The organism is Cohaesibacter celericrescens, from assembly GCF_002866925.1.
Taxonomy (GTDB): domain Bacteria; phylum Pseudomonadota; class Alphaproteobacteria; order Rhizobiales; family Cohaesibacteraceae; genus Cohaesibacter; species Cohaesibacter celericrescens.
This window is the reverse complement of sequence record NZ_PKUQ01000001.1, coordinates 517,067-632,409: the sequence shown is the minus strand read 5'-3', so window position 1 is coordinate 632,409 and position 115,343 is coordinate 517,067. Positions and strand designations below refer to the sequence as shown.

Sequence of the window (115,343 nt, the reverse complement as noted above, 5' to 3'; positions counted from 1 at the left end):
GCGCGCTGATAATCTGCTCGGTGGCTCCATATTCGACCATATGTCCTTCGCGCAGCACCATAATGTCGTCGGACACTTGCGCCACCACGGCCAGATCGTGGGTGATATAGAGGGCTGCGGTGTGGGTTTCTTCTATGGCATGCTTGATCGCCGCCAAAACATCGATCTGGGTGGTCACGTCAAGCGCGGTGGTCGGCTCGTCAAAAACAATAAGGTCGGGATTGGAGCAAAGCGCCATGGCCGTCATGGCACGTTGCAACTGGCCACCGGAAACCTGATGGGGGTAACGTCTGCCAAATGTATCGGGATCCGGCAGACCAAGAATATCAAACAGATGGATGGCCCGTTGCTCTGCCTCTGGCCGTTTCATCAACCCATGCAGCAACGTCGCCTCAATCACTTGATCAATTAGGCGATGGGCGGGGTTGAAGGAAGCCGCTGCGGATTGGGAGACGTAGCAGACGCGCGCGCCGCGCACGGCCCGGATTTCACGCTTGCCAAGCGACAGAAGATCCTGACCATTGAGCCTGACTTCTCCACCGGAGATTTCCACCCCGCCACGCCCATAAGCAAGGGCAGAGAGGCCAATAGTGGATTTGCCCGCACCGGACTCTCCGATAAGCCCAAGCACTTTGCCTCTTTGTAGAGTGAAGCTAACATCTTCAACGATTGTGATGCGTTGTGGCGCTTCTCCGGGGGGAAAGCTGGTTGCTTCAATTTTGAGATTTCGAACGTCAAGCAAATCAGGCATCACCACGACCTCCTTTCAGGCTGGAGGTGCGGCGCAAGAGCCAGTCGACAACCAGATTGACACAGATGGTTAAAAGAGCGATTGCCGCTCCTGGCATAAGCGCGGCTGATATGCCGAAAATAATGCCATCCTTGTTATCTTTGACCATGCCACCCCAATCGGCTGCGGGGGGCTGAATACCAAGCCCGAGGAAGGATAGCGTCGACAGGAAAAGAATGGCAAAAGCGAACCGGAGACCGAACTCGGCCAACAAAGGAGACAATGTATTGGGCAGGATCTCGCGCAGGATGATCCAGATTGTGCCTTCACCACGCAGCCTTGCTGCCTCAACAAAATCCATGACGGCGACATCCAATGCCACCGCTCGACCAAGGCGAAAGACACGCGTGCTGTCCAATATTGCCATAACAATGATCAGCGTCGTTATATTCTGTGGCAGAGTGGCGAGGACGACCAGCGCAAAAATCAAGGTCGGAATGGACATCATCAGATCGTTCAGACGTGACAGGCCCATATCGATCCAACCACGGTTCACGGCAGCGATGAAGCTGAACACAATGCCCATGGTGAAGGAGAGTACTGTCGACGACAGGGCGACCAACAGGGTCGTTCGTGCGCCATAGATCAGGCGCGAGAGGATGTCCCGTCCCAGATTATCAAGCCCGAAAGGAAACTGGGCACTCATCGGGGCCCAGACGTCTCCCACCACTTCGGTCTCGCCATAGGGCGCGATGTAGGGGGCAAAAAAGGCGCAGATCAATGTGAGAGCGATGCCAGCCAGACCAATCCACGCGGTAAAAGGGATCTCTTTCAATTTCATCGTGGATGCCTCAAACGTGGATTTGCCAGAATGGCGAGAATATCGGCGACCATATTCAACGCGATATAGATGGCAGCAAAAATGAGGCCACAGGCTTGAACCACGGGTAAATCCCGCACGGTCACCGCGTCGATCATATATTGCCCCATGCCGGGATAAACGAAAACAACCTCAACCACCACCACACCGACGATCAGATAGGCCAGATTGAGCGCAACCACATTGATGATCGGGGCTAGTGCGTTGGGTGCGGCATGATGGATGATTGCGCGCAAGCCACTCATACCTTTCAGCTCTGCGGTTTCCATATAGGCCGAAGACATCACCTGCATGATCGCAGCCCGTGTCATACGCATCATATGGGCGAGCACGACCAGAACCAGCGTTGCCACCGGCAGAACAATGGCTTCAAGCCGTGAAAGAAAGCCCATGCCGTCATAGACAGTCGAAGGGAAAGCAGCTGTCGGGAACGTGACAACAAACAGCATGATCATCAGATAGCCGACGAAAAATTCGGGAAGGGATACGGCAGCAAGAGACAGGATGTTGATGAGCTTATCGGGTATACGATTACGGTAGCGTACGGCTATCAATCCCAATCCGACAGACAAGGGAACCGCAACAATGGCGGCAAAGAGTGCCAGAAACAGGGAATTGCCAAGCCGCCTTGATATCTGTTCACTGACAGACTGCTGGCTGGCCCAAGATGTGCCAAAATCACCTGTCAAGGCATTGCTGAGCCACTCGCCATAACGGGTCAAGAGTGGTCTGTCAATCCCGAGATCAACCCTGATATTGGCCACAGCTTCGGGTGTAGCTGACTGGCCGAGATAGGTTGTGGCAAAATCTCCGGGAAGGGCTTCAACGCCCACAAAGATCATGACTGTCACGGCCCACAGAAGCACAAATGACAACAGCAGCCTATGCAAAATGCGGAAGATCAGCGGAAAGCGTTGAGAGAGAGAGAGCAGAGGTTTGAAATGTTCGGACAGGGTCATCGTTGACCTTTATTGTTTTTAAATTTGGAGCCGTGGTAGTCCACGGCTCCGATCTCAAAGATGCCGAAGTGGCATCAGGCGTCGAGCCATACCCGACTGGCGATATAGCCATTGGAGACGTCGTTGCCGATATCGTGGACAAATCCTTTCATGGATTTGTTGGTCGCGTTGAGGAAATCATTAAAGACCGGGATGATGCTGCCTCCTTCATCGCGTACCATGACCGCCATATCATGATAGAGCAGTTTGCGTTTGGCATTATCGAGCTCTGAGCGTGCTGCCTTTAGCATTATGTCAAAATCAGGACGTTTAAAGCGAGAATCATTCCAGTCTGCCGTTGACAGATAAGATGTCGCATAACGCAGATCCTGGGTAGGTCGGCCACCCCAGTAGGTCGCGCAGAACGGTTTGGCATTCCAGACGTTGGACCAGTAGCCATCTGTAGGCTCGCGTTTAACTTCGATCTCAATACCTGCTTTTTTGGCGCTTTCCTGTAACAGAACCGCAGCATCAACAGCACCGGGGAACGCGACGTCGGACGTGCGTAATAGCACTGTGCCGTCATGACCTGATTTTTTGAAGTGGAAAGCGGCCTTGTCGGGATCATACATCCGCTGCTCAATGCCTTCGGGCGCCAGCGGATACGTTTCGTTGATCGGATAGTCATTGCCTATGGTGCCATATCCGCCAACAACCCGCTGGAGGATCGCTTCGCGGTCAACCGCATATTTGAGAGCCAGACGGAGATCATTATTATTAAATGGCGCTGTATCGCAGAACATCTGGAAACTATAATAACCCTTGGCCTTGGTGCGCAGAATTTCTAAATGCGGTACACGTTCAAGCAATTTGACGGTTTTTGGTTCCACAAAATTGATGAAATGAACCTGCCCGGAAGACAGGGCCGCGATGCGGGCGGTGTTGTCATTCATAACGATGACTTCAACGCTATCAACAAACCCGCGGTCTTCACGCCAGTCATTCTCGTTTTTCTCAAAGGTTAACCGGACGCCTGGCTCAAAGCTTTTGATCTTGTAGGGGCCGGTGCCAATGCCACTGTTGGGATCATCAAAACCACCATTGGGCTGTACCATCAAATGATAGTCAGTAAGCAGCAACGGTAGATCGGCATTTCCTTCTGCAAGGGTGATGACCAAATCGCCAGCTGTTTCCTCGACAGTCTTGATCGACCGCAAAAGCCCCAGCGCACCGGACTTGGATTTTTCGTCCGTATGTCGTTTCAAAGTGGCGACAACATCAGCCACTGTCATTGTCGAACCATTGTGAAACGGAACATCCTTGCGAATTTTGAAGGTCCAGACGGCTGCATCCGCAGAGGACGTCCAGCTTTCCGCAAGACCGGGCAAAGGTGCGCCTGTTTCGGGGTGGGATTCAACGATTTTATCGCCCCACACATGATTGGCCAAATAGCTAACCGTGCCTGCGGCGGCAGCAGGATCCAAAACATCAGTTGCAGCCCCGCCTTTCATGCCTAATTTTAGATGACCGCCGTGCTTGGGAACCTCTGCGGCCATCGCACTTTTAGGCAATAGAAGCCCCGATGCGCTCAGCACAAAGCCGGAAGCGGCTGATGCAGCAAGAAAATGACGGCGGGACAGACTCTGATCAATGACATGGTTTTTGGGAGGTGTCTTCTTGCGCATGGGTCTTCTCTCTCTGCTAGCATTTGGGCCGGTGCAAAAGGCGATATGGGTCACAAATGGAAAATACGAGCAAATGGCTTGCTGGTGTGACGCCAAAACCGGGCATAGGAAACGGTAAGCGCGCGATAATGTGTGATCAAAATCGCTAATCTGAGCCGCGCTGTTGCATGGAAAATAGAGTTTCCCTATGAAGTAAGCAACTTCGCGATTTTAAGCTATTTTACGCTTTTTTACGCGCATTCGCGTAATTAGCCTCTTTTGTCTATTCAACCTAAACAGGAAAGCCCCGTGCAGAAAAACTCCAGATTCTCCGAGAATCTCCGTTATGCCTGCAGCCAAAAGCAGTCTATTTCTCACGTATGCAGAGACGTCAAACTCAATCGTCAACAGTTTAACCGCTACATCAATGGAACCGCGCGGCCTGCTGCTTATAATCTCTCGCGGATTGCCCACTATTTTGGCCTTCAAGCCACAGATTTCGACAATGCCTCTTCCGTCTTTCGCTTGAAACTGTCCAGCGTGAAAAAAGGAATGGCCGAGAAGAACAAAGTCAACGATGGCTTCCCCGGGGATCTCAAAGCCCTGCGGCGATATTTAGGATATTATCAGACCTACCATGTCTCTCTTTCCTGGCCTGGATCCGTCATCTGTTCCTGCTGTCATCTGAGTGAGCATGATGGTCTTGTTTATTCTAAATCTATCGAGCGTATCAGAAATACCGAATGGGAGATCAAGCAGATCACCAAATACATCGGTCAGGTGGCCTATATGCGCGACAGACTATTTATAGTTGAAAAAACAGCGAGAGGGCAGCCCATCATATCGCAAACCACCTTGCTGCCTTTCCCTGAACATCAGCGGCTTTATCTTAAAGGTTTGAGCACAGGCATTTCATGGCGAAACGAGAATATGCCTTACGCGACACGCATGATTTGGCGCTCTATCGGCTCCAATCCCGATAAGCGCGTGATGTTGTCAAAATGCGGCATAGCGTCACCCAGATCGCGGCTCTTCTCGCCAACCATCAGAAAATTCCTTTTTGACGCTAATGGAGAGAGCGCAACGCTGACGCTGGCCTGACAAGATGGCAGTGTCAGACAAACCTGAGCATGCCCGGAGAGGGTCACGATCACGGTCTTTTATGCCGCACAAAGATCGCGCCACTCAGCAAGGGCGGCGTTGCGGTTCAGCTTGAAGTTTGATCTGCTATAGAGACTACGCTCCTGATTGAAATGGTTGTAGACTGACGCGTGGATGGAAACAAATTTCTGCAAAGTTCGCATGCGCCTGAAACGGATCATTGCTCGTTCCCTTCGCCGAAGCGGAAGGTGCGAATTCTCAGCCCTGTTGTTTCGCCAGCGGCCTGTGTCGTGCCGATCGTCGTTGCCTATTTCCTTCATCGCGGCACCGTAGGATCGCAACTTGTCTGTTACCAACGAAAGCGGGCGACCATGGCGTTTCATGACTTTCTTGAGGAATTTCAATGCTGCCTTGCGATCGCGGCACTTGGTGACGTAGGATTCCAAGACCTCTCCCTCGTGATCTACGGCTCGCCACAACCTCTCGGTGATTGCTACGCACTCACCTGCCGGTCAATGGATAGTGCGTTTCGCCATTGATTTTGACGAATACTTCGTCTAAATGCCACTGCCATTGCGACCAAGATAGCGACGTTTCAACTCGTTTATTTTGGATCTCTGACGCAAATATTGGACCGAACCTGTTCCACCAAAACCGGACGGTCTCATAGCTGATGTCGATACCTCGTTCATGTAACATGTCTTCGACATTCCGAAGGGAAAGTGGAAATCGCACATAAAGCATCACCGCAAGGCGAATGATCTCTGGGCTGGTTTTGAAATAGCGAAAAGGGGAGTGTTTTGTCATCCTACGAATGATAATTCACCGCCTTGCCCACCTCAAGCAACTTTGCTCTGACAATGCCCTTCCAGAAGCTGGCCGACCAACTCGCAGTAATCAAAGGCAGCTTTCTATTTTCGATTAGTGATGTGCCTGAGATCAGAGAGATCTTCAAAGGCTTCGAGATTGAGGAAGTCACGCTCAATTACACAGCAAGGAGCCAAGGGCAGAAAAAGGCCAAGGAATTGGTGATTGGGAACTGAAAAGACCCCATCTGCTCTGAGCAGACGTTCGTGCTAACTGCAGCAAAGGTCGGTTCAGGTCCGCTGTGCAGCCAATCGTTCGGACTGTTCCGAATAGCTGCTTATTCCTCTTCGAATTGAGTCGGTTTTAGAAGTTCAAAAGTGTTCCCAAAAAACATACGTTAAATTGATACAAAAATACCCGCTAAAAGCGGGCTATCTAACAGGAGGAGTTGTGCAAAGAAAAATGTCGACCTGTGCAAAGAGAAAAGGCGTGCCACAAATAGACCCTGTCACACTGCTGTCACACTGAGATGAGGATTTCTGCTCAAATCTCTTGACGAAGAATCCTGTAAGATTCATCATGAGAACCATTAAGGGGCTGATTTCTAAGGGGATATCTGAGGAAAATTTGGTAGCGGAGGAGAGACTTGAACTCCCGACACGCGGATTATGATTCATGAATTCGCTTGTTTAGTGCCGCTATAGCTTGAAACTGTTTGATACGCTTTGAGATAGATTCAACATAGTTAACATGTTGATTTTGAAATGTTATTTTTCTGTTCGGTGTGGTGTGATGTCGCAATTCTTGTATCAATTCGTCTCATCGCATTTCATGCAAGCACAGCCATTTTGTAGTCCCATGTAGTCCCATTACCAGCTTAAAGATGCTGAACCTATTTCCTCCTCGTCAACAAAAGATGAGGATATTATGAAAACCAAGCAGCTGCTTACCGACAAGCTTATTCAATCATTGGCCACCAATGAATCGCGTCTTCATATTACAGACACGAAAACGGTGGGTCTTAAAATCAGAGTGGCAAAATCCGGGCTTAAGTCATTTGCATTAATGGCTAGAGATGCAAAAGGGATGAACAGGACGATAACTCTCGGGCGTTACCCTGAAATTTCGCTGAAAAAGGCCCGCGAACTTGCTGACTATGCTCGTATTGAGATCAAGCATGGTCAGGTCAATCAAGCTTATGTAAGTGTAGCCCCAAAGCATGAGCGAACGACCTTAAGAGACTTGCTAGATGAGGTGGAGCCCATTTTTGCGGTAAAGCTGAAAGGTTGGAGGCTTCGTGGCAAACCCGGCTCACGTCCTGAGATGCGCAGCACCATTGAATGTGTCTTTGGAAGCCTCTTGGATAAGCAGGTTGAGTCAATTTCAGAAGAGCAACTCAGTGGCATTGTGAGTTCATATCGGCCTGTTCGACCATTGGTTGGCAAAGATACAGCTAATGGTCAGGTGTCGCGGGCTATGACGTATCTATCTCGCGTCCTAGATTGGGCTGCTCATCGAGGAAAAGATTTCATCAAGCTGGGCGCCGGAAGACCTGTTTCATTAAATGTGCCGGATATGAAAAAAATATCTGATCCTTCGAGCTCTGACCCAACGATAACAGGTAGGCGAGATCGGGTTTTGGATGTTTATGAGATCCGGGCAATTTATCCATTGCTGTCTTATCCGCCACATCTAACGCTTCGCCGTCAAAATATACCGCTCGAAAAGGACTTCGGGCCAATTGCCATGATGTTTCTTCTGTTGACTGTCTCACGCCGTGAGGAAGTTGCAAATGCTCGTTGGTCGCACATCAATTTTGAAAATGGCGTTTGGTTTAAGCCGGAAGTTAAAGAAAAAAATGTAGGAGTAAGGTCTCAACATTTGCCGCTTTCAACGGCAGCAGTCAATCTTCTTCGTTCTCTACCTGGTTCATCGAAGGGCGATCCTTCTGCATATGTTTTTCCAAACAGTGTTGGCGGTAAGCTTGGCAACTGGAACCGCATTTCAGAGAAAATCCAAACAGTGAGCAATACCCGGAACTGGACCCGCCATGACTTACGCCGTACGGGGGCTACGATGTTGAAGGAATTGCAAGTGCCCCTTCATATTGTTGAGGAGATTCTTGCTCACACCAACCCGTTTGCAAAGTCTGATGTGAGTGGGTCTGCCGTTCATTACATGGATGCGGTTCGAATTCTTGTCGATCTTGATGATCCGATTGTCGTTGCGCTCAATAACCTACACAAGGCACTGGAGTATATTGTGGACAAGGAATGACATGAATTGGCCAGAATATGTCATCGAAAAGATAATAGCCTAGGCAGGAAACGAGGTCTTCGTGTTGACTACCCGAATACGCTTGTGCCGTTGCCAAGAGGAAAATGATCTGGGAGAACAAAAAACAATGCAACGCCAAGGTGTCACTTGGCTATCATCTTGAAACCTTGCGCAGCGCGGGCTTTTCACAAACAGGGACTGTCTGGCAATATCTGAACAACTATGTCCTCGCTGGCTTTCGGTAGGTTTAGGGTGAGAAAATGGGCGGCCGCATGAAAGCACCCATGGAGCGTTGCTTCAAGGCAAATGGTTTTGAAGGTACGAAAAGATGCACCCCTGACACCTACAAGCTGTATAGGCCCTAAGAATTACGAACCCCGATAACAGTATTCTGCCACCCAAGCGTTGCTGCGTACTTCTTGCTCAATTAAATCCAAAACAAGTGTCCGGATAGCCTCGAACAGGCGATTGGACGGATAGTCGCGCCGGTATCCAAGGTAGAGCCGCCGGGTGAGTTGTGGCTCGATAATGCTGCGCGCATGCAAGGCCCCAGTGTCAAGATGATCACGGACAAACACCTGGGGCGCAATCGTACAGCCCAGTCCGGCAAGCATGCCATTTGTGATCCCGCTGATCGAGTTAAGCTGGAGTGGCGCATTTGCTTCAAGTCGACTCAGGAGACCCGGCCGGTCGATCAATGCCCGTGCAGAGGCCCCGTGACGCAACAACAAAACGGGCAGCTCTGACAACTCTGCAAAGGTTATCGGCCCACGGCTGTCGGAAATAATCGATGTACGCCCAACGCACAGAATATCTTCTTCAAGCACAGGCACAATCGTGATTTCAGGATTGCGATTTGGATTATAAAATAGTGCCATATCCACATCGGACGCCAGCAGCGCATTATGCGTACTCCCCGACAGTCCCTCTACGATTGAAAGCCTAACTTTTGGGAAATCTGACAGAACTCTGCGCATCAACGGCACAGAAATCCCCTTCATCACCGAAAAGGGCAGGCCAATTGCAAATTCGCCCGCGATCTCTTCGGCATTGTGCAGCATATCTTGCTCGGCGTTGCGGATCGACGCAAGGATGTGCCGCGCATGCGAAAAAAGGCGCTGCCCGGCGGCTGTTGGCTCCATCCCACGTGGTTTGCGCACAAAAAGAGGCGTGCCAAGCTCGGCTTCGAGTTTACCAATGTGGTGGCTAATGGCCGATTGCGCCACTGCAAGGTGGCTGGCGGCGTGAGACAGGTTTGCGTGTTCAAAAACGGCCACGAAATAAGTGAGCTGCTTAATATCCATAGTGAAGCGTTCTATACTATCGAACGCAGCCTTTCAAAGATTATATTATTCAGAACGCAAAGGCGACGTTACCTTGTGGTTTCTATTCCTCAAAGCTGATAGGTACAATGACTGCAAAACTGCCCCTAGAGAATATCCGCGTTGTCGAAATGAGCCACATGATTATGGGCCCCGCTTGCGGCATGATTCTGGCGCAGCTTGGTGCCGAAGTGATCAAGATTGAACCGTCTAAAGGCGACAAGACACGCAAATTGGGGGGGATGGGCACTGCGTTTTTTCCACTGTTCAATCGCGGCAAGCGGTCCGTGGTGCTTGAGCTTGAAACCGAAGAAGGCCGCACAGCGTTGGACCGGTTGTTGTCCAGCGCTGACGTTTTTATCGAGAATTTCCGTGATGGCCAGCTTGAGCGACAAGGCATCAATATCAAGGATCTTCGCACCCGGTACCCAGATTTGATCATTGCCGGGCACAAAGGCTTCCTTTCGGGCCCTTACGAACATCGGCCGGCACTTGACGAAGTCGTTCAGATGATGAGCGGTCTGGCAATGATGACTGGGTCGCTTGAAAAACCGCTGCGTGTCGGGTCTTCGGCAAATGATATTATGGGCGGTATGTTCGGCGTGATCGGCATTCTGGCCGCTCTGCATGAACGTAGCGCCACAAGCAAAGGCAAGGAGATCCGCATCGGCCTTTTTGAAAACAGCCTTTTCATGGTTGCCCAGCATATGGTGCAATATGATCTGACAAAGGCACCTTCGGTGCCGATGCCTCAGCGTGTCCACGCGTGGCCGATTTATGATATTTTTAAAACCCGCGATGCCCAACAGATTTTCATCGGCGTTGTGACCGATGGGCATTGGAAGGCGTTCTGCGAAACCTATGGGCTTGAAGCTTTCCTGACCGACACTCGCCTGCATGATGCCACCGCCAGGATTAGCGCCCGTGAATGGACAGTGCCAATCGTAGCGCGTAAGATAATCGAGTATGAGCTGAGTGCTCTGATCGACATGCTAGATCGACTGAACATCCCATTTTCTCCCATCAACCGCCCCGAGGATTTGTTCGAAGATCCACATGTATTACGCCACGGCGGGTTGGTTTCGGGAACCACCGAAGATGGTACACCATTTCGCACTCCCACCCTGCCGATCGAGATCGAGGGCGTTGGGCTGGGCGAGGGCCTTTCCGTACCTGCTTTGGGCGCCGACACCGATGCTGTTCTGCACGAACTTGGCTTGCGCACAGGACAAGCCGATGACTGATATCTACAAATTGTATCCGAAAGATAGGATCACCCTACGCGAGGTGGGGCTGCGCGATGGGTTGCAAATGGTCACACAATATCCCTCGACTGCTGGCAAGCAAGAGTGGATGAAGCAGGAATACGCATCCGGAATCCGGCATTTTGAATTGGGCTCATACTTGCCCAAAGACCGCTATCCTATGTTCGCCGATATTGATGATTTGACAGCGACGATTGATGCGCTGCCCGGTGCACACGCCGCGGCTCTTGTACCCAACCTTCGCGGCGCTAAGAATGGGTTTGCTAGCGGCGTGGCTGAGTTGCAATGTGTGGTCTCCGCCAGCGAAGCACATAACGAGGCCAATCTGAACTGCTCGCAGGAAACTACGCTCAGACAGATCGGTGACATTGTCGCCCAGCGTGACGCTATGGAAAATGGACCTATCATCGGAGTCGGTCTGGCGATGAGCTTTGGTTGTTCAATCTCGGGACATGTCGCCCCTAAATCCGTGTTGGACCTTGCGGAAAAATGCTATGCAATGGGCATCGATATTGTTTCGATTGCCGATACCGTTGGCTATGCGGGACCACACCAGGTCGCCCACCTCACGACAGAAATGCAAAGGCTGGCGGGCGACAAACACTTTGGGGTCCATCTTCATGATACGCGAGGCATGGGACTTGCCAATGCCGCGGCCGCAATGGGACAAGGCGCACGCGTTCTTGATGCGTCACTCGGTGGGTTAGGAGGCTGCCCCGCAGCTTTAAATGCCACCGGCAATATCGTGATGGAAGATTTGGTTTTTCTCTGCGAAACATCCGGCTTTGAGACAGGAGTTGATCTGGAGGCGCTGATTTCCGTTCGTCGCATTCTGGATCGAGAAATGCCACAGGAACCGCTTTATGGGTCGCTTGCCAAGGCAGGCTTGCCCAAAGCCTACCCATACAGTGCGGAGCCTCAAAACACATAGCGAAGACTTTAAAAGGGAGAGAGAAATGAAACTAATTACAGGAATAATGGCCGGTCTGGCGTTGATACTGGGAAATACAGGCCTCGTATCTGCCGCAGATACAACGGTAATGCGGTGCAGCCATCAGCTTCCACCAGCTCACCATATTGCTAAAGTGATCGATCGCTGGGCAGCCGAGATTGAAACCCTGTCCAACGGGGGGATCGACGTACAAGTGTTTGGAACCAACTCTCTGGTCGGGGCCAAACAAAACGCGACGTCAGTGGCCAAGGGCGATATCGAATGCGCCTTTTCGATCAACCCACAATGGGGCAAAACGCTACCATTGATGAACGTCACGCTTGGACCCTTTGCGGTTTCAAGTCTGGAAGCCTTACAGAAATGGGACGGCTCCGAGGCGGCTGGATTTCTCGAAGAAAAACTGCTCACCAAAGGTGTGCGTAATGTAACGTGGATGTTTACCACCAGGTCTACCGCAATCACATCCAATGGCGGACCACTGATTGCTCCGGGCGACTTTGATGGCGTGAAAATTCGCGGTCTAGGGCCGGTTCCGGACGCAGGATTTGTGGCGATGGGGGCCGCCCCTTCTGCAATGTCGGGTTCCAAGGTGTATCAGGCGCTGTCGACCGGCGTCATTGATGCCGGGCTGACAGATATATCCGCAGCCGTATCGCGCAAATATTTCGAAGTACAGGACCATGTTACTATCCTGCCGCTGTTTTCCATCTATTTCCACGGCTACGTAAATCCGAAATGGTATGATGGTCTTTCCGCTGCCAATAAGTCCGCTGTTGATGAAGCCGGTCACAAAGCCGCTGTCTGGGCGATTGAGGCATCCGAAGCCTCGGCTGCAGAAGCACCGGCTAAACTCTCCGAAGCGGGCATGGCCGTGCATATCGCAACCGACGCCGAAAGTGCGGCGCTTCAGGCCGTCATGGGCCCAGCCTTTGACAAAGCCTTTGGCGATGCATCAGGCGAAGACGGCAAAAAGCTGCTCGATCTCATCAGCAAAATGTGAGCCATAAGTTCAATGAATTTTGATGAAAACAATGGTGGGGGGGGCTTAGTTGCCCCCTCAAATCTAACGAGGCTGATTGGTGGGCTGGCTTTCATGGCCAGCATCGTGAGTGCGGCCTTGATTATACTCACTCTTGCCGTTACGGGATTTAGCGTGTTTCGCCGCTATTTTATCGGGCACCCGCTGACGTGGTCGGATGAACTCTCGGGCTTTCTGGTCGTGGCTATTGTGATGCTCGGAGCCGCCGAAGTCCTACGCAAAGGCGAACACGTCAGCGTCGACATTTTCTCGGAAAACGCTACCGGGCGCAAACGCTGGATTCTGGAATTCTGGTCAAACCTTTCGATCGCCATCGTCGCGGCCGTATTATGTGTCAGTGCCATCAACTCGGTGCAATTCTCTCTCATGTTCGGGATTTATTCAGACAGCTATCTTGAGGCACCCTTGTGGATTCCACAATCCTTCCTGGTGGTTGGGGCTGGGCTTTTGTGCCTGTTGGCCGCTGCGAAATGTCTCGATCTGATATTTGTGAGGAATCGGCCATGATGACATTCACTATTCTGGTCGTGTTGATCGCTATGTTGCTCACTGGCATACCAATATTTGCCGGGCTCGCGTTGACGTCGTTGGCGATTACCATCCTGAGTGAAGGTAGTATTTCATCTGTGGCCGACACAGTGTTTGCCAAACTCGACAATGGGCTGCTGACCGCTATTCCGATGTTCGCATTCATGGCGCATGTTATGATCCGGTCTAAAGTTGTGGATGATCTCTATGATGCGGCAAATGCGATGGTTGGTCATCTCAAAGGCGGCCTTGGCGTGGCCACCGTTCTTGCCTGCACAATTTTCGCAGCAATATCCGGATCAAGCGTGGCGACTGCTTTGACCATAGGATCGAGCGCTATACCGCAAATGAAGCGGTTCGGGTATCGCCCCTCGGATACTTACGGGGTGATTGCTGCGGGCGGAACGCTTGGCATTCTGATCCCACCGTCCGGCCCCCTTATTCTCTATGCTATTGTCTCGGAAACCTCGATTGGCGCGTTATTTATAGCCGGATTAATCCCGGGTATCATGATGGCGCTGCTGTTTGCTATTTATTGCATGGCCCAAGGCTATCTGCGCAAAGAAATCGAGGATATCGATTGGATCGGATGGAAGAGTTGCCTCGGGGCGATGCGTAAGTCATTCTGGTCCTTAATAATGCCACCACTGGTGCTTGGCGGCATTTATCTCGGGGTGTTCACCGCCTCCGAGGCAGCAGCGATTGGATCAATCTATGCGCTCTTTGTCGGTAGCGTTGTCTATAAAAATTTTGGGATTCGGGACTTGGCGATAACCGCCTATGATACTGTGCGAACCACCTCTATGTTGTTCATGATCTTGGCCGCCGCAGCAATGTTCGGGCATGCCGTGACCATCATCCGTCTACCGATCCAATTGATGGAAAGTGTGACGTCGATGGGCCTTGGCCCCATGCAATTTATCCTAATGATCATGCTCGTGATCTTCATCCTCGGGATGTTTCTGGAAACGATTGCAATTATCCTGATCACAACACCAATCATTTTGCCCGCGCTGATGGCTTTTGACGTCAATTTGGTTTGGTATGGTATTTTGCTGATGATCAACCTTGAGTTGGCTTTAATCACACCGCCGGTCGGAATGAATCTCTTTGTCATCAAGGGCATCGCCAAAGCCCCGTTGGCCGACGTCATTCGCGGGGCGATGCCTTATGTCATCCTGATGCTCATCGGCTTAGTACTGGTGCTGATATTTGAACCTCTTGCGCTGTGGCTGCCACGACTAGCGGGTTTTGGAAATTAGAACTTGCCTCAAAATTCGGTAGAAGGCTTTGCTGGATGAACGCGGTACCATTTTTGAAGGTAACCGACTTATGAAAGACCGGGGCAAGGCGGCCAGAGACGGACATCATAGCCCAATGGGCTCAGTCGCACTCTTTCCCGTCTGTTTAACATTAGAGTGCGGTGGCCCAATTAGGTTGATTTGCGAAGATAGATTGTATCCGGCCTGTTGATGAACACGCGGGTCTGGGGTTACGCTCGCACCGTGATCGCATTACCCGCAAGGTCGAAGCTGACCGTTTGGGCCGTCAGATTCTGGGGACGTAATATTTCCGTTCGCAGCAGGTCTCCTCACTCGTAACGGCTGCAGGATATTTGGTCGCGTTCTATTTTTTGTCGGTAAAACGGTGTCCATTCCCTGCCCGGTCCCGATCAATTGTGAATTCCTGAGATGACGATAGGAATTTCAATCATTATTGCGCTACTGCCCTCAGGACCAAGTTTAGACCTCGCCTGGTCAGTCCTATTCGCAAATTGCCCTTGATCTCGGCCGAGTTTTTCACCTCATGGGCGATAAGCAGGTGTTGTTGAGCATCAAATACTGATTTTCAACAAACTATTCACTGCCACGATTGTTCAACCGTTCAATCCCCTAAACGGAATCAGCTTTTCAAATCATAATTTCCGCGGCTGCATTGAGAATTAAATTCTCAATATGCCCTCCTATTGACAGGCTATATCTCGATTGGTCCCTTGTAATAAAAAAATAACTTAATAATCGATTTTCTTAATATATAGGCTCAACAATTTACAACCTATTCATTTTTGTCCATCAAAACATAGGTAATTATAATTACTTTTATTGTCGCGAGAAAGAGGCTTGTTGCCGTATGACGACGTCCCCAAATCTGCCTCATGACGAAATCGAGCGATTGGCTGCGCTTAAAAATTACGAAATTTTGAACACAGCTCCAGAAGAACATTTTGATCGCATTGCACGCGTTGCCGCGAAACAATTTGAGGCATCCATCGGCTTGGTCTGCCTTGTGGGAAGTACGCAACTTGAATTCAAAGCCGCATTTGGGACTGAAGCAACGGGTGCCGACCGTGGCGGTTCCTTTTGTTCCTACACCATTTTGCAGGATGAGGTCATGTGTGTGGCCGACGCAAGTGATGATAGCCGTTTTGCGTGCCATCCGTTTGTGACCGAAGGCCATAAAGTCCGGTTTTATGCTGGTGCACCGCTTATAGATTCAAATGGCTACAAATTGGGGACCTTATGCCTGCTAGATGATAAGCCCCGACATGAATTCTCCGAGATTGATAAAGCACGCCTGACTGATTTGGCATCAATTGCGGCGGCCAGTATCGAAATGCGTGGCGTAGCAGCTGACGCAAGAAACCAATTTGAAAGTCGGATAAAAGCTGAAAATAGCCTCGATTTAGTGGAGCATCAGCTTGGGTTGTTTTTCGAGCACGTCCCCATTTCGGTCGCGATGCTTGACAAGGATTTGCAATATATTGCTGCAAGCAAACAGTGGCGTGACACTTTCAAGCTTGGTGATCAGGATATTGTCGGCAAACGGCACAACATCCTTATGTCAAATCTACCGGGCAACTGGGCGCAACAATGGCAGCGCGGTCTTGATGGTGAAACCATAACTTTTGAAGAAGACAAGATGCCAACCGGTGAAACCGGATTTAGATGGGTGCGGAGGCATATTCAACCATGGTGTCATAAAGACGGCACCATCGGGGGCATAATCATTAGTATCGAAGACATTGATGATCAGAAGCAGGCCAGCATCGAGCTGGAACAGAGTAGACATTTTTTAGAAGCAGTGCTCGAAAATATCCAAGAAGGTATCGTGGCTTGCGATGCACAGGGAGCCTTGTCGATTTTCAATACTGCCTCCCGCGAATTTCACGGACTTGAGAGAGCGCCGATACGTCCTGAAGAGTGGGCAAATCACTATGACCTCTATGAGGCCGATGGCATCACACCGCTTCGAAAAGAACGGATTCCGTTATATCGCGCTTTGATGGGAGAGCTTGTCGAGTCTCAAGAGATCGTCATTGCTGCCAAAGGGCATGCGCGCAGGCAAATAGTGGCGACAGCATCCCAGATGCTTGATTCCGATAATAAACTACTGGGTGCCGTTGTTTCAATGCAGGACGTAACCAAGGAACGCATTGCTGAAGCCGGTTGGCGCGATGCTGAGGCACGATATGGCGCAATTTTCCATCATTCCTTTCAGTTATGTAGCCTTCTGGACCAAGACGGCATTGTCTTGGAGATAAATGATACAGCCATTGACTTCTTGGGATTGGAAAGGGATCAACTGGTCGGTCGACATTTGGCTGATAATGATTGCTGGCAGTTTGACGAAGCAACCGTGATCAGGCTGCAGGATGCTTGGAATAGGGCCAAGCATGGTGAATTTGTACGCTATGAATTGCAGATACAGGCCCAAAATGGACACAAGGTTCCCATCGATTTTTCCATAAAACCGGTTTCAGACAACTCCGGCAATATCATTCGTTTCATCGCGGAAGGTCGCGATATTTCTGATAAAAAAGAAAGTGAAACGCTGTTAAAGTTGGTCACTGACAATTTGCCATTTTTAGTCACCTATATTGATCTCGATCTTAAATTCAGGTTTGTCAATCAGACCGGAGCGGAATGGTATAATCTACCAGCAGGCAGTGTGGTCAACAAAGATGTCGCAGAGGTCCTGGATAGACAGCAACTGCTCGGTCTAAAGAAAAACCTGGCTCAGATGAAACTGGGCAATGATGTAACGATCGAAAGAGAAATTGCCTATCCGGATGGCAAAACCAGAAATGTTCAGGTGATTTATTCTGCGGAATGTGACCTCGCCGGCGAAATCCGTGGTGTGATCGTGATTGCAATCGACATCACCGATCGGAAACTGGCTGAAGATCAGCTAAAACGCAATAAAAGTGAGCTTGAGCTTATTCTCAACAATGTGCCTATGCGCATATTTTATAAGGATGATAACAATACTATTTTGCGACTTAATGAACCTGCAGCACAATCCATGGGGATGTCTGTAGCCGATGCAGAGGGCCGCAATACCTTTGATTTATTTCCCGAGTTTGCGCAAAAATATCTTGATGATGATCTCGAAGTAATCACGTCAGGTGAAGCAACGCTGGGCATCGTAGAAGAATATACGCCCAAAGACGGTCCTCGTGGTTGGTGCCGAACAGACAAGGTTCCTTACACGGACCCTGCTACGGGTGAGCAGTTTATTTTTGTGGCATCATCCGACATTACCGCGGAAATGAAAACAACGAATGCTTTGCGTACCAGCGAAGAGCGTTATCGTATGCTCTACAACAATACGCCGGTCATGTTGCATTCTGTCGACCCACATGGATCTTTGCTCAGTGTGAGCGATTTTTGGCTTGAGAAGCTTGAATACAGCCGTGAGGACGTTATCGGATGTGATGCAGCCTCGTTTTTCAGTAAAGACAGTCGAAAAATACTCAGCGAGAAAACACATCCCGCTTTTGTACAGAGTGGATTCTGCAAAAACATCGATGTTCAGATGGTATCTAAATCAGGCAAGACTATTGATGTGCTTTTGAATGCCATCGCCGAGTGTGATGACAATGGAGTTTTCAGCAAGTCACTCGCGGTCATCACCGATATTACCGACAGAAAAGCTATTGAAAGAAAGTTTGTTCAGGCTCAAAAAATGGAAACCGTTGGCCAGCTGACTGGCGGATTGGCACATGATTTTAACAACTTGCTCGGGGTCGTCTTGGGGAACCTGCAATTGATTGAACGCTCTGTAAGTCAGGATCCTAAAGCCGTGAAACGTGTAACAGCCGCTCTGAGTGCTGTCGACAAAGGGGCGGAGTTGACACGGCGGTTGCTGGCTTTTTCTAGACGACAGAAACTTGAAACTGAGGCCGTTGAAATCAACCCCTTGATTGAAAATGTATGCACTATGTTGAAGCGTACGTTAGGTGGTGCGGTAACGTTGGAATGCTGTCTTGGACGCGAAATTTCAATTATTGAAACCGATACGAACCAACTGGAATCCGCACTGATAAATCTGGCGATAAATGCGCGCGATGCGATGCCCAATGGTGGTTCGTTGACTGTCGAAAGCAGCAATATCACGCTGGACGAAGAATATGCGGCTCGGGAAAGCGAAGTTTCGCCCGGAGACTATGTCGTCATTGCCATAACTGATACGGGTTGTGGCATTGCTCCAGACCAGATTGACAAAATATTTGATCCATTTTTTACGACCAAAGATGTTGGCAAAGGCAGTGGTCTGGGACTCAGCATGGTTTACGGTTTTATCAATCAGACCGGAGGGCACATTCGCGTATATAGCGAGCTGGGTCGAGGAACAACACTGAGACTGTTCCTTCCCGCGGCGGCTAAGAAGCCTGAATTGGCCGTTGTTGCGGAAGAAAAAATAGTCGAGCATCATACTGGGCATGAGACAATTCTCGTCGTTGAAGATCAGACGGAGGTGCGCGAAATTGCCATCGCCTTGTTGGAAGATCTGGGTTTTACCACAATTGAAGCAGAAAATGGCGTCCATGCTTTGGACTTCATCCATTCACGCCCTGATATCGACCTTATGTTTACTGATATTGTAATGCCTGGTGGGTTAGGGGGGACTGAACTTGCAAAGGCAACAACAAAGATCCGGCCGGAATTACCCATTGTTTTTACAACAGGTTTCGCCGAAGCGGCCATCCTGCATGACGGAGAGGTCAAGGCTGCCACAAACTTGGTAACCAAGCCTTATCGTAGGGTTGATCTCGCCACAAAAATCCGTGCTGCACTGGATGCAAAGACTTCACCAGATTTCATCACAGCAGTTGATAATTGAGAATGAACATGAATAAAAAATTCAACTTGATTATCGTGGATGACGACGAAGGTATTCGTGCATTTTTTCGAGACGTCGCTGAAGATCTCTCCTTTTACGTGTTTGAATCTGCGGACAGTGAAGCACTATTTGAACTTATCGATCATATGGTTCCAGATGTGATCCTACTGGATTTGACATTGCCAGACGTTGACGGTGTTGAAATTCTCCGGCTTCTCTCTACTCGGAATTGCCAAGCGTCTATCATTCTTGCCAGTGGACAAGACAAGCGGGTCCTTTCAACCTCTCTGCGCGTCGGAGAGAGCCTTGGCCTGACTATGTTGCCCTCTCTTCAAAAACCGATTTCAGTGGCGTCTCTGGAGCAATCTCTCTCGAAGGTGAGGGTGGTGATGTCACCGAAAGTTCCCACAGAAAGAGCATACCAACCAAAACAACCATTGTTGATCACGAAACAAGAATTACAGCGAGCCATAGATGAAAATGAGTTGGTACTTCACTATCAACCCAAGGTGGAGATGCAAGTTTCTGATAGCTTTCCCGTGACAGGCTGCGAGGCACTGGTTCGATGGAACCATGCAATCCATGGCATGCTGTTTCCTGATGCCTTCATTGAATTTGCCGAAAATGAAGGGCTTATCGGGCAGCTAACCGAAGCTGTGATAAAAGGAGCTATTGCACAGCAGCAGCATTGGCGGTCGTTGGGAATTCAATGTCCAATTTCAATCAATCTGTCCCCTAAAAACCTCACCGATTTGTCATTGCCGAACCGCTTGGCGTTTATGCTTGATGAGGCGGGAATAGAAAGATCCCTTTTGGTTGCCGAAATAACGGAGCAGGCTGCCATGGCTGATCCTGACATGGCAAATGAGATACTTACTCGATTGAGGATAAAAAGAATTGACGTGTCGCTCGATGATTTTGGATCCGGTTATTCGTCGTTGGCTGAAGTCTATCGGATGCCTCTCTGCGAATTGAAATTTGATCGTTCATTGGTCAGGGACTTGGATCAAAATGATGATGCAAAAATGGTCATAAAAGCGCAAATGGCATTAGCCCGTTCTCTTGGGTTAATTGTTTGCGCAGAGGGCATCGAAACGCTTTCAACCGCTCGTTTTTTACAATCAATCGGGTGTGACCGAGGGCAAGGTTACTATTATTGCAAACCTCTGCCTTCTAAAGAAATTACAGAGTATTTGCGATTGAAAGTTGGTAAAACCAATAGAAAAAACGCTAGAAAAGCGGATCATGGATAACATTGGGTATAATAAAAACATGTTAAGTGTATTGGTCATTGAAGACAATAAAGAATTTCGCTTGCTTCTCCGAGATCTTCTCGAAGAAGCAGGCTGTCGTGTCGTTGAAGCAGAAGATGGGAAAGAGGGATTCGATATTGCGGAAAAAAATGACTTTGATCTGGTCATAACAGATATTCTGATGCCAAACCAAGAGGGCATAGAAACGATTATTGGATTAAAAAAGTTGAATCCTCTAAGTAAGATTGTCGCTATTTCTGGTGGTGGCGCTACCCAAAACATGACCTTTCTTGAACTGGCAAAGAAGTTGGGAGCTTATCGGACCTTACAAAAACCCTTCGGTCTGAATGTAATTGAGGAGATCATTTTTGAACTTACCTCCAAAAATTAAAAATAGAGGGCTTGCATCAGCAGACAGTCACATTTTTTATCGCCCTATTTGGCATGTGAAGGCCAACGCTTTGATGGCTTTTCGCCCTGAAGCTATATCGCAAGGCCAAGTCCGCACCCAAAAAGGGGATATGGCATTTCTAACGTCCGTTTTGGATGTGATTACCAAGAAGGACAAAAATGGACAGAATACGCTTGCTCTGCTGCCAATCCGTTTTAAGTTCCTGATTGATCAATCAAACAGGAAAGCTTTTCTCGAGATTCTGAAGATGCTTCAGATTGATATGAGAAACCGATTGGTGATAGAAATCAGCGAAATTCCGGCTGCTATTGAAGGGCAGGATTTGAAGCATATCCTCGATCCTTTTAAGGCCTATTGTCGCGGATTTATTTGTCTGTCCCCTATCGATGAAAGGAATTTTAGACGCTTCAGTTTTCCTGGTGTTTTTGCAACAGGATTTGATCTCCGTAACAACAACCGTGGCGAAGTTGAACTGATTGACCGGATAACAAGATTTGTCTCCCGCGCCAGCGCTCTTGAGTTCAAAGTTATAGGGCATGGTATCCAAACGATTAGCCTCGCCACAAACGCGGTCTGTGGGGGCGTTAATTTTTTAAGTGGTGATGCCATTCATGAGCCAATTCCGAGCGCAGATGGTGCTGTTCACTTTAAACCAGCTCACCTTTTCGGACTTGGACAGATTACCCTGGCAGGGTAATTACCGGATTTAAATGTAGTTGAGGGGCCTGTCAGAGGAAATTGACTTGAGACGGTTAGTGCGGTGACTCATCCCCGTAGGATGACAAAGCACTCTCCATTCCGCTATCTCAAAACAGCCCAAAGGTTATTCGCCTTGCTGTGATGCTCTAAGTTCAATTTCCACTTTTCCTTCGAAATGTTGAAGACCTTTTTGCACGAACGCGGCATCGACGTAAGCTTTGAGATGATCCGGTTTTGCTGGAACAGGTTCGGTCCAATATTTGCGTCAAAGGTCCTTAGGAAATGAATTGAAAGGTCGCACCCTTGGCCACAATGGAAGTGGCACTGGGATGAAGTGTTCGTCAAAATCACCGGCGAAGCGCACTATCTGTGGCGGGCCGTAGATCACGAATGCGAGGCCTCAACAGCAGACCAAATTTGAAGCTGAACCGTAGCGCTGCTCTCACTGAGTGTGTGGTCTTTATGCTCCCTAAAAGACAGTGATGATGGCCCTCGTGAACCAATTCAAATTTGCCTGACAGAGCCGTTCAGTTGCCAAATTATAAATTTTGAATTTTTTTGAACCCTTTCCGGATACGCCGCGACTGATGAGTATAGGCGCTGATGATCAACGCCAAACAAATTCAAAGCGACACACAAGATCTTCAATAAAAACAAATATCGATCCGGAGAAACATCATGTTCAAGAAAACCATTGCAGCCTTCGCCCTGATCGCAACCATCGCAACAGTGGCTCTGCCCACCAGCCAAGCGCAAGCGGCAGGCGGTCGCAACGCAGCCTTCGCGATTGGCGCCGTTACCGGCTTGGCCGTTGGCGCAATCGCACACGATGTCGCCTACCGCAATGGCCATCGCAATTACCGCCCGCACCATCGCCCAAACAGACATCACCGCGTTCATCACTCTGGTCGTCCAGCCCCATGGACGCGTGCTTGGTATCGATATTGCGACGCACGCTACCGGTCATTTAACCCACGTACCGGCTATTTCCGTGGTTATGACGGACGTCGCCACTTCTGCCGCTAGAAATGAACAGAACGATATCAAAATAGAAAGACCGCCTCTGTAGGCGGTCTTTTAGCGTTCAGCAGCGCACAGTGATCCAGACGGCATTGATGCTCAGAGGTGGTCCCAGTTTTTCGACCAGTTTGTAGCCGATATAAGGTGGATCTAGGTATCACATCAGGCTGCGATTTTCTCTATGGTTATTGTGGTGTCATATGCCTCGTTCGGGGTCAAGATGCCATGACTGGAATGAGGGCGTTCTGCATTATAATATGTAATCCATTTTGCAATGCCGATCCTTGCCTCCGATCCCGTCTCGAAAGCATTGAGATAGATGCATTCATATTTGATGGATCGCCAGAGACGTTCGATCATGCGATTATCAACCCAGCGCTCTCGACCGTCTATTACCGGCAGGTGATGCGAAGCATCACCGAGAGGCATTGAGATTTTTACATCTGCATCAGTCAATGTCTGGATCCAGTCGGAACTGGTGAACTGGGATCCTTGATCAGAATTCATAATTTCCGGGACCACCTCTTAGATCATTGTAACCGTTTTCGTGCTGGCGACCCTACACCTGACTCCTATCCGCCATGGGATATGAAGGCTGGGCGGATGAGTTTCATGGCACAAGCCGTTAGCCCTCGTCTCGAATATTCAGCCAATAGCGCGTATGACGTAGTTCGCCAGTTCGTTTGAGTGCGCCTTTCTCGACAAGATCCTTCAGGTCACGCGTTGCCGTTGCTCGCGTGGTATCCGTAATGGTGATGTAGTTGTCGGCGCTCAAACCACCTTTAAAACCAGAAGGACCTTCTCGAAACATGCGTTCAATTGCTCTTTCCTGTCGTGGATTGAGCACACCGCGCAGGCGGTCATAAAGACGGGTTTTAGCAATGAGAAATTCGATCAATTTTTGAGACACCGCCTGCGCGTCCAAAATAGTTTCTGCAAAATAGGTCAGCCAGTCAGTGACAACCAACTCTTTATTGTTGAGCTCTAGGTGGCGGTAGTATTCCTTGCGCTTGTGTTGAATTGTCTGGGAGAGAGCAAGTAAGCTGGGCTGACCAAGGCTTTGTGACAGTGCTTTTTCTGCGATGGCACGTCCGATACGACCATTCCCGTCTTCAAAAGGGTGAATGCAGACAAAATACAGGTGCGCTAGGCCGCAGCGTGTCAATGCTGGCAGAGCGCTGCTTTCGTTAAACCATGCCATGAAGCGTTCCATTTCTGCAGCCATAGTTGAAGAGGGTGGCGCTTCAAAATAGATTTTTGGTTCATGCAGAGAGCTGGAGACAACTTTCATTGGTTCTTCATGGGTGCGGTATCGTCCGATGTCGCGCAGATCCTGTCGCCCCATAGTCAGCATTTTGTGCCAATCATGCAAAATGTCATGAGAAAGTGAAGCATCAAAATTTCGGTATAGATCGACCATCATGTCGGCAATACCCTGCTCGGCAGGACTGGCTTTGCTATGAGTGGGATTAAGACCAAAATTGCGACGGATGGATGATTGAACGGAATCTCGATTGAGAATTTCACCTTCGATTTCGGATGTTTTCATCGCTTCCGTTGAAATCAAATTGATTGTGAGGTGCTGTTTTTGCTCATCATCAATGTGTTTGAGTGTACCAAGCAATATCCCAGACTGATACAAAAATCGGGATTCAAGCTCTTTAAGAGCTTGCTTGTTCCAGCTAAATTGGGGCCAGTCGGTTTTTTGCCAGTTCCAAGTCATGAGTTATAGGACACCTTTCTATAACTCACATTACTATGTTTTGTGAGTTATAGAAGCGAATTCTATAACTCATCCGAAACCTCATCTTACGATATGCGATAAACGTAAGTGTCACCAGCAATGCTGGTTTCGACATGGTCATGAGCTAGGTCACGGGCGATGGCATCATAATCGATGTAGTTTGCAAGGTGCTCTGATGTTGTGGACGGCTCCATCCGGCGGCATCACAATGTGCCATATTGATGCTGTTAGAGAGCAACGTTGGAAAGGAGCCATCCACATGCATATTGAAACACTTGGAATTGATTTAGCAAAGTCTGTTTTTCAACTTCACGGCGTTGACTGCGTTGGCAAGATCGTCTTGCAAAAGAAACTTCGACGCGGCGCGGTTCTCAACTTCCTATCGAAGCTGGAGCCCTGCCTAGTTGGTATGGAAGCTTGTGCAAGCAGTCACTTCTGGGCGCGCGAGATCACAGCGCTTGGCCATGAGGTGCAGTTGATCTCACCAGCTTACGTAAAGCCTTATGTCAAACGCCATAAGAATGATGCGGCTGACGCAGAAGCAATCTGCGAGGCGGTCACTCGCCCCAGTATGCACTTTGTGTCGATCAAGAGTGTCGAACAGCAGAGTGTTCTGGTCCTGCATCGCTCGCGTGATCTTTTGGTCCGCCAGCGCACAATGATTATGAATGCAATCCGCGCCCATATTGCCGAGTTTGGTGTCATTACTGCACAATGCCCGTTGGGGGATTGCGAACAGTAAGGCAGGAAATGATATGTATGCAAACCTAGTGACACCGTCTGTGTTGGTTGATCTTGATGTGGCCGAGGCTAATATCGTCCGCTATCAAAGCTATTGTGATGGTCATAATCTGACGTTGCGACCCCATATCAAAACCCATAAATTGCCTTTGCTGGCCAAAGCGCAGCTTGACGCGGGGGCGGTGGGGATCACCTGTCAGAAAATTTCCGAGGCCGAAGCCATGATTTCGCAGGGCGGCATCGAGGATGTTTTTATCACCTATAACATTATGGGTGACGACAAGCTCAATTGTCTCAGGTCACTGTCGCAAAAGGTCCGCCTCAGCGTTGTTGCCGATAGCGAGATGGTGATTAATGGTTTGGCTGAAGCTTTTGCTGATGCTCAAACGCCTCTTGCTGTTTTGGTGGAATGCGACACTGGTGCGAGGCGCTGTGGGGTGCAACAACCAGAGCAAGCGATGGCGTTAGCAGTTCGGATTGACGCAGCTTCGGGTTTGAAATTTGGTGGCCTGATGACCTATCCTCCAGCCGGGGCTACAGATGCTGTGCAGAGTTGGTTAAGCCGCGCCAAGGCGTTGATCGAAGCGGGCGGCATCGCCGTGCCCGTGGTGTCGGGCGGTGGCTCCCCCGACATGTGGAATGCCCATTTGGTTCCGGTTGTCACAGAATATCGGGTTGGCACCTATATCTATAATGACCGGTCTCTGGTGGCGCGCGGGACATGCAGTCTGGATGACTGCGCGCTGTCAGTGTTGGCGACGATTGTTTCCATGCCGACAGTCAATCGTGCCATCATCGACGCTGGTTCCAAGGTGTTGACTTCGGATTTGCTTGGCTTTGAAGATTTTGGTGCGGTGTTGGGGCATCCGGATATTCGCATTGATCAGTTGTCCGAGGAACACGGTCGAATGGTCAGCGAACAACCGCTTGATTTGAGGGTAGGGGATCGAGTGCGGATCGTGCCCAACCACGCCTGCGTGGTGTCCAATATGCTCGATCATGTGCAATTGATCCGCGGTTCTCAGCTTGTTGCCCAAAGCCCTGTCTTGGCACGAGGTAAGGTCTGGTAATCCAATTTGTAAATCTTAAACAAACAACGGAGAAATCCATGTCTATTAAACGTCTCGGTGTAGAACGCACTGGCGCTGGCGGCCAAAATCTGCCTTTCTCTCCAGCCGTCCGTGCTGGCGCTTGCTGATTGCACGCTGGATGATGTGGTCAAGGCCAACTGCTGGCTTGACGACACCCGTGACTTCTGGACTTTCAACCGCATTTATGCGGAATACTTTCCCAATGGCGCGTCAGCGCGTTCCACTGTGCGGTCCCAGTTGATGGTTGATGCGAAGGTCGAAGTCGACGTTATTGCCTATAAGCCCGAGTGATTGGGTATTCTAGAGAGGCCTTCAAACGGAGGCCTTTTCTATTGCTATATTGGTTGAGGTTTGCTGTGCCTATACGGATTGATGGCACGGTCAGAGCAGACTGGCTTGAGGTCGGGCATTGGCGGAATAACTGGGCTTAAAGCAGCATTGTCACGTTGAAGAAACAAAGTCGCGCGGAATTTGTATACGAGAACAATACAGGCCGCCGCTGTCTCCGTGCGCCACACAAGCATTGCTTCATCGCGAAATTGGCGCAATGTATTTCGGGAGATCAAGTGGCGCTGGACGTTGAAGATACTATAAATGGAAACGTGAACTGCGGGAAAACGTTGGGCTGATCCGGGTGATTTGAACTGCTGCATGAGTCGTTCTCGGCCTAGAAATGGTAGGTGAGAACTCTCTGCCCGATTATTCTTTCTGCCTCCAGCGTCATGGAGGTAATGTCAGAGTAAATTGCTTGAGACGGGCAGTGCGGTGACTTATCTTTGTATGATGACAAAACACTCCCCTTTTCGCTATTTCAAAACCAGCCCAGAGATCATTCGCCTTGCGGTGATGCTTTATGTTCAATTTCCACTTTCCCTCCGCAATGAGCCGCTTCAGGCGCATGCGAGCATTGCAGAAATTCGCTTCCATCCACGCATCAGTTTACAACCATTTCAATCAGGAGAGAGGCCTCTACAGCAGACTAAATTTCAAGCTGAACCGTAGCGCTGCTCTCGCAGAGTGGCGGGGTCTTTGTGCGGCATAACAGTCGAAGATACTGGCCCTCTTTGGTCAAGTACAAGTTTGTCTGACACCACCAAATAGATTGTTGCAATTAGGTGGGGTCCATTTACGTCCACACATGACAGCGCCATCTGGAGCAAGAGGACAAAAGACTGGATGAAATGCTGCGGTTGCGAAGTGTGTTGGGAACGGCGCAACAATTGTTTGCAATCGCATTACACCTAAGCATAATAAGCATATGAGCGACACGCTATCCATTCTTGTGATTGATGACAATAAAATCCGGGCCTCTATCATTGAACAGGGGCTTCGTGAGGCTGGTCATGGCCGTGTGATCGTAATTGATCAGATGGATGGATTGGTGCGTCAAATCACTGACATTGAGCCCGACGTTATTGTGATCGATTTGGAAAATCCCAAGCGTGATCAGTTAGAACATATCTTTCAGGTCAGCCGCGCTGTTCAGCGCCCCATCGCCATGTTTGTTGATACGTCAGAGCCCGAAACAATCGAGGCGGCGGTTGATGCTGGCGTTTCGGCTTATGTTGTGGATGGTCTCAAAAAGGATCGGGTCAAACCGATAATGGATATGGCCATAAGCCGGTTCCGCGCATTTTCCCGATTAAACAAGGAGCTGGCGGCGGCGCGTAACGAGCTAGCTGAACGCAAAACTATTGACCGTGCCAAAGGCATCCTGATGCGATCCAAAAGAATTTCCGAACAAGAGGCCTATGACTTGTTGCGCAAAACAGCGATGAACCAGAGTCGGAAAATCAATGATGTCGCTCAAAGCCTTATCATCGCAAGTGGAATGTTGGGGGATTAGGGTTTGCTTCAGATGGACGAGACCCGTGAAAATCAAAATGAGGGATACTTCTGATGACATCAAAGAACCATCAGGTCGTTGCGGGGTTCATTCCTCTTCTTGACAGCGCCGTTCTGGTCGCTGCGGCACATTGCGGTTTTGCGCAAGTTGAAGGTATTGATCTCAAGCTCGTGCGCGAGACCTCGTGGGCCAACATCAGGGACCGTATGTATGTCGGTCACTTTGATGTTGCTCATATGCTGGCACCGATGCCCATTGCCTCAAGTCTCAGTTTAATGTCACTTTCCGTGCCTATGCGTGCGCCTATGGTTTTGGGACTTGGTGGCAATGCAATCACCGTAACGAATGCCGTGGCTGCTGAATTGATAGACGCGGCATGGAATGGGAGTATCGATCCGTCGTCTTCAGGAAACGCACTAAATCTAGTTGTTAGGAACCGCGCGAAGAGTAAAATGGCACCCCTACGTTTTGGAGTGGTCCACCCTTTCTCCGGCCATGCCTATGAATTGCGATATTGGTTGGCTGCTGCTGGCATTAGCCCTGAACACGATGTTGAAATACGAGTTTTGCCTCCCTCTTTCATGGCAGATGCATTGGGGACGGGCCAGATTGACGGCTATTGTGTTGGTGAACCCTGGAACACTGCGGCGGTATTGGCGGGCACTGGGCGCATCGTAACCTGCAAACAGGCTATTTGGCCCGATAGCCCCGAGAAAGTCTTGGGGGTTACGGAGCGTTGGGCTCTGAGCGATCCGGATCGGCTGGATGCACTCATTCGTTCATTGGCAAAAGCTGCCGACTGGTGTGCCCAAACGGACAACTTGAAAGAATTGGCCACTATTCTATCACATTACGATATTTTGAATTGTCCTCCTGCGCAATGCCTTCCTGCTTTAAGCAACAATATGCAACTAACTTCGGGCGAAAATACGAAAATCCCCGGCTTTCTATCATTTGGTGGTGGAGTTTGTGCTGCGCCTCAGATGTCTCAGGGATATTGGTTCTATTCACAAATGGTGCGTTGGGGGCAGGCGTCATTCTCTGATGCCGATCTGGAGACTGTTGCCAAGGTCTTTGACTACGCGCTGATCTCGCGCGCTCTCAACCTCAAGCCAGAGCAACTTGAAGCGGCAGCATGTGCCCCATTGTTGTTTTTTGACGAAAAGTCATTCTCTGTCGATGCAGTTGCTGAATATGTTACAAATTCCCCAAATTAGAGTTGATCAATTATTGATCAAATTGGTTTTTGTGTCTAAAAAAACAGCATTTATACCTACTGCATATTGGTGCTTGATTCTTACTAATCTCCCAAAATTCTTATAATATATTGAATTTAAACAATTAATTTTTAATTTTTAAACTGGCACACAGTCTGCATAGATAAGATCAGAGCCAAAGCTGGTTCCATAAAAATTTGTGTCCATTGCTGGGCACTACGGCAAAGCCGCCGTTTGATTTGCACTTCCTCCTCCCGGTGCATGTCAAACTGCGGCTTTTTTTGTATTTTCCGCCCTAGAGGCGCATTGGATGAGTGAAGGATCTGAACGTGACGAAACACAACGTAACCGTGGATAGTGCATCAAAGACTTGGACCAAGAACTTTGTTGTGGGTGCCTTGATGACATTCAGTGCTTTGGTGCCAACACCTCATGCTTTTGCCGAGATACTGGACGTTGAAAAAGACGAATTGAAGTTTGGTTTCATCAAGTTGACAGATATGGCACCACTCGCCATTGCATACGAGATGGGCTTTTTTGAAGATGAAGGCTTGTTTGTTACGCTTGAACCGCAAGCCAACTGGAAAGTTCTTTTGGATCGTGTGATCACCGGAGAGCTGGACGGCGCGCACATGCTGGCCGGTCAACCACTCGCTGCCACTATTGGGTTTGGCACCAAGGCACATATCGTAACGCCATTCTCCATGGATTTGAACGGCAACGGTATCACCGTCTCTAACGAAATTTGGGCGATGATGAAAAACTATGTGCCAATGGAAAACGGCAAGCCTGTACATCCTATCAAGGCAGACGCGCTGAAGCCGGTGGTCGACAAGTTCAAGGATGAAGGCAAACCTTTTAACATGGGCATGGTTTTCCCTGTATCGACACACAATTATGAGCTGCGTTACTGGTTGGCCTCCGGTGGCATTCATCCCGGATTCTATTCCAAGGATGATGTTTCCGGTCAGATCAATGCTGACGCTTTATTGAGCGTAACGCCTCCACCACAAATGCCGTCCACCATGGAAGCCGGGACCATCAATGGTTATTGCGTCGGTGAACCATGGAACCAGCAGGCTGTCTTTAAAGGTATTGGCGTTCCGGTGATTACCGACTATGAAATCTGGAAAAACAACCCAGAAAAGGTATTCGGCCTCACTAAAGAATTCACCGTTGAATATCCCAACACGACGTTGGCTCTGACAAAGGCTTTGATCCGTGCCGCACAGTGGCTGGATGAAAATGACAATGCCAATCGCGAAGAAGCCGTGGAAATTCTGGCGCGCTCCGAATATGTAGGTGCGGATGCTGAAGTCATCGCAAACTCCATGACCGGTACGTTTGAATATGAAAAGGGTGATAAGCGCGATGTACCAGACTTCAACGTCTTCTTCCGCTATTTTGCTACCTATCCCTATTATTCTGATGCCGTTTGGTATCTGACACAGATGCGCCGTTGGGGTCAGATTTCCGATCAGAAAGACGACGCATGGTACGCGGAAACAGCCAAGTCGGTTTATCTGCCAGACGTTTATCTCAAAGCAGCAAAATTGTTGGTTGAAGATGGTATCGTAGCTGAAGCTGACTTTCCGTGGGACAGCAATGGTTACCGTGAACCAACCAACGCTTTCATCGATGGCGTCACCTATGACGGCACCCAGCCAAACGCTTATATCGATGCCCAGACCATTGGTCTGAAAACCGGTCAGATGGTTGAAAACGGCACTGTGAAATAGTCTTTCTCCAAGAAAAACTTGGGAAGGGTGGCTTCCCCCTCTCTACCGCCCTTCTTCTTCTTCTGATCATACAGGATCAACCAGACTGTCCTTCCCCCGAAAACCATGTGGTTTGTGGATCAGGATGGCGCGACACCCAACAGTAGGAGCCCTTCACTGTTGATTGAAATGTGAAGTGGCTTTGGAACAGGACACTAGGACCGTGACAGACGTAACCCAAAATGCAACCTCCGACGGCGCCGGTCGTGAGCGGATCTTTTCAGCAATCAACAAAACAAGTGGATGGATGAATGCTCTGGGGTTTTCCTGGCTTGTTCCGTTGCTTAAAATTGCCGCAGGCGATAACCCACGTGAGCAGCTTGGCGTGCTCAAGCAGACTTTGATCCTGCCGCTAGTTGGCATTGGGTTTTTCGTGATGCTCTGGGCTGGATTTGCGCCTCAGGTTCAAACGTCACTCGGCGCGATCCCGGGGCCAGTTCAGGTTTGGGATCAGACCATCAATCTTTGGGATGACCACACCCGCACCCGCGCAAAAGAAACAGCCTTTTATGAACGCCAAGACGTGCGCAATGCAAAACTGATTGCTGCTGGTAAATCGGACAAGGTCAAGGTACGGGCCTTCACAGGCAAGCCAACCTATATCGATCAGATTTTTACATCGCTGGTGACGGTTGGATTGGGTTTTGTCATTGCGACGATCATTGCGGTGCCGCTAGGTATCGCGTCGGGCCTCTCTCAAAGCTTCAATTCGGCCATCACGCCTCTAATTCAAATTTTCAAGCCTGTCTCGCCTCTGGCATGGTTGCCCATTGTGACCATGATCGTCTCGGCGTTGTATGTTAATTCCTACGATTGGATGCCTAAATCGCTGGTGGTTTCGGCTGTCACTGTAACCTTGTGCTCACTGTGGCCAACGCTGATCAACACCGCTCTTGGTGTTGCGTCTATCGATAAGGATTTGGTCAATGTTTCTAAGGTTCTTCAGCTGCCAACCTCCAAAGTAATCACCAAGCTGGTATTGCCGTCTTCCCTGCCTTTGATCTTCACCGGATTGCGCCTATCGCTTGGTGTTGGCTGGATGGTGTTGATTGCCGCTGAAATGCTGGCTCAGAACCCCGGCCTTGGCAAATTTGTGTGGGATGAATTCCAGAATGGGTCATCGCAGTCTTTGGCCAAAATCATTGTTGCAGTTCTAACCATCGGCCTCATCGGCTTTATGCTGGATCGCCTGATGTATGCTCTGCAGCAAGCCTTCACTTTTTCGTCAAACCGTTAATCGACACAAAGGATAGCACATGTCTATTTTGCAAATATCCGGCCTGTCCAAGGGGTTTGGTGAAGGTAAGAACCGCAATGATGTTCTGGATAATATTTTCCTCGATGTGGAGGAGGGTGAATTCATCGCTATCCTCGGTTTTTCCGGCTCAGGCAAATCCACACTGATTTCTGCCATTGCTGGCCTGGTCGAGCCAGATCAGGGCGGGGTTATTTATCGCGGCAAGGAAATTTCCGGTCCCGGCCCTGAGCGTGGTGTGGTGTTTCAATCATATTCGCTGATGCCATGGCTGTCTGTGCATGGCAACATCAAGCTCGCGGTGGATGCCGTCTTCAATAAGATGCCAGCTACCGAGCGCGAAGAGATCATCAGTCACTATATTGATATGGTGGGTCTAACTCACGCACGAGATCGCAAACCTGCTGAATTGTCCGGTGGTATGCGACAGCGTGTTGCGGTGGCCCGTGCCCTTGCCATGAGGCCCGACATTTTGTTGATGGATGAACCGCTGTCGGCGTTGGATGCTTTGACGCGGGCCAAATTGCAGGATGAATTTGCCGAGATTTCGAGCAAAGAGAAAAAAACGATCATCCTGATCACCAACGATGTTGATGAGGCCATTTTGCTGGCTGACCGTGTCATCCCGTTGACACCGGGGCCAAACGCGACTTTGGGCCCCGAATTTAAGGTTGATCTGGCGCGCCCTCGTGAGCGTGCCGCAATGAACAGCAACGATGATTTTATCAATTTGCGGGCTACGATCACCGACTATCTCATCACGGTTGGTCTGGATCGCGGAGCGGATCTGGAAAGTGACATCCAGATGCCCAATGTTGTGCCGTTGGATCTCAATACAAAAGCCAAGGCAAGTGCCAAGGCTGATACGGACATTGATGTCAAGGATCGTTACGTCGAATTTTCTCAAGTAAAAAAAATCTACCCGACACCAAAAGGGCCCTTGACGGTCGTTGATGGTTTTGACCTGAAGATGAAAAAAGGCGAGTTCATAACGCTGATCGGACACTCCGGCTGCGGGAAATCTACTGTTCTTTCTATGGCAGCCGGGCTCAACCCCATTACTGAAGGCGGCATTATTCTGGATGGCAAGGAAGTCATCGGTGCTGGACCCGAACGTGCGGTGGTCTTTCAGGCTCCGAGCCTAATGCCTTGGTTGAGCGCTTATGAGAATGTCAAGCTGGGGGTTGATCAGGTGTTCTCTAACACCTCCCAAGCCGAGCGTAAGGATATTGTCGAATATTATCTCGCCCGTGTGGGTTTGGGCGATTCCATGCATCGTGCAGCTCTTGATATGTCAAACGGCATGCAGCAAAGGGTTGGCATTGCACGGGCATTTGCATTGTCACCCAAGCTTTTATTGCTTGATGAACCATTTGGCATGCTCGACAGCCTGACGCGTTGGGAATTGCAGGATGTGTTGATGGATGTCTGGAAACAGACCCAAGTGACAGCCATTTGCGTGACCCATGATGTCGATGAAGCGATCTTGCTAGCCGACCGCGTGGTGATGATGTCGAACGGACCGAATGCCAAAATAGGCAACATCATGGATGTGGATTTGCCACGCCCACGCTCGCGCAAAGAGCTGCTGGATCATCCTGAATATTACGCCTTCCGCGAAGAGCTTCTTGACTTCCTTGAAGCCTATGAGGGCGGCGCTGACCCAAGCGCAGAACAGCTCAAGTCCATTCAGCAAAAACGCGCCACGCGCCTTGCGCGCCAGACCAAAAATCAAAGCGATGCGAACGGTGGTCAATCCACTGGGACAGCCGCGTGAATAAGGACCGACCAATGAGTAAAAAACTTGTCATCGTTGGCAATGGCATGGCACCGGGCCGGATGCTTGAATATTTATTTGAAGCAGACCGTGATGCCTATGAGGTGACCATCTTTAATGCCGAACCGCGCGTCAATTATAACCGTTTGATGCTGTCGCCTGTGTTGTCTGGCGAAAAGAGCTATGAAGACATCATCACCCATGGGGATGCTTGGTACGCCGAGCATAATGTCACGCTACATAAAGGTGCCAAGGTTACCAAGATTGATCGCGACGCCAAGACCGTAACATCTGAGGCGGGCATCACCGCTTCTTACGACAAGCTGGTGATCGCAACCGGATCGTCGCCTTTCATTATTCCCATTCCGGGGCATAATTTGAATGGCGTGATGGTTTATCGCGATCTGGATGATGTCGAAGGCATGCTCAACGCGGCTAAAGGCGGCGGACGGGCTATTGTCATCGGTGGCGGTTTGCTGGGCCTTGAAGCGGCTGCTGGCCTGAAAGAACAGGGCATGGATGTCACTGTTTTGCATCTGATGCCGACCTTGATGGAACGGCAAATGGATGAGGCCTCTGGTCATCTGCTCAAGCAGGCCATTCAGGCCCGTGGCATTGATGTTCTGACCGAAGCCAACTCCAAGGCGATCATTGAAAAAGACGGTCGTGTTGGCGGTATTGAGCTGGAAGACGGCACTGTGATTGAAGCGTCAATCGTGGTGATGGCTGTCGGTATTCGTCCAGCCATGGGCCTTGCCAAGGAAATTGGCATCGAATGCAATAGGGGAGTTCTTGTCGACGATCAGATGGTCACCTCTGACCCTGATGTCTATGCTTTGGGTGAGTGCGCCGAGCATAGGGGCCTTTGTTATGGATTGGTTGCGCCTTTGTATGAAATGGGCAAGGTTCTTGCCGATCATCTGCTGCAGGGCAACACGGAATATCACGGTTCGGTCACAGCGACCAAGCTGAAAGTGACGGGTATTGATCTCTATTCTGCAGGTGACTTTGCCGAAGGTGAAGACCGCGAGGAAATTGTCCTGCGCGATGCCACGGCCGGCGTTTACAAGCGTCTCGTTCTAAAAGACGAAAAGATCATCGGTGCAGTGCTGTATGGCGAAACCGCTGATGGACCATGGTTCTTTGACATGCTCAAGAAAGGCACCGATGTTTCCGAAATGCGCGAGACATTGATCTTTGGTCCGGCGTTTCAGGGAGGTGCCCCCCTGGACCCCATGGAGGCCGTTGCAGCGTTGCCAGATGATGCGGAAATCTGCGGCTGTAACGGCATTTGCAAATCAACGATTACTAATTCTATCACAGAACTTGGTCTTACCAGCCTTGATGAAGTTCGCGCCCACACCAAAGCTTCAGCTTCCTGTGGCACCTGTTCCAATCTGGTTGGTAACTTGCTGCAACTGACCCTTGGAGATTCCTACAACCCCGATGCGGTCACGCCGGTTTGTGGCTGCACCGATCATGGGCATGAGGTTGTTCGTCAGGCGATCAAGCAAAAGCGGCTTAAGACCATTCCGGAAGTACTTCAGGCGCTGGAATGGAAAAGCTCGACCGGTTGCGCAAAATGTCGTCCGGCGCTTAACTATTATCTGGTGGCAGAATGGCCCGGTGAGTATGAGGACGATTATCAATCCCGTTTCATCAATGAGCGTGTGCATGCCAACATCCAGAAAGATGGTACCTATAGCGTGGTGCCGCGCATGTGGGGAGGCGTGACCAATGCCGCCGAGTTGCGCGCCATTGCCGATGTGGTCGATAAGTTTGACATTCCTTCTGTCAAAATGACCGGCGGTCAGCGTATTGATTTGCTCGGCATCCAAAAAGAAGATCTTTTGGGGGTTTGGGAAGATCTGGGCAAGGTGGGGTTTGTCTCCGGCCAAGCCTATGCCAAGGGTCTACGCACGGTGAAAACCTGTGTTGGTTCTGACTGGTGCCGCTTTGGTACGCAGGATTCGACCGGTCTTGGCATCAAAATCGAGAAATTCACATGGGGTGCGTGGACACCAGCCAAGCTGAAACTGGCAGTGTCCGGTTGTCCGCGCAACTGTTCTGAAGCGACTTGCAAAGACATCGGAATTATCTGCGTGCAAGCCGGTTATGAAATCCACTTTGGTGGCGCAGCCGGTCTGGACATCAAAGGCACCGAAGTGTTGGGCCTTGTGGAGACCGAAGAAGCTGTCATGGAACATGTGGTGGCGTTGATCCAACTCTACCGCGAAGAAGGCCATTATCTGGAGCGCATCTACAAATGGTGCAAGCGTCGCGGTTTCGACACCATCCGCACGTTGATCATGGAAGATGGAGACTTACGCAAAGCCTTGTATGAGCGCTTTGTCTATAGCCAGAAATTTGCACAAGTGGACCCGTGGTCAGAGCGCGTCTCCGGCAAGGACAAACACGAGTTTAATCCCATGGCCGTTTTGGAACGCGAGGCAGCAGAATAATGAACATTACAGCTGAAATATGGACCAAAATTGGGTCGATAAGCGACATCCCGCAACGCGGTGCCCGCCGGGTGAAATATGGCGCTGTTGTCATCGCGATTTTCCGCACCTTTGATGACCGCATCTTCGCTTTGGAAGATGTCTGCACCAATTGTGATGGCCCGATAAGTCAGGGCATCGTAGGCGACGCCAGTGTCGCTTGCCCGATTTGTAATTGGGAAATTTCACTGGAAACGGGCGAGGCGATGGGTGCTGATGTGGGGCAAGTGGCTACGTATCCCGTGCGACTAGAGGGCGGAATATTGCAGATTTCTTTATCACCCGCAGCCAAAGCAGCTTAGTCCCCTGATGACAAAAGCTCAGACACAATTGCGTTTAACCTTTGGTGTATGAGCTCAAGTTATTCGGCAGTGCAAGCCACAACTGTGCCCAATTCTCGAAAAACCAGGCTAAAGACCCATGCAAAACCGGCCAAAACAAAATGATGAAATTCGGACTACTTGCCCTTACTGCGGGGTTGGCTGTGGGGTTCTTGCGCGCAAAAAAACCGACAATAGCATTGTAGTGAGAGGCGACCCGGAGCATCCCGCCAATTTTGGCCGACTGTGCTCCAAAGGATCTGCACTGGGGGAGACCACTGGTTATGAAGGGCGGCTGTTAACTCCCAGTATTTATGGTGAGAGAACCGATTGGGATACCGCTCTTGATTTGGTTGCCAGCAAATTCAGCGAGGCGATTGCTGAGTATGGACCGGAATCTGTTGCTATTTATGCAGCAGGTCAGATTCTGACCGAAGATTACTACGTTGCCAACAAATGGATGAAGGGCTTTGTGGGAGCGAGCAATATCGACACCAACTCACGGCTTTGTATGGCATCATCCGTAGCAGGTCACCGTCGAGCCTTTGGAACCGATACGGTGCCGGGGATATATGAAGATCTCGAGAAAGCCGACTTAATTACGTTGGTCGGATCCAATTTGGCTTGGTGCCATCCAGTACTTTATCAGCGTATTGCAGCGGCCAAGCAAGCACGACCAGAGATGAAGGTCGTGTTGATCGACCCTCGACGCACGATGACCGCCGATATTTGCGATCTCTATTTACCGATTGAACCCAATGGCGACGTGGCTCTTTTTAATGGGCTGCTTGATCATCTTTCCCTGCATGACGGCTTGAATGCTGACTATATTGAGCAGCACACATCAGGCTTTTCTGATGCATTGACAAGCGCAATCGATGGATCGTCTCCTTCCAAGGTTGCAGAGTTGACGGGGCTGACACAGAGTGAGCTGGCTACGTTTTATGATCTCTTTCTGACAACAGAAAAGGCCGTGACAATTTACAGTCAAGGGGTCAATCAATCTTGCGTTGGTACCGATAAGGTCAATTCCATCATCAATTGCCATTTGGCAACGGGCCGTATTGGCCGTGAGGGCATGGGCCCGTTTTCTGTTACTGGACAGCCAAATGCTATGGGGGGGCGAGAAGTGGGCGGATTGGCCAATTTGCTGGCGTCTCATATGGAGCTGGAACGCGAGGATCACCGCGCCCTAGTAAGTGAATTTTGGAGCGCGCCCAATCTGACCAAGAAGCCGGGTCTAAAGGCTGTGGACTTGTTCAAAGCGGTACGTGAGGGCAACATCAAAGCGCTATGGATCATGTCCACCAATCCAGTTGTTTCCATGCCGGAAGCGGACAAGGTGGCCGAAGCCATTCAAGCCTGTCCCTTTGTGGTCGTCTCTGAAGTGCAGGCAAAAACCGACACGTCGCAATATGGACACGTGCTGTTGCCCGCAGCTGATTGGGGCGAAAAGGACGGCACCGTGACCAACTCCGAACGCCGGATTTCGCGCCAGCGCCCGTTTCGAGAGCCTATGGGTGAATCCAAGCCAGACTGGTGGCACATTTGTGAAGTCGCGCGACGGATGGGGTTTGCTGATGCTTTCCAATATGAAACAACCGCTGAGATTTTTGCTGAATATGCCGCCTTGTCTGCCTATGGCAATGCCGGCGACAGAGACTTTGATATTGGGGCTTTGGCGGGCATTGAAAAGCCTGCTTATGATGCCTTGGAGCCATTCCAATGGCCACGGAAGGTGGGTGCCGAGCCCAGCCAGACGCGCTTCTTTGCCAATGGTGGCTTTTATACCGCTGATCGAAAAGGACGCTTTGTGGCCGTTCACAGCGAGGCACCGAGCGATAGGACTGATGCCCGTCCCATGCTGCTAAATACCGGACGTTTGCGGGACCAATGGCACACCATGACACGCACGGGGAAATCGCCCCGCTTGGCGCAGCATATCGCGGAACCGTTTGTTGAAATCAATCCTAAGGATGCCTTGGTATTGGGCATACGCGAGGCTGAGCTCGTCAGTGTGAGAAGCGATCATGGTGATGTTTTGTTACGCGCCTTGATCACCCATAGAGTAAAGAAGGGGCAAGTGTTTGCGCCGTTTCATTGGAATGAGCAATATGCCAGCAACGCCCGTGTCGATACATTGGTGCGCGCTGTCACGGATCCCTTCTCGGGTCAACCGGCCTCAAAATCGACGGCGGTGTCTGTGCATTTTGCCCGCATGCAACAGTTTGCGTTTGCGATTGTCAGAGAAAAACCAGATCACATCGATGCTGAATATTGGGCACTCGCTCGTGTTCCGGATGGATGGCAGGTCGAGTTGGCATTTGAAACAATGAAGCCCGATTTAGCGCACTTTGCGCATAATTTATTTGGCCTAACGCAAAGTGCAGACTGGCTGGAATATGAGGATGCTAAAAGCGGACAGCATAGGCACGCTTGTTTTCAAAAGGGACAATTGGTGGGCATCCTGTTTGTCGGCACTCGCCCTGTTGCAGCATCACGCAGTTGGGCTGCCGGTTTGCTGAGCACGTGTTTCGATGAGGCAAAAAAACGACATTTAGTGATTGCTGGTCGGGCAGGGCAGGATCAGCCGGATCCAGGCGCTATTGTTTGTTCCTGCTTCTCTGTTGGCTTCAATCAGATTCAAAGCGCCGTTGTTAAGGGGTGTTCCAGCGTTAAGGCGATCGGAGATTGCTTGAATGCTGGCACCAATTGTGGCTCCTGCAAATCGGAAATTCAACAAGCTATTGATCAGACTACGCGTGAGGCAGCTGAGTAGATTTTTAATGTTGAATGTTATGGAGAGGCACTGGCATTACCTCGTCTTTTCTCTCCAAATTGTTGTGTGATCGGGGGGGGCATACATAGTGGCTCAAATAATATCGTCAAATTTAAACTTACGAACTGCAATTGCCTGTTTTCTGCATGGACCTTTGACAGCGTCCCATCCATGGAAAGCTCGGTACCTGCTTGTTGGATATAGCTTTGATATGCAATCGCCGGATGGAAAGATGACACATGCAGCCGTTGATGCCAGATAGCACCGACCTCGGTATTTTGATTGTTGCCCATGGTGAACGTGGCGGACGTTTCAACAATGCGCGCGTTTTGGAACTTGCCGATGAAATAGGTTACAAAATAGGCATGGTTCAGGTAGAAGCGGGCGTACTAAAAGGCGCGCCCAGCATTGCAGAGGCTTGGTCTAGACTGAATACGCCGAACAAATTGATTTATCCATTTTTCATGAGTGATGGCTATTTCTGCAACAGGATTTTACCGCAAAAAGTGGCGGAAGAAATTGGACAGTCGATTGAAACACTCACCATGCTGCCGCCATTTGGCGTGTCAGACTGGATTGCGGAAGGAGTTACCAGTGCTCTGTTACAAGATATATCGCGGTTGGGCCTGTCGGGCCACCGCCCGCCGATTTTGATTGCCGCACATGGGGCGTCGATAGATCGTCAATCTAGCAGGCGCGCCCACGAACTTGCTGATAAGCTCAAGCGAACAGGAAATTTCGGGGCCATTTCATGTGGGTTTCTTGATGAAGCACCACATCTCAGTGACATGATTGGAGACGTCTTGCCCAATACAGTGGTGCTGCCACTGTTTAACGGGCTTGGTTCTCATTCTGTCGATGATATGACCAAATTGGCAAAAAACGCACCCGAAAACTGCCATTTCGTTACGCCAGTTGGCGGTCAATCTTGGGTGGGGGACATTATGATTGCTGACATACTCAAGGCCCTGCGTTGGTCGGGAGCGGCAGAAGCTGCCGAATAATAGCCGACCACCTAAAGCCTTGATGGTCGTGAAAACGTCGGCCAAACGACATGAACAATCGTTTTAAAGGTGCGCCGCGCCTTGAGTTGAGGATTTCCTCGATTGTTTCAGCCTCAGGGGATTCCTTAGCAATGGTTCATTCGGATCTGTTTGCAGCCGAGTCTACGCATTTTTATCTCATTGACAGCTGTCAATGAGATAAAAATTTTCTTGCTGAGGACGTAAGAAAGAGGAGTGTCTGGCCTTCAGCTATTCTTTGCGTGCACCACTTCCTGTAAACGCTGTTCTCCGCTGTCACAGTATGTCTGGCTTCGCATGGGCGATGCCTTAGGCATCATGCCATTCTGGCTCCTTTTTGAAAGTCTCATAGAGCTCAGGCAGTTTTCTCGCGACAAATTCTGCAAATGCCCGATCTGGCATTTGGATCTCTGAGCGTTTGGCTTTGTGTGCCAAGGTGGCAAGCTTGGTGTTGTCCGACATCACGGTAGTGGGGATTGGGAGAGCAGGTTTGGCCTCTACCTCTTTGATAAGACGCGAAAACCGCTCATCTGATGAAGCAATGTCTGTGAAGGATTTGCCTTCGATTATTTGTCTTGCGTTATCGAGGTGTACTGGCTGCGCCAGCAGATCAGCCAAATTCTGCCAGCGAGGGCGTCCAATTTTGGGGGCAGGACCGACGCTCTCAATGATGTCATCAGGGATCTTCTCGCTGATGACCTTCAGCCGCGAGGCTTCCGTTGTGTCGACTGACAGAGCGGACATGACCCGGGCATTAGCCTGTTCGTAGTTGGGGACCATTTTGAATAGATGTCCGGCAAGGCGGACCTTTTCAATATAGGTCGCGTCTCTCCGGTAGCTGTTCTCTCTGCCTTGCTCCATCAGAAGAGCGATGTCATCCAGGTCTTTGACAATGCCCTTTATGTATGTCTCGGCCATGCCTCTGGCAGCCATCAGGCGTCTGGTACCGCTCACCACTTGGTATCGATCACTGACTTCTGGATGAGGTCTGACGATGATCGGCACATCCTGACCGTCCTTCTCCATGGACTTGCTCAGTACTTCGATCTCATTGACGTTAGAGTCATCTTCTAGGCGATGAGGAAATGGCGAGGGGTCGATCTTGGATGTCGGAATGTTGATGACTTTGCCGTCCAAAATTTCCGAGCTGTATCTGTCGGCTTCAGAACGCTTCAAATCCTCCCGCGTGTCGTTGGTGTATTTCGTCGGGGGTGAAGCCTTGCTCGCTTTGCGCAACAGGGCAGCCATCCGAATGAATAGCCTCTTTTGCGGTCCTAAAAGGCTGTCATTATCGGCAAGTTCCGAAAGTCCATTTGTGAGAACTAAAGCGCTCTCATCCAGAAATGGTGCCAAATGCATTAACAAGTCTGGATGCCGGCTTCTGAGCAATCGGACGGAATCCAAAGCTTCATGAATTGCATGAGTATTTTTGGGGGTTCCATGGAGGATAAGGGTGGCTGCCAAGATTAGGGCGGACAGCTTCTCTCCGGCGTCCTCGCAAAACTGCAAGTGGCTGGTGTCATTGCTTTTGCACTTGTCTGTCATCACATCTTGGCAAAGCAAGGCAGCAACTGGTGCCTTGGTCACCTCTATGTTTGCGAGAATGTCATCACTCCTGACGTGAGTCCCCTGTTGAGTATGAATATCGCAAGTGAGCTTTTCCAAAACCTCATGTGCACACTGCTGCCAATCGGTCCCTTGCAATGGAAATGCAGCCAACTGGCGTTGAGCCATTCTTTTAAGAGGTGCGAGGTCGTCGGTATTTACAGTGCCAAATAATGGATGCTGCTTTTTGCCTGTCATCTATAGAATTCCTATATCGTCATGCGGCCGCAAGGCGCGGTTGAAATTTAATCACTAGATAGATGGGATCGTTGCCTTGCGAAGAAAAACAGAAAACACGAAGTTTCTTGGCCTCTACGGCAAGCGCCATACCAGGTGAAATCGACGACCTCAGGTTAAAATCAAGTCTCGGTTTTGTATGTCCCAACAAGTATGATGATTGTCTAATCATTATGTGCGTCAGGTTGTCGCGGGTGACAAAGAACAATCTGTGATGGGCGATGAACTAGAGCGACTGCGCATTCAGGATCGATCAGGCTGATCCCTCATCTGGTACGGTGAATTTGACGAGTGTGGTCAATCGGAATATGGCGGGGGGGACGGCGCTTGAGTTTTACCCTCTGCGCCTGAACCATGTCTACCGGCGCACAAGCTCCAAAATTCATGCGTTTTTGAAAGCGCAGCTTTGATAGTGGGGCTTTGAAAGGTTCAGATCCAGACAATCTAAATTGGTATAAAGGGTGGATTGCGGACTTGCTGCGGCGCAATAACGCTATTGCATATATTCGGCACAGCGGACGCTCACGTGCTGATCAGACCGATCTGGCACCAACGGCGATAGAGGGCGGATTGCTGCCGTTCCTGCCGATGAGGAATCGCAGACGTTGCAAGCAAAAGCTGCCATTTGCCGGATACCGGCAAAGCTTGAGGCATGAAGACGGCTTTTTGCTCGCTCGGATGAATTTCTACAATTTCTGTGTAGAAGCGTAGGCAACTCGCTATCGTGGCTCAAAATGCACTGTTTCTGAACTGTGATGCCCTTCACTGTTTGCGATCTTTTTTCTTACTCTCCAAAGGCAACCTAGGCCTCAGGTCAAGTAAGTGAACTGCTAACAAAACCGTTCCCCCCGACGCTTCTTCAATCCGTTCCGCCTCTTTGCGCAGAAGGGAAAAAAGTTCGTCCACGTTGATTCTACGGCTTTCATCCGGATGATCCCAATTCCGATCTTTCGCAAGGGTCACCATCAAGGCACCGGCCCGGCTGTGCTCCGCTGCCATGTACTTTTTCACCAGCTGATTCTCAATTGTATCGCGTAAGTCTTTAGCTGAGCGTCCATCCCCGAGCTTGAGTTCGATCACCGCCTCATGGCGAGAGACTACGGAACGCAATCTGATATCGGTTTCTTTTTCATCTGCGGTCACGGCCTCTTGGTCGACAGTGTAGATCGAGTTGGCTGCATGGCTCAGCTCTCGCGCGATTTCTCGACGCATGACCTTCTCTTCTGATATCCCGGCCCATGCCTCTCGCGGTGAAGCATCAGAGAGGAGAAGGTCATCGAGGTCAGAAAGCCTATCTTTCAAAATTGCAAACATGGCTTTATTCGTTGAGGCAGGCGCTTCCCCGCTTCGATCAAGCGCTACCGCTTGAGCGTCATCAAATGCGTCAGCATCAATCTCTTGCGCCCAATTCTCTTCTGCCACTGCCAAGATGCGATCTTTGAAATGAGCGCAGAGAGGATCTGCGGCCATCTCGAGCTTGGCAGCCAAGCCCTCCTCGCCCTTCGCGTTGAATAATGCCGATACGATATTATTGCGTGCTCGTTCCGCGTTGTCGCGAGTGTCCGGTGAATAGGATCCTTCGTGTTGCGCATCTTCTTGTACTCGAACGTGGCGATAGGCCAGACGAAGCAGCCGCAGCAGTAATTGCGGCGTGAAGCGTTCGTCACCCAAACCAACTGCGTCATTACGATCTTCAAAAAGGTGGGCGAACCATGTCACAGCGTCTGATCGTTCAGATGGCTCAACATTCTCAATCTGATCTGCCAGCTTTTCGATACCCGCCTGCGGATCAATCCTTAATAATGTCGACAACCAAACAAGACGCAGCGCAAACGGCAATTGTTGCTCCAATCTCTGGAGTGCCCGTTTTCGAAGTTTCTCAATTTCCGAAGCAGCGCCATGTTTCAAAATAGTTTTTGCGACTTGCCGAACCCTATTAGTCATTCCATTCGCATTTTCAACGCCAATGATATCATCCCCACCAGTATCCAGCCAGGTTTCCAGTCTGGGAAGGAATAATCTCGCGACTTGCTCAGGTTCTCTATCCACTGTTTGAAGTATGGATCCCAATTGTCCGTGTTTACCCGGCGGCTGGTTCAACTCCCATGACAATTCATCTCCAAGCGTCCGGTCCAAAGCGTTTGGGTGCGCATCTACGAGACGCTCCATCCATAGGGGAAGACCGTTCAGTTCAATAGGAGCGTACCGCGCAACTAGCTCTGCTTCGGCATCGCTGAGTTTAGCTGCCCAGTCCGGGTCTTCTGCTTCAGCGTAGATTGCGGCCAGACCAAGTTGCCAACGAACAAGAAATGTATTGCGCTCACCTTCGGGCCTTTCGCTGGGAAATGTTGGGCGATCATCTCGCCAGATCTTCATCAGCACGCGACGAAGCTTGTCAGCAGTTTCTTGATTGAATTGCTCTTCAATGAAGCGCCGATTCCAACCTGACGATCTACTATCATCACCATCGTGTTTCATGGCACGCCACAAGTTCCAAGCTGTGTTCCAGCTTTGCTCCGTCGAGAATGCGTTTTCAGGCTGATTGGCAACTTCTCGCCAGAACTGAATCCAACTAGCGCGGTCCTTCGCCTTTCGCCGCTCTTCCTGCTTTTGACGGTCAGCCTGTTTCTTTTCCCAACGACGATGTTCTTTATCGTGCTTCGATGGCTTCAGACAGTCGTCCAGCCTTTGTTCCAATGAAGGTTCATCCACTATCAGAGGCCTAAGTCCTTCAACGTGATCTTTCCTTGCATCAGGATTCGGAGACAAACGGATGGCAGCCTCCAAGAGCATTGCACGTTCACCCACATCTCGGGCTGTATTGCCAAGCGCTTCGCCCACCCAAGTCAGATCTCTGTCTGACCTAAGCTGGACAGGTCCATCGTGAATCGCAATCTCTGCGAGCCGACTCCACGGGTCTTTGACTTCATGAAGCGATTGCAGCAAAGCGTCCTCAACCCAAAAGAGACGTTCATTGCCCACTGCATTCAGATTGCTCAGCCGTTCGAAAAGTGACTTGATCGGCTCATAATTGCCATGGTCCCGGTGATGCAATCGCAGTGAAAGAGCGCCAGCACACAGCCATTCTTGATCTTGGCTCATATTGAGGCCGCATTTACACGTTGCTGCGAGCGCTCCACTGAGATGTGGCCGATCACTCGAAATATGTGGCCACTCTTTCCGCCACCTTAGCCCCTCTGAAACTAGCGCCCGGAGGCCATCACGCAGTTCCTCAAGGACAGGGAGATCAAGGGACGATCCTCCTATCAAGTGTGGAAGCTGCCAGCTAAGGTCGCCGGCACTCCGCTTTTCCCACTTTATCCATCTAAGAGTGCTACAAAGCTGCTCAACCGATATGTACTTAGGGAAAAGGCGTATTACGGCACCTCGGGCCACTCTGTCAGGCCAGAGATTGTCAGCATCCGCAATACTGGAAGCGATACCAGTTAACCTGTCATCATCAAGAGCAATTAAAGCGTCAATAGCCGTTATGCGCTCAACTACAGGTGCCGCAATATCCTGAGCGACATGGAATACGATCTCGGCACAACTCTCTATACGGCCTGCCTCGATAAGGCTGATGAAAACTTGTCGCACATCCGGATTCTCTACTCCATTGCGCCAAATATTGACGATTCCATCTGCCAACTCTTCCGATGCAAAACGATGTACCTGAATGTGGGGCACCTGAAGGCCTCTCCAGCCACCAGGGCCGTAACGCTCAGCGTAGGCACGAAGAGCTTGATTTCGCTGCATTTGCGTTAGCGACTCTGGGTCGCCTTCGTCCAAGAGCACCGCAGGCTCATTATCCCGCAAGAGTTCAAATATTCCGTCTTCTTGCAAGGCTAGCCAACCCGCCACTGGTCGCTTGGACGGGCGAACGATCGTCTTGCCTTTGGTTTTCGCGAAAAGAAGCCGCTTGAGGGCTCGAAACGGCATCCCTTGTATTCGAAGAGTTATTAGCCGCTCCGCAGCAAGATACTCCGCAACCGAGCGATGATGGAAGCGCACCCGTCCATATGAAGCGAAGCCAAATAGCGGACGCTCCAGCAGTGCTTTTCGTTCGTCGGGTTGCCAATCTGACAGAATGATCGCGGGATCGAGGGCTGCCGCCTCGTCAACAACGTCGGACGCTGCACTATGGCGGATTGTTAGGCGACGCGTCATCTGAACTGCAAGCGCGAGCCGACTGGCTCCTTCGATCGCCTTGTCGACGGACAATTCCGCCGGTTCAGGTCTGTCGTCTCGAGGCAGCAGCTTCACGCGAACATTCGTGGCAACCTGATCGTGATGCGTTCGGATGCGCTTGTGCTCACGCCAGTCCGCGCATAACTCAATGAGGTCTTGAGGCCTACGTGCAAACTCTAGGGCATTGCGACGTCGTAGATCTTCAAAAAGAAGATCGGGATCGCTCACTCCCTGGTGCCGACAAAAATCGACGATCTGCTCGTCCGACAGTGGCATCAAGGCTACCGACCGCCAATCGGCCGATGGGTTCTTGCTTTTGTTGTCGTGTTGCTCCTGATGTTCGCGCATTGCGACCTTTGCGAATGCCTCTTCGTCCGATTCTGAGGACGGCGCAGGAGGAACGGGCAGCAGATTTCGGACCAGCTGTTCGTCAAAGGGTATCGGTCGGGTCGTGATTACGACTCGCACCCGGTGAAGCTGATTTCCGATGCACTTCTTCAGTCGTTTGAGCGCGCGCTCAAATGAGCCCAACGTCAACTTCAACTCGTCAATCGAGTCTAGGAAAAATGTCGCCACCTCCGACTGTGAAGTAAGCCAAACGTCCAGCCGTGTTTCTTCATCGGCATCTAGCAGGCTGCGAAGTTCGTCCGTCGCCAGCGCTGCCAATTCAACGAAGAATGCTGGTTCTCCTGCAGACCACAGATGCGTCGCCTGAGTGCGGCATTCATATGTTTTTCCCGCACCTGCCTCTGATATTATCAGCACACGCTTTGATAGCAGTAAATCATCCCACGTAGATCCTCTTGCCCAACCTAGACTAACCAAGAACGATTGCTGATCAGCTTCGCTTATTTTTTCGTTGGGGATGTTTTGAAAGGTGCGCTCAATCATTTCTGAATTTCATTTTTTCATGTGTAGACTTCGATACAGGAGCAACTATATGCTCACTTTCGTTGGGCGCAATGGATTGTTGTTGCAAAAAAAGCAACCACAAGCTTTTCTCTATCAAGGTTTATACAGTTTTCGAGAAGCAGAGTTTCTAGACCCCGTAGTAGTTATGCTGCATGCTGCGCCAATGGCCGCAAACGGAGAATGGCTAACCCACTCCAGCACGGCCTCACATGGCAGCTTTGGGCCGTAAGCAATGGCGGTGGCCCCTCAATTGGCAGGGTGCTTTCCGCATTGCCGCATGTCTGCAAGGAGCCCATATTGACGAATGCTGCAGTGTGGCCCAACGTCCGCAATATGGCATTCAACACTTTACCTAATAGTGTTTCAAAAACGGTGGGGTTCGCATCAATCTTCCAAAAGAAAAAGCGGGAGATTCTCGCCTCATTTCGTAAAGTTGCTTACCCTTCAGTGAAGGGTGGTACTCTTGCTTTTTGATGCTTTTCGAGCGCGCGCGTCTGCTGCCCGGCGTTGCTTGCGGCTCATCCCTTGGTTTTGGGCTTGCGGGTGACCGCGCATCGAGAGTGGCACATTGGAGGGTGCGGCTTGGATAACCGCTGGTTGCTCGGAGATCGATGCTGATGGCATAGCAGCAAATGCAGGCATTGGCATTTGGGGTTGCACGGCTTCCCATTCATTGGCCTGATAAATGTCGCCTAAGGTCGTCGCTGAGCGCTGCAGAACATAGTCTTCTGGCTTTGGTAGGTTGGACGAATAGATCCAGCGGAAGGGCATTTTGGCACTACCAAGGTCAGTCTGAATATAACCATCCTCAGAGATCATGCCCCCGCGCTCTTGAATGATGTCGAGGATCGATAGATCTTCATCATTTTCCAGAATGAAGCGAGTACCAAGGCGGAGTTGCCCAACCTCTTTCACTTTCACCCTTCCATCCGATTGCTTCTCACCAATAATAGCGTGGATGAAACGATCTCCGAGCGAGCCGAGAGGGCAACCTGTTGCCGCACGGACTTTGGTGCCGTCTTTCATGACCAGAGCACCGTCCGAGCGCAAAATGTCCATAATGGGAACGTGTTCGCCGTCAAACTTGCCATCACCACACAAGGTTACATGGCCGGGTGTAACCATCAGCCCATGCACATCAAGAATTTGCTTTGCGGTGTTTATGAAAGTGCGGGTCACACGACCAGATTGAAGCTTGCCATCCTTGTCATAGGATAACACCCAATCTTCAGGTTTGACCTCTTCAATCGGTTTCTCAGTACCATCCGCCATTGCGATGGAAGTCCCTGCGAGGAAGCATTCTGGAGGACTGTTTTCCCAAGGTTTTTCTTGTGCGTATTTTTCAACCAGTTTGCCATATTTTGTTACTTGTTTTGCGGAGAGTTTATTATATAGAGTTGCAATTTCTGCCAATGTGGCATTCGGCAATCTTTCTTTTATTTCGGCTAAAAGCTTTGCTGCTGTAGCAATGTTAGCTGATGGATGTGTAATTATCTCAGAAGGCTCAATCCATCCAGTAATACTTCCCCAGAGTTCTGGTATTATATTTGCTGGTCTAACTGAAGAACCCATTCCAAAGTCGTACCAACCATGTGAGTTTTCTAGATAAACTATAGATTCTAGTAATTTTTCATCAATACCAAATTTATTGGAATACTTATCAATATATGCCTTGTTATCTAAGACAGCCTTGGTTCCAATTGAGCTTATTGCATAATAAGGCGTGGAGGGATCTTTGCCTGACCATGGCGCAATATTAATTGTCCCTGGAGTATCACTAATAATAGAATTGTATCTTTCTGTCCAACCGTTGAGATTAGCCATTTTTTTCTCTCCTCAAGAATCCTATTATTATCTTTGCAATGTGAAATACCATTAGAATGGAAGCCAAAGAGACGAGTAAACATGCGGTTGCTAAAACCGCTATATTAAAATATTCAACTCTACCGCCATTGGGCCCATCTATAACAAAAAACTGCCCAGCATTTATAGAAATACCTTCTTGGATAAAGAAGAATGTATTTAACATGGATAGTAATATGGCGGCTGTATAACGTGCCATGCTGTGCCTTCCAAGTGTCGCAAGACACGTTTTCATTAGAAGCGAATAATGCAACTTTAAGGAGATGTGCGATGGTCTGTCAATTGCAAAAACAATCTATGGCATTGATCAAGTTTGACACTATTACCCATAAAAGCACGAGCTTCTGAGAAACTGGGGCTGACTTTTGAAAGGTGGACTTATTTGCTCAATGATATTTGTGTCTTCTATTTACACCGCATTTGCAACACTTCTCTAAGAGAAGTGTTGCAAATGCGGCCATTGGTGTGCACTGGACGAAGGTCTGGAAGGTCCGCATAGTGTGAGCTCGTGGAACCTGCAGCGAAAGACTGTTTCGTGCAGGCCTCTGCTTATTTTAACATAGGCATTCTGAACCGCAATGAGCTACAAATCGGTTTGCTTGGAGTGCCATTGGGCAAAACTTCAGGGAAGTTTGTAAAACTTTTCCAAGAAAAGTGTAAAACCGCAAAAATAGTGTTCTTGCTGTCTTGTGTAAGATTTTGATTTTATTGGGAAATTTTGGTAGCGGAGGAGAGACTTGAACTCCCGACACGCGGATTATGATTCCGCTGCTCTAACCAACTGAGCTACTCCGCCATACCATTGCACGCCGTTGTCGGGCGAGACGTGTGTGGCTTATAGGCATCGTGCTTGTGGCTGTCAAGTTGGGTTTTGTGCAAGTCGACAGAAATTGTTGCCTTGTGCATAAAGGCTTCCAAATCAACCGCGTGTGGACGGTGGTCTGGATTTGAAAAGCACGCATCAGTTGATGCGGTTTCTGCTGATAAAAATATCTATCTATGTTGTACAATGCTGTTCAAGGGGAGGGTTTAGGCGCACTGTTGTCGGTCTGTTTGTCGCATGTCTTTAGAAGCCTTTTAACGGTGTAAATGTAATGGCACGCATATCAGGATCCGGTGGTGAGAAGACGCTCCACGCGATTTATGACGCCTCGATTGAATTGATTTACCAAAATGGTTATGAGGCTGTTTCCTTGCGCCAGTTGGCTGGTACTGTCGGAATACAGGTGGGGTCTCTGTATAATCACATCGCTTCCAAACAAGAGCTTTTATATAAGCTGAACTTTCTATCATGCTGGAACTGAATAGGGCTTTGAGTGGGCAATTGCGCGGTGTGGAAGACCCAGAAGAGACTTTGCGGATCTTTACCCGGTTTCAAATCAGCTATTATTCCGCACGGAAAAAACAGGTTTTCATCGGCAATTCTGAATTGCCCAGTTTATCGGGTGAACACTATCAATAGATTGTGGTATTGCGCGATCAGTATGAGACGTGTTTGGTGACTATTCTTGAAAATGGCGCTGACAAGGAACGATGGGCCAAAGAGGATATGCGCGTGTCGGCTAAGGCATTGATCGCTATGCTCACAGGTGTTTGCGTTTGGTATGACCCAATGGGCGGCTATACTATTGATCAATTGGTTGAACACTATAGCAGCCTTGTGTTCAACGGTATTAAGGGGTTCGTGCCTTGATGGAAGGCTGCTAGGCCGTACAAGACTTATGCATGACTGGATTTCCGAATGGGGCCGTGTTGAATTGCGGGCTTGTTTGTTTAGATCTTGGTCGTAAATTTCAGGAGTGCATGATGTCAGAACCCCAACTCAATCACGTCAGTATCGGACCGGAGAGTGGACCTGCTGTGGTTTTTCTGCATGGTTTTGCGGGTGATTTGACCGGTTGGGCCAATCTGCAGGTGGGTTTGTCGGCCTCTATTCGGAGCATTGCTTTTGACTTGCCCGGTCATGGTGGATCGCTTGATTATCCAAAAACATGCAATGCGGTGGTTGCTGCCAAGGCCGTTATGGCCGATTTGAACGCTCTTGATATTGAGGCTGTTCACTTGGTGGGGCATTCCATGGGGGGCGCTGTTGCATCTTTGATTGCCATGAAACAGCCCGACCGTGTGGCCTCTCTTACATTGTTGGCACCGGGGGGCTTTGGGCCAGAGATCAATCAGTCGCTGTTGCGCAACTATGCGCGGGCAGAGGATGCCGACAGTATTCATGTGCTGTTGGATCAGTTTTTTGGCTGGGAATTCGATGTACCCAAATCCTTGGCCGAGCAGATTGCGGTTCACCGCGCCAAGCCCGGGGCGCTTGCTGCTTTGCAGGCCACGGCCGAAGCTATTATTGATGGCAAAGTGCAAAAGATTTTGCCTCTTGCCGAGTTGGGCTCGCTTCCCATCCCCATAAAGGTTATTTGGGGCACGCAGGATCGGGTGTTGCCAACACGGCATAGTTACAGCTTGCCACCAAGGATGGCTGTGCATGTTTTTGATAGAGTCGGGCACATGCCGCATATTGAAAAGGGACGAGATATTTTGGCTTTGATTCGCCAAAATATAAAAGCTGCTGGCTAATATCCCCTGATCGGGGCGGCGATCCGGGGTGTCGTCTTTTATGGCGCTTTGGCGCAGAATTGTGCGGTTTATACTGGTCGGTTCGCGTGGCTCTGAGGAGTTATCCTGACGGCTTCCTTGTCAATTGATTAACCAATTGCAAGCGCCTATAATGGATATCGCTCTTTCTGATTGTTCATTCAATTGCCGAACTGCTATTCGGGGTGGAGCGATTGTAACAGGGACGATGAGCTATCTTTATCCATGATGGATTAAGATAACTCTGGATTGACAGAATGGTATTCACTCATGGATGAGCAGAAAAAAACTGAGCCCGTACGAAGCCTCGGTCGCGCCATTCGTGAGGTTCGCATCGCCGATGTTGAACAGAGTAGCGTTATTGTTGAACTCGGTGATACAGAGCGCGCGCGGTTGGAGCTTCTGGGCGAAGCGTTGGAAGATGTTGCCAAAGAATTGCCTGATGACATGGAAATGCTGACGTTTCAGATCGTTCCGGGGCGCAAGCCTCGTTTCTGGGTCGACATTACCAGTTTTGTCGAGATGGCGCGTGACAAGCGGAGCTATCGCTTCTTGAAGGACACGCGATTGGGCCGCACGGTGCTGATCGAGAGTCAGGATGTTGATGACGTGGCTGATTCCGTTACGCATTATTTAGCGGAACGGATCATTGAACGTGAAAAAGCGATTGAGTCTGACTATTTGCTCGCCAAAATGGGCGATAAAGCAATTAATGTGGAGGCCGCAGGGCAGGCCAAGCGCGATAGAAATCAGCAGCGCGGTGGCATGAGCGGAGTGTGGTGGTTCTTTTTCGGGATCATCGCTGGTGCGATCGGCCTTGTGCTTTATGCCTGGTTCTTGCCGACCAAATTCTGAGTGTTATTCAGATGCGTGCATCAAGCTTTTCGTTCGGGGTTTCGCCGGTTAGGCGTTTGGAATATTGAGCGTCTGGCGATTGATCTCTGTGATCCCTGATGTGGTTTGGGAATAGCCTCGTTCGATCAATTCGCAGTGCCAATTGCCCTGTGATCCTTCAATCTCAAACATATTGAAACGCGCAGCGGGGTTTTTGCCTCCCAGTCCTTGGGAGGCGCTCGGTACACAGACAACCGGCACCTGACAATTTGGGCCGGGAATTGCCATCTTTGTGGCTTTGTGAGTGTGGCCATGCAGGACCAGTTCGGCGCCGTGGTTCTTGATGACTTTCCGGAAACGCGATGCACCGATCAGACGTTTGTGCCAATGGGTGGCGTTGCGGCACGGTGGGTGATGAATCATCACCACGCGAAACAACTTTCTGTCGGCGCATGTGTCCAGTATATCGGACAAAGCCTTTGCCTGTGCTTTTTTAAAGTAGCCCGTTGCCATGAGGGGCAGTGTGGCTTGGGCGGAATTGACACCAATCAGCGCGATGTTGTTTCGAATGCGTAGATAGGGAAAAGAGGCTGTTTGGCTGGCCTTGTCGTCGCTGGACATGAAGGGGCGCCATGATTTTTCAGCCCGGAGGCGGGAACGCGGCACATAAGCATCATGATTGCCGGGAATAGCGGATACGTTTTGAGGGTCCCCAAGGCTATCGAGCCATCGTTTGGCATTGGTGATTTCCAAAGGGAGCGCCAAATTGACCAGATCACCTGTCACCGCTAAGTGGTCGGGGGCTTGGGTGTTTAGATCCTCAATCAAGTCATCGAGCGTACTGCTGGTCAATATACCCTTGCGGTTGCGCCGCCAGTTTACATAGCCAAAGATCCGTTTGGTGGCCAGCTGCGTCAGGGTCGGATTTGGTAGGGGCCCCAAATGAGGATCGGAAATATGTGCAAGACGAAACATAGCCAACTCTTTTCTTTGAATTGACCTAGCGATTAATCGTTTTTATCGGATTCGTCTAGGTTTGAGTGGTTTTGAGACAAAATAAAAGCAGCAATAGCGCATGTCGCTGTTGCTGCTTTTAAAAGAATATTTTGATCGTTTTTGGGGGGGCATAACCAATCGCAAGAAGCGATTAACCCAATGGGTTGATCAAAGTATTGACAACTGCGCGGTCAGCCATATTGACTGCAGGAACCCACTGGTAGCGCACTGTCTTTTTGGATCTTTTAAAGAATTTCATCATGGCCGTTCTCCGATCTGATGAATTTTTAATCAGGTGGTGCTGAAATTTTCAGCAATTGAGTTGAATTTGCGCTCATATTGCTAATAAACCAATAGGAAAATAGTTATGATTTTGCATGGCAGGTATGCTTTTTTACGTGGTCTTAAAAGATGAGACTAATCAGTATTTTATCTAGGCTCGGAGTTCCAATTTCTGCGCCAAGGTGGTTGATAAGTCTGATGCTGATAGTACGCTCTGGTACGCAGGGTGTTTCGCTCGGTGTGAGGGTGGTTGTTTTTGGGGCAGACGGTGCTGTTTTTTTGGTCAGGCATAGCTACTTGGATGGGTGGTATTTCCCCGGCGGTGGTGTCGACCGTGGAGAACTGCTTGTTGAGGCTGCGAAGCGGGAGCTATGTGAAGAAGCCCGTATAATCAGCCTTTCTGAGCCACAGCTTTTGGGTATCTACTTGAATGATAAGCGCGCATTGCCTGACTATATCGCTTGTTATGTGGTGAAAGACTGGCGTTGGGATAGTGCTACGGGGGAGCGACTGGATGGGAGGTCTTTGGATGGAGAAATTATCGAATCTGGTTTCTTTGATCTGGATGAATTGCCAGATGGAATCTCCATTGCAACAAGAGCAAGGCTGAAAGAGATCGCGGAGGGTGCAGATGCTGCTCATTACTGGTAATGGGTTGATTGGCGATGTTGGAAATTGGTTGGTGTTTTAAAATATAGTGCTTTTAAATCCATTAAAACAGAATTATATGCTTATTTATTTCTCTTAATATTATAATGTGGTGTATAGACAGGGCGTTGGGGCTGTGATACCTGAAGTCAACTTTAATGAATGGATCTCCGAAAATGCTGCGACGATAAAGAATATGTTTATAGCGGCCGGATTGTTTCAGTCTGGTGTTTTGAACCTGTAAATAGGGTGCCTTTATGGAGGTATCCTTTTTGCATGAGCGCATTTCGAAGCTGCCGCATCAAGCGGCTAGAATGGACAACCCACATGTGTCGGCCAGAATTTAGTTTGGAGCAGGAACTTCCTCTCCACGTGGAGGCTATTGAGCAGTTGCATCGTGATGCATTCGGGCCGGGGCGGTTTGCGCGTACAGCGTTTCGGGTGCGAGAAGCGGTTTGCCCTGATTCTTTGTTGAGCTTCGTTGCCCTTTCTGAGGGGCATCTTGCCGGTTCCGTTCGGCTTTCTCCTATCAGCATCGGAAAATGCCGCGCTTTGTTGCTTGGCCCACTTGCTGTCCATCCGGATTTTAAAAATGCCGGTGCAGGTCGTCTGTTGATGCATCGAGCCATCGAAGCGGCACGGGAACTGGATTATTGTGCCATTTTGCTTGTTGGCGACTTTGACTATTATGTGCGGTTCGGGTTTGAACGTGTGCCTTTGGGGCGCATTGTCATGCCTGGGCCAGTGGACCCGGGGCGGCTGCTGTTGTTGTCTTTTGACAAGGTTGAGTCCGACCTGTGCAGTGGCATGGTGCGGCCCCTTATTGAATAGACTACTTGATGATTGATGTCTGGCTTGAAATTATTAAGGTTTGTTTCTCAGAATTTGATTTGAAGAACAGTTATGCCGTTGTGGTAGCAGATTGAGCGCTTATATTCTTTGTTTGGAAAAGTGCATCTTCTGGTTCTCAGACACGTTTGAGGGCGGATTGCAGCATAATCAAATCTCAAGGGACCGTATGTCAGACAGAACAAGAGATTCAGAAATGCCAGATGCCGGCGATGCGGGTGTGCTCAGAGACATGCCTGCCGGTTTATCTGCTCTCATCTCTCGTGCTGATGGCCGTGCTTCGTCGCCACCCGTTGAACAGTGGAATCCAGAGTTTTGCGGTAATCTGGATATGCGCATCGCTAGCGATGGTACTTGGTACTATTTGGGTAGCCCCATTGGGCGAGCACCTCTGGTGCGCTTGTTTGCTTCGGTATTGCGAAAAGACGAGGACGGCAAAACCTATCTGGTCACGCCGGTAGAGAAAATTGGCATCGCTGTTGATGACGCCCCCTTTCAGGCGGTTGAACTGGCAATCGACGGAGCCTTGGCTTCAGGCGGTTGCTTGACGATGCGCACCAATCTTGGTGATCTTGTTCGCATTGATGATAGCCATCCCATGCGCTTTGAACTGGAGGAGGCAACCGGTGGGCTGAAAGCCTATGTCACCGTGCGAGGTAGGCTGGAGGCGCGGCTGACCCGCGCTTTGATGTATGATCTGGTGGCATTGGCGCGAGAGGGGCAGGGGGAACATCAAGGTCAGTTTGGCATTATCAGCTGCGGTCACTTCTATTCCATCTGCTCTATGGACGCGTTTGAACAGGGTGACTTGGGTCATGATTGATTTTTCTGCCGCTGCTTTTCGAGAGCGCGTACAAAAGGCCTTTTCACAGGATAGCGAACACGCACAGGCACCCCATGACAAAACGCCGATAAAGGATCTTGCTTGGCATGAGGGGGAGGTTTTGCACCTCAAGGATGCGGCTGTGTTGATTCCCATTGTGGATCGGGGCAATGAAGCCAGCATTATTCTGACTCAACGGACCGATCATTTGGCATCTCATGCTGGCCAAATCGCTTTTCCCGGGGGCAAGGTTGATGATCATGATGCTTCCGCAGAAGGGGCTGCCCTACGCGAAGCGGATGAAGAAATTGGTCTGAAGCCTGAGTTTGTCGATGTTTTCGGGTATATGCGGCCTTATGTATCTTCGACCGGTTTTCGCATATTCCCTGTTTTGTGCACTGTTCGGGAAGGTTTTGAACTGGTTGCCAATCCGGGGGAGGTTGCTGATATATTCGAGGTTCCGCTGCGTTTTTTGATGGATCCTGACAATCATCAGAGGAAAAGCGCCGAATGGCGCGGTAAAATGCGCCATTATTTTGCAATGCCCTATGGGGATTACTATATCTGGGGTGTGACAGCTGGCATTTTGCGAAATCTGTATGAAACGGTATATAGTCCATGATCCGAATTATCTTTACTCAGCTTATTCTGTTTCTTCTCCCGTTCCTAGTTTATGCGGGATATTTGTTCCTGACCAATAAAATGCATCGTAAGGCATGGATTGATGCCCCACGGTACTGGCTGGTGATTGCTGGTCTCGTGGTTTCGGTCTTCGGTTTTCTTTTTATGTCGCAGATCAATAACAATCCTCTCGGTGGGACATATGTCCCTGCGCACATGGAGAATGGGAAGTTGATTCCGGGGCAAATTAAGGCACCAGAATGACAGTCGAAGAACGTTTCTTTCTGGCGAAGGAAGATCAGGCCTTCGATTGGCTGAAGCGGCCTGCATTGCAAAAATTATTTGCTCTTTTGAATCGGGACGGAGAAGAGGTGCGTGTGGTCGGTGGTGCTGTGCGCAACAGTCTGCTCGGGGGCAAAGTCAATGATATTGATTGCGCCACGACCGCCGAACCCAGTCTAGTGATGGAGTGGGCTCGGGCCGCAAATATTCGTGTGCTGCCAACGGGGGTGGATCATGGCACGGTGACATTGATGATTGACGATGAGTCTTTTGAAGTCACCAGCCTGCGCACTGATGTGGCGACAGATGGCCGCCATGCACAGGTGGTTTTTGGTCGAGACTGGGCCGAGGATGCTGCGCGCAGAGATTTTACCATGAATGCGATTTATCTGGATGCGGCTGGGCGCTTGTATGATCCGACTGGCAGTGGCGTTGCGGACGCAAAAAAGCGCTGTGTACGCTTTATTGGCGATGCTGAACGGCGGATAGCGGAAGACTATTTGCGGGTGCTGCGTTTCTTTCGGTTTTATGCGCAATATGGTGGGCATTACAACACGCCGGACTATGTTGCCTGTATCGCTGCCCAGCGCCAACTGGCGTCTTTGTCCGGTGAGCGCGTGGGCGCGGAGATGCAAAAGCTTATAAGTGGTCGATATGCGGTCGAGTCGTTGGACGCGATGCTAAAGGGCGGGATGCTGCCTGCTGTTCTGGCAAGTGTTCCCAGCCTCACCCGCTTTGCTCGTCTTTTGGAGCTGATGTCAATCTTGCGGCTCAAGCCGGATATGACGGTGCTTCTGGTTGCTTTGTGCGTTGACGTTGCCGAAGATGCCAAGCGGATTGCGGGCGTTATGCGTCTGCCAAACAGGCTGCGCGATGCCATGATCCGGCTTGTTGCAAATGTCCGGACGATCCGGTCTATTTCAGAAATTGAAATACAGGAATTAGCCTATTTACACGGCAAAGATGTGGCCCATGACTTGGTGGTGCTGGCGCTGGTGCGACGACAAGTTTCAACAGATCTAACCAAAATTTCGATGCTGCTGCACAATTTGGATCTGTGGCGACCGCCAGTCTTTCCCTTGAGCGGTCGCGATCTGTTGGATAAAGGCATGAAGCCCGGGCGTCAGCTTGGGAAGCGTTTGTCTGAATTGGAACAAATATGGGTGGCGAGCGGGTTTTCGCTGAGTAAAGCCCAGTTGCTCTCGCGAAAGGTTCTGCACTCCTGAGTTATGGCTCTGGGGTGTTCGTTCTTTCAGGGCCATTTTACGACGGGTGGCATGGATGAAAGGATCGAGGCGACATTGCCACCGGTCTTCAAGCCAAAAATCGTGCCCCGATCATACAGCAAATTAAACTCGACATAGCGTCCGCGGCGGATCAGCTGCTCTTCGCGGTCTTGGTCCGTCCATGGTTGTTCCATGTGTTGGCGGACAAGGCGCGGATAAATGTCAAGAAAGGCCAAACCAATATCCTTGGTGAAGGCAAAGTCGTTGTGCCAGTCGCCGCTGTTGTGCCGGTCATAGAAAATGCCGCCAATGCCGCGTGGTTCATCTCTGTGCGGCAAATAGAAATAGCGTTCACACCAAGCTTTATAGGCTTCATAGTCGGCGACAGGGTGCGCATCGCAAGCTGCTTTCATTGCGGCGTGAAACGCAATGCTGTCCGGATCACTTTGCGTGCGGCGTCGATCCAGCACCGGCGTCAAGTCTGCACCGCCGCCAAACCATTGTTTGGTGGTGACAATCATGCGGGTGTTCATATGAACCGCAGGGACGTTTGGATTGTGTGGATGGGCGATGAGGGAAATGCCTGAGGCCCAAAACCGCGGGTCGTCCGATGCGCCGGGGATTTGATCGCGAAACTGTGGGGCAAACTCGCCGTGGACAGCCGAGACATGCACGCCGACTTTTTCAAACACACGGCCTTTCATGATGGACATGATGCCGCCGCCACCTTTCTCGCCGGTGTGGTCAGTGCGTTCCCATGGGGTGCGTTCGAAACGGCCCGCAGGCATATCAGCATTGGGGCCGCGCACCTCTGCTTCAATCTTTTCCAAGCTGTTGCAAATCTTATCGCGTAGTTGACTGAACCATGCGGTTGCCAGTTGCTTTTTTTCTTCGATGTCGACAGGTAGGCCTTCTGGAAGGATCGAATTGACGGGTTCGGTCATTTGGGAAAGGCTTTCAATTGTCGCATGGCTTCGGTGGCGACCATGGCTGTGGAAATGGCAAGGTTGAGCGAGCGTTCGCCCTCTTTCATGGGGATGGTGAGGCGTTCATCGGCGCTGTCATGCACGGCATCAGGTACCCCCGCTGACTCGCGACCAAACATCACTATGTCGCCTTCATGATAGGTGAACTCTATAAAAGAGTGGTCCGCCTTGGTGGTTGCGAGAATCAGACGGCTGTTTTGTTCTGTGCGCCAGTCATTAAAGTGCGCCCAAGATAGATGCTTGGTGAAGCTGCTACGATCCAGATAATCCATGCCAGCACGGCGCAGAGTGCGGTCATTCAGGGCGAAGCCGCACGGTTCAATGATGTGAATATGCAAATCCAGGCACGCTCCCATTCTGAGAATCGTACCAGTATTTTGCGGAATATCCGGCTGATAAAGGGCAAGTGAAAAGCGCATCATGTCTTTGGTTTGGCCCAACTGGTGCGGGATGGCAATTGTTTTTTTGGCGCAAGCTGATGTGCGCGCCGCGACAGGGCAGTGACTTTGTCCTTTGGTGGGATAAATGTCACATGCCTTTGGATTTCTCAGTGCGTCATGTTTTTGTTCTCCCCCGAGATCGGCTTGTGATAGGCTAGTCTTATCTCACTCGCGGACGATTGATTGGCTTTTTGATGCCAATCCAGTTCAAAATCATCACATAAACCCTCATTTTTGACTTGGTTCTGTTTGGAGCTTGGCGATGTTTTCGCGTTTCGAAAAATTGGTTGATCCCTTCACTTTGGATAATCTGGAACAGCCACCTCAGGGGTTCTGGGCTTTCTGTTGGCATTACACACGACCTGTGGCGCCGTTTTTGTGCATTGTTTCAATTATGAGTGCAGCAGTGGCTGTGATTGAAGTGATGATGTATGGATTTGTCGGGGACTTGGTCAACTGGTTTGCGACTTCTGATCGTGCGACCTTTTTCGATGATCATACAGATGACCTTATCTGGATGGGTATTCTGGTGCTGGTGATCATGCCTGTGTTGGAATTTGCATGGCAGTTTTTGTTTCACCAGACCATCATTGGCAATTATCCGATGTCCATTCGCTGGCGGGTACACCGGTATTTGTTACGCCAATCGATGACTTTTTATCAGGATGAATTTGCGGGTCGTGTGGCGCAAAAGCTGATGCAAACCGCTCTGGCTGTGCGTGAAGTGATCACGCGGCTGGCTGATGTGCTGGTGTTTATTTCGGTCTACTTTATTTCTGCTTTGGTTTTGATCGGCCAGACCCACTGGCAAATGGCCATGCCGCTGGCTCTTTGGATTGTTGGCTACATTGGTGTCATGGTGTTTTTCGTGCCGCGTTTGAGAGATATCTCCAAGACGCAAGCCAATGCCCGATCTGACATGATGGGCAAAGTGGTTGATGCTTATTCCAACATTTCGGTGGTTAAATTGTTCTCCCATGCGTCGCGTGAGGACAATTACGCCAAGGCGTCGATGATGGGGTTTATGAAAGCTGTCTACCGGCAAATGCGGCTGGTTACACTTTTGGAAATCGCGCTCAAGACAATCAACCAGCTGTTGTTGGTGGCGACGGTTGCTGTGTCTATCTATTATTGGCATCTGGGACTAGCAACCGGCGGTGATATCGCCATTGCGACCGGGCTTGTGTTGCGCTTGCGTGGGATGTCTCAATGGATCTTGTGGGAAGTGAGTGGCGTGTTTGAAAATGTGGGCACGGTACAAGACGGGATCAGCACAATTTCCCAGCCACAGGTCGTACTGGATAAGCCAGACGCGGTGCCTTTGGTGGTGTCGTCCGGTAAAATCGAATTTGACAAGGTTTCCTTTGATTACGGCAAGGACGAACCGGTCGTTGATGCGCTGGATCTGACGATCAATCCTGGTGAGAAAATCGGTTTGGTCGGGCGCTCTGGTGCAGGGAAGTCAACACTGATCAATCTGTTGTTGCGTTTTTATGATCTCAATTCCGGCGCGATCAAGGTGGATGGGCAGCGGGTTTCTGACGTTCAACAAGATAGTTTGCGGGCGCAGATTGGTGTTGTCACGCAAGACACGGCTTTGCTACATCGTACCGTTTTGGAGAATATTGTTTATGGCCGCGAAGGGGCCAGCCTTGAAGAGGCCAAGGAAGCCGCGCGCAAAGCGCAGGCGCTCGATTTCATCGAAGGGCTCACCGATAGCAATGGTAACTCTGGTATGGACGCCCAAGTTGGAGAGCGGGGGGTGAAACTGTCTGGTGGTCAACGCCAGAGGATTGCCATTGCCCGTGTGCTTTTGAAAAATGCGCCTATTCTGGTGATGGATGAAGCAACATCGGCTCTGGATTCCGAGGTGGAAGCGGCCATTCAGGATAGCCTCAATGTTTTGATGGAAGGGAAAACCGTGTTGGCGATTGCCCACCGCCTTTCAACGATTGCCTCTATGGATAGGTTGATCGTTATGGATGCCGGCCGGATCGTTGAAATGGGTAGCCATGAAGAGTTGTTGACCAATGGCGGGCTCTATGCGTCCTTATGGCAGCGCCAGTCTGGTGGTTTTATCGCCTGAAGACGTCAGTGCAAAACGCGACTCGGTAGTGCTTTGCACTGGAATGAAGAGGCGGCTGGAATGGCCGCCTTTTCAACTTGATGCACAATAAAACGGCGCTACTGGGTTTTTGCTGAGGCATTTTGTCGCAATTAGATGTGCTATAAGACGAATTTGTGATGCACATTTCACGACAAATGGTTCTAGTTGGGGTTCCCGCTCTGGACAAGCCAATCGATCAATGCAAAAAGAGTTTTCCTATAGTCTGGTTTGACACCGGACTGCAATTTAATTGGCTCGCTTGCTGTCAAAGGACTGGACCATCCTTTTGGGGATGCTGACACCGTGTCAAGGGCAGACGGGCTGGAGTTGGACACTGGTTGGAAGAGGACCTAGCCTTGGCTACCAGCGATAAGGCAGAACATACCCGCCGCGATTTTCTTTATGTCGCAACTGGCGCGTTTGGGGCCGTCGGCGCAGCAGCGCTTGCTTGGCCGTTTATTGACCAGATGAATCCCGATGCTACCGCATTGGCTCTCGCATCCACGGAAGTGGATATTTCTTCGATAGAAGAAGGCCAGAGCCTGACCGTTAAATGGCGCGGTAAACCGATTTTCATCCGGTATCGTACACAGACAGAAATTGACGAAGCGCGTGCCGTCGATGTGGCTACACTTAAAGACCCACAGACCGATGAAGAGCGAGTCAAACCAGGCAAGGAACAGTGGCTGATCCAGATTGGTATCTGTACGCATCTTGGCTGTGTGCCTCTGGGTGAAGAGGGCGACTATGATGGATGGTTCTGTCCATGTCACGGTTCGCACTATGATTCCGCTGGTCGCATTCGTAAAGGGCCGGCACCTCTCAATCTCGAGCTGCCGCCATATGAATTTCTGTCCGATACTCTTATCAAAATCGGCTGACGTCCGGCAAATGTCTTAAGGAGACCAGTCATGAGCGGACATTCGACTTTCGAGCCGCAGAACGGATTTGTGAAATGGATGGAACGCCGCCTGCCTTTTATTAGTCTGGCGCATAATTCATTCGTATCTTATCCTGTTCCAAAGAATTTGAATTACCTGTGGACCTTCGGTGCTATCTTGGCTGTTTGCCTTGTAGCGCAGATCATCACCGGCGTTGTGTTGGTTATGCATTATACTCCGCACACTTCTATGGCCTTTGATTCCGTTGAGCATATCATGCGCGATGTGAACTGGGGTTGGATGTTGCGTTATTTGCATGCCAACGGCGCTTCGATGTTCTTCATCGCCGTTTATATCCATATTTTCCGTGGCATCTATTACGGTTCCTATAAAGAGCCGCGTGAAGTTGTCTGGATCTTGGGTGTGGTCATCTTCTTGCTGATGATGGCAACCGGCTTCATGGGGTACGTCCTGCCTTGGGGGCAAATGTCCTTTTGGGGTGCGACAGTTATCACCAACCTCTTCTCAGCCTTCCCGATTGTCGGTGATCCGATTGTTGAACTGCTGTGGGGCGGCTTCTCGGTTGACAACCCAACACTGAACCGCTTCTTCTCGCTGCACTATTTGCTGCCCTTCATGCTGGCTGCCATCGTTGGCCTGCATATCTGGGCTTTCCACGAAGTTGGCAACAACAACCCAACCGGTGTGGAAGTGAAAGACAGCCAGGACACGGTGCCGTTTACGCCTTATTACACGGTCAAGGATCTGTATGCGATTGTACTGTTCCTGATCTTCTTTGCATGGATGGCTTTCATGGTGCCCAACTTCATGGGTCACCCTGATAACTATATCCCTGCAGATAGTCTGGTGACGCCTGCTCATATTGTTCCTGAGTGGTACTTCTTGCCCTTCTATGCGATCCTGCGTGCAATTCCTGATAAGCTGGGCGGTGTTCTGGCGATGTTTGGTGCGATTGCCGTGCTGTTTGTGTTGCCTTGGCTTGATACGTCCAAAGTTCGATCCAATAACTATCGTCCATTGGGCAAACAGTTCTTTTGGATCTTTGTGGTTGTCTGCCTAGGCCTTGGCTATTTGGGTGGCAAACCTGCTGAGGATGGGTACGTCCTTTGGGCACGTATCTTTACCGTTTACTATTTCGCATACTTCCTGGTCATTCTGCCTGTGCTTGGTTTCATTGAAAAACCAAAAGCATTGCCAGCGTCGATCAGTGAAGCTGTTTTGTCCAAACATGGCGGATCTGCAGCAGCAGACTCCAAAGCCTAAACGAGCGAGGAAAGGGTAAAACCATGATTACGCTGACCAAATCCACGGTTCGCGCGCTCGTAGCAGCTTGTGCTCTGGCGGTTTCATCCGCCGGTGCTCTGGCCGCGGGCGGTGGACATCACTATGAAAAGCAGGACTGGTCATTTGCTGGCCCGTTCGGCACCTTTGATAAAGCGCAGTTGCAGCGCGGCTTCCAAATCTACAAGGAAGTCTGCTCCAGCTGCCACTCACTGAAATATGTGGCCTTCCGCAACCTCGGTGACGAAGGTGCGTTGGGTTACAATGAAGATCAGATCAAAGCTTTGGCTGCGGAATATGAAGTAGAAGACGGCCCTGATGCAGATGGTGAGATGTTTACACGTCCTGCCAAGCCATTTGATTATTTCCCGTCTCCTTATCCAAATGATGAGGCTTCAAAAGCATCCAATGGTGGCGCCTTGCCGCCGGATCTTTCTCTGATCGCCAAAGCGCGCGGTGCTAATATTGGTCCTGATACCGGTATTGAAGTGTTCAATGACCTGATCCGTTTGGTTTGGCATCCGCTGACCACATATCAAGAGTATGGTCCGGACTATCTCTATGCGCTTTTGACAGGCTATGAAGAAACCCCTGAAGAGCTTGAAGAAGAAGTTGGTGATTTGAACTACAACCCTGCTTTTGGTGGTGGTATTAAATTGGCTATGGCTGCTCCGCTCGATGACGAGCTGGTGGAGTATACCGATGGCACGCCAATGACCACAGAGCAGTATGCAAAAGATGTGACCGCCTTTTTGATGTGGGCTGCTGAGCCCAAATTGGAAGAGCGCAAGAAAGTCGGTATTAATACTCTGATTTTCTTGATTGTCTTTGCTGGCCTGTTGTTCTTTACCAAGCGCAAATTGTGGTCCAAAGTCGATCATTGATTGCCGCGAAGGTTGTGACTATCAAAAGGGGCTCTGGTTGAGCCCCTTTTTTGTGTGCAATTGGGAATTTGCATTGCGCCTGACAGCTGCTTTGGCACACTGCTAATTGGTTAAACCGCGTGGATTGCATTGAAATTCTGCTGGTGCTGTTTGATGATATGGGAGCGTTTGCGATGACAGAGGCTGTGTTGGGGATTATCGGCGGATCCGGGCTTTACGATTTGCCCGGATTTGAGGAGAGCGAGTGGGTTTCGATCAAGAGCCCATGGGGGATGCCGTCCGATGATGTGCGCATTGGTGAGCTGAACCACCGTAAGGTGGTTTTTTTGCCGCGCCATGGCCGAGGGCATGTGTTCGCCCCTTCCGATATCAATTATCGCGCCAACATCGATGTGATGAAACGGGCGGGCGTGACCGATCTTGTTTCCATATCGGCCTGCGGTTCGCTTAAGGAGGCCTATGCGCCCGGTAGTTTTGTGTTGGTGGATCAATTCATCGACCGTACCTTTGCGCGACAGAAAAGCTTTTTCGGTCGTGGATGTGTGGCCCATGTGTCGCTGGCGCATCCTGTTAGCCCAGCTCTGGTTGATATGGTTGAGCAAGCTGCCAAGCTCGAAGCGCTCGATTATGTCAGAGGGGGTACCTATTTGGCGATGGAAGGGCCGCAGTTTTCTTCTCTTGCAGAAAGCGAGCTATATCGGACGTGGGGGTGTGATGTGATTGGCATGACCAATATGCCAGAGGCAAAACTGGCGCGGGAAGCTGAGATCTGTTATTCCACCGTAGCTATGGTGACGGATTATGATTGTTGGCATCCTGATCATGGCAGCGTGGATATTCAAGACATCATCGCCGTACTGAAAAGAAATACCGAAAAAGCCCAGAGGCTGGTGTCTCGGCTGGCGAGTATTCTGCCAAAAGACCATGTTGCGTGCCCGATCGGATCTGATCGCGCTCTTGATTTTGCCATTATGACGGCATCGGATAAACGAGATCCGGACCTGTTGGCCCGGCTCGATGCCGTGGCCGGACGCGTATTGTAGACAAGTGGAGCCCAAAATGCAGACCAGTGAGACTCTGGACCTTAAAAGCCTGATCCGATCCATTCCGGACTATCCCAAAACCGGGATCATCTTTCGGGATATTACCAGCCTGATTGCTCATGGCGCAGGGTTCAAACAATCTGTTCGTCAACTTGTTGACCCGTATCGGGGGCAGGGGATTGACAAAATTGTAGGTATTGAGGCACGCGGTTTCATCTTTGGCGGAGCTATGGCCGAGCAGCTCGGTGTGGGGTTTGTTCCTATCCGCAAGCAGGGCAAGTTGCCCGGTGAGGTAATTGGTCAGGATTATGCTCTGGAATATGGCACTGACCGGATTGAGCTCCATGCCGATGCGATCAAGGCGGGTGAAAAAATCCTGCTGGTGGATGATCTGATTGCCACCGGTGGTACGGCCGCTGCCGCCGTTGATCTGTTGCGCCGCGCTGGCGCTGATATCGTCGGGTCGGCTTTTGTCATCGACCTGCCTGAACTTGGAGGGACAGATGCGCTACGAGCCAAAGGTGTCGATGTCCACTGCCTGATAGCGTTTGAGGGTCTGTAAGAGAGAGCAAAAGGCTATTAAACGAAGATCCTATCGTGTGGCGTTTTTACGCACAGCCGGACTTTTATTGGTTCTGATGGTAAATTGCGGTAGACTGAGCTTCAACAAATTTTGGGGAGACATGCTATGACTGTAAATGTTGGAAGCTTGGACCGCGTCCTGCGGATCGTCGTTGGGGTTGCTTTGCTGTCAATGATGTTCATTGGCCCTAAAACCATGTGGGGATTGATTGGAATTATCCCGTTGGCAACAGGCCTTATGCGCAGTTGCCCGCTTTATTCGATTTTTGGATTGAATACCTGCGGGAAAAAATAAAATGGTCCTTGATTGGGCAACAAGAATGTTAAAAAAAAGCCGCCCAGAGTGATCTGGGTGGCTTTTTGGTTTGCTTGAACGCAATTGCTGCAGCAAATCTTTACGGCAGCATCATGCCCTTGAGGGCAAAGAAGAACAGGGCGGCCAAGAAGCCGGATACCGGCACTGTGATCACCCAAGCCGAGGCGATCTTGAGAAGAGACGAACGTTTGACCAACTGTCGTTTCAGTGCTTTTTTTAACTGTTTGCGCTGAGCGGCTGTGATGACTGCGTCATGGCCCATTTCTTTCAACGCATTCAGCATGCGGCGTTTGTCTTCAGGTGGTGCGTTCTGGAACGCCATCAATACAGCTTCAACTTTACTGAATTCAGGATCGCCTTCATGACGGCTCAATACATCTTCCACCACTTTACTCATGCGTTGTTCCAGAAATTCACGTAAGAAGCCAACACCGAAGACTCCACCCAACGCCACATGTGTGGAACTGATTGGCATACCAAGTTGACTGGCGATGATCACCGTGACGGCAGCGGCAAGGGCGATACAGAAAGCGCGGGAGCGATCCAGTTCGGTGATCTCGGAACCGACCGTACGGATCAGTTTGGGGCCATAAAGGGCCAGACCGAATGAGATGCCCAACGCGCCGATGACCATCACCCATAGTGGGATCGAGACCTTAGCGCCGTCTGCCGCCTCTGGATTGTTGGTGAGAACATCAACAACACCGGCCAGCGGTCCCACCGCGTTAGCAACATCGTTTGCACCATGAGCAAAACTCAAAAGGGCGGCTGCGAAAATCAAGGGAATGGTGAACAGGCGATTGACACTTGCCCTGTCTGACGTCAAGCCGTCGGTTTTTTTGGCAATGATTGGCTTGACGACGAAATAGCAAAGTATGCCAATAATCAAACCGGCAATCAGGGCCGTGCTGAACTCGATATGCACCAGTTTTTTGATGCCCTTGAGACCGATATAGGTGGTGAACGCGGTGGCCATCAATGCAATCATGAACGGCACCACACGTCTTGCCGCGCTTAAGGGATCAGGTTTGAAGAATACAAGTTTTTTGAGAGTATAGAGTGTTGCTGCGGCGACAATGCCACCCATAACGGGCGATATGACCCAGCTGGCGGCAATCTTGGCCATCGATTCCCAATTGACAATCTCCCAGCCCGCAGCAGCGATGCCCGCACCCATGACACCACCAACAATTGAATGGGTTGTCGAGACCGGCGCACCAAACCAGGTTGCTGCATTCAGCCATATCGCTGCACCCAGCAAGGAGCCCATCATGGCCCATACAAATGTATCCGAATTGGGCAGTGAAGCCGGATCTATGATGCCTTTTTTGACCGTATTGACGACGTCGCCGCCTGCAATAATAGCTCCGCCTGCTTCAAAGACGGCAGCAATCAGGATTGCCATGGTCATGGTTAGAGCAAAAGAGCCAACGGCCGGTCCGACATTGTTGGCTACATCGTTGGCACCGATATTCAAAGCCATGTAAGCACCAATAACAGAGGCTGCAATCAATAAGAAAGACTGGTCTGAATGAGCATACTGCGTGCCAGTGTAAATCATGACGCCGACAACGAAGAGAACCGCTGTTCCCAATCGTCCAACCTCGGACCGGCTTAGGTCTGCGGCAGATTCGATTTTGAGATAATCTCGCACTTTCATGTTCCCTCCAGGCGCGTGCCTTGATGCGGACTCGTAGTTTGCCGCTTATGCCTTATGGGACCGAGCTCCCTTATGGCTTGAGGCGAGTCAATTTGGGCGGGATATTATCGGTTATTCTAGAATTATCGACAGATATTGTCGGTTCACCCCAATATCTGTGTAGAAGTTTGGCGTTTGATTGCCGGTTGAGTGCAATTTGTGCGGTTTTACTTGTGGTGTTCTTTATTGGATTTGTAAAAAGCGCACAAACTGCATCAATAGCTCTCAACAATACGGTTCAGTGAAGCTGGAAACCATAGGAATGAAAGAGGCAAATCGATTCTCTAGGCGAAGGAAAGCGAGCGAACGAATACATCATTCGCGGCATTTTGATGCCGATCCAAGCAAATGCGGCGCTCTGGTCCAATGTCTCGGGCAAATTTGCAAACGCAATAGATCACGGAAACAAAGGTTTTTGATCTATTGCGTTTGTCTTCTCTCGTGGTTTGAAACGAACGTTTTAATCCACTGGCGGTTTACGTGTTGAACTTGAAGAGCATGACGTCGCCGTCTTGGACGATATATTCTTTGCCTTCATCACGGGCTTTGCCTGCTTCTTTGGCTGGGGTTTCACCGCCCAGCGTAACATAGTCATTATAGGCAATCGTTTGGGCACGAATGAAGCCGCGCTCGAAATCGGTGTGAATGACACCGGCAGCTTGTGGTGCACGGGCACCTTTGGTTACGGTCCAGGCGCGTGTTTCTTTTGGTCCGGCAGTGAAATAGGTGATCAGATGCAGCAGCTCATAGCCTGCGCGGATCATGCGATCCAAACCGGGTTCTTCAACACCCAAAGTTTCCAGAAATTCTGCTTGCTCTTCATTGTCGAGTTGCGAGATTTCGGCTTCGATGGCAGCTGAGATAACGACTGAGCCGTTGCCTTGTGATTTTGCCATTTCTGCTACGGCTTCAGAAAACTTGTTGCCTGTTGCGGTGCTGTCTTCATCAACATTGCAGACATAGAGCACAGGCTTGGTTGTCAGCAGGTTTAGGCCTTTGACGGCCTTCATGTGGTCTTCATCGATAATCGGGAGTGTACGGGCTGGCTTGCCGGCCTGAAGTAGCTCTAGGATGCTATCCATCAGTTCGGTTTGTGCCTTGGCGTCTTTGTCCCCAGTTTGTCCGCGTTTTCTGATGTTTGCAACACGTCGCTCAAGGCTTTCCATATCCGAGATCATCAGTTCTGTCTCAACTGTATCGGCATCGGTAACGGGGTCAATTTTGCCTTCCACATGGGTGATGTCATCGTCTTCAAAACAACGCAAGACATGCACGATGGCGTCAACTTCGCGGATGTTGGCAAGAAACTGGTTGCCCAGACCTTCCCCTTTGGAGGCACCCCGTACGAGGCCTGCGATATCAACAAAGGTCAAACGGGTCGGGATCAGTTCTTTAGATCCTGCGATCTTGGCGATCTCGCTCATGCGCGGGTCTGGCACCGCCACATCACCGGTATTTGGCTCAATGGTGCAGAAGGGATAGTTGGCTGCCTGCGCTGCTGCTGTTTTGGTCAGGGCGTTGAACAGGGTGGATTTGCCAACGTTGGGGAGGCCTACGATGCCGCATTTGAAACCCATGGCTATTGATCCTTTTTCTTTGAGACCAGCCGCATCAGGGCTTCGGCCATTGCATTTTTAGGGGCATTTTCTGCCGAATTTGTCTTGGAGGAGCCGGTGCTGCTCTTCATGGGGGCGTCGTTCGATTGATTTGCCTCTGTGGAGGCTGCTTCTTTTGGATTGCCGAGCTTGTTATCGTTCTTTTTAGACGGCGCTTTGGTCGGTGTCTTGGTCTTTTTATGACCATTGACCGGTGGTGTAAGTGTTTGGCTCAGATCGGTCATGAACCGTCCTAGATCACCGTTAAGCAGGCTAGGTACGGTCTTGGCAAGGCTGTCGATCACGGGTTCTAGCCATTCTTTATCCACTTTGGCAAAGTCTCCCAGAACCCACTGGGTCACGCGTTCTCGGCCCGGATGGCCAATGCCAATGCGTACGCGATGAAAGTCATTGCCGATATGTGCCCCAGTGGAGCGTAAACCATTATGGCCTGCAACACCGCCACCAAGTTTTGCTTTTACCTTGCCGGGGTTGAGGTCGAGTTCATCATGAAAGACAAACACGTCTTTCACATCGATCTTGTAGAAACGACAGGCTTCCGAAATCGCGCGGCCAGAGTCATTCATGTAGGTGGTTGGCTTGAGCAACAGGACTTTGTGCCGACCGATTTGGCCTTCGCAGACTTCGCCCTGAAATTTGCGTCGCCAAGGGGAAAAATTATGTTGGCGAGCAATTTCATCAATCGCCATGAAACCGATATTGTGGCGATTGGCAGCATATTTGGGTCCGGGATTTCCAAGTCCGACGAGCAGATGCATGGATTTTCCTCCCGAACCCTAATCTTGATGGTTCTTACAGCCAGCGCCGATTATTCAGGTGCTGCTTCGGTTTCTTCTTCTTCTGCTTCGTCTGTTTCATCTAGACCAGCAGGAGCCGCGATTGTTGCGATGGTGAAGTCGCGATCCGTGATGACTGGTGTCACGCCATCTGGCAATTGAATTGCAGAGATGTGAAGGGAGTCACCGATGTCAGCTGTTGCCAGATCAAGAGTGAAGGCTTCTGGAATTTCCAGTGCAGGGCAGTTCACTTCAACTTCGCGACGAACGATGTTCAGTGCGCCACCACGTTTCAGGCCTGGGCATTCGTCTTCGTTGATGAATTTCACCTGTACACCAACCGTGATTTTTGTCTTGCGAGAAACGCGCAGAAAATCAACGTGGATTGGGAAATCACGAACGACGTCGAGCTGATAATCACGTGGGATCACGCGGATGGTTTCGCCTTCAACATCAACTGTGATGACGTGAGACAAGAAACCGCCTCTACGAATCTGCAATTCTGTTTCCTTGTAAGGAAGAGAAATGGAGAGAGGTTCTTTTTTATCACCGTAGATTACGGCAGGTACGCGACCAGCGCGACGCAATTCACGAGCGGCCCCCTTGCCGGCCCGTTCACGACGTTCTGCTTTGAATTCAAAGTCAGCCATTTGGAATGCTCCTAAAAAGATCAAAAAAGGGCCATCTGCTGGCCCATTTGCTGCAACTCCTCCAAGGGTGTAGAGGCAGCTGGAGGGCTTATAAGGCAAAGTGCGGTTTATGGCAAGCAGGCGCGGCCTAGAAAATAGCGGTTTTTTAGCCAGTTTCCAGTCTTTTGAACGGTCTTAAGGGTGCTGTTGTGTTGGAGCTTGTTGCTTACTGTCCTCAAACGATCAAGCATGAGGCAAAAGAAAAGCCCAGCAAGATCTGCTGGGCTTAATTATTCGTTTCGCTATTCGAGCGGAAAACATCAATCGAACAGAGAAGATACGGATTGTTCATTGGCTGTTCGAGAAATCGCCTCGCCGAGCAGGTTGGCGACGCTGAGTACCCGAATGTTGTGGGCGTTGAGTACCGCTTCTGTTGGCTCGATCGAATCCGTGATCACCAGTTCACGCAGTTTTGAAGCTGTGATACGGGCAACAGCACCACCGGACAACACGCCATGCGTGATGTAGGCTGTGGCAGAGGTTGCACCTTTTTTTATCAGCGCTTCAGCGGCATTACAAAGTGTGCCACCGGAATCGATGATGTCGTCCACCAGAACACAATGCCGGCCGCTGACGTCACCGATGATATTCATCACTTCGGATTCGCCCGCCCGTTCACGGCGTTTGTCAACAATTGCAAGTGGAGCTCCGATGCGTTTTGCAAGGGCACGCGCTCGAACCACACCGCCAACGTCAGGGGAGACAACCATTACATTCTCTGCCTCATTGCGTTCCAGAATATCACGCGAGAGCACAGGGGCTGAATAGAGATTGTCGGTTGGGATATCAAAGAAACCCTGAATTTGGGCTGCGTGTAAATCAAGCGTCAAAACACGGTCAGCACCAGCGTGAGAAATCAGGTTTGAAACCAGTTTGGCTGAGATTGGTGTCCGAGGGCCGGGTTTGCGGTCCTGACGGGCATAGCCAAAATAGGGAATAACTGCTGTGATGCGGCGCGCAGAGGCACGGCGAAGAGCATCAATCAGAATCAGGAGTTCCATCAGATGGTCGTTGGCGGGATAGGAGGTGGGTTGAACCACAAAGACATCCTCTCCACGTACATTTTCATGCACTTCAACGAAAATTTCCTGGTCCGCAAATCGTCTTACGGAAACATCGCTGAGCTCAATGCCTAGATATTCTGCAATGCGCTTGGTTAGGGTTGGATTGGAATTGCCGGCGAGAAGTTTCATGAACCGTATGTCCTGTCGCTTCGCTGATTGGGGGAGCCGCTGGTCGGGGATGGCTCCGGTGCACCCCTGTTCACTATCCCTTTTCCATTTTGGGCTCTTCAGCCCGACAGCAGAAAAGTTGATCACTTTTGGATAATTAGAGCAACTTAACCGCCCAAATGTGAGGGCGGTCACTCTAGGTGCCTTGTAATCATGGAATCTCTGTAATGTAAAGTTTCTGCGACGAGGTTATGCCGTTTTTTTTAGTATAATACCTCACAGCATGGCTTATCGTCAGGAATAGTGTATTTCTTTTGTATAATCGCAATCATTGCGTGTATTTATATTTTTCTGGTTGTATTTGAGCCAAGAGCTTGGCGCGCATTTATATGCTGGCATGCCAAGTTTTTAGTTTCGCGGCTGTATCGACGGACACTTTGTCCAGAACCGGTCCTTTGACACTGTCCCATGGATCGCTGGAAACCATAGCCGTTTTTTGAGAGCCGGTTACGCGATTGATCCGTTTGCCATTGGCGTCAAAAATATCCCAAACATAAGAAACAACACAATCTGACCCTGACTTGCTGGCTGAGAAATAGCCCTTGATGCGATGGGTAACTTTCTGATCTGTGCGCGCGACGACTGGCAAGGATTGCTGTGCAATGCGCAAGCCGAGCGATTTGGACAGTTCACGAGCAACGTCCTTAGGCGCGCCGACCATTGGCTCGAATGTTAGAATGGCGCTTGACGCTGGAGCTTTATAGCCAACTGAAGGGGCTTGCGCGGTGTTCGAATTGGCCAAACTTGTAGCCGGCGGCAACCCGTTGGTGCTGTCATCAAGGGCTGTCTGTTGATTTGAGTCTGTATAATCAATCGCAGGGGGCTGGCTGTCCATGATTGATGCTGGAGACTCGCCGATTGTTCCTGGAGGTGTTGGAATGGCAGATCCTGCGCAAGCTGCCAGGCTCAAAGTCAAAAGGGCGCTCAAACCGGTTTTTCGGATGATTTTCATCTGCAAGACGTACATGTGCCGTTGCTCCGCAATAAAGTTGATGTCGGTTCCACCGGTCCTTGGGTTTCAAAGTCGGGGAACCCGAAAAGGGTTCCCCTCCAAAATAGAGCCGCCAGGTTGTCGAATGCTTAACCAAATGCGAAGCAGGGCAAAATAGTGCGTATTGCCAAAATCAGTCGGATGCTACCGCTGCTACCGGATCAGAAGATCCATCGGCAGGCTTGAAAGTGGTTCCGGTTCTGCTTCCGTTGTGACGTATGTTTGCCCCAGACACATGGCGACATTCTGATCGCTATCCATCAAGATCATATGGGCAAATAAGGTCATATTCGGGCAGATTTTATTTTCATTGCCACGATAGATCAAAGGCCAGTCCATCCAGCTGGGTGCAAAGCTTGCCCCGACGCTGTAGCCACAGGCATTGAGGCGATGAGCATGGCCTCCCATTCCATCAATGACCCGTGCATGGGTGTCGTAGAGGTCGCCAATATTATTGCCCGGGCGCATGACGTCTTCGACTGCTGAAAGAGCGGCAGTAGCGATGTCATATAATTCACGATGGCGGGGGAGGGGGGCTCCAATGATTACGGTGCGTATCGCCGGTGTATGATAGTGGCGGAAGGCGCCGGCCCACTCCAAAGTCAGTTGGTCCTGTGACTGTAGTTGGCGCCGGCCGGTCTTGTAGCGGCAAAGCAGGGCGTCTTCGCCTGAGCCAACCACAAAATGATGGGCGGGGTAATCTCCCCCCGCTTCCAAAATGGCCCCCTGCATGGATGCCAGGATCTTGCCTTCGTCTGCGCCGGCCTTGATGAGGGGCAGGGTTTCGTTCAGAGCCAAATCTGTCAGTTCACCAGCTTTGCGCAAATAAGCAATTTCCGCACCGGACTTGATGGCCTGTAAAGGGGGGATGATGCGTGAGGCATCTTCACAATCAGCAAATGATCGTAGGGATTCATCAAGGGTGCGGCCGTCCTTTGCTGTCAGGCCATGGGTGTCATATTCGATGCCAATGCGGCAACCCAGCAGATCCAGATCTTCCAGCAAACCACGCAATTGTACGGCAGGTGAGGCTTTTTTCTTTACCCGATCTGCCCATATGTGCACATGCTTGATATTGGATGTTCTTTTGGCTTGCCGCATATCGGCAGAACGGGTCAGAAGGTCTGTCTCGCCGTTCTTGCGTAGGACCAGACATTGAAACAGATTATAGCCTGTCGTGTCATATCCCGTCAGCCAATACATGCTTTCCTGCGCAAATATCAGCATCGCATCCAGTTTGCGGTCTGCCATTTTTGCCAACACGGAGGCCTTTCGGCTTTTGAATTCATCCGGGGAAAAGTGTAAGGCCATTTAGTTGCTCCCTAAAGCGTATTCTTGCAAAGCGGATTCATGTGGTGATGATTTTGGGGCGTGATTCTGATCCCTGTAAATCATTACTTACCCGAGTGTATCAGATCAACGCGATTGCAGATATTTGCCGTCCGTAATCAGGTTCATTTCGATGTGTAGACCGACGAAAACTGAAAAATTGGTTTTCTTCGCCGTAAGTGCAGCGGTTGATATTGAGCGCTGTACCGATATTGCTTTCTTCCAGCTTTGCAACAATGAAAGCTGGCAGGTTGAATTGCATATGCCCATCGCGGTTGCCTTGCGAGAAAAAGTGGGCGTAAGCGCTATCGCGTTCAATAAAGCGTTCCTTGAAGGCTGTATCAACCTCATAATTGTCGCGGGATATGGTTGGGCCAAGGATGGCCGTAATATTTTTATTCTCTGCTCCCAGCTCAAGCATTTTTTCAACGGTTGCTTGGATCACGCCCTCAAAGGCTCCTCGCCATCCTGCATGGGCAGCGGCAACCACCCCGGCATTGGGGTCTGCAAACAGGACAGGTCCGCAATCAGCAGTCAGAATAGCAACCGCAAGACCAGGCGTGTTGGTGACCAATGCATCGACTTTGGGTGGTTGGGAGGAGGTGAAAGGACCATCAATCGCCAGTGCCAGAGGTGAGTGGACCTGATAAGCCGTCACCAAACGGTCATCCGCTACGGTTATGGTTTGGGCTACCAATGCGCGGTTCTGTCGCACCTGTTCCCTGTCATCATCTGACCCGTAGCCACAATTGAGACTGTGATAAGTGTCGCTTGATGTCCCGCCGTTGCGGGTAAAGAAACCGTGCTCAATGCCCGTTAAACTGGTTAGGGCTTGATGCTGAACGCGCATGAATGCTCCTTGGTTCAATGCATGCTGAAAGCAAAAATGACTCTGCCTGATGAATTTGGCTTGGCAAACTCAAGTGTTGTTTCTGTTTGCCGCTTAAGTCAACCGGAAATCAATGACACTTTGAAGCGGAGTTGTTCAAGAGTTAGAGAAGGGTGGGATCTGGCTGTCTGCTGGAACGATCGCCAGAATCTTGAATAGATTGCCCATTTGATTCGGAGCGGCCAACCGCTCAACGGCATCGCGCAGGGATTCTTGCGCAGCGAGACTTTTTCCTGCGCCCAATTGTCCTGCGCGTTCAAGCAGGCCCAAGGCGAGCAGAAATGTACCTTGGTCAACTGGCTCGGGAACCGTCAGCGCGTGGTTATTGTTGGCGTTGTTTTGTGTCTCATGGAGCGCCGTGCTGGCCAATGCTGCGAAATTGACATGTGCGGTCAGGTCTTGTTTTCCCGGTAATGCCAAGGGATCGGCGAAGGCGTGGTGACGCATCGCTTGAAATGTATCTCCATATTCAAAATCAGTATAGCCATAATCAATAAACAGGCCGGCACCGCCTTGGAGGGTTAGCGTCTGGGCTAGATCGGACATGATGGCTTCAGCGGCGGGGGATTGCTCCCAGATGGCGCCCTCCGGGATAGTGTTGCTGATTGTTGGGTCTGCCAGTTGGTTGGTATGCGGGTTGGCCAGTGGGGTGGTTAGCGCACGTACTGGTCCTAAGCCGAAGGCGAGTTGACCGTCTTGATCCAAGCCAATCACTCGTTCGTACCATTTTCCACTATGCATCACCCATTGATGGATCGGCAGGCAATCAAAAAACTCATTGGCAACTATAAACAGAGGTGCATTTGGCAGGCTTTGGATGGTTTCATGCCAATCAATGGGGGCCGTTGTGTCGGATAATGCCAGGGCTTGCTGATTCTTCAAGCTTGTGCTGATGTCGACCAAATGGATATGCAGGGCTTGCGATGCTTCTGGGGCGGATGCAATGGCTCTGACCATATCGCGCATGAGCGTGCCGCGACCGGGGCCGATTTCAACCAGATGGAACGGAGTGGGCCTGCCTGCCTGTCGCCAGACCGCAAGCAACCAAATGCCGATCAATTCACCAAAGAGCTGGCTAACTTCCGGCGCTGTGATGAAATCGCCCTTAGCACCAATTGATGTGCGCGATGTATAATAGCCATGGTCCGGATCGGTCAAGCAATGGGTCATGTAGGTGGCCAAGCTGATGGGGCCAGCGGAAGCGATCAGGCGTTTGAGACGCGATTCCAGAGGCGTCTCATTTTTATTGCTCTTGGGGTCACTCATGAGTTGACCGAGCCTGAGCTTTTGCGTTGCGCGTAGAGTATCATCAGTATCCCTGCCAAAACCATTGGTGCGGATAACCACATGCCCATCGTGGTGCCAAAACTGAGGTAGCCCAGTTGAACGTCAGGCACACGCACCAGCTCAATCAGTGAGCGGAAGATGCCATACAGGATGGCAAATGTCCCCGCGACAGTGCCGGGTTTTTTCAGGGCCAACGTTGAATGGCTAAGGATGCGCAAAAGGATGAACATCAGCAAGCCTTCCAGGGCAGCTTCATAAAGCTGGCTGGGATGACGTGGTTCTGGTCCACCATTGGGGAAAATTATCCCCCAAGGCATGTCTGTGGTGCGGCCCCACAGTTCGGAATTGATGAAGTTGGCGATGCGGCCGAACAGCAAGCCAATGGGGGCGGCCATCGCGACCAAATCAAACATTGATAAAATCGGCACGGAGCGTTTGTAGGCGAAAAGGATCATCGCCAGCGTTACACCCAGAAAGCCGCCATGAAAGGCCATGCCGCCATTCCAGACCGCAAAAATCTGGCTTGGGTTGGCCAGATAGGCATCCAGATTATAGAATAACACATAGCCAAGGCGACCACCCAAAATGATACCCAACGTCGCCCAGAGCACAAAATCGTCCAGAGCGATTGCGCTCATAGGGCTGGTCTCTTTGGGCCACAGGCTTGCTTTGTTGGCAAGGCGCTTTGTGTAAAACCATGCCAGCAAAATACCGACGATGTAGGCGATTGCATACCAATGGATCTGTATGGGCCCCAGTGAAAGCAGGACCGGATCTATCACCGGAAAAGGAATGGCCAAAAGAGTCACGAGACAACCTTTTTTGTGTGAGATTGGGAGCTGTTTGTTGCTTAACAAACAACAAGTCAAGGGAAAGTCCAATTACCAATTGTGAAACTTGGAATGATGACTATATTTTGAACAAGAAGACTGATCTATGACGAGACACGTACTGTAATCAAGTGACTTCTGGATTGCAGTCGATAAGGGGTGAAAAAAATGACTCATACAAACAATCGACTTTTTGATGAATTTGCCAAACTTATGACCGATGCCGCTGGAGTGGCGCAAGGTGTGCGTGATGAAGCGGAAACCGCGATCCGGGCGCAGCTTGAGCGCCTGATGGGTGATATGGACCTTGTTAGCCGCGATGAGTTTGAAGCTGTCAAGGAAATGGCTGTCGCTGCGCGCGATGAAAACGACCGACTTGCCGCCCGTTTGATTGTATTGGAAGAGAAACTCGGCATTCAAAGCGAACCAGATCCCGAGGATGTGTCGCCCGTTTGATCCTCAGAGCATAAAACGTGTCTTTCGCACCTTTATCAGCCCGCCTGTTCACTCTGGCGGGCTTTTCTTATGTCTGTTTCACTTCTTGTTTGAAACAAGTGGCTGCATGTGGCACTCAAGACGGGAAAATATGAAAACAAGATCTGTCGAGAAGGGCATTGTGGCATGACGATTGGTGATATCTCTCTGGTTCTGGTTGGCGCGGGCAAAATGGGCGGCGCTATGCTTTCGGGGTGGCTGGATATGGGGCTAAACCCTGCAAATGTGACAGTGATTGACCCCGGATTACCCCAAGAGATGAACCAATTGGCAGAGCAAAAAGGGTTTCGGTTCATCGCCACTCCCTACGGTATCGTTTGCCCCGATGTTGTTGTGGTGGCTGTTAAACCGCAAGTGATGGACAAAGTGTTGCCAACGCTCAAGTCGTTGGTGGGTGCATCTACTGTGGTGATATCTGTAGCAGCCGGCACACCGGTCTCTGCTTTCAAGGCGCATTTGGGAGAAGAGGCGCTTGTTGTGCGTGCGATGCCAAACACACCGGCTCAGGTTGGACGTGGCATGACGGCCGCTTTTGCCAGCCACGGCGTGACGGCTTCGATGCGGACGTTAACAGCTGCCCTGTTGTCATCCATGGGGATGTTCGTTTGGGTTGAAAGCGAAGGCCAGATCGATGCGGTGACCGCAATTTCTGGCTCGGGTCCTGCGTATGTTTTTCATATGGTTGAAGCGATGGCCAGTGCAGGTGAAGCTCTGGGGCTGGATGCCGAAACCGCAGGTATCCTTGCAAGGCAGACCATCGTTGGCGCTGGTGAATTGTTGCATCAGTCAGCGTTGCCTGCGGCCACTCTGCGCAAGAATGTCACCTCTCCTGGTGGAACCACGGCTGCTGCTCTCAATGTCTTAATGGCTGAGCAGGGGGGGCTTGGGGCGCTTATGGAAAAGGCGACAGCCGCTGCAAGGGATCGTTCGATTGAGCTTTCAAAATAAAATTTTGGCTCTATTGCTCGGTTGGGAGATTTTTTCCATTGCGCTCACTGCTGAGTATGTGAGGCGTTAAGTGGCTCTAAGTCTGAAGGATTTTGTATTGTCTCCACATTTTGATCGCAATTGTCAGCCAGAATCAAATTAGGGTTGGTTTAGTTTTGCGTTTCGTCTGATCCGTCTTGAGCTGAAGTTCGTATCAAGTTTAGGGAGGACAATGATTATGAATCATAATTCTGACATCAGAAACCGACTATTTGATCAATTCACTCTTACCGTTCTGGAACAGGGTTGGCGAAATGTATCTTGCGCCAATATTGCTATCGAGACGGGCGTGGAAATCAAATTGGCTTTCCTTGAGTATCGGAACCGTTACGCTTATGTGACCGAGCTGGTCCGCCGAATTGATCGATATATGCTTGATTCCTATGATGCGGAAATGTCAGATGAACCGGCGCGGGAGCGCTTGTTCGACGTCATGATGGCTCGTTTCGAGGCTATGCAAGCCCATCGTCCGCTCATCGTGGCCCTGACCAAAGCCACACGGTCCGACCCACTTTTGTCCCTGCATCTTATGGCCCTGTCTCGCCTGACTGCTGACTGGTTTTTGGATGTGGCGCGGATTTCCCCCTCCGGCATCGGGGGGATTGTGCGCAAAAAGGGAGCGTTGGCCGCTTATGCACGCACCTTTAGGGTTTGGCTCAAAGATGATAGTGAAGACCTGTCCAAAACCATGGCGGCGCTCGACAAACTTCTCAAACAAGGTGAAGCCGCGCTGCGAAGAGCACAAAAACTGGCTTGTGCTTTGCCCAAAATGCGCCGCCGTTGTCGGTCCTCTTCGCGATCCAGCAATGATATGACACAGGCATCATCCAATTCATCTGAGAACGAAGCTCGGTCTGTGGATGACGGTGCTTTGGCTTCAGTGCCATCTTGATTGTCAAATCTTGATGAAAGACCATCTCTTTTTTAAATGGAGAGATGATCATGGTTGGCGCTGCACCTCAAATTACATTTGACGATTTCCTGAAAGTGGATATTCGGGTGGGGACTGTGTTGGAAGCGGAGAACTTTCCCGAGGCGCGCAAACCAGCCTATAAATTACGGATTGATTTTGGTGATGAGGTTGGTGTCAAAAAAAGTTCAGCCCAAATTACCGTTCATTATACGAAGCAAGAGCTGATTGGTCGTCAAGTCATAGCTGTTGTGAATTTTCCACCGCGCCAGATTGGCCCCTTCATGTCAGAGGTCTTGACGCTCGGTTATCAGGACGAAAATGGCGATATCGTTCTCAATAGCGTTGATAAGCCTGTGCCGAATGGCATGCGCCTTATCTAGTGCTTTTAGGATGGCAAGCGCAGGGTGGCCCTTAAACCGCCAAGCGGGCTTTCACCCAGTTTGATATCGCCGCCGTGTCCTCGCGCAATGTCGCGTGCGATGGCCAGCCCTAAACCTGTGGTAGGATTGTCTTGATTGCGCGCACTATCAAGGCGATAGAAGGGGCGGAAAACACTTTCCCACTCCTCTTCCGGGATGCCAGGGCCATCGTCATCGATGATAATAAGCCACCAATTGCCCAGCCTTTCCGAAGTCAACTCAATATTTTCGGAGTAGCGCGCTGCGTTGCTGAGTAGATTGTGCAGACAGCGTTTGACAGTTTGAGGGCGGACTTCAACCCGTTTGCCGCCGGTGTGGGTGATTTTTAACGGAAAACCGGATCGAAGGGCATCATGCTCAAGCTCAGACAGAAAGTCCTCAATGTTGATCATTTCTGCGGTCTCTGACGATGAACCACTTGCAAAGGCCAAGTAGTCTTCGAGCATATGCTGCATTTCGTCGACGTCGCGCTCCATGTCAGCGACTTCTGGTTCATCTCCGAAAATAGCCAATTGCAGTTTAAAGCGCGTTAGAATGGTGCGTAGATCATGGCTCACGCCAGCCAGCATGGTGGTGCGCTGTTCGATCTGGCGCTCGATGCGTCGCTTCATTTCAATGAAGGCATGAGCAGCTTGTCTGACTTCCCGCGCGCCGGCGGGTCTGAAATTTTGCGCTTCCTGACCTTTGCCGAAACGCTCGGCGGCATCAGCCAATCGCTGAATCGGACGGATCTGGTTTCGCAAAAATAAAATGGCGACGACCAGCAACACCAATGACGTTCCTGCCATCCAAATCAGAAAGATATGTGAATTGGACGCGTAAGTCTGTGAGCGGCGTGCGAAGACACGCAGCACTTTATCCTCAAGCTTTATGCGAATTTCAACAATGTTGGAACGCCCCACAGTGTCGATCCAGAAGGGTTTGCCGATGAGTGTGGTTATCTGCTGGGATAGAGCATAATCAAGCAATGTGAAAAAGGGCTTGGGACCGGGAGGTGGCAGCGGTCCATCGGGCAGAATTGTGACGTTGAGATCGAGTTTATCTTTGGCGAGAGTGACAATTTGATTATAGTCTTCATCTTGCGGGTAGGTCTCTAACACGGCGATAAGGGCAGATATGTCTTGTGTAACCGCCGTGGACAGGCGATTGGTTACGGTCTGCCAGTGGCGTTCCATGAAGACAAAAGCCAACACAGATTGCAAAATAACCATGGGCGCGACAATTATGATCAATGATCGGGCGTAAATGCCCTTGGGCATCAGTCGGGCAAGTCGTCTGGCAATTTTGCGGTAGCCCTCATACACGAACCGCAGTGGTGAGAGCGTTTGATACAGGGACTGTTGCCAATGCGGTTTGGTTGCCGCTCTGTCGTCACTCTGATCTACATTATTTCCCGTATCCATGGCTGTTTGTTCGCTTCTTTTCGGATCAGTCTGTGAGAAGGCGGTAGCCAATGCCCCGAATGGTTTGCAAGTAAATCGGATTTGACGGGTCAGGTTCGATCTTTCTGCGTAACCGATTTATCTGCACATCGACTGTACGCTCGCCGGTTCCATCATCACCAGCGAGAGCCGTGCGTCTGACCGTGGCTCCTGGTTGAGAGGCAAACAGATATAATAATTCTCGCTCTCTGTCTGTTAACCTGATGACGTCATCACCGCAAATCAATTCCTGTCTTTCCAGCTTGAAGCAGAAGGGGCCGAAAGTGACTTCTTCAACAGGGGCGCTGGTTTGCAGATTGTGGCGTTTGAGAATGTTGCGGATACGCAGCAGCAGTTCTCTAGGTTCAAAGGGTTTGGAGAGATAATCATCGACACCAATCTCCAACCCTTGAATACGGCTTTCGCTCTCAGCTCTTGCTGTAAGCATAAGGATGGGAACCTGATTGGTGGTTCTGAGATCTGCGGCCAGTTCCATGCCATTCTCTCCGGGCATCATCACATCCAGAATAAGCAGATCAAACGAAAGGCCAGCGATGGTGTTGCGGGCTTCTTGCGCGTTTTGTGCTGTTGAAACCCGATAGCCATTTTTGCTCAGAAAGCGCTGTAATAGATTGCGGATTCGGCTGTCATCGTCAATTACCAACAAATGCTGGGCATTGTCTGGCAGGGTTTGTTCGCGGCTAGACATGCAAAAATCCTCTATTTATGCCTGTTCTGATAGGACGGGTCGTAGGAGCTGGATGTCTCCAAACCTTCGTTCAGATGACGCACGATGGGCCGGTCCTGTGGCTCAATCATGGCATAAAGGAATGCTTTACTGGATTCTTTGGTGCCTTGCGGCAGCGTCTTTAAGGCATCTTCAATGCGCTTGGCCTGACAGAGGGATAATTCAAGCGCTAGGTCGCGGCCTTTCTGTGTGGGAAATAAAAGGCGCTGGCGTCTGTCGGTCGCCCCGGTTTGCTGGGCGATGTAATCATCTTCAATCAATTGTTTTAAGACCCGCGCAATGCTTTGTTTGGTGATTTTTAGAATGCCCAACAAATTTGCTACGGGAATGCCGGGGTTGCGATTGACAAAATGCAGCACGCGGTGATGGGCACGACCATAAGACAGTTTGGCCAGCATTGAGTCTGGATCGGCGACAAAATCTCTATAGGCAAAGAAGAATAATTCGATCAGTTCGAAAGAAATGCCATCTTCTTCAGACATCGGGAGTGTGATTACAGGGTCTGTTTCCATATTTCTGACTGTCTCGTTTTTTCCGCGTCTTGAACTTTTCTGATGATAATTCATATCGTCATTTGCTGGATGGAGGAATAATTTTCTTACTCTTCTTCAATATCTGGTTCATTTTCGTTTGTCACCTTTTGGCTCAACGGCAAAAGTCACAGAAAAATACGTCAGCAATGTTGACATAAATTGTTCTGTTTGTTACCTATATAGCACGTAAGGAGAAATTATTATCCGATTTTGGTTGTTAATTTTTCCAAATCTCATGTTTTTGCAAGAGTGAATCAATCGACTTTCTGACCATAGCGAGAGTTAAAAGACAAAGCAAAATGGTTGAAGGAAGTCAAACACAGCCAACGCAGAATTGGCGGTGCATACTAAGGAGAAAAACAATGGCGGGTCCCGCATTTGATCAACGTGAAGGGCATATCTGGTATAACGGCGAATATGTCGACTGGAAAAACGCCAAGGTACATGTCCTGACACATGGTTTACATTACGGCTCTTGTGTCTTTGAGGGCGTTCGGGCCTATGGCGGCGAGATTTTCAAGCTTGAAGAGCATACCGATCGCCTGTTTAAATCTGCCGAAGCGCTTGGTTTTGAATTGCCTTACACTCAAGATGCCTTGATGCGTGTTCAGATCGACATTCTTGCAAAAGAAGGCCTGACTGATGCTTACTTGCGCCCTGTTGCTTGGCGTGGTTCAGAAATGATGGGTATTTCGGCGCAGTCCAATACAATCAATGTTGCTGTTGCTGCTTGGGAGTGGCCGTCTTATTTCTCCCCCGAAGCGCGCCTCCAAGGCTTGCGGTTGGCAACGGCGGAGTGGCGTCGCCCCGATCCGCGTACCATCCCTTGCAAAGCCAAGGCTTCTGGTCTGTATATGATCTGCACCCTATCCAAGCATAAAGCAGAGCAAGCAGGATATAATGATGCCATGATGCTTGATTTCGAGGGCTATGTTGCTGAAGCCACGGGAGCGAATATTTTCTTTGCTAAGAATGGTGTTTTGCATACCCCGATGCCTGATTGTTTCTTGAATGGCCTCACACGACAAACCGTTGTGGATCTTGCCAGACGGCGTGGGATCGAAGTTATCGAACGCAAGATACGTCCTGAGGAATTGGGTGATTTCGAAGAGTGCTTCCTGACCGGCACTGCGGTAGAAGTGACACCGGTTTCCCAGATTGATAATTATGCCTTCACGCCTGGTGACGTTACCAAGACTTTGATGGATGACTATACCAGTGAAGTGTTGCCAAAAGCGGCGGCTGCTGAATAAATTTCGACAAAAAATGTTGATCAGAAAAGGCGGCGCTGAGAAGCGCCGTTTTTGTGTTTGGCCTTAGGTTTTGTGCCAGCGCGCAAGGGCTCGATCATCTTTGTCCCTGGCCTCAACCCAGCTGCTGCCTCCATTTTGCACGGTTTCTTTTTTCCAGAAAGGGGCGCGGGTCTTGAGGAAATCCATCATAAATTCCGCAGCTTCAAAGGTGGTTTGGCGATGGGAGGAGAGAGTGATCACGAGCACGATCCGGTCTCCCGGCAGCAAGGTGCCATAGCGGTGGATGATGAGGCTGTCTGTGAGGGTGGGCCAACGGTTTTGGGCCTCGATTTCGATGCGTTCCAATTCCGCTTGTGCCATGGCGGGGTAATGTTCGAGTGTCATGTCAAGAATACGCTGATCCCCGATCATGTCACGCACAAGGCCGGTAAATGACACTGCGGCACCGATGTCGGTGCGCCCGCCAACCAGCGCCTCTATTTCCATGCCGATGTCAAAATCTTCAGCCTGAAGCCGGACGCTCATGGCAGTTTCCTTTGAAGTAAAGCTTTTAAGGACTTAACCACCGGTCATTGGCGGGAAAAATGCGATCTCTTTGACAGTATTCAGAGGATCGGAATGCTCTGCATGGAATTGATCCAAAGCGACGCGAATGGTCTCTTTTTCGGAAAATGCGGCTGCATATTCCTCTCCGCGTCCTTGCTGCCAGCGCAACAGATCATCAACAGTGCTGATCGTGTCGGGAAGCTCCGCCTCTTCCTCTTCCAAACCAATGCGTTCGCGGATCCAAGCAAAATAGACCAGTTTCATCGTTAATCCTTGTCATGTTTTCACGCCACGGGCTTTTCGTCTTCTTGCATCCATTCAAGAGGACGCTGAGCCTATCGGATGAGCGTGTCGGTCTGGGCAAAGATAGCATAAAGGTTTGGGCGCCGTCATGGCCGATCGAAATGGCCGATCGAATTAATCGTCTAGCAGATATTGCATGCCTGCTCGGAAATAGTCATATCCTGTGTAGAGCGTCAACAGGGCCGATACCCAAAGCAGTGTCAGACCAATTTCGGTGTTATAAGGCAACACTTTGTCACCAGCATGCCCTGCCAGCAAAAAGCCTAGCGCGATCAGTTGTGCCGTGGTTTTCCATTTGGCGAGATTGGTCACCGGAACACTGACCTGCAGTTGGGCCAGAAATTCTCGCAGACCTGAAACCAGAATTTCCCGACATAGAATGATCACACCTGCCCAAATATGCCAACCATTTAGGGTTTGGTCCAATGCCAGCATCAAAATGCATACGGACACCAACAGCTTATCGGCGATTGGGTCGAGCATGCGCCCTAGTGCAGAATTTAAATTCCAGCGTCGCGCCAAATAGCCATCAAAAAAGTCGGTGATAGCGGCAATTGCAAAGATTCCCAAGGCGGTCCATCTTGCCGTTTCCAATTCAGGCCAAAGCAGACAAGCCACAACAGCAGGGACCGCAAGAATACGCGCGAATGTCAGGATATTTGGTAGGCTGAAAGTCGTTGAGACGTTCATGGGTGGACATTCCCTTTTGACGCAGGCCCGTTCGAAAGAGGACCTATCTAACACAAAGTGTCTGTTCCCCTTCAAAGCACGCCCAATGGGTTCCCGTCAATGCGACACCAAGGATAAGCAGTGATCAACTGTTGTCGTCATGAAAATAGGCGTGGATGGTGCTGGCCATTTGTTCGGATATGCCTTCTACGGCCAACAGATCTGATAGAGCGGCTCCCCTAACGGCTTTGGCTGTTCCAAAATGATGCAAAAGAGCGCGCTTGCGCGAAGGTCCGATGCCGGGGATGTCTTCAAGTCCTGTCTGGGAGATTTGCTTGCTGCGGCGGGCTCTGTGGGTGCCAATGGCAAACCGGTGGGCCTCGTCGCGCAAGCGTTGAATGAAATAAAGCACCGGATCCCGCATGGGAAGCATGAAATTGTCACGGCCAGGCATGCAAAAATTCTCCCGCCCAGCGTCCCGGTCTGGCCCTTTGGCGACGCCAACGATCGGGAGATCATGAATGCCTAAATCGGCAAGAATATCGCACACCACATTGAGTTGGCCGCGTCCGCCATCGATGAGCAACAAATCAGGCCAAGCCGGATCTTTGCTATGGCCCATGTTGTCTGAGCCATCGATGGTCTGGTCTGATGCGTGATCTGCTGGTTTGCCGCTTGCTTGCGCAGGGCGCGGACCGTTTTCTTTCAACAGGCGAGAGAAACGGCGCTGCAAGACTTCTTTCATCATGCCATAGTCATCACCGGGGGTGATGTCTTGGGATTTTATGTTGAATTTGCGATATTGGTTCTTCATGAAGCCTTCTGGCCCCGCGACGATCATACCACCCACTGCATTGGTGCCTTGAATGTGGCTGTTGTCATAGACTTCGATCCGCTTGGGTGGAGCGCCCAGATCAAAGACCTCTGCCAAGCCTGCCAGAAGTCGCGTTTGAGTGGATGTTTCGGCCAATCGGCGCCCCATCGCTTCGCGGGCATTGGCTTGGGCATGCTCCACCAGCTCGCGTTTTTCTCCGCGTTGAGGCGTTGATACCGCCACTTTATGATCGGATTTACTGGTAAGGGCTTCGGCAACGAGCTCTTGTTCTTCGATAATATGGGACAGCAACACAAGGCGAGGGCAGGGCTTGTTGTCGTAGAACTGCGCCACAAATGCGCCAAGGACCTCTTCTTCGGTCTGGCTTTTGTCTGCTTTGGGGAAATAGGCCCGATTGCCCCAGTTTTGACCGGTACGGAAGAAAAATACCTGAATACAGGTTTGCCCCCCATCTTGATAACAGGCAAAAACATCAGCTTCTTCTGTGTTTTGCGGATTGATGCCCTGATGGGATTGGATGTGGCTTAACGCAGAAAGGCGGTCGCGATAGATGGCGGCGCGCTCAAAATCCAGATCGTCGGCAGCTTGTTGCATCCGCTCGGAGATTTCTTTGCGCACGGATTGGCTCTTGCCGGAAAGAAACTGATGGGCTTCCTTGACCAAAAAAGCATATCCGTCTTCCGAGATCTCTCCTGTGCATGGGGCGGAGCACCGTTTGATTTGATAAAGCAAACAAGGACGGCTGCGGCTCTCATAGACCGAGTCGGTGCAGGTGCGCAGCAGGAAGGCCTTTTGCAAAGCATTGATTGTGTTATTGACCGCACCAGCAGAGGCAAAGGGGCCGTAATATTTGCCTTTGCGTTTGCGTGCGCCACGGTGCTTGGCGATCTGTGGTGCTGCGTGGTCCTCACCAATCAGGATATAGGGGAAGCTTTTGTCGTCGCGCAACAGCACGTTAAAGCGTGGGCGCAGGCGTTTGATTAAATTGGCTTCCAGCAACAAGGCTTCTGTCTCGGTGCTGGTGGTTACAAATTCCATGCTGGAAGTCAGCTGGATCATGCGCAATATACGGTTGGTCTGATTGCCGTGGCGGGCATAGTTGGAAACACGCTTTTTCAGATTGCGCGCTTTGCCCACATACAACACGTCGCCTTCGGCATTGAACATGCGGTAGACTCCGGGGCTGTTTGGCAAGCGGCGCACAAAATCGGCGATCACGTCAAAACCACTGGCGGGCTTTTTCGGTGTTGCGTCATTGGCGCTGTCCTGATTTTCAGGTATTTCCGATTCTTCTGACATGCAAAAACTGTAGTGGCAATGGAACCAAGCTTAAAGACAAATGTGCCCGACCCAAGAGGTCGGACAACTCAACGTGATGCGATTTGTGGTCAAGGGGATTAAAGAACATACGTGATGTAGGCCACATAGGCGGCAAGCATTGCCACCCCCTTGACGCGTGTCAACGGCATGTGCAGCAGGGCAACTGGCAACAGAATGGCGGATGTAGCCAACATGACCCAAAGGTCAAAATGGATCACCTCTGTAGGCACGGGAATGGGAATGATGGTCGCCGTGAGGCCCATGATCGCCAGAATGTTGAATATGTTGGAGCCGACCACGTTGCCAATAGCGACTGCAGACTGATTACGGATTGCAGCAACCAACGTCGTGACCAATTCGGGCAACGATGTGCCAAGAGCGACAACAGTCAAACCGATTGCGGTGTCTGAAACGCCCCAGTTTCTGGCAATGCTGGTTGCGCCTTCAATGGTCAGATGCCCACCAAGTGGCAGGCCGACAAAGCCAATAACGATGAACAAAATTGCAAGGCCAAGACTTGAAGGGGCTTCTTCCAGCATGTCGTCATCAATCAGATCACAAGGTTCGCCTTTTTGTTTGCGTGAGGTCCATACGGTCCAGCTGAGGAAAAAAGCCAGCAGGGCAAGCAATATAATGCCGGAGGTCAGATCCAGTAGGCCCTGCCAGCAGAGTGCTGTGAAGATGACTGAGACAGCGAGCATGAAGACCGTGCTGGAACGGGTGCCGCTTTCGTTGCACTGGGTCACACGAATGAGGGCGGGCAGGCCAAGAACCAAAAGCACATTTGTAATGTTGGACCCCACAACATTGCCGATCGAGATGCCTCCCGCCCCTTCAAAAGCGGCTTTCAGGGAAATGATCAATTCTGGTGCGGAGGTGCCGAACGAAACGATGGTTAGGCCAATGATAAGTGGGGGGATCCCAAGACGGGTTGCAAGCGCAATTGCGCCTCTAACCATAAGATCTCCTGCAATCAACAGCAGGATAAGGCCTCCAATGAGGTAAAAATACATCACCATGGATCGGCTAAAGTCCGTTTCTTCTGGATGGTTTGAGGCGCGAAATTTTGCTCGTTGCTGAGCTGTGGCATTTTATATAGGGATCACCAATTGCCATTTAAAGCCTAGTTGTCAGGGAAATGCCATTTCCCCAAATTTACTTTTCAGATTGTCGTGATGGTTGATCAAGCAATAGTTCACAGTTGTTATCTGGTACGTGTATTGATGCTTGCCAAGATCAAGGCCATAAAAAATGCCTGCATTATAAATGCAGGCATTACATAAATCTGATGGTTATGCTCTCAGGCGCTTTTTTGATCACCGAAGAGAACGGCAGTAGGCACCGTGGAGCTTCCAAGGATCGCGTCCGGTGATGCAGGCTTCTACGGCATAACCATAGCCCGCAAAACCAGCTTTTGCTTCAATCAAATAATAGATGTTTTTTTTGCGGCCTTGCTCGGTGTAACCGGTTGCGCGGCAAAAACGTTGAGCCACATATCGAGGGCCGTTGTCGCGCAGCTTGGATTGGCGAATGTGGTCAATCTGTTTTACTGGATCGCCAGACTGTACAACATTCTGTTCGGCAACAGATATAGTTCGGGTGACACGGGAGATTACGTCACTGCGGTCGCAATCAGGCAAAACGGAAGCGCTGGCCGTCGCGCCGGCTGAAAGCAACAAAGCGCCTGCAATAAAAAGATGTGGGTGTTTCATGCTGTCAGCTCCCCTGTGTGGGCTTGCAAAAAGGTAACGCGTGCAACTTCGCTGGTTCGGTGGGTTCCGTCAAGGCGGAAACGCAAAAAGGCTGTTCCTATCCCATACATGTTGCAACATTTGTCTAACAAGCCATTGGACTTGCTAAAAAATGGTTGGAATGACCTATCGAACTGACAGAATGCGCAACTTTCCGCGATTGCGGCAACTGCCGTTGAGGGCGGAAGCACTGCACCGTCGTGGCTTTCCATTTTTGTCCATACAGATCCGCACTTCGCGCAGTTTCTGTTTTTTGCACGTCACGAACAAACTGTTTCTGGGCAGGTTTGGGTTGGCCTTGAAAAAGGCTTGCTCTATTTCTTTTGTCGTCATCAAAACCGGTCGCGGCAAACCAACCAGGCTTTCAGGGCGTTTGATGGCCTTGAAACCTTTGACCGCCTTGCGGAAATAGTCGAGGGGATTCAACCCTGTGCAGGTGCCGTGCTTCTTCCATTCATGATAGATCAACCCACGACTGGGTGAAAATTTCAGCATTTGGTCGACGAGCTTGGAAGACGGTTTGCGAAAAGACGTGTTGCAATATTCCGGATAGCCTTTTTCATATTGGGGCCACAAGCCATGGACGACAAAGCCGTAATTGCGCTGAGAAAAACACTGGAGATTGTCCCGCCCCTTTTTGCCGTCGTCAGCGCAATAGGAGGGGGACCAAGAGAGCGTCAAAATATAATAGTCAAAATCGCCGGCCGATTTTGCAGTGGCATGTGTGGCCAGCGCAAGTATTGAGGCAAGCAGGGTCAAGTATGGTACCAAGAAACGGGCCGCTGATTTCGATTTTTGCATTTTGGTCCTTTCGGATCGTTCCTTATTATTATCGCTTCCCAGACTGTTTGAAACCGTCATTTGGCTTATTTGGGAGGGGTAATCCACTCGAGGCTGGACCGTTGTGCCGTTAGGCCAAACCGTTTCGCCAAAAACGGCAATAAGACAGCCAGTTCATCATGCAGAGTATAGGGCGGATTGATGATGAACAGGCCGGTGCCATTGAGCCGGTGGGCGGTGTCCAGTTTGTTGATGATTATCTCTGCACGCAAAGCATTGGGAATACCTGCGTCTGCGATCATTTGGGCCGCGACATCAACATCCCGTCGTGCCTTGATCGGATACCACATGCAATAGATTCCTGTTGACCAGCGTTTATAGCCCTCCAGAAACTGCTCTACCATGTAGGTATATTCATCCGGTTCTTCATAAGGCGGGTCAATCAAGACCAAACCGCGGCGCTCCAGTGGGGGCAGGTCAGAACGCAATGCCGACCAACCATCATCTTCGCGCAGGAAAAATCGCCGGTCCCGACCGCAATTGTCGCTTAGTAGATCAAAATCATCGGGATGCAGCTCAATGAAGAAGGCCCGATCCTGTTCGCGGCACATGGTTTGTACAATTTCGGGAGACCCGGGATAGGAGCGCATCTGCCCGTCGGGATTGAGCATTTTGATCACGTCAAGAAAGGGTGCGCACAAGGTCGCGATTTCGGGTGGTAATGGATCGCTACTTGGGCCTATCAACTTGCCAATGCCGCCGTTCCATTCTCCGGTTTTTTGAGCCTCTTCGCTGGACAGATCATACAGGCCGATGCCCGCATGGGTGTCGAGCGTGTAATAGGGCTTATCCTTCTTTTGCAGATACAAAAGAATGCGGCTGAGCGTGATATGCTTGAGGCAATCGGCAAAATTGCCGGCATGATAGATATGGCGATAGTTCATGGCTGATGTGACCGCGCGAGAGGAAATTATTTTGCTCGTATGGCTGAGTGGAGGCCGCCTGTCAAACATTTCTCGGAACATTGAGCATACCAAGGGATTCTTGTGCCGGTTTGGCCTCCGCTATTTGGCTTTCTTATCCGGCGCGGTATCGGTGGTGTCATCGGTGTCTGTTTTTTCGTCTTTATCTGTGTTCGCATCTGATTGCGTCGTCGGGCTTGCCTGACCTGATGCTTGTCCCGATTCCACTTCGTCAACGAAGGGATATATGATCATATCCTTTTCGCTGTCTTTCTCTTCACAGTCTCCGGCCAAACCGACTTGGGCAATGTGGAACCGACCCTTTTGCCAAGCATAGATGGTGAACTGGCGGCAAGAGCTGGTGCTTCCTTGTTTGGGGATTTCGGAGCGCAGCAGTTTGTTTTTTTCATCCCATGTGGGTTTTTGCAATTGGTTCGTCGAATACCAGCCAAGCTTGGTGTCCAGTTGCGGGAAGGAAAGCAGATTGGCCCATTCGTCGCGTTTGTTTTCAACCTGATAAAGCCGGAAGCTGTCGCCAGACAAACTGGATGAACAGATGAAACCATAAAAGGTTTGGGCCTCAAGATGAATAATGATGGCGCGATCTGCTAGCTCGTCATTGTCTATGTCAGCAAGCCAGCAGCCCATCGTGGCCCTGTGATTGTCGATCAATCGTTGCGGGATGTCCTCCGCACGGGCCGATCCGGTTAGACATGCAAATACAAGGGAGATCGCAAACAGGCTTGCTGATAGCCGTTGTTGAAATTCTGGCTGCTGAACAGGGCAAGTGGTCGTCCTTGGGTTGTTCTGTTTGGCGGTTGAACAGGGATGCATTGCCGTCTCTCCTGATAAACTCATTTGTTGCAAGGATAACTGACTCGTTGCATTTTAGCCACGTCTCAAAGGTTTAATTTGCCTGATTTTCATGGCCCACTTTTGACCGAGCATTGAGTCTGTTTGGTATTGGCTGAAGGGTTTCTGGTCCGATCCGGACCTTTGCATTTGCAAAAAAGTAGGCTAATCATAAACACAAATAGCTAGATGCAGAGCCATCCTATCTGGCTCTACCGACTTATAGACAGGACAGGATCCCTCATATGAAAGTTGCTATCATTCCAGTGACGCCATTTCAGCAAAACTGTACGCTGATTTGGGACGAGGAAACAGGCAAGGGCGTGGTGATCGATCCGGGTGGAGATGTCCCGCAAATTCTCGAAGTGCTTGAGCATGAGAAAATCGACGTTGAACGAATCTTGATTACCCATGGCCATATTGATCATGTGGGTGGTGCCGCTGAGCTGCGTGATGCTCTGGATGTTGACGTTGAAGGTCCGCATGAAGCCGATCGCATGTTGATGGAGCGCGTGGCCGAGCAAGCCATTCAATTCGGGTTACCTGCTGCCAAAGGATGCGAGCCGGATCGCTGGCTTGAAGAAGGTGATACGGTTGACATTGCTGGCATGGAATTCGACGTTCTGCATTGTCCCGGTCATGCGCCGGGGCATGTGGTGTTTGTCAATCAGGAAGCCAAATTTGCCATTCTGGGGGATGTTTTGTTCAACGGCTCTATTGGCCGCACTGATCTGCCCGGTGGTGATCACGCAACATTGCTTGCCTCGATTAAAAACAAAATCTTGCCTCTGGGAGACGACGTGTCTTTCTTGTGCGGCCATGGCGACCATTCCACCATAGGAGAGGAACGCCGAAACAATCCTTTCTTGAAGGGACTGTGACCATTGGCAAGTCGAGCAATTCGCCACAAGAAACCGCCGGAATTGAAGCTTTCCCATGATGACAAAATGCACCTGTCAGGGTTGCTTCAAAGTTATTTGCTAGAAGAGCTGGATCAGGAATTGGGCCGGTTTGAGGTCGAATTTCTTGTTGATCATCTGGCCAAATATATGGGGCCGCTTTTTTATAACATGGGTGTGCTGGATGCGCGCGCCCTGCTCGAAAAGCAAATGGATGATCTGTCTGACGCTTTTTATGGATTAGAACGCCCTATCGATAAGCGCTCGTAATCTCTGGCAATGTCTAACTGATCACCTTGAAGCACACTTTGGTGGTGCCTGCGTTTTTAAAGCCGAGCTTTTTGGCTGCTGCGCGGGTCACATCCAAAACGCGGCCTTTGGTGAAGGGGCCTCGGTCATTGATGCGGACGATGACTTTTTTGCCATTGCGCATATTGGTGACTTCAATCTTGCGACCGAACTTCAGTTTTTTGTGTGCCGCGGTCATTTTGGTGGGGTTGGCATATTCGCCTGATGCGGTTTTTGACGTCAATTCATACCATGATGCCTTTCCGCACTGGGCCTTTCCTGCTGCATGACTGACGTCCATTAGGACTGTGAGAAATAGCAGGCCTGCGCCAAGGATGAAAGTGGTGGTCGCCAGTCGGTTCATGTCGTGTGTCTCTTGGTTGCTTTGAGAGTGTCTCGGTGTCTGCGGCGTTTAAAGTGCAGCAAAGTGGCAAGAGTGTGTTGCGGTTTAAATCTGCTGCGAAGACGCCAGAAACTGTGTCAAAAAAGCACCAGTCAGTGCGCTCGCACCGTTGGGTGCCGCGCCAGAGAAACATCGGCATAGTCTTGGAACGTCGTTTTGCGCTCAAAGCTCCCCCTGAGCGCAAAGTCTAACTCTTACGGCCTCTGCGCTTTGGCGCTTTGCCTGCGCCCTTGGGTCTTTCGCGGTCCGTGCCCGGGCCCATGTCGTCTAGGTCTGGCTGTTTTATGCGGGTGTTTTTGGGCAAGTTGGCAGCGGCTCCATATTTTTGCTCACCCTTGTAGCTGCCTGCTTGTTTCTCAACGGCAGATTGGCGAGCGAGCGGATCGTCGGCGATGGCCAATTCGGTTTCCCGCAGTCGCTTTAGCTCATCGCGTAGGCGTGCTGCGTCTTCAAATTCCAGATTGGCAGCTGCGTCTTTCATGCGGGTTTCGAGGTCAGCGATATGGGCCGCGAGATTATGGCCGATACCACCGGGACCATCTTCGGCCAAACCTTTGTCGACTGTGACATGGTCGCTTTCATAAACCGAGCCCAGAATGTCGCCGATGTTCTTTTTGACGGACTGCGGCGTGATGCCGTGTTCGGTATTGTAGGCAACCTGCTTTTCGCGACGTCGATTGGTCTCACCAATCGCCCGTTCCATCGATCCCGTCATACGATCTGCATAGAGGATTACTTTACCGTCGACGTTACGAGCGGCACGGCCAATGGTCTGAACCAGCGAGGTTTCTGATCGCAAGAAGCCTTCTTTGTCGGCGTCGAGAATGGCGACCAGGGCGCATTCGGGAATATCCAGGCCCTCGCGCAACAGGTTGATGCCGATCAGGACATCGAAAGTGCCAAGGCGCAGATCGCGGATGATTTCGATGCGCTCCAATGTGTCTACATCCGAGTGCATATAGCGTACGCGGATGCCTTGTTCATGCAGATATTCAGTCAGATCCTCGGCCATGCGTTTGGTCAGGGTGGTGACCAAAGTGCGGTAGCCCTCGGCGTTTTTAAGGCGAATTTCACCGAGCAAATCATCCACTTGTGATGTTGCCGGACGGATTTCGATGGGGGGATCAATCAGGCCGGTCGGGCGAATGACCTGTTCGGCGAACACGCCGCCAGCTTCTTCCATTTCCCATTTGCCCGGCGTAGCAGAAACCGCGATGGTTTGCGGCCGCATGGCGTCCCATTCTTCAAAGCGCATGGGGCGGTTGTCCATGCAGCTTGGTAAGCGGAAGCCATATTCAGCCAAAGTCGCTTTACGCCTAAAGTCTCCTCGATACATCGCGCTAAGCTGGCCAATGGAAACATGGCTTTCGTCAATGAAAATTATGGCGTTATCGGGCAAATATTCGAACAGGGTCGGAGGCGGTTCACCGGGTTGACGCCCTGTGAGATAGCGAGAATAGTTCTCGATGCCCTGACAAGCGCCAGTGGCTTCCATCATTTCCAGATCATAGCGGCAGCGTTGTTCCAGTCGTTGAGCTTCGAGGAGGCGACCGTGAGAATTGAGTTCTTCAAGGCGCTCGTTGAGCTCTTTTTTGATGCTCTTCATCGCCTGATTGAGGGTCGGACGAGGCGTGACATAGTGAGAGTTGGCGTATAATTTTACAAATTCCAGCTCGCCCGTCTTTTGGCCGGTCAGTGGATCAAATTCCTTGATTTCCTCAACTTCGTCACCGAAGAAGGAAACCCGCCAGGCGATGTCTTCATAGTGGGCGGGAAATATTTCAACGACATCACCGCTGACACGGAATGAGCCGCGCTGGAAGGCAATGTCATTTCGTTTATATTGCAACGCCACCAGATCGGCCATCAGCTGGGTCTGATCCATTTCATCGCCGACTTCAATTTTGAAGCTCATTTCTGTATAGGTTTCGACCGAACCGATACCGTAAATACAGGAAACGGAGGCAATGATGATGACATCATCCCGTTCTAGCAAGGATCGCGTGGCTGAGTGACGCATGCGGTCGATCTGTTCATTGACCGTGCTTTCTTTCTCAATGAAGGTATCCGTGCGTGCGACATATGCTTCGGGCTGGTAGTAATCGTAATAGGAAACGAAATATTCTACCGCGTTGTTTGGAAAGAAGCTTTTGAACTCGCTATAGAGCTGTGCCGCCAATGTCTTGTTGGGCGCAAGAATGAGCGCAGGTCGGTTCGTCTTGGCTATCAGTTGGGCCATGGTGAAGGTTTTACCCGACCCCGTGACACCAAGCAGCACCTGTGTGGCTTCTCCATTCTGGATGCCTTCATACAGGTCCGCAATCGCCGTTGGTTGGTCGCCCGCCGGTTCAAAGTCTGTCACCAATTCGAAGGCGAGACCGCCCTCGGACTTTTCAGGTCGATCTGGACGATGGGGGCGCCACGGCTCTTCATCCATAAATTCGGGACGTCCGTGTTCTATCAAGGCTTCAAGAGCAGCCACGGTTTCGGTCACGCCGGAGCGATCGGGTTCTTTGCTCTTCTTTTGGGCCTTTTTGCGTTCTTTTGTGACCCGCTCGAGCTCTTCTGCTTTTTCCAGCGACATATCTAGGCCCGCAACGGGGTTCAATCCCCCGGCTGTCCTGTCACGCGCAGAGGCTTTTTCCGGGGCTTTTGCCGTGGCCTTCTTACGACGGCTCTTTGGTTTTTCCTGAGAGGGGGGCGGTTTTATTTCAGCGCTTTGTGCTATTTCTTCGGCCCAATCTGCAATGGAACCAGAGAGGGGCACGCCTTCAAAGGCGGCTTGCGGTGCTTCGCCCAAACCTGAGGCTTTGGAGTTGCCTGAAACCTTGCCGGCGTTTTTGCGATTGTCCGATGCCATCTGAATGCCTTTTTGATTGGAACACTCAATATAGTGGAACAAAGAGGGACTATGAAGGGGCTGCCAACAATAATTACGCCCCTTGTGAAGGAGTATTGTACTTTCGTTAGAAATGCCAATTTTGTCTGGAAATATTTATTACAACATTCTAATATTCAATAATAATAATATAGTTTGATTTTGGCCCATCACTTGAGAGACGAATGGTTTTCATCCGCCGCTAAGGAGGGGCAGAAGGAGGTCATGTATGACTCATGTTGTGGTTCTTGGTGGTGGTCTTGGAGGTCTTTCTGCGGCTTATGAAATTCGCCATGTTTTGTCCAAGCAAGACAAAGTGACGGTGGTTTCCAATAAACCATTCTTTCAATTCACTCCATCTAATCCTTGGGTGGCCGTAGGCTGGCGTACCAAAAAAGACATCACGCTGGATTTGGCTTCCATTTTGCCAAAACATAAAGTGGATTTTGTCTGTTCCTCGGTGGAAGGACTTGATCCTGATAAGCAGTTGATCAACCTAGAAGATGGTTCTTCTGTTTCTTACGACTATCTAGTGATTGCGACAGGGCCTGATCTCGCCTTTGACGAAATCGAAGGGCTGGGACCAAACGGGCACACCATTTCTGTTTGCGACGTGGATCATGCCGTTTCCGGTAATGAAAAGTGGGAGGCTTTCTGTGCTGATCCCGGTCCCATTGTTGTGGGCGCCGTACAGGGTGCATCTTGTTATGGTCCTGCATATGAAACGGCAATGATTTTTGATACAGACCTTCGCCGCCGCAAATTGCGTGATCAGGTGCCGATGACCTTTGTGACCTCTGAGCCTTATGTTGGTCATTTGGGGCTTGGTGGCGTTGGCGATACCAAGGGCTTGCTGGAGTCCGGCTTTCGTGAACGGACCGTCAACTGGATCACCAATGCCAAGGTGGACAAGGTTGAAGATGGTGTGATGCATGTGACCGAGCACACCGCCGATGGTGAAGTCAAAAAGCAGCATGAATTGCCATTCAAACATTCCATGATGCTGCCTGCCTTCCGCGGCATTCCTGCGCTCATGGGCATTGACGGGCTGGTCAATCCGCGCGGATTTGTCATTGTCGATAAACATCAACGCAATCCAAAATATCCCAATATTTTCGGCGTTGGCGTCTGCATTGCCATTCCGCCTTATGAAAAGACCCCTGTGCCGGTTGGCGTGCCCAAAACCGGATATATGATCGAATCTATGGTGACTGCATCGGCGCTTAATCTGAGTGAGATACTCAAAGGCGAAGAGCCAACGCATCAAGCAACATGGAATGCAATCTGTCTGGCTGATTTTGGGGATTCGGGCATTGCGTTCGTCGCTATGCCACAAATACCGCCACGCAATACCAATTATGCTTCCCAAGGAAAATGGGTGCATCTGGCCAAGATTGCCTTTGAGAAATACTTCCTGCGCAAAATTCGCAAGGGTGACACAGAGCCTTATTTCGAACGCGTGATGTTAAAAATGCTTGATATTGGCAAAATCAAAAGCTGATTGATACAGGATGCGGCTGCAAAGCCAGAAAGACAAAAAGCCGCCGATCGGGTTTCCTGTTGGCGGCTTTGGCAATTGAGAGACCTTTTAAGCCGGTTGTTTGGCTTGATTCCTCCGTTTCAATCGCTTCTGTATTTGGGGCATCAATTCGACCAGTAAGATACAGGAGAAAATCATCGCACAGCCAAGCATCTGAATGGTGGTAAGACGTTCCCCCAGAAGAAGCGCGCCAAACAGGGCCGCGAATAGACTTTCGCTCGACAGCATAATCGCGGCATCCGATGGTGGTGTGTGTCGCTGGGCTATGGCTTGCAGAGTGAAGGAGAGGCCGCCGGACAGGATGCCCGTATAGGCAATTTCGATCCACGCCCCACTGATGCTTGACAGATCAATCACTTCAAAAATACTACCCAAGACGGTGCCTATGATACCGGTGGTCAAAAACTGGATCCATGCGACGGTGATGGGGTTGCCATATTGCTTTACCAAACGTCCGATGAAAATGATCTGCAAAGCCCAAAACAGAGCTGAGATAATCATCAAGATGTCGCCGGTTTTCATTGCGTTCAAGCTTCCGGACAACAGATAGGCTCCCGTCAGCGATAGAATGACAATTGGCCAGACAAACGGGTTTGGTAGTGTTCTAAATAGAATGAAGCCCATAATCGGTGTCAGGACGACATAAAGCGCGGTTAGAAAACCGGCATTTGTGACCGATGTGGTGTAAAAGCCATATTGCTGCACAGCCATGGCGATGAAGAAGATCACGCCAACCAAAACGCTTTTGACAATACCTGTCAGTGGAATCCGATTGGTGCTTTTTCTCCATTCGATCCACGCAAAGGGGGCGACTGCTATGGCGGCAAGCAAAAAGCGCATGCCATTGAATCCCAATGGTGCCATTGAGTCCATCGCTGTAGATTGCGCCACAAAAGCAGCCCCCCAAAAAAGGGCGGCGATGATCAATAGCACATTCGCGGTCAAACGCGTCATAGTGGACACCATGGATAAGGGAGGACATAGGAGGCCGCCGCGATTGCGCCGACCACAATGCCTGTCTTCTAGGTCATTGCCCCATGTGCGGCAAACAAAAAATTTTTATCAATGCGCAAGAATGGCTGATGAATTATTCTATTTCGTAGGGGAGATGCGCAACAGTTTACCTTTGGAGGAATCGGTGAGAAGCCAAAGCGCACCGTTTGGTCCTGAACTGACATCCCTAATGCGGCCATAGGCATTTTCCAGCAAGATCTCTTCTCCGGTCACTTCGCCGCCGATGACTGTTAACCTGATCAGCTTTTTATGTTTGAGGGCTCCGACAAACAGGCTGTTCTGCCAGTGAGGAAAAAGAGTGCCGCTGTAGAAGGCGAGACCGGACGGTGCGATCGATGGGTCCCAATAGTAGACGGGCTGCTCCATACCATCTGCTGCGCTGCCTTTGCCGATTTTGCCTCCGGTGTAATGCTTGCCATAGCTGATCGTCGGCCAGCCGTAGTTTTTGCCCGCCTCGGGCCGATTGATTTCATCGCCGCCACGCGCACCATGCTCCACGGTCCAGAGCTTGCCTGTTAGTGGGTGGATGGCCGCGCCTTGCGGGTTTCGGTGACCAATGGACCAGAGGCCGTCACGTGCGGACCCGCTTGTTGGGGCAAAGGCAGGATTGTCAGCCGGATTAGTCCCGTCTGCGAGGAGGCGGATGACCGACCCTGATGCGTTGCTGGTGTCCTGCGCGCGCGGGCGTTCGCCGTGGTCACCAAAGGTGACATAGAACGTGCCATCCGGTGCAAAGGCGATGCGGGAGCCAAAGTGGTGGCTGGCAGAGCTGGGTTTGACTTGATACAGAAGCTGATGGTCAGTGAGGGTTGGCTCTTCGCTGTTCAGGCCTGTGAGTTTTGCCCGCACGACAGCGGTGCCCGAACCGCCTTTGACTTGTCTGGCGAGGGTGAAATAGACCCAGCCATTGTTTTTGAAGTCGGGATGAAGTGCCACGTCCAACAAGCCGCCCTGTCCCTCCACTTGGGCGCGAGGAGGCTTTGAAACCTTGACTTTCTTGCCGGTTTTTATATTGACCAACCAAAGCGAACCAATCCTTTCGGTTACCAAGGCACTGGATGGTGTGACAAACGCCATGCCCCATGGACGATTGAACTCAGCGATGTCTTCAACCGTGATTGGGCCGTGTTGGGTCTGGTGTTGGGCTGTTTTGCTCATCGCGCTTTGCACGGACAATAACAACAAACAGATTGCAGGCAAAAAACGAACCGGTGTGCGCATTATAACAAGCTCCTCGTTGGTGTTCTGGTGGTGTTACCATTGCGGCTGGACCAGATTGAGGCAAGTCACTTGCTGGTGATCACTGGGGGGCGACGCGATCGGCTATCGCGATGAACCGCAGGGGGCCCTCAATCAAGCTGTCGAAGGGCCAGCAGGACGTTATGATCAGTTGCGATGACTGGGTGTCTTTGATCAGGCCTGACTGATCCCAGCGGACGATGCGCATCTCATTTACTTGATAGATCATTGAAGGGCCAGCCATTGGCTCCACTTTGATCAGGGCTCCTTGTTCGAGACGGAAAAGGGCCTTGAAATGCGTGTCTCTGTGGGCTGCAATTACGCTGGTCCCGTTGCCGCCCAAAGAGGCGGATTGCTCCAGAAGCACAGGACCAAACGCAAGGGCCTCACCGCCGGCTTCCTTGAGGACTATGGCTTGTAGGTTCAATGCTTTGATAGAGAGTTTGGCTACGGGCCAACTGTCCGCCCATGACCATGCTTTTTGTGGCTGTCCGGTTTCGCGGCTGGTTTGCCATGCGCGCTCAAGCAGATATTGAGCTAGCTGAGCCTTCATGGGAATCCAAAAGCCCCAAAGCACAAACCCGCTGCCCACAAGGCTGAGCAGCAAAACTGCCATGGGTAGGGTTCGGGGTAATAGGCTTTTCAAATGATGACAGAGAGGCAAGGGTGTGCCGCTTTCTGTTGTTGGGGTTAGAATGTAACAGCGCGCGAGCATGTGTCTCGCGCGCTTTACTCTAGTTAGCTTGCTTTTGAATTTGAACCGGCGTTGGGGCCGATTTGGCGCCATTGCATCCATGCAAACAGGCTACCCGCCAGTGACAACAGTGCGATCCCCAATATGATCATCAGGTCAGAAGATGTTGCTGTTTTGGGTAGCATGATCTGTGGCTGCGTGTTCTGCGCACTGGCCATCTGCATGGGAGCAGACTGCGGTGCTGGTTTCACTGCCAATAGGGTCGCACTGGCAGCAAATCGCTGCGATATGCCCGATTTCTTTATGCGGGCCGTGGGGGATGTCATCGCTTGTGACCTCAGGCCCTGTGGTGCTTGGGCTGCCATTTCTGCTTCAGCACCAAAGACTTTATCCATTTCCCAACCATCAGGTAGATTCAGCGGTACTTTTTTGCTGTCCAGCGGGGTTTCGCTTGGTCGTGAAGGGGTGACGTCAATGGCGACAAGGCTTGTGAGGCGGGTGACAAGATGATGCTGGAGGCCCAAACTCTCAATCGCTTTGTCGAGAGCTGTGTTGTTATTGGAGAGCAGGCGCTCATTTTCCAACTGGCGGATTTTGCCGCGTGCCCACAGCTTGCCGATGGCTTGTGATTTGGCCGCTTTGGCCAGATCGACGCTCATACTCCAAGGCTGGTTGTCAAAACGACCTTTGAGGGTCAGTTTATCACCCAGCTTTTGGGCTTTAATTGCCACAATGACCGGCTCGCCCAAATAAAGGTCGGGAAGATCGCTAGGAGATGCCTCAACGCCTTCTGCCCCTTCCAGTTCGATTTCCAAGTCGGTGGCGGCTGGTGTCGTCAATTGGGTGAAAAGCGAGCCCATTTGACTTTTGACTTCGGCAATGTCGCCGATATGGGTGAAGGTGCCGCGTCCCACTTCAGCCGCACGGGACATGAAAAAGCTGTTGGGTGCAGAGCCAATGCCGACGGTGAAAATGCGGGAACGACCCTTTTGGGATTTGATCGCTTCGAACAATTGACGTTCATTGCCGATGGCCCCATCGGTCAAAAAGATAACCTGTCGCAGTGTCGGAGCTTTGGGGTTCGGGTCCTTTAACGCCTCGAGCATCGCTGGCAGCATTTCGGTGCCGCCTTCCGCTTTGATCGACCGAACCCAGTCTTGTGCCGTGTCGATGGTTTCGCGATCTGCAGTTTTTGATGCAGAGAACAATTGGCTCATCTGGTTGTTGAAGCGGATGATCTGGAATTTGTCTTGCGGCTTCAACTGTCCCAACGCTTCAATCAAACTGGATTTGGCTTGCTTGATGGAGGGGCCGGCCATGGAACCGGACTGGTCGATGACAAAGATGACTTCGCGGTCAGGTGCTGTCAGGGTTTTGCTCAACTTGTAGGGCGGAGTGATATAGGCCAGCACATAGTGTTCGGCGGATTTGGCGTCGGCGTCGGTCTTGTTCCCATCGCCGATGCGTGTTTGGGTGAAGAGCCCCAGATTGGGCGTTTGGCCTGCTTTTCCCGTCCATGTCAGCAGGAAATCTTTGTCCGCTGGGACTGCGTCTTGTTTCAGGGTCAGGGTGATGGTGTCGTCATTGCCAGGCTCGATGTTGACATCATGATAGTGGCTGACAACATCTTCCAGCGGGAAACCGGCTTTGAGGGCAACGGTTAATGTAACCGGATTGGTTTTGGGTTCTTTTTCGGGGTCCAGAACCGGCGCTGTTATTGTGTCGCGGTCTGGAACAGGGTCTGTATTGCCCCAGCCGTCGTTGCTCTGCTGCTGATTGGCTTGATATTCTATGACGGCTGGAGAGGTTTTGCCATCGGGTTGTAGCGTGGAGCGACCACCAACGGCACACGCAGGGAAAATCGATCGTCTTTGCGCGGCACTGTTTGCTGATATTCAATCTGGATGGTTATGGACTCATTCGGCCCAATGTTGGCTACTGCGTTGGTGAACAGATTGGGTCGCTGCTGTTCTAGCAAACTGGCTTTTTTGCCGTCGCGTTTGGCGGCCTCATATAGGGCGCGGGCTTCCTGTTTGGGTTTGATCAGGCCTTCTATGAGACGGTCGCCGATCTTCATCTTTAACTGATCAACCGCTGCATTGTCAGGCAAAGGGAAGACATAAATGCCCTCTAACCAAGAATCGCTGGGGTTGAGAAATTTTTGAGTGACGATCGCACGGGCCACTGGTCCTGTAACATCGAGCTTGATGTCGGTCGCGACTTTGGGCGCCTCGATGAATTTTCCAGCTTCCTTTGCCTTGAACAACAGGCCGCCGGATTGCATGGCATTGGGCGTAACCAAAAGGGGAGAGATTGTTTGCATCGGCTCGGTGATGGATTGAGCTATTGGCGCAGTTTGCGAGGGGGCTGCATGCGCAGAGGCCACCGTGAGACCGATAGCCATCGCAAGGGCATAAGCCCCCAGCCAGACCTTAAAGGCGGTAGAGATGGATTTGTCGTGACGGCTTTTGTGGCTCAAATCGATGCTGTGCCGAGTGTGTCTGCGTTGAGCAGTGTCTGGCTTGAACAGTGGCATTGTTTTTTCCCGCAGAGGTTTGTTGGTCAATCTGTTTCTGGGAATAGTTTTTCACGAAAATGCGGCTCTCATTTGTGAAAAAAGGGGCGGAAGCGGACCCATATTGTGACCATTGTGTGGCTCGCCAGTTACAAGGTGGTAAGGATGTTCACGTTGGATTTACCGACTTGGAGCTATTGGGTCTTTACATGGATATATTTGTAAATTATAATATTAGGAATAATTAATATAATGGGAGTGTTTCCATGTGTCTTGATCGCGCTATGTTCGCCTTTGCCGGAGCTATGATTTTGGTATCGGTCGTGCTGACTGCATTTGTCAGCCCTTTGTTTGTTTGGTTCACCGTCTTTATCGGTGCCAACTTGTTTCAATCTGCCTTCACTGGCATCTGTCCGGCTGCCATGATTATGAAAAAGCTTGGTCTTAAACCAGGCAAAGCTTTTCAATAAGATTTTCTCTTTTTGGCGACGCCATAAATAATGAAGCCGCGGTGAATGCCGCGGCTTTTTTGTTTGAGGCCTTGTTGCCAGGATAATGATTACCCTTTGGGATGTTTGAGCAGTTCTGGCTCTTGTTCTTCAAGATAGGCTTCTTCGGCTTCGGTCAGCTCAATCCGTTCGTATCCTGTGATCATGGTCCTGATGTAATGGAAGACTGTTTTGCCCGTCGTTGTCATATAAACATGGATGACAACAAAGGTGATCATCATGAAAGCAGCTGCCGTATGGGCAAAGGCCACCAGCGTGAAGAGTTGCCGTCCACTATCGAGATGAGCCCAGAGATTGTAGAGTAAATAGGCAATGCCAGACAGCCACAATGCTGGACCTATGATCACCATGAAGGTGAGATAGGCCAGTGATTGCAGGGCGTTTTGTTTGCGTTTGAGGCTCTTGGAATAGGGATGTGGAGCACCGGTTATAATGCCAAAAGCATAGAATTTGATTACGGCGAGCAGGCCTTTGTTGTTTGGTAAATAATGGCGCCATTGGCCCGTCGTGAAGTTCCAAAAAGTGGTGAAGAGCCACAAAATGATAAGCACAATCGCTGCAATGGTGTGGATCATGACCGCCAGAGGAAAGGGAATGAGATCAAACGTGCCATGCAGATTAAAGCCGCTGATGGCAAGAATGAAAATCAGTAGGGCTTGCGACCAGTGCCAGAATCGCTCGTAGCGGGAATAGATCTTTACAGCCCGTTTGCTTGCATCTGGTTTGTCTGCGTGTGCATTGTTGCCAGAGCCCGAGGGTGAAGAGGTAATATCAGTCATCATTTTGTCCCCTTATGCCTCATTTTTGCGATTGCGGAACAGGATGCGTAGCAAGCCATGTAGCAAGACACCCAGAAGGGTCAGGCCAAAGGCGGCGTAGCCGATCCAATCAAGCCACTTGAAGGTGTCCCTTCCTGGAAGATAAAGTCCGGTAACGCCGTCAAGTCGGCCATGTTTGGCGTGGCATTCCTGACATCTCACTGCATCCCCTTTTGGTGCGACCATATGGGTGATGGGCCAATACATAATGGTGTCCGCAAAACCCAGTTTGCCGGAATAAGGCTTGTTGACAAACTCCATTCCAGCTTTGACCGATTTGCTCCAGTCAAAGTTGGTCCAGAGCGCAGTGTCGTCTTGGCCGTAGACATGGTTGTTGACCAGCTGGTTGTTTGCCATGTCATAAGGTTGACGGGATTCCATCCGTTTAAAGGGCCAGATGCGAGACTTTCCATCGGTGGGCGAGCCATGCAGGGCGTTTAATTCCACTGGTTTGGTGGGGTCTATTTTATCGTCAATCAAGGTATACGTGTATTTGCCATTGAACCAGGCATAGTGTGGCTGGACATTTTCTTGATATTCAAAATTGCCCTTTTGCGACATATAGCTCAGATGGCCGTGTTCATCTTTGGTGCTGTAGGGTTTGCCGTCTTTCAATTTGCCGGCGGTTGACCAATCCCACAGCGTTTTGGTGGCGACACCACCACGCGCAAATTCGGGGATGTGACAGGTCTGACACGCCACCGTATCGGTATGATCATTCAGTTTGATGCCCATCAGATGGTCGCCCTTGTGGGGGCGGTCCGAGTGGCAGCTTTCACACGAGGCCGATGGTTGCATCAGTCCAGCCATTTGGTCTATTTTGCGGACTTTGGCGGTCTTGGTGTCGTGCCCTTGATTGGTTTTCATCGTTGGTTTGGCTTCGCCGCTGTAACGAGACCCCGGCCATTGGTGACTGGTGCCCGAATGGCAAGCCGTACAGGCCATGTTCAGCCCGTCTTCGCGCATATGCACATCCAGTTTGACGTCCGGATGATTGAGCGAGCTATCAAGATCGCCATGCTTCACACCATCGCCGCCGCCACCATAATAATGGCAAGAGCCACAATTCTGGCGTTGGGGGTTGGTGACTGATTGTGCAGCCTTGGCAAGGTCGGGCGGTTGTTTGATCTCGCCGGCCCAAGGGGTGGGCTCATAAAGCGGATGGCCAGCCTTGGTGGGAAATTTGCTGTAAAGCGCAGTATCTGCATGGCAAACGAGGCAATCGACTGCTTCTGGCTCGCTTGGAGGATCCTTGCGCATGTCGTCCCAGCCGTAGCCTGCGTGACATGAGGTGCATCGAGGTTCGTTGGAGGCTACGTTGCCACAGAAGGCATTGATGACTGTCCGCTTGCCAAGGGTCTGTCCGGTGTCGGGGTTTTTATATTCCCATTTCCAATGGATGGAGCCATGAACTTGGTCTGCGGCTTCTGTGTGACAGGTCAGGCAGGCTTTGGTAACCTCTGGTCCGGACTTAAAATCCTGTTGGAGAATTTCAAACTTTGAATGATCGGCGGTTCCACCAGCGGCCTTGCCGGATAATTGAAGGCCATCGGTTTTTGCGACCGATTGGGGCAAGGGAGAGACTGGGTTGGCTATTGCCAAAGTGGAATTGCAGATTAGCAATAGGCCCGTAGCGGCAGTAACCGTTGAAAATAATGCAGCAAGGGTTCCAAATCGGAGCCGCCGCTGTATGGCTTGGGGGGGTGCAAGGCTCGTCATGGGTCCTCCGAACATTTGCAATATCTGTCAAACGGCTGAACCAGGAAAGTTGAGCCAGAATGGGTCGGTCCTTGTTTAAATAGGTAGCAAAAGTGCGACTCTATCGCGCCAACCTATTAAACAGGATTATAATATACTTGTTTAGAATATTCGACTGTATCTAAGTGGACATTGTGTCACACGACCAAGGATTTAGTCGAAGAGAGACGGGGCTGGATTTTGGGTGAGGGTAGGTGACCTGCATACTTATCAGTATGTTGAATTTTAAAAATCCAAACGGTTTTGCGTGTTGCCTGTACGCAAGGCGGCACCCCTCCGCGACTAATCGCACAGAAATTTGACTTGTTTCAAAAAGGCTTAGCTGGTTGGCGATGGCCAGAAAATTTGTGACTAGGTGAAAATCCGTAGTTTTGAAACATTTGTAGGTTTAGCCCTGTTGGTTGGGTACGAATGTGTGCAAGAATATTAGTCAAACCGCCGCCAAACTGGCCAAATCTAAGGCAGGTTCGCTTGAAAAGTCTCTGGGGCTGCACTAGGGTTGCCCTGCGGACGCGCAGGGGATGCATCTCTGCGCATGGGTTCGTTTGACTCTTTTTAGCTGAATATTTGGAGGGCTCCATGAGCTTTATCGCCGAGCAGCTTTCGCGCGTGAAACCATCTGCAACCATTGCAGTTTCCAACAAGGCGCGTGAACTCAAGGCCGCTGGTCGTGACGTCATCGGTCTGGGTGCCGGGGAACCGGATTTTGATACCCCGGATAATATCAAACAAGCCGGTATTGACGCGATCACACGAGGCGAAACCAAATATACAGCGGTGGATGGCATTCCCGAGCTGAAAAAGGCCATTGCGGCGAAATTCAAGCGCGAAAACGGTCTCGACTATGACCCCGCCCAGTGTTTCGTTGCACCCGGTGGCAAGCCGATCATTTATAATGCCATGATGGCGACGCTTAATCCGGGTGATGAGGTCATCATTCCTGCTCCTTATTGGGTGTCTTATCCCGATATCGTTCTGCTTGCTGGTGGAACGCCTGTAGCCGTTGAAGCAACGATGGAAACGGACTTCAAATTGCAGCCTGAACAATTGGAAGCTGCGATTACTGACAAAACCAAATGGTTCATGTTCAACTCGCCTTCCAACCCGACAGGCGCGGCCTATAGTCGTGAAGAGTTGAAAGCACTGACCGATGTTTTGGTCAAACATCCTCATGTTTGGGTGCTGACCGATGATATGTATGAACATCTGGTTTATGATGATTTTGAATTTGTCACGCCGGTACAGGTAGAGCCTTCTTTGAAGGATCGCACGCTGACCATGAATGGCGTGTCAAAAGCCTATGCCATGACTGGTTGGCGCATTGGATATTGTGCAGGTCCGCTTGAGCTGATTGGTGCGATGCGCAAAATTCAGTCTCAGTCTACGTCTAACCCGACGTCTATTTCGCAGTGGGCGTCTGTGGAAGCGCTGAATGGGCCACAGGATTTCATTCCTGAACGGGCTGCTGTGTTCAAAGAACGCCGCGATATGGTTGTTGCATTGCTCAATGAATGTGAAGGTTTGAGCTGCCCAATGCCTGAAGGAGCCTTCTATGTGTTTCCATCATGTGCTGGCACCATTGGTAAAACTGCTCCATCAGGCAATGTTATCAAAAATGACGAAGATTTTGTCACCGAACTGCTGGAAGGTGAAGGCGTTGCTGTGGTTCAGGGATCTGCCTTCGGTTTGAACCCTTATTTTCGCATTTCCTACGCCACTTCAACAGAGGCTTTGACCGAAGCCTGTGGCCGCATCAAGCGCTTCTGCGCCGCTTTGAAATAATTGATTTCAAAAATTCAGATCACATTCAACGGCCCGCACAAAGTGTGGGCCGTTTTTGGTTGGTCGGATGTATCGGCCTGTTCGCCCCTGTTTTGCGGGTGAAAGGGGGCACAGATTTGTCAAATAGCAGTGACTCAGCGCCGCAATCGCAAGTTTTTTTGCGTTTGATCAAACAGTGCTGCCATTTCTGGGCTAAGCTCATAGCTATTCTGTCCGACAATTTGGCAGTTTGATGCAGTCTTTTGAACAAAGGAGTTCTGTCAAACGCACGATTAACATCAGGTAGGAGCGTGTGCTGTCTGTCAAAGGATGATGCATGTCTGGTGCGGACGTCATACCAAACAGAAAGGAGGATCTGCCATGGGACAAGCAGGCAGAAGAGTCGAGGGTCCACGTTGCGTAGCGATCGTAGGGCCCTTTGGAAGCGGTAAAACTACTCTCCTTGAAGCCATCTTGGCACGCACTGGCGCTGTGAATAAATTCGGATCAGTCGATGCTGGAGGATCCGTCGGCGACAGTTCGAACGAAGCCCGAGCCCACCATATGTCTGTGGAGGCGAACATTGCTGAAACAGACTTTATGGATGACACCTACACTTTTATTGATTGTCCAGGATCTGTCGAATTCCAGTTTGAAAGCCAACCGGCGCTGTCCGCAGTTGATTTGGCTGTTGTGGTTTGCGAACCGGATGTGAAGAAGATCCCGGCGCTGCAGGTCATTTTAAAGAGCCTCGAAGAGCGCAATATTCCCCGCATTCTTTTCCTGAACAAAATGGATAAATGCACCAGCCGTGTGCGTGAGATGGTTGAGGCTTTGCAAGTGGCAAGTGCAGCGCCTCTGTTGTTGCGACAAATTCCCATTTGGAAAGCCGAAAGCGCCATCGGTTATATCGATTTAGCGCTTGAACGTGCCTTTATGTATAATGAGCATGCCCCCAGTGAACTGGTTGATATGAGTGCAACCGATCAAGAACGCGAATGGGACGCGCGTTATTCTATGCTCGAAACACTGTCCGATTACGACGATGTTTTGATGGAACAATTGCTGGAAGATCGCGAACCTTCCGCAGATCAGGTTTTTGAAAATCTGGTTGAAGAAATGCGACAGGGACAGGTTGTTCCGGTTCTGATTGGCGCTGCGGAGCAAGAAAATGGTATCATGCGGCTGCTCAAAGTGTTGCGTCACGAAGGCCCCGGCATTGAGACCACAGCAAAACGACTGTCTTGTCCTGAGCCAACCGATGGGTCAGCTATTCTGCAAGTGATGAAGAGCATACACACATCCCACGGTGGGAAATTGTCTATTTCGCGCATCCTGAAAGGATCCATCAAAGACGGGGATGTTTTTTATGGCGCGGACGGAGATGAAATCGGCCGTATGTCCGGTTTGTTCCATGTTCAGGGGCAAAAAACCATCAAGGACAACCAAGCGGATGTTGGTGAAGTCATTGCGCTGGGGAAATTGGATAATGCCCACACCGGTATAACCCTGACCACATCCAAGGCCGGGATTGATGCGCTCGATAGCCATGCATTGCCTGCACCTGTCTATGCCATGGCGGTTCGGCCAAAAGAACATCGTGACGAGGTCAAGCTGCATGCAACATTGCAAAAACTGGCGGAAGAAGATCCGTCTTTACTGATCGAGCAAAATCAGAATAGCGGTGAGACCATTCTGTATGGTCAGGGCGAAATGCACTTGCGTGTGGCGCTGGAGCGGCTTGAAGGAAAATATTCGATCAACATCGAAAGCCAAGACCCAGCTGTGCCTTATAAGGAAACCATTCGCAAATCTACCAGTGTGCGCGGGCGTCATAAAAAGCAATCTGGCGGGCATGGTCAGTTTGGGGATGTCCTGATTGATATTAAACCCCTGCATCGTGGTGAAGGCTTTGCTTTCACTCAGACGATTACTGGCGGTGTTGTGCCCAAAAACTACTTTGGGTCTGTCGAAAATGGTGTCAAAGATGCCCTTGTGAAAGGACCATTGGCTGGTTTTGAAGTTGTCGATGTTGCTGTTAACCTCAGTGATGGATCCTATCATGCGGTGGATTCGTCGGATCAGGCCTTCCGGTCTGCCGGAACACTGGCAATGCGTGAGGGACTGCCAGACTGTAGTCCGGTTTTGCTCGAACCCATCATGAATGTGAAGATTGCGGTTCCTAACGATGCAACACCCAAGGTCAACACCATCGTGGCGGCCCGACGTGGTCAACTTCTGGGCTATGACGCCCGTCCTGATTGGGAGGGGTGGGATATTGTTGAATCTCTAATGCCTCAGTCCGAGATCGGTAATTTGATCATTGAACTTCGGTCTGTCTCGGCAGGGGTTGCTTCATTCGAGGCTGTTTTTGATCACATGCAAGAGTTGACCGGACGCAATTCTGATCTTGTTATCGAGGCTGCCAAGGCTGCTGAATAAGCTTTAGCAAGACACACCACTATAATAACGGGGCTACTGCCCCGTTTTTCTATGGGGTTCGGGTGTCATTAGGCAGCAGCCGGAGGCGTTTGCCTAAGCCTTTTTTGAGGGCCTTTATCGAACACAATACCCCAGCGTTTGGCCTTGAGTAAGATCGAGCGCATAGCTCAGGGAAACCGGCAACTCTTAAAGGAGTATGGTGCTGCAAGCATTGTTAGCACGTGCGCGATGGTAGAGAAGTGTAGCCATGATTGCCACTTTTTTACAGTACAAGATAAAGGGCCGACTTTAAGAAAGTCTAACCTTACTGTCGACGCGGAACAGCGAATGAACGGCGATACTGTTGTCCCTCAAGTAACACCACACGAGATGGTGATTTGAACGCGAGCAGTTGGGGCGGGTAGTCTTGAACCATGAGGAAGTGTTGGAGAACCATGTCATGTTGATAAAAGCGTTTCGCCCGTGGTCCGTGAAAGAGAGCCTCGCTACCGACGAGCAGATCTATATGAACCGTCGTAAATTTATGCGCGGGTCGTCGTTGCTCATTGGTGGGGCTACCTTGTCGCTGGCTGGGTGCAACAGCGAGGTGGCGCATGATGTTGCCGATGACATGACCCAATCCACCAGCACCTCGGACTATAAAGATCCGACGATGGATCTCTATCCAGCCAAGCGCAATGAGGCCTACAAGCTCGAGCGGGCGGTTACGGATGAGACGGTTAACGCCACTTACAATAATTTCTATGAGTTTGGCTCGCACAAACATATCAGCAAAGCCGCGCAAGCGCTTCAGACCCGCCCGTGGACGGTTAAAATTGACGGCTTGGTGGAAGAGGAGATGGAGCTGGATATTGACAGCCTCATTCGCGCAATGAGCCTAGAAGAGCGGCTGTATCGCCACCGCTGCGTTGAGGCGTGGTCCATGACCATTCCTTGGACAGGGTTTGCTTTTGCTGATCTGGTGAAAAAGGCCAAACCACTGTCTGGTGCGAAATATATTCAAATGGAAACCTTCCAAGACAGTCAGGTGGCCAGTGGCCAGAAGCAAAGCTGGTATCCTTGGCCCTACACTGAAGGGGTGTCGATCGAAGAGGCAATGAACGAATTGGCCTTTTTGGTCACTGGCGCCTATGGCAAGCCGATGGCCAAGCAGTTTGGTGCGCCTTTGCGTTTGGCCTTGCCTTGGAAATATGGCTTCAAATCCATCAAGTCGATCGTGCGCTTCACCTTTACTGACCAGCGCCCCGTGAGTTTTTGGGAGCAATTGGCGCCCAAAGAATATGGTTTTTGGGCCAATGTAAATCCTGAAGTGCGCCATCCTCGCTGGTCACAGGCGAATGAAACGGTGCTGGGCACCGATGATACAATTCCGACGCAGATGTATAATGGCTATGCCGATCAAGTGGCTCACTTATATAAGGAATTGGGTAAAACAGAAATTCTGTTCCGCTAGAAAGTCCCCGCTTTTGTCGCGTGAAAAAGGCTGCCAATTATATGATTGGCAGCCTTTCCTTTGTTTGGCTCATTAATCACTTGTTGGCGCAGCACAGACCTCGGATCGTGTCAGAAATCGCCTGCCTGTACCATTGTCGAGACTGAACATGCCGCCATTGCCGGCAATAGCATCGATGATCAGGTTGGTCGCTCCCCAGCGTTCGCCCTGATCGCGACCGATATAAAAGGGCACGCCGTCAAGCTCTCCGAGCTTCACATCATTGTCCCCGAGCATAAAATCGCTGGCCTCATAGCACATCGGTGCGCTGCCGTCGCAGCAGCCGCCGGATTGATGGAAAATAAGTTTTTCACCATACTGGGCTTTCAGTTGGCGCAAGAGCGCAATTGCGGGCTCTGTCGCCGTTACGCTTGGTGCTGGCTTGTCCTTCATGAAATCCCTCCTCCTTGGTCGTCACAAATGCAGTCGGGCATCAGGGGTTGACCCTGATGCCCTGGGCTTTGGTCAGTCACATCAAGCGACAGTCTTGGGAGACTCAAAAGAAGCCGAGTGCATTGTCGTCATATGACACCAGCAGGTTTTTGGTTTGACGATAATGGTCGAGCATCATCTTGTGATTTTCGCGACCAATGCCGGACTGCTTGTAGCCACCAAATGCAGCGTGTGCCGGATAAGCATGGTAGCAGTTGGTCCAGACGCGGCCAGCCTGAATGTTGCGCCCCATGCGGAACGCTTTGGTGCCGTCACGGGTCCAAACACCAGCGCCCAGCCCATAGAGGGTGTCGTTGGCGATTTCCAATGCTTCGGCTTCGTCTTTAAAGGTGGTCACCGAGACCACCGGACCAAAGATTTCCTCTTGGAAAACACGCATCTTATTGTGCCCAGCAAAGATGGTTGGCTGGATGTAGTTGCCGTTTTCCAAATTGCCACCCAAATGCGCAACGTTGCCGCCCGTCAGAACGTCAGCGCCTTCCTGTTTGCCGATCTCCAGGTAGGAAGAGATTTTTTCCATCTGTTCGACCGAGGCCTGCGCGCCGATCATGGTGTCCATCGACAGCGGGTTGCCCTGTTTAACCGCAGCCACACGGGCCACCGCTTTTTCCATGAAGGCATCATAGATGCTTTCTTGCACCAAGACGCGGCTTGGGCAGGTGCATACTTCACCCTGATTGAGAGCGAACATGGCAAAGCCTTCAAGGCATTTGTTAAAGAAGGCATCATCCTCTTGCATAACATCGGCAAAGAAGACGTTCGGGCTTTTGCCGCCCAGCTCCAATGTCACCGGAATGATGTTCTGCGATGCATATTGCATGATCAGACGGCCGGTGGTGGTCTCGCCGGTGAAGGCTATTTTGGCAATGCGGTTGGACGACGCCAATGGCTTGCCAGCCTCAAGGCCAAAGCCGTTGACGATATTGAGC

Annotated in this window: 100 protein-coding genes, 1 tRNA gene and 4 pseudogenes (2 of these 105 running past the window's edge); 56 read left to right on the top strand and 49 right to left on the bottom strand. The window is 50.6% G+C overall.

Translation table 11 applies throughout. The annotated features are described in order from the left end of the window. From C0081_RS03045 to C0081_RS03030, 4 genes are all read right to left on the bottom strand, one after another. Positions 1–751, bottom strand: partial view of an ABC transporter ATP-binding protein gene (locus C0081_RS03045; protein WP_101532293.1) — the 5' portion only. The gene continues 881 nt to the left of window position 1, outside the view; 751 of the gene's 1,632 nt are visible here — the first part of the coding sequence; the start codon lies at positions 749–751; its stop codon lies off the left edge, out of view. Beyond that, positions 744–1,571, bottom strand: coding sequence for an ABC transporter permease (locus C0081_RS03040; RefSeq protein WP_101532292.1), 828 nt, complete (start codon positions 1,569–1,571; stop codon positions 744–746). The genes C0081_RS03045 and C0081_RS03040 overlap by 8 nt, the downstream gene beginning before the upstream one ends. Beyond that, positions 1,568–2,569: an ABC transporter permease gene (locus C0081_RS03035; protein ID WP_101532291.1), complete on the bottom strand. Its 1,002-nt coding sequence runs from the start codon at positions 2,567–2,569 to the stop codon at positions 1,568–1,570. Before C0081_RS03035 ends, C0081_RS03040 begins: the two co-directional genes overlap by 4 nt. Positions 2,570–2,643: 74 nt before the next feature. Continuing rightward, positions 2,644–4,233 carry an ABC transporter substrate-binding protein gene (locus C0081_RS03030; protein ID WP_101532290.1) on the bottom strand — a complete coding sequence of 530 codons (1,590 nt, stop codon included), beginning with the start codon at positions 4,231–4,233 and terminating at the stop codon, positions 2,644–2,646. Between the two features lie 288 nt (positions 4,234–4,521). Here C0081_RS03030 and C0081_RS03025 point away from each other — a divergent pair, with 288 nt between their 5' ends. Next, on the top strand, positions 4,522–5,313 hold the full coding sequence (locus C0081_RS03025) for a helix-turn-helix domain-containing protein (protein ID WP_101532289.1): 792 nt from the start codon (positions 4,522–4,524) through the stop codon (positions 5,311–5,313). Positions 5,314–5,372: 59 nt separating this feature from the next. On the opposite strand, the pseudogene C0081_RS03020 reads toward C0081_RS03025, so the two are convergent. Continuing rightward, positions 5,373–6,120 (bottom strand): annotated as a pseudogene (locus C0081_RS03020) (IS6 family transposase). 927 nt (positions 6,121–7,047) lie between these two features. Between C0081_RS03020 and C0081_RS03010 the strand changes: the two are divergent. After that, positions 7,048–8,397, top strand: coding sequence for a tyrosine-type recombinase/integrase (locus tag C0081_RS03010; RefSeq protein ID WP_101532288.1), 1,350 nt, complete (start codon positions 7,048–7,050; stop codon positions 8,395–8,397). A 368-nt stretch (positions 8,398–8,765) separates the two neighbouring features. On the opposite strand, the gene C0081_RS03005 is transcribed toward C0081_RS03010, so the two are convergent. Continuing rightward, positions 8,766–9,701, bottom strand: a complete 936-nt coding sequence (locus C0081_RS03005; RefSeq protein ID WP_101532287.1) for a LysR family transcriptional regulator — start codon at positions 9,699–9,701, stop codon at positions 8,766–8,768. Positions 9,702–9,808: 107 nt separating this feature from the next. On the opposite strand from C0081_RS03005, the gene C0081_RS03000 reads away from it, so the two are divergent. The 11 genes from C0081_RS03000 to C0081_RS23815 all read left to right on the top strand — a co-directional run bounded on the left by C0081_RS03000 (position 9,809) and on the right by C0081_RS23815 (position 23,016). Beyond that, positions 9,809–10,963 carry a CaiB/BaiF CoA transferase family protein gene (locus C0081_RS03000; protein WP_101532286.1) on the top strand — a complete coding sequence of 385 codons (1,155 nt, stop codon included), beginning with the start codon at positions 9,809–9,811 and terminating at the stop codon, positions 10,961–10,963. Then, entirely contained in the window at positions 10,956–11,915 is a 960-nt protein-coding gene (locus tag C0081_RS02995; protein ID WP_101532285.1) for a hydroxymethylglutaryl-CoA lyase, read from the top strand. Before C0081_RS03000 ends, C0081_RS02995 begins: the two co-directional genes overlap by 8 nt. Positions 11,916–11,940: 25 nt before the next feature. Beyond that, positions 11,941–12,936, top strand: coding sequence for a TRAP transporter substrate-binding protein DctP (gene dctP, locus C0081_RS02990; protein ID WP_210200364.1), 996 nt, complete (start codon positions 11,941–11,943; stop codon positions 12,934–12,936). Between the two features lie 93 nt (positions 12,937–13,029). Further along, complete coding sequence (locus tag C0081_RS02985) at positions 13,030–13,482, top strand: TRAP transporter small permease (RefSeq protein ID WP_180966734.1); 453 nt, start codon at positions 13,030–13,032, stop codon at positions 13,480–13,482. After that, positions 13,479–14,765 carry a TRAP transporter large permease gene (locus tag C0081_RS02980; protein WP_101532282.1) on the top strand — a complete coding sequence of 429 codons (1,287 nt, stop codon included), beginning with the start codon at positions 13,479–13,481 and terminating at the stop codon, positions 14,763–14,765. Before C0081_RS02985 ends, C0081_RS02980 begins: the two co-directional genes overlap by 4 nt. 868 nt (positions 14,766–15,633) lie before the next feature. Beyond that, positions 15,634–19,626: a PAS domain-containing protein gene (locus tag C0081_RS02975; RefSeq protein WP_101532281.1), complete on the top strand. Its 3,993-nt coding sequence runs from the start codon at positions 15,634–15,636 to the stop codon at positions 19,624–19,626. 8 nt (positions 19,627–19,634) lie between these two features. Next, on the top strand, positions 19,635–20,879 hold the full coding sequence (locus C0081_RS02970) for an EAL domain-containing response regulator (protein WP_180966733.1): 1,245 nt from the start codon (positions 19,635–19,637) through the stop codon (positions 20,877–20,879). Next, positions 20,872–21,270 carry a response regulator gene (locus tag C0081_RS02965; protein WP_101532279.1) on the top strand — a complete coding sequence of 133 codons (399 nt, stop codon included), beginning with the start codon at positions 20,872–20,874 and terminating at the stop codon, positions 21,268–21,270. The genes C0081_RS02970 and C0081_RS02965 overlap by 8 nt, the downstream gene beginning before the upstream one ends. Next, positions 21,248–21,988, top strand: a complete 741-nt coding sequence (locus C0081_RS02960) for a hypothetical protein (RefSeq protein ID WP_101532278.1) — start codon at positions 21,248–21,250, stop codon at positions 21,986–21,988. The genes C0081_RS02965 and C0081_RS02960 overlap by 23 nt, the downstream gene beginning before the upstream one ends. 288 nt (positions 21,989–22,276) lie before the next feature. Beyond that, a complete protein-coding gene (locus C0081_RS23820; protein ID WP_101532277.1) occupies positions 22,277–22,411 on the top strand; it encodes a DDE-type integrase/transposase/recombinase in 135 nt (44 codons plus the stop codon). A gap of 257 nt (positions 22,412–22,668) precedes the next feature. Further along, positions 22,669–23,016, top strand: a complete 348-nt coding sequence (locus tag C0081_RS23815) for a BA14K family protein (protein ID WP_101532276.1) — start codon at positions 22,669–22,671, stop codon at positions 23,014–23,016. 156 nt (positions 23,017–23,172) lie between these two features. Here C0081_RS23815 and C0081_RS02945 read toward each other — a convergent pair. Together C0081_RS02945 and C0081_RS02940 are read right to left on the bottom strand one after the other, a co-directional pair. Then, a pseudogene (locus C0081_RS02945) lies at positions 23,173–23,526 on the bottom strand (transposase); the annotation flags it as partial. 109 nt (positions 23,527–23,635) lie between these two features. Further along, complete coding sequence (locus C0081_RS02940) at positions 23,636–24,733, bottom strand: Fic family protein (RefSeq protein ID WP_101532274.1); 1,098 nt, start codon at positions 24,731–24,733, stop codon at positions 23,636–23,638. Positions 24,734–25,013: 280 nt separating this feature from the next. Here C0081_RS02940 and C0081_RS02935 point away from each other — a divergent pair. From C0081_RS02935 to C0081_RS02870, 12 genes and pseudogenes are all read left to right on the top strand, one after another. After that, positions 25,014–25,469: pseudogene (locus C0081_RS02935) on the top strand (IS110 family RNA-guided transposase); the annotation flags it as partial. Between the two features lie 40 nt (positions 25,470–25,509). Beyond that, positions 25,510–26,565, top strand: coding sequence for a D-TA family PLP-dependent enzyme (locus tag C0081_RS02930; protein ID WP_101532272.1), 1,056 nt, complete (start codon positions 25,510–25,512; stop codon positions 26,563–26,565). A 111-nt stretch (positions 26,566–26,676) separates the two neighbouring features. Then, positions 26,677–26,877: pseudogene (locus tag C0081_RS02925) on the top strand (RidA family protein); the annotation flags it as partial. A gap of 967 nt (positions 26,878–27,844) precedes the next feature. Next, positions 27,845–28,432: an ANTAR domain-containing response regulator gene (locus C0081_RS02910; RefSeq protein WP_101532271.1), complete on the top strand. Its 588-nt coding sequence runs from the start codon at positions 27,845–27,847 to the stop codon at positions 28,430–28,432. 53 nt (positions 28,433–28,485) lie between these two features. Continuing rightward, entirely contained in the window at positions 28,486–29,649 is a 1,164-nt protein-coding gene (locus C0081_RS02905; RefSeq protein WP_101532270.1) for a CmpA/NrtA family ABC transporter substrate-binding protein, read from the top strand. A gap of 401 nt (positions 29,650–30,050) precedes the next feature. Continuing rightward, on the top strand, positions 30,051–31,388 hold the full coding sequence (locus C0081_RS02900; RefSeq protein ID WP_101532365.1) for a CmpA/NrtA family ABC transporter substrate-binding protein: 1,338 nt from the start codon (positions 30,051–30,053) through the stop codon (positions 31,386–31,388). A 202-nt stretch (positions 31,389–31,590) separates the two neighbouring features. Further along, the gene (locus tag C0081_RS02895) at positions 31,591–32,664 is read left to right on the top strand and encodes an ABC transporter permease (protein WP_245417834.1); all 1,074 of its coding nucleotides are present in this window, start codon (positions 31,591–31,593) and stop codon (positions 32,662–32,664) included. Between the two features lie 19 nt (positions 32,665–32,683). Beyond that, on the top strand, positions 32,684–34,459 hold the full coding sequence (locus C0081_RS02890; protein ID WP_101532269.1) for an ABC transporter ATP-binding protein: 1,776 nt from the start codon (positions 32,684–32,686) through the stop codon (positions 34,457–34,459). A gap of 14 nt (positions 34,460–34,473) precedes the next feature. After that, positions 34,474–36,921 carry a nitrite reductase large subunit NirB gene (gene nirB, locus C0081_RS02885; protein ID WP_101532268.1) on the top strand — a complete coding sequence of 816 codons (2,448 nt, stop codon included), beginning with the start codon at positions 34,474–34,476 and terminating at the stop codon, positions 36,919–36,921. Beyond that, entirely contained in the window at positions 36,921–37,262 is a 342-nt protein-coding gene (gene nirD / locus C0081_RS02880) for a nitrite reductase small subunit NirD (RefSeq protein ID WP_101532267.1), read from the top strand. The genes nirB and nirD overlap by 1 nt, the downstream gene beginning before the upstream one ends. Before the next feature lie 118 nt (positions 37,263–37,380). Further along, on the top strand, positions 37,381–40,059 hold the full coding sequence (locus tag C0081_RS02875; RefSeq protein WP_101532266.1) for a nitrate reductase: 2,679 nt from the start codon (positions 37,381–37,383) through the stop codon (positions 40,057–40,059). A gap of 251 nt (positions 40,060–40,310) precedes the next feature. Next, the gene (locus C0081_RS02870) at positions 40,311–41,063 is read left to right on the top strand and encodes a CbiX/SirB N-terminal domain-containing protein (protein ID WP_180966731.1); all 753 of its coding nucleotides are present in this window, start codon (positions 40,311–40,313) and stop codon (positions 41,061–41,063) included. Positions 41,064–41,390: 327 nt separating this feature from the next. Here C0081_RS02870 and repB read toward each other — a convergent pair whose 3' ends face one another. Beyond that, a complete protein-coding gene (repB, locus tag C0081_RS02865) occupies positions 41,391–42,884 on the bottom strand; it encodes a plasmid partitioning protein RepB (RefSeq protein ID WP_101532264.1) in 1,494 nt (497 codons plus the stop codon). A gap of 801 nt (positions 42,885–43,685) precedes the next feature. Beyond that, the gene (locus tag C0081_RS02860; RefSeq protein ID WP_101532263.1) at positions 43,686–48,002 is read right to left on the bottom strand and encodes an NACHT domain-containing protein; all 4,317 of its coding nucleotides are present in this window, start codon (positions 48,000–48,002) and stop codon (positions 43,686–43,688) included. A 49-nt stretch (positions 48,003–48,051) separates the two neighbouring features. On the opposite strand from C0081_RS02860, the gene C0081_RS02855 reads away from it, so the two are divergent. Continuing rightward, positions 48,052–48,252 (top strand): hypothetical protein, encoded by a 201-nt coding sequence (locus C0081_RS02855; RefSeq protein WP_101532262.1) that lies wholly within the window; start codon positions 48,052–48,054, stop codon positions 48,250–48,252. Positions 48,253–48,467: 215 nt separating this feature from the next. On the opposite strand, the gene C0081_RS02850 is transcribed toward C0081_RS02855, so the two are convergent. The 3 genes from C0081_RS02850 to C0081_RS02840 form a co-directional block, all read right to left on the bottom strand. Next, a complete protein-coding gene (locus C0081_RS02850; protein ID WP_101532261.1) occupies positions 48,468–49,847 on the bottom strand; it encodes a Hint domain-containing protein in 1,380 nt (459 codons plus the stop codon). Further along, on the bottom strand, positions 49,840–50,085 hold the full coding sequence (locus C0081_RS02845) for a hypothetical protein (RefSeq protein ID WP_101532260.1): 246 nt from the start codon (positions 50,083–50,085) through the stop codon (positions 49,840–49,842). Before C0081_RS02845 ends, C0081_RS02850 begins: the two co-directional genes overlap by 8 nt. Positions 50,086–50,605: 520 nt before the next feature. Then, positions 50,606–50,682: transfer RNA gene (locus tag C0081_RS02840), tRNA-Met, on the bottom strand. Positions 50,683–50,980: 298 nt separating this feature from the next. Here C0081_RS02840 and C0081_RS02835 point away from each other — a divergent pair. From C0081_RS02835 to C0081_RS02820, 4 genes are all read left to right on the top strand, one after another. After that, positions 50,981–51,190 (top strand): TetR/AcrR family transcriptional regulator, encoded by a 210-nt coding sequence (locus tag C0081_RS02835; RefSeq protein ID WP_101532259.1) that lies wholly within the window; start codon positions 50,981–50,983, stop codon positions 51,188–51,190. Between the two features lie 161 nt (positions 51,191–51,351). Further along, on the top strand, positions 51,352–51,579 hold the full coding sequence (locus tag C0081_RS02830; protein WP_280952854.1) for a TetR-type transcription factor C-terminal domain-containing protein: 228 nt from the start codon (positions 51,352–51,354) through the stop codon (positions 51,577–51,579). A gap of 113 nt (positions 51,580–51,692) precedes the next feature. Next, positions 51,693–52,466: an alpha/beta fold hydrolase gene (locus C0081_RS02825; RefSeq protein ID WP_210200363.1), complete on the top strand. Its 774-nt coding sequence runs from the start codon at positions 51,693–51,695 to the stop codon at positions 52,464–52,466. A gap of 288 nt (positions 52,467–52,754) precedes the next feature. Continuing rightward, positions 52,755–53,339, top strand: a complete 585-nt coding sequence (locus C0081_RS02820) for a hypothetical protein (protein ID WP_101532256.1) — start codon at positions 52,755–52,757, stop codon at positions 53,337–53,339. Positions 53,340–53,387: 48 nt separating this feature from the next. On the opposite strand, the gene C0081_RS02815 is transcribed toward C0081_RS02820, so the two are convergent. Then, a complete protein-coding gene (locus C0081_RS02815) occupies positions 53,388–54,293 on the bottom strand; it encodes a metallophosphoesterase family protein (protein WP_101532255.1) in 906 nt (301 codons plus the stop codon). 501 nt (positions 54,294–54,794) lie between these two features. On the opposite strand from C0081_RS02815, the gene C0081_RS02810 reads away from it, so the two are divergent. The 6 genes from C0081_RS02810 (at position 54,795) to C0081_RS02785 (ending at position 59,045) form a co-directional block, all read left to right on the top strand. Continuing rightward, positions 54,795–55,247, top strand: a complete 453-nt coding sequence (locus tag C0081_RS02810) for an NUDIX domain-containing protein (protein WP_180966730.1) — start codon at positions 54,795–54,797, stop codon at positions 55,245–55,247. 273 nt (positions 55,248–55,520) lie between these two features. Then, positions 55,521–56,075, top strand: a complete 555-nt coding sequence (locus tag C0081_RS02805) for a GNAT family N-acetyltransferase (RefSeq protein ID WP_245417833.1) — start codon at positions 55,521–55,523, stop codon at positions 56,073–56,075. A 214-nt stretch (positions 56,076–56,289) separates the two neighbouring features. After that, positions 56,290–56,916, top strand: coding sequence for a DUF1285 domain-containing protein (locus C0081_RS02800; RefSeq protein WP_101532252.1), 627 nt, complete (start codon positions 56,290–56,292; stop codon positions 56,914–56,916). Continuing rightward, positions 56,909–57,538 carry a CoA pyrophosphatase gene (locus C0081_RS02795; protein WP_101532251.1) on the top strand — a complete coding sequence of 210 codons (630 nt, stop codon included), beginning with the start codon at positions 56,909–56,911 and terminating at the stop codon, positions 57,536–57,538. Before C0081_RS02800 ends, C0081_RS02795 begins: the two co-directional genes overlap by 8 nt. Then, a complete protein-coding gene (locus tag C0081_RS23810; RefSeq protein ID WP_101532250.1) occupies positions 57,535–57,801 on the top strand; it encodes a DUF6111 family protein in 267 nt (88 codons plus the stop codon). The genes C0081_RS02795 and C0081_RS23810 overlap by 4 nt, the downstream gene beginning before the upstream one ends. Next, positions 57,798–59,045 (top strand): CCA tRNA nucleotidyltransferase, encoded by a 1,248-nt coding sequence (locus C0081_RS02785; RefSeq protein ID WP_101532249.1) that lies wholly within the window; start codon positions 57,798–57,800, stop codon positions 59,043–59,045. The genes C0081_RS23810 and C0081_RS02785 overlap by 4 nt, the downstream gene beginning before the upstream one ends. 26 nt (positions 59,046–59,071) lie before the next feature. On the opposite strand, the gene hemF is transcribed toward C0081_RS02785, so the two are convergent. Together hemF and C0081_RS02775 are read right to left on the bottom strand one after the other, a co-directional pair. Next, a complete protein-coding gene (gene hemF, locus C0081_RS02780) occupies positions 59,072–59,989 on the bottom strand; it encodes an oxygen-dependent coproporphyrinogen oxidase (protein ID WP_101532248.1) in 918 nt (305 codons plus the stop codon). Continuing rightward, entirely contained in the window at positions 59,986–60,453 is a 468-nt protein-coding gene (locus tag C0081_RS02775) for a tRNA (cytidine(34)-2'-O)-methyltransferase (protein ID WP_342587661.1), read from the bottom strand. Before C0081_RS02775 ends, hemF begins: the two co-directional genes overlap by 4 nt. 280 nt (positions 60,454–60,733) lie before the next feature. Here C0081_RS02775 and C0081_RS02770 point away from each other — a divergent pair, with 280 nt between their 5' ends. From C0081_RS02770 to C0081_RS02740, 7 genes are all read left to right on the top strand, one after another. Further along, entirely contained in the window at positions 60,734–62,557 is a 1,824-nt protein-coding gene (locus tag C0081_RS02770; protein ID WP_101532247.1) for an ABC transporter ATP-binding protein, read from the top strand. Between the two features lie 377 nt (positions 62,558–62,934). Continuing rightward, positions 62,935–63,459 (top strand): ubiquinol-cytochrome c reductase iron-sulfur subunit, encoded by a 525-nt coding sequence (gene petA / locus C0081_RS02765; protein WP_101532362.1) that lies wholly within the window; start codon positions 62,935–62,937, stop codon positions 63,457–63,459. Positions 63,460–63,489: 30 nt separating this feature from the next. After that, positions 63,490–64,743 (top strand): cytochrome b, encoded by a 1,254-nt coding sequence (locus tag C0081_RS02760; RefSeq protein WP_101532246.1) that lies wholly within the window; start codon positions 63,490–63,492, stop codon positions 64,741–64,743. A 23-nt stretch (positions 64,744–64,766) separates the two neighbouring features. Then, complete coding sequence (locus C0081_RS02755; protein WP_101532245.1) at positions 64,767–65,645, top strand: cytochrome c1; 879 nt, start codon at positions 64,767–64,769, stop codon at positions 65,643–65,645. A 173-nt stretch (positions 65,646–65,818) separates the two neighbouring features. Continuing rightward, a complete protein-coding gene (locus C0081_RS02750; RefSeq protein ID WP_101532361.1) occupies positions 65,819–66,688 on the top strand; it encodes an S-methyl-5'-thioadenosine phosphorylase in 870 nt (289 codons plus the stop codon). Positions 66,689–66,704: 16 nt separating this feature from the next. Beyond that, on the top strand, positions 66,705–67,250 hold the full coding sequence (locus C0081_RS02745) for an adenine phosphoribosyltransferase (protein WP_101532244.1): 546 nt from the start codon (positions 66,705–66,707) through the stop codon (positions 67,248–67,250). 126 nt (positions 67,251–67,376) lie between these two features. Then, positions 67,377–67,565, top strand: coding sequence for a YgaP family membrane protein (locus tag C0081_RS02740; protein ID WP_101532243.1), 189 nt, complete (start codon positions 67,377–67,379; stop codon positions 67,563–67,565). Between the two features lie 100 nt (positions 67,566–67,665). Here the strand turns inward: C0081_RS02740 and C0081_RS02735 are convergent, their stop codons facing one another. From C0081_RS02735 to lgt, 10 genes are all read right to left on the bottom strand, one after another. After that, positions 67,666–69,246, bottom strand: coding sequence for an inorganic phosphate transporter (locus C0081_RS02735; protein WP_101532242.1), 1,581 nt, complete (start codon positions 69,244–69,246; stop codon positions 67,666–67,668). A 515-nt stretch (positions 69,247–69,761) separates the two neighbouring features. After that, on the bottom strand, positions 69,762–70,862 hold the full coding sequence (ychF, locus tag C0081_RS02730) for a redox-regulated ATPase YchF (protein WP_101532241.1): 1,101 nt from the start codon (positions 70,860–70,862) through the stop codon (positions 69,762–69,764). A 2-nt stretch (positions 70,863–70,864) separates the two neighbouring features. After that, on the bottom strand, positions 70,865–71,659 hold the full coding sequence (gene pth / locus C0081_RS02725; RefSeq protein WP_101532240.1) for an aminoacyl-tRNA hydrolase: 795 nt from the start codon (positions 71,657–71,659) through the stop codon (positions 70,865–70,867). Between the two features lie 50 nt (positions 71,660–71,709). Further along, the gene (locus C0081_RS02720) at positions 71,710–72,327 is read right to left on the bottom strand and encodes a 50S ribosomal protein L25/general stress protein Ctc (protein ID WP_101532239.1); all 618 of its coding nucleotides are present in this window, start codon (positions 72,325–72,327) and stop codon (positions 71,710–71,712) included. Positions 72,328–72,626: 299 nt separating this feature from the next. Beyond that, complete coding sequence (locus C0081_RS02715; protein ID WP_101532238.1) at positions 72,627–73,559, bottom strand: ribose-phosphate pyrophosphokinase; 933 nt, start codon at positions 73,557–73,559, stop codon at positions 72,627–72,629. Between the two features lie 364 nt (positions 73,560–73,923). Then, entirely contained in the window at positions 73,924–74,565 is a 642-nt protein-coding gene (locus C0081_RS02710) for a hypothetical protein (RefSeq protein ID WP_101532237.1), read from the bottom strand. A gap of 177 nt (positions 74,566–74,742) precedes the next feature. After that, positions 74,743–75,900, bottom strand: coding sequence for a M24 family metallopeptidase (locus C0081_RS02705; RefSeq protein ID WP_101532236.1), 1,158 nt, complete (start codon positions 75,898–75,900; stop codon positions 74,743–74,745). 100 nt (positions 75,901–76,000) lie between these two features. Next, a complete protein-coding gene (gene pgeF / locus C0081_RS02700; RefSeq protein WP_101532235.1) occupies positions 76,001–76,768 on the bottom strand; it encodes a peptidoglycan editing factor PgeF in 768 nt (255 codons plus the stop codon). A 135-nt stretch (positions 76,769–76,903) separates the two neighbouring features. After that, on the bottom strand, positions 76,904–78,073 hold the full coding sequence (locus C0081_RS02695) for a class I SAM-dependent methyltransferase (RefSeq protein ID WP_101532234.1): 1,170 nt from the start codon (positions 78,071–78,073) through the stop codon (positions 76,904–76,906). Further along, positions 78,070–78,903, bottom strand: coding sequence for a prolipoprotein diacylglyceryl transferase (gene lgt / locus C0081_RS02690; RefSeq protein ID WP_101532233.1), 834 nt, complete (start codon positions 78,901–78,903; stop codon positions 78,070–78,072). Before lgt ends, C0081_RS02695 begins: the two co-directional genes overlap by 4 nt. A 189-nt stretch (positions 78,904–79,092) precedes the next feature. On the opposite strand from lgt, the gene C0081_RS02685 reads away from it, so the two are divergent. The 4 genes from C0081_RS02685 to C0081_RS02670 all read left to right on the top strand — a co-directional run bounded on the left by C0081_RS02685 (position 79,093) and on the right by C0081_RS02670 (position 81,699). Next, positions 79,093–79,380: an accessory factor UbiK family protein gene (locus tag C0081_RS02685; protein WP_101532232.1), complete on the top strand. Its 288-nt coding sequence runs from the start codon at positions 79,093–79,095 to the stop codon at positions 79,378–79,380. Positions 79,381–79,545: 165 nt separating this feature from the next. Then, on the top strand, positions 79,546–80,367 hold the full coding sequence (gene proC, locus C0081_RS02680; protein WP_101532231.1) for a pyrroline-5-carboxylate reductase: 822 nt from the start codon (positions 79,546–79,548) through the stop codon (positions 80,365–80,367). Positions 80,368–80,584: 217 nt separating this feature from the next. Further along, the gene (locus C0081_RS02675) at positions 80,585–81,298 is read left to right on the top strand and encodes a hypothetical protein (protein ID WP_101532230.1); all 714 of its coding nucleotides are present in this window, start codon (positions 80,585–80,587) and stop codon (positions 81,296–81,298) included. 50 nt (positions 81,299–81,348) lie between these two features. Next, a complete protein-coding gene (locus C0081_RS02670; RefSeq protein ID WP_101532360.1) occupies positions 81,349–81,699 on the top strand; it encodes a tRNA-binding protein in 351 nt (116 codons plus the stop codon). Positions 81,700–81,704: 5 nt separating this feature from the next. Here the strand turns inward: C0081_RS02670 and C0081_RS02665 are convergent, their stop codons facing one another. From C0081_RS02665 to C0081_RS02655, 3 genes are read right to left on the bottom strand one after another with little or no spacing between them, the layout of a single operon-like run. After that, positions 81,705–83,141, bottom strand: coding sequence for an ATP-binding protein (locus C0081_RS02665; protein WP_101532229.1), 1,437 nt, complete (start codon positions 83,139–83,141; stop codon positions 81,705–81,707). Positions 83,142–83,166: 25 nt separating this feature from the next. Next, positions 83,167–83,868, bottom strand: a complete 702-nt coding sequence (locus tag C0081_RS02660) for a response regulator (protein WP_101532228.1) — start codon at positions 83,866–83,868, stop codon at positions 83,167–83,169. Between the two features lie 11 nt (positions 83,869–83,879). Next, on the bottom strand, positions 83,880–84,419 hold the full coding sequence (locus C0081_RS02655; RefSeq protein WP_101532359.1) for a MarR family winged helix-turn-helix transcriptional regulator: 540 nt from the start codon (positions 84,417–84,419) through the stop codon (positions 83,880–83,882). Between the two features lie 383 nt (positions 84,420–84,802). Between C0081_RS02655 and C0081_RS02650 the strand changes: the two genes are divergently transcribed. Further along, entirely contained in the window at positions 84,803–85,693 is an 891-nt protein-coding gene (locus tag C0081_RS02650; protein WP_101532227.1) for a branched-chain amino acid aminotransferase, read from the top strand. A 63-nt stretch (positions 85,694–85,756) separates the two neighbouring features. Here the strand turns inward: C0081_RS02650 and C0081_RS02645 are convergent, their stop codons facing one another. The 9 genes from C0081_RS02645 to C0081_RS02605 all read right to left on the bottom strand — a co-directional run bounded on the left by C0081_RS02645 (position 85,757) and on the right by C0081_RS02605 (position 93,693). Beyond that, positions 85,757–86,218 (bottom strand): molybdenum cofactor biosynthesis protein MoaE, encoded by a 462-nt coding sequence (locus C0081_RS02645; RefSeq protein WP_101532226.1) that lies wholly within the window; start codon positions 86,216–86,218, stop codon positions 85,757–85,759. A 33-nt stretch (positions 86,219–86,251) separates the two neighbouring features. Further along, a complete protein-coding gene (gene moaD, locus C0081_RS02640) occupies positions 86,252–86,503 on the bottom strand; it encodes a molybdopterin converting factor subunit 1 (protein WP_101532225.1) in 252 nt (83 codons plus the stop codon). A gap of 153 nt (positions 86,504–86,656) precedes the next feature. Then, complete coding sequence (gene pgsA, locus C0081_RS02635; RefSeq protein WP_101532224.1) at positions 86,657–87,232, bottom strand: CDP-diacylglycerol--glycerol-3-phosphate 3-phosphatidyltransferase; 576 nt, start codon at positions 87,230–87,232, stop codon at positions 86,657–86,659. A gap of 124 nt (positions 87,233–87,356) precedes the next feature. Beyond that, positions 87,357–89,213: an excinuclease ABC subunit UvrC gene (gene uvrC / locus C0081_RS02630; protein WP_425349442.1), complete on the bottom strand. Its 1,857-nt coding sequence runs from the start codon at positions 89,211–89,213 to the stop codon at positions 87,357–87,359. A gap of 230 nt (positions 89,214–89,443) precedes the next feature. Beyond that, positions 89,444–90,379 (bottom strand): calcium/sodium antiporter, encoded by a 936-nt coding sequence (locus C0081_RS02625; RefSeq protein WP_342587663.1) that lies wholly within the window; start codon positions 90,377–90,379, stop codon positions 89,444–89,446. Positions 90,380–90,682: 303 nt separating this feature from the next. Further along, on the bottom strand, positions 90,683–91,078 hold the full coding sequence (locus C0081_RS02620) for a hypothetical protein (protein WP_101532221.1): 396 nt from the start codon (positions 91,076–91,078) through the stop codon (positions 90,683–90,685). A gap of 165 nt (positions 91,079–91,243) precedes the next feature. Then, the gene (locus tag C0081_RS02615; protein WP_180966728.1) at positions 91,244–91,918 is read right to left on the bottom strand and encodes a ribonuclease T2 family protein; all 675 of its coding nucleotides are present in this window, start codon (positions 91,916–91,918) and stop codon (positions 91,244–91,246) included. Positions 91,919–91,983: 65 nt separating this feature from the next. After that, entirely contained in the window at positions 91,984–92,841 is an 858-nt protein-coding gene (locus C0081_RS02610; protein ID WP_101532219.1) for a 23S rRNA (adenine(2030)-N(6))-methyltransferase RlmJ, read from the bottom strand. Between the two features lie 120 nt (positions 92,842–92,961). Further along, a complete protein-coding gene (locus C0081_RS02605) occupies positions 92,962–93,693 on the bottom strand; it encodes a hypothetical protein (RefSeq protein WP_101532218.1) in 732 nt (243 codons plus the stop codon). 263 nt (positions 93,694–93,956) lie between these two features. On the opposite strand from C0081_RS02605, the gene C0081_RS02600 reads away from it, so the two are divergent. After that, positions 93,957–94,592 (top strand): MBL fold metallo-hydrolase, encoded by a 636-nt coding sequence (locus C0081_RS02600; protein WP_101532217.1) that lies wholly within the window; start codon positions 93,957–93,959, stop codon positions 94,590–94,592. 3 nt (positions 94,593–94,595) lie between these two features. Then, a complete protein-coding gene (locus tag C0081_RS02595) occupies positions 94,596–94,880 on the top strand; it encodes a DUF2164 domain-containing protein (protein WP_210200362.1) in 285 nt (94 codons plus the stop codon). 13 nt (positions 94,881–94,893) lie between these two features. Here C0081_RS02595 and C0081_RS02590 read toward each other — a convergent pair whose 3' ends face one another. Together C0081_RS02590 and uvrB are read right to left on the bottom strand one after the other, a co-directional pair. Beyond that, complete coding sequence (locus C0081_RS02590; RefSeq protein ID WP_101532216.1) at positions 94,894–95,262, bottom strand: septal ring lytic transglycosylase RlpA family protein; 369 nt, start codon at positions 95,260–95,262, stop codon at positions 94,894–94,896. Positions 95,263–95,488: 226 nt separating this feature from the next. Further along, positions 95,489–98,161: an excinuclease ABC subunit UvrB gene (gene uvrB, locus C0081_RS02580; RefSeq protein ID WP_101532214.1), complete on the bottom strand. Its 2,673-nt coding sequence runs from the start codon at positions 98,159–98,161 to the stop codon at positions 95,489–95,491. Between the two features lie 247 nt (positions 98,162–98,408). Between uvrB and C0081_RS02575 the strand changes: the two genes are divergently transcribed. Continuing rightward, positions 98,409–99,680: an NAD(P)/FAD-dependent oxidoreductase gene (locus tag C0081_RS02575; RefSeq protein WP_101532213.1), complete on the top strand. Its 1,272-nt coding sequence runs from the start codon at positions 98,409–98,411 to the stop codon at positions 99,678–99,680. 87 nt (positions 99,681–99,767) lie between these two features. Here C0081_RS02575 and C0081_RS02570 read toward each other — a convergent pair whose 3' ends face one another. The 4 genes from C0081_RS02570 to C0081_RS23465 form a co-directional block, all read right to left on the bottom strand. Next, the gene (locus tag C0081_RS02570) at positions 99,768–100,673 is read right to left on the bottom strand and encodes a DMT family transporter (protein WP_210200361.1); all 906 of its coding nucleotides are present in this window, start codon (positions 100,671–100,673) and stop codon (positions 99,768–99,770) included. Between the two features lie 138 nt (positions 100,674–100,811). Further along, the gene (locus C0081_RS02565; RefSeq protein ID WP_101532212.1) at positions 100,812–101,954 is read right to left on the bottom strand and encodes a PQQ-dependent sugar dehydrogenase; all 1,143 of its coding nucleotides are present in this window, start codon (positions 101,952–101,954) and stop codon (positions 100,812–100,814) included. A 79-nt stretch (positions 101,955–102,033) separates the two neighbouring features. Continuing rightward, entirely contained in the window at positions 102,034–102,588 is a 555-nt protein-coding gene (locus tag C0081_RS02560; protein WP_180966727.1) for a class GN sortase, read from the bottom strand. Between the two features lie 122 nt (positions 102,589–102,710). Beyond that, on the bottom strand, positions 102,711–104,078 hold the full coding sequence (locus tag C0081_RS23465) for a VWA domain-containing protein (RefSeq protein ID WP_245417831.1): 1,368 nt from the start codon (positions 104,076–104,078) through the stop codon (positions 102,711–102,713). Between the two features lie 3 nt (positions 104,079–104,081). On the opposite strand from C0081_RS23465, the gene C0081_RS23460 reads away from it, so the two are divergent. After that, complete coding sequence (locus tag C0081_RS23460) at positions 104,082–104,330, top strand: hypothetical protein (RefSeq protein ID WP_245417830.1); 249 nt, start codon at positions 104,082–104,084, stop codon at positions 104,328–104,330. A 125-nt stretch (positions 104,331–104,455) separates the two neighbouring features. Here the strand turns inward: C0081_RS23460 and C0081_RS23455 are convergent, their stop codons facing one another. After that, a complete protein-coding gene (locus tag C0081_RS23455; RefSeq protein ID WP_245417829.1) occupies positions 104,456–105,202 on the bottom strand; it encodes a VIT domain-containing protein in 747 nt (248 codons plus the stop codon). Positions 105,203–105,447: 245 nt separating this feature from the next. Here C0081_RS23455 and C0081_RS02550 point away from each other — a divergent pair, with 245 nt between their 5' ends. Continuing rightward, positions 105,448–105,651 carry a YgaP family membrane protein gene (locus tag C0081_RS02550; RefSeq protein ID WP_101532210.1) on the top strand — a complete coding sequence of 68 codons (204 nt, stop codon included), beginning with the start codon at positions 105,448–105,450 and terminating at the stop codon, positions 105,649–105,651. Positions 105,652–105,740: 89 nt separating this feature from the next. Here the strand turns inward: C0081_RS02550 and C0081_RS02545 are convergent, their stop codons facing one another. Both C0081_RS02545 and C0081_RS02540 read right to left on the bottom strand, forming a co-directional pair. Continuing rightward, positions 105,741–106,472, bottom strand: coding sequence for a cytochrome b/b6 domain-containing protein (locus C0081_RS02545; RefSeq protein WP_210200360.1), 732 nt, complete (start codon positions 106,470–106,472; stop codon positions 105,741–105,743). 9 nt (positions 106,473–106,481) lie between these two features. Continuing rightward, positions 106,482–108,227 (bottom strand): tetrathionate reductase family octaheme c-type cytochrome, encoded by a 1,746-nt coding sequence (locus tag C0081_RS02540; protein ID WP_101532209.1) that lies wholly within the window; start codon positions 108,225–108,227, stop codon positions 106,482–106,484. Positions 108,228–108,845: 618 nt separating this feature from the next. On the opposite strand from C0081_RS02540, the gene C0081_RS02535 reads away from it, so the two are divergent. The 3 genes from C0081_RS02535 (at position 108,846) to msrP (ending at position 113,922) form a co-directional block, all read left to right on the top strand. After that, the gene (locus C0081_RS02535; protein WP_101532208.1) at positions 108,846–110,048 is read left to right on the top strand and encodes a pyridoxal phosphate-dependent aminotransferase; all 1,203 of its coding nucleotides are present in this window, start codon (positions 108,846–108,848) and stop codon (positions 110,046–110,048) included. Positions 110,049–110,408: 360 nt separating this feature from the next. After that, positions 110,409–112,469 (top strand): elongation factor G, encoded by a 2,061-nt coding sequence (locus C0081_RS02525; RefSeq protein ID WP_101532206.1) that lies wholly within the window; start codon positions 110,409–110,411, stop codon positions 112,467–112,469. A 439-nt stretch (positions 112,470–112,908) separates the two neighbouring features. Further along, positions 112,909–113,922, top strand: coding sequence for a protein-methionine-sulfoxide reductase catalytic subunit MsrP (msrP, locus tag C0081_RS02520; protein WP_101532205.1), 1,014 nt, complete (start codon positions 112,909–112,911; stop codon positions 113,920–113,922). Between the two features lie 72 nt (positions 113,923–113,994). Here msrP and C0081_RS02515 read toward each other — a convergent pair whose 3' ends face one another. Then, positions 113,995–114,354, bottom strand: a complete 360-nt coding sequence (locus C0081_RS02515; protein ID WP_101532204.1) for a DUF779 domain-containing protein — start codon at positions 114,352–114,354, stop codon at positions 113,995–113,997. 103 nt (positions 114,355–114,457) lie between these two features. Then, positions 114,458–115,343: the 3' portion of an aldehyde dehydrogenase gene (gene adh, locus C0081_RS02510; protein ID WP_101532203.1), read on the bottom strand. Its footprint extends 662 nt past the window's final position; 886 of the gene's 1,548 nt are visible here — the last part of the coding sequence; its start codon lies off the right edge, out of view; the stop codon is at positions 114,458–114,460.

Bases quoted from the DNA above. Each gene is read 5' to 3' on its own strand.
- C0081_RS03040 (WP_101532292.1), bottom strand. From the start codon at position 1,571: ATGAAATTGAAAGAGATCCCTTTTACCGCGTGGATTGGTCTGGCTGGC.
- C0081_RS03035 (WP_101532291.1), bottom strand. From the start codon at position 2,569: ATGACCCTGTCCGAACATTTCAAACCTCTGCTCTCTCTCTCTCAACGC.
- C0081_RS03030 (WP_101532290.1), bottom strand. From the start codon at position 4,233: ATGCGCAAGAAGACACCTCCCAAAAACCATGTCATTGATCAGAGTCTG.
- C0081_RS03010 (WP_101532288.1), top strand. From the start codon at position 7,048: ATGAAAACCAAGCAGCTGCTTACCGACAAGCTTATTCAATCATTGGCC.
- C0081_RS03005 (WP_101532287.1), bottom strand. From the start codon at position 9,701: ATGGATATTAAGCAGCTCACTTATTTCGTGGCCGTTTTTGAACACGCA.
- C0081_RS03000 (WP_101532286.1), top strand. From the start codon at position 9,809: ATGACTGCAAAACTGCCCCTAGAGAATATCCGCGTTGTCGAAATGAGC.
- C0081_RS02995 (WP_101532285.1), top strand. From the start codon at position 10,956: ATGACTGATATCTACAAATTGTATCCGAAAGATAGGATCACCCTACGC.
- dctP (WP_210200364.1), top strand. From the start codon at position 11,941: ATGAAACTAATTACAGGAATAATGGCCGGTCTGGCGTTGATACTGGGA.
- C0081_RS02985 (WP_180966734.1), top strand. From the start codon at position 13,030: ATGGCCAGCATCGTGAGTGCGGCCTTGATTATACTCACTCTTGCCGTT.
- C0081_RS02980 (WP_101532282.1), top strand. From the start codon at position 13,479: ATGATGACATTCACTATTCTGGTCGTGTTGATCGCTATGTTGCTCACT.
- C0081_RS02975 (WP_101532281.1), top strand. From the start codon at position 15,634: ATGACGACGTCCCCAAATCTGCCTCATGACGAAATCGAGCGATTGGCT.
- C0081_RS02970 (WP_180966733.1), top strand. From the start codon at position 19,635: ATGAATAAAAAATTCAACTTGATTATCGTGGATGACGACGAAGGTATT.
- C0081_RS02965 (WP_101532279.1), top strand. From the start codon at position 20,872: ATGGATAACATTGGGTATAATAAAAACATGTTAAGTGTATTGGTCATT.
- C0081_RS23815 (WP_101532276.1), top strand. From the start codon at position 22,669: ATGTTCAAGAAAACCATTGCAGCCTTCGCCCTGATCGCAACCATCGCA.
- C0081_RS02940 (WP_101532274.1), bottom strand. From the start codon at position 24,733: ATGACTTGGAACTGGCAAAAAACCGACTGGCCCCAATTTAGCTGGAAC.
- C0081_RS02930 (WP_101532272.1), top strand. From the start codon at position 25,510: ATGTATGCAAACCTAGTGACACCGTCTGTGTTGGTTGATCTTGATGTG.
- C0081_RS02910 (WP_101532271.1), top strand. From the start codon at position 27,845: ATGAGCGACACGCTATCCATTCTTGTGATTGATGACAATAAAATCCGG.
- C0081_RS02905 (WP_101532270.1), top strand. From the start codon at position 28,486: ATGACATCAAAGAACCATCAGGTCGTTGCGGGGTTCATTCCTCTTCTT.
- C0081_RS02900 (WP_101532365.1), top strand. From the start codon at position 30,051: ATGACATTCAGTGCTTTGGTGCCAACACCTCATGCTTTTGCCGAGATA.
- C0081_RS02890 (WP_101532269.1), top strand. From the start codon at position 32,684: ATGTCTATTTTGCAAATATCCGGCCTGTCCAAGGGGTTTGGTGAAGGT.
- nirB (WP_101532268.1), top strand. From the start codon at position 34,474: ATGAGTAAAAAACTTGTCATCGTTGGCAATGGCATGGCACCGGGCCGG.
- nirD (WP_101532267.1), top strand. From the start codon at position 36,921: ATGAACATTACAGCTGAAATATGGACCAAAATTGGGTCGATAAGCGAC.
- C0081_RS02875 (WP_101532266.1), top strand. From the start codon at position 37,381: ATGCAAAACCGGCCAAAACAAAATGATGAAATTCGGACTACTTGCCCT.
- C0081_RS02870 (WP_180966731.1), top strand. From the start codon at position 40,311: ATGCCAGATAGCACCGACCTCGGTATTTTGATTGTTGCCCATGGTGAA.
- repB (WP_101532264.1), bottom strand. From the start codon at position 42,884: ATGACAGGCAAAAAGCAGCATCCATTATTTGGCACTGTAAATACCGAC.
- C0081_RS02860 (WP_101532263.1), bottom strand. From the start codon at position 48,002: ATGATTGAGCGCACCTTTCAAAACATCCCCAACGAAAAAATAAGCGAA.
- C0081_RS02855 (WP_101532262.1), top strand. From the start codon at position 48,052: ATGCTCACTTTCGTTGGGCGCAATGGATTGTTGTTGCAAAAAAAGCAA.
- C0081_RS02850 (WP_101532261.1), bottom strand. From the start codon at position 49,847: ATGGCTAATCTCAACGGTTGGACAGAAAGATACAATTCTATTATTAGT.
- C0081_RS02845 (WP_101532260.1), bottom strand. From the start codon at position 50,085: ATGGCACGTTATACAGCCGCCATATTACTATCCATGTTAAATACATTC.
- C0081_RS02835 (WP_101532259.1), top strand. From the start codon at position 50,981: ATGGCACGCATATCAGGATCCGGTGGTGAGAAGACGCTCCACGCGATT.
- C0081_RS02825 (WP_210200363.1), top strand. From the start codon at position 51,693: ATGTCAGAACCCCAACTCAATCACGTCAGTATCGGACCGGAGAGTGGA.
- C0081_RS02820 (WP_101532256.1), top strand. From the start codon at position 52,755: ATGGATGAGCAGAAAAAAACTGAGCCCGTACGAAGCCTCGGTCGCGCC.
- C0081_RS02815 (WP_101532255.1), bottom strand. From the start codon at position 54,293: ATGTTTCGTCTTGCACATATTTCCGATCCTCATTTGGGGCCCCTACCA.
- C0081_RS02810 (WP_180966730.1), top strand. From the start codon at position 54,795: ATGCTGATAGTACGCTCTGGTACGCAGGGTGTTTCGCTCGGTGTGAGG.
- C0081_RS02805 (WP_245417833.1), top strand. From the start codon at position 55,521: ATGAGCGCATTTCGAAGCTGCCGCATCAAGCGGCTAGAATGGACAACC.
- C0081_RS02800 (WP_101532252.1), top strand. From the start codon at position 56,290: ATGCCAGATGCCGGCGATGCGGGTGTGCTCAGAGACATGCCTGCCGGT.
- C0081_RS02795 (WP_101532251.1), top strand. From the start codon at position 56,909: ATGATTGATTTTTCTGCCGCTGCTTTTCGAGAGCGCGTACAAAAGGCC.
- C0081_RS23810 (WP_101532250.1), top strand. From the start codon at position 57,535: ATGATCCGAATTATCTTTACTCAGCTTATTCTGTTTCTTCTCCCGTTC.
- C0081_RS02785 (WP_101532249.1), top strand. From the start codon at position 57,798: ATGACAGTCGAAGAACGTTTCTTTCTGGCGAAGGAAGATCAGGCCTTC.
- hemF (WP_101532248.1), bottom strand. From the start codon at position 59,989: ATGACCGAACCCGTCAATTCGATCCTTCCAGAAGGCCTACCTGTCGAC.
- C0081_RS02775 (WP_342587661.1), bottom strand. From the start codon at position 60,453: ATGATGCGCTTTTCACTTGCCCTTTATCAGCCGGATATTCCGCAAAAT.
- C0081_RS02770 (WP_101532247.1), top strand. From the start codon at position 60,734: ATGTTTTCGCGTTTCGAAAAATTGGTTGATCCCTTCACTTTGGATAAT.
- C0081_RS02760 (WP_101532246.1), top strand. From the start codon at position 63,490: ATGAGCGGACATTCGACTTTCGAGCCGCAGAACGGATTTGTGAAATGG.
- C0081_RS02755 (WP_101532245.1), top strand. From the start codon at position 64,767: ATGATTACGCTGACCAAATCCACGGTTCGCGCGCTCGTAGCAGCTTGT.
- C0081_RS02750 (WP_101532361.1), top strand. From the start codon at position 65,819: ATGACAGAGGCTGTGTTGGGGATTATCGGCGGATCCGGGCTTTACGAT.
- C0081_RS02745 (WP_101532244.1), top strand. From the start codon at position 66,705: ATGCAGACCAGTGAGACTCTGGACCTTAAAAGCCTGATCCGATCCATT.
- C0081_RS02740 (WP_101532243.1), top strand. From the start codon at position 67,377: ATGACTGTAAATGTTGGAAGCTTGGACCGCGTCCTGCGGATCGTCGTT.
- C0081_RS02735 (WP_101532242.1), bottom strand. From the start codon at position 69,246: ATGAAAGTGCGAGATTATCTCAAAATCGAATCTGCCGCAGACCTAAGC.
- ychF (WP_101532241.1), bottom strand. From the start codon at position 70,862: ATGGGTTTCAAATGCGGCATCGTAGGCCTCCCCAACGTTGGCAAATCC.
- pth (WP_101532240.1), bottom strand. From the start codon at position 71,659: ATGCATCTGCTCGTCGGACTTGGAAATCCCGGACCCAAATATGCTGCC.
- C0081_RS02720 (WP_101532239.1), bottom strand. From the start codon at position 72,327: ATGGCTGACTTTGAATTCAAAGCAGAACGTCGTGAACGGGCCGGCAAG.
- C0081_RS02715 (WP_101532238.1), bottom strand. From the start codon at position 73,559: ATGAAACTTCTCGCCGGCAATTCCAATCCAACCCTAACCAAGCGCATT.
- C0081_RS02710 (WP_101532237.1), bottom strand. From the start codon at position 74,565: ATGTACGTCTTGCAGATGAAAATCATCCGAAAAACCGGTTTGAGCGCC.
- C0081_RS02705 (WP_101532236.1), bottom strand. From the start codon at position 75,900: ATGGCCTTACACTTTTCCCCGGATGAATTCAAAAGCCGAAAGGCCTCC.
- pgeF (WP_101532235.1), bottom strand. From the start codon at position 76,768: ATGCGCGTTCAGCATCAAGCCCTAACCAGTTTAACGGGCATTGAGCAC.
- C0081_RS02695 (WP_101532234.1), bottom strand. From the start codon at position 78,073: ATGAGTGACCCCAAGAGCAATAAAAATGAGACGCCTCTGGAATCGCGT.
- C0081_RS02685 (WP_101532232.1), top strand. From the start codon at position 79,093: ATGACTCATACAAACAATCGACTTTTTGATGAATTTGCCAAACTTATG.
- proC (WP_101532231.1), top strand. From the start codon at position 79,546: ATGACGATTGGTGATATCTCTCTGGTTCTGGTTGGCGCGGGCAAAATG.
- C0081_RS02675 (WP_101532230.1), top strand. From the start codon at position 80,585: ATGAATCATAATTCTGACATCAGAAACCGACTATTTGATCAATTCACT.
- C0081_RS02670 (WP_101532360.1), top strand. From the start codon at position 81,349: ATGGTTGGCGCTGCACCTCAAATTACATTTGACGATTTCCTGAAAGTG.
- C0081_RS02665 (WP_101532229.1), bottom strand. From the start codon at position 83,141: ATGGATACGGGAAATAATGTAGATCAGAGTGACGACAGAGCGGCAACC.
- C0081_RS02660 (WP_101532228.1), bottom strand. From the start codon at position 83,868: ATGTCTAGCCGCGAACAAACCCTGCCAGACAATGCCCAGCATTTGTTG.
- C0081_RS02655 (WP_101532359.1), bottom strand. From the start codon at position 84,419: ATGGAAACAGACCCTGTAATCACACTCCCGATGTCTGAAGAAGATGGC.
- C0081_RS02650 (WP_101532227.1), top strand. From the start codon at position 84,803: ATGGCGGGTCCCGCATTTGATCAACGTGAAGGGCATATCTGGTATAAC.
- C0081_RS02645 (WP_101532226.1), bottom strand. From the start codon at position 86,218: ATGAGCGTCCGGCTTCAGGCTGAAGATTTTGACATCGGCATGGAAATA.
- moaD (WP_101532225.1), bottom strand. From the start codon at position 86,503: ATGAAACTGGTCTATTTTGCTTGGATCCGCGAACGCATTGGTTTGGAA.
- pgsA (WP_101532224.1), bottom strand. From the start codon at position 87,232: ATGAACGTCTCAACGACTTTCAGCCTACCAAATATCCTGACATTCGCG.
- uvrC (WP_425349442.1), bottom strand. From the start codon at position 89,213: ATGTTCAATGCCGAAGGCGACGTGTTGTATGTGGGCAAAGCGCGCAAT.
- C0081_RS02625 (WP_342587663.1), bottom strand. From the start codon at position 90,379: ATGTATTTTTACCTCATTGGAGGCCTTATCCTGCTGTTGATTGCAGGA.
- C0081_RS02620 (WP_101532221.1), bottom strand. From the start codon at position 91,078: ATGAAACACCCACATCTTTTTATTGCAGGCGCTTTGTTGCTTTCAGCC.
- C0081_RS02615 (WP_180966728.1), bottom strand. From the start codon at position 91,918: ATGCAAAAATCGAAATCAGCGGCCCGTTTCTTGGTACCATACTTGACC.
- C0081_RS02610 (WP_101532219.1), bottom strand. From the start codon at position 92,841: ATGAACTATCGCCATATCTATCATGCCGGCAATTTTGCCGATTGCCTC.
- C0081_RS02605 (WP_101532218.1), bottom strand. From the start codon at position 93,693: ATGCATCCCTGTTCAACCGCCAAACAGAACAACCCAAGGACGACCACT.
- C0081_RS02600 (WP_101532217.1), top strand. From the start codon at position 93,957: ATGAAAGTTGCTATCATTCCAGTGACGCCATTTCAGCAAAACTGTACG.
- C0081_RS02590 (WP_101532216.1), bottom strand. From the start codon at position 95,262: ATGAACCGACTGGCGACCACCACTTTCATCCTTGGCGCAGGCCTGCTA.
- uvrB (WP_101532214.1), bottom strand. From the start codon at position 98,161: ATGGCATCGGACAATCGCAAAAACGCCGGCAAGGTTTCAGGCAACTCC.
- C0081_RS02575 (WP_101532213.1), top strand. From the start codon at position 98,409: ATGACTCATGTTGTGGTTCTTGGTGGTGGTCTTGGAGGTCTTTCTGCG.
- C0081_RS02570 (WP_210200361.1), bottom strand. From the start codon at position 100,673: ATGACGCGTTTGACCGCGAATGTGCTATTGATCATCGCCGCCCTTTTT.
- C0081_RS02565 (WP_101532212.1), bottom strand. From the start codon at position 101,954: ATGCGCACACCGGTTCGTTTTTTGCCTGCAATCTGTTTGTTGTTATTG.
- C0081_RS02560 (WP_180966727.1), bottom strand. From the start codon at position 102,588: ATGGCAGTTTTGCTGCTCAGCCTTGTGGGCAGCGGGTTTGTGCTTTGG.
- C0081_RS23455 (WP_245417829.1), bottom strand. From the start codon at position 105,202: ATGCCACTGTTCAAGCCAGACACTGCTCAACGCAGACACACTCGGCAC.
- C0081_RS02550 (WP_101532210.1), top strand. From the start codon at position 105,448: ATGTGTCTTGATCGCGCTATGTTCGCCTTTGCCGGAGCTATGATTTTG.
- C0081_RS02545 (WP_210200360.1), bottom strand. From the start codon at position 106,472: ATGATGACTGATATTACCTCTTCACCCTCGGGCTCTGGCAACAATGCA.
- C0081_RS02540 (WP_101532209.1), bottom strand. From the start codon at position 108,227: ATGACGAGCCTTGCACCCCCCCAAGCCATACAGCGGCGGCTCCGATTT.
- C0081_RS02535 (WP_101532208.1), top strand. From the start codon at position 108,846: ATGAGCTTTATCGCCGAGCAGCTTTCGCGCGTGAAACCATCTGCAACC.
- C0081_RS02525 (WP_101532206.1), top strand. From the start codon at position 110,409: ATGGGACAAGCAGGCAGAAGAGTCGAGGGTCCACGTTGCGTAGCGATC.
- msrP (WP_101532205.1), top strand. From the start codon at position 112,909: ATGTTGATAAAAGCGTTTCGCCCGTGGTCCGTGAAAGAGAGCCTCGCT.
- C0081_RS02515 (WP_101532204.1), bottom strand. From the start codon at position 114,354: ATGAAGGACAAGCCAGCACCAAGCGTAACGGCGACAGAGCCCGCAATT.